The sequence below is a fragment of the Franconibacter sp. IITDAS19 genome (assembly GCF_023079515.1).
GTDB classification, from domain to species: Bacteria; Pseudomonadota; Gammaproteobacteria; order Enterobacterales; family Enterobacteriaceae; genus Franconibacter; species Franconibacter pulveris.
The window spans coordinates 1,072,782-1,188,124 of the sequence record NZ_JALJCP010000001.1; the positions used below are offsets into that span (position 1 = coordinate 1,072,782).

100 protein-coding genes, 2 tRNA genes and 2 pseudogenes (2 of these 104 cut by a window edge) are annotated in these 115,343 nt (G+C 56.8%); 46 read left to right on the top strand and 58 right to left on the bottom strand.

All coding sequences use genetic code 11. From position 1 onward, the window contains the following. The 7 genes from hycI to fdhF (MT962_RS05235) all read left to right on the top strand — a co-directional run. Window positions 1–206: the final stretch of a hydrogenase maturation peptidase HycI gene (gene hycI, locus MT962_RS05205; protein ID WP_024559366.1), read on the top strand. It extends 262 nt beyond the left edge of the window; 206 of the gene's 468 nt are visible here — the last part of the coding sequence; its start codon lies beyond the left edge, outside the window; the stop codon is at window positions 204–206. A gap of 1,391 nt (window positions 207–1,597) precedes the next feature. Next, a complete protein-coding gene (gene glgS / locus MT962_RS05210) occupies window positions 1,598–1,819 on the top strand; it encodes a cell surface composition regulator GlgS (RefSeq protein ID WP_024559475.1) in 222 nt (73 codons plus the stop codon). A gap of 197 nt (window positions 1,820–2,016) precedes the next feature. Further along, window positions 2,017–2,562, top strand: a complete 546-nt coding sequence (gene hydN, locus MT962_RS05215) for an electron transport protein HydN (protein WP_024559476.1) — start codon at window positions 2,017–2,019, stop codon at window positions 2,560–2,562. Between the two features lie 34 nt (window positions 2,563–2,596). Then, entirely contained in the window at window positions 2,597–4,747 is a 2,151-nt protein-coding gene (fdhF, locus tag MT962_RS05220; RefSeq protein ID WP_048887354.1) for a formate dehydrogenase subunit alpha, read from the top strand. 53 nt (window positions 4,748–4,800) lie between these two features. Beyond that, window positions 4,801–7,023 carry a carbamoyltransferase HypF gene (hypF, locus tag MT962_RS05225; RefSeq protein ID WP_247364841.1) on the top strand — a complete coding sequence of 741 codons (2,223 nt, stop codon included), beginning with the start codon at window positions 4,801–4,803 and terminating at the stop codon, window positions 7,021–7,023. A 17-nt stretch (window positions 7,024–7,040) separates the two neighbouring features. Then, window positions 7,041–8,057 carry a HoxN/HupN/NixA family nickel/cobalt transporter gene (locus MT962_RS05230; RefSeq protein ID WP_048887356.1) on the top strand — a complete coding sequence of 339 codons (1,017 nt, stop codon included), beginning with the start codon at window positions 7,041–7,043 and terminating at the stop codon, window positions 8,055–8,057. Window positions 8,058–8,225: 168 nt separating this feature from the next. Beyond that, on the top strand, window positions 8,226–10,373 hold the full coding sequence (gene fdhF, locus MT962_RS05235) for a formate dehydrogenase subunit alpha (protein WP_081708413.1): 2,148 nt from the start codon (window positions 8,226–8,228) through the stop codon (window positions 10,371–10,373). A gap of 123 nt (window positions 10,374–10,496) precedes the next feature. Here the strand turns inward: fdhF (MT962_RS05235) and MT962_RS05240 are convergent, their stop codons facing one another. The 4 genes from MT962_RS05240 to MT962_RS05255 form a co-directional block, all read right to left on the bottom strand. Further along, complete coding sequence (locus tag MT962_RS05240; RefSeq protein WP_247364848.1) at window positions 10,497–11,384, bottom strand: HvnC protein; 888 nt, start codon at window positions 11,382–11,384, stop codon at window positions 10,497–10,499. Window positions 11,385–11,553: 169 nt separating this feature from the next. Continuing rightward, window positions 11,554–12,510, bottom strand: a complete 957-nt coding sequence (locus MT962_RS05245) for a hypothetical protein (protein ID WP_024560098.1) — start codon at window positions 12,508–12,510, stop codon at window positions 11,554–11,556. A gap of 172 nt (window positions 12,511–12,682) precedes the next feature. After that, window positions 12,683–15,049 carry an Ig-like domain-containing protein gene (locus MT962_RS05250; protein WP_247364853.1) on the bottom strand — a complete coding sequence of 789 codons (2,367 nt, stop codon included), beginning with the start codon at window positions 15,047–15,049 and terminating at the stop codon, window positions 12,683–12,685. Window positions 15,050–15,071: 22 nt separating this feature from the next. Further along, window positions 15,072–17,153, bottom strand: coding sequence for a hypothetical protein (locus MT962_RS05255; protein WP_247364856.1), 2,082 nt, complete (start codon window positions 17,151–17,153; stop codon window positions 15,072–15,074). A 580-nt stretch (window positions 17,154–17,733) separates the two neighbouring features. Between MT962_RS05255 and MT962_RS05260 the strand changes: the two genes are divergently transcribed. After that, the gene (locus MT962_RS05260; RefSeq protein WP_024560101.1) at window positions 17,734–18,372 is read left to right on the top strand and encodes a LuxR C-terminal-related transcriptional regulator; all 639 of its coding nucleotides are present in this window, start codon (window positions 17,734–17,736) and stop codon (window positions 18,370–18,372) included. A 141-nt stretch (window positions 18,373–18,513) separates the two neighbouring features. Continuing rightward, window positions 18,514–19,194, top strand: coding sequence for a helix-turn-helix domain-containing protein (locus tag MT962_RS22295; protein WP_024558336.1), 681 nt, complete (start codon window positions 18,514–18,516; stop codon window positions 19,192–19,194). Window positions 19,195–19,333: 139 nt separating this feature from the next. On the opposite strand, the gene MT962_RS05270 is transcribed toward MT962_RS22295, so the two are convergent. The 3 genes from MT962_RS05270 to MT962_RS05280 form a co-directional block, all read right to left on the bottom strand. Then, window positions 19,334–19,687, bottom strand: coding sequence for a D-Ala-D-Ala carboxypeptidase family metallohydrolase (locus MT962_RS05270; protein ID WP_024558335.1), 354 nt, complete (start codon window positions 19,685–19,687; stop codon window positions 19,334–19,336). A 271-nt stretch (window positions 19,688–19,958) separates the two neighbouring features. Beyond that, window positions 19,959–20,318 (bottom strand): putative holin, encoded by a 360-nt coding sequence (locus tag MT962_RS05275; protein WP_247364858.1) that lies wholly within the window; start codon window positions 20,316–20,318, stop codon window positions 19,959–19,961. A gap of 93 nt (window positions 20,319–20,411) precedes the next feature. After that, window positions 20,412–21,395 (bottom strand): Ig-like domain-containing protein, encoded by a 984-nt coding sequence (locus tag MT962_RS05280; protein ID WP_024558332.1) that lies wholly within the window; start codon window positions 21,393–21,395, stop codon window positions 20,412–20,414. 454 nt (window positions 21,396–21,849) lie between these two features. Between MT962_RS05280 and MT962_RS05285 the strand changes: the two genes are divergently transcribed. Next, the gene (locus MT962_RS05285; protein ID WP_247364861.1) at window positions 21,850–22,464 is read left to right on the top strand and encodes a helix-turn-helix domain-containing protein; all 615 of its coding nucleotides are present in this window, start codon (window positions 21,850–21,852) and stop codon (window positions 22,462–22,464) included. Between the two features lie 21 nt (window positions 22,465–22,485). On the opposite strand, the gene MT962_RS05290 is transcribed toward MT962_RS05285, so the two are convergent. Beyond that, window positions 22,486–23,349 (bottom strand): LysR family transcriptional regulator, encoded by an 864-nt coding sequence (locus MT962_RS05290; protein ID WP_247364863.1) that lies wholly within the window; start codon window positions 23,347–23,349, stop codon window positions 22,486–22,488. A 653-nt stretch (window positions 23,350–24,002) separates the two neighbouring features. Between MT962_RS05290 and MT962_RS05295 the strand changes: the two genes are divergently transcribed. From MT962_RS05295 to MT962_RS05310, 4 genes and pseudogenes are all read left to right on the top strand, one after another. After that, on the top strand, window positions 24,003–28,412 hold the full coding sequence (locus MT962_RS05295) for an Ig-like domain-containing protein (RefSeq protein ID WP_247364865.1): 4,410 nt from the start codon (window positions 24,003–24,005) through the stop codon (window positions 28,410–28,412). 170 nt (window positions 28,413–28,582) lie between these two features. Beyond that, window positions 28,583–28,735: pseudogene (locus MT962_RS05300) on the top strand (MarR family transcriptional regulator); the annotation flags it as partial. 713 nt (window positions 28,736–29,448) lie between these two features. Next, the gene (locus tag MT962_RS05305; protein ID WP_247364867.1) at window positions 29,449–29,598 is read left to right on the top strand and encodes a hypothetical protein; all 150 of its coding nucleotides are present in this window, start codon (window positions 29,449–29,451) and stop codon (window positions 29,596–29,598) included. 14 nt (window positions 29,599–29,612) lie between these two features. Continuing rightward, entirely contained in the window at window positions 29,613–30,962 is a 1,350-nt protein-coding gene (locus MT962_RS05310) for a VasL domain-containing protein (RefSeq protein ID WP_247364870.1), read from the top strand. A gap of 181 nt (window positions 30,963–31,143) precedes the next feature. On the opposite strand, the gene MT962_RS05315 is transcribed toward MT962_RS05310, so the two are convergent. The 3 genes from MT962_RS05315 to mdtK form a co-directional block, all read right to left on the bottom strand. Then, window positions 31,144–31,220: transfer RNA gene (locus MT962_RS05315), tRNA-Val, on the bottom strand. Between the two features lie 10 nt (window positions 31,221–31,230). Beyond that, window positions 31,231–31,307 (bottom strand) — tRNA-Val (locus MT962_RS05320). A 266-nt stretch (window positions 31,308–31,573) separates the two neighbouring features. Further along, window positions 31,574–32,947, bottom strand: coding sequence for an MdtK family multidrug efflux MATE transporter (mdtK, locus tag MT962_RS05325; RefSeq protein WP_247364873.1), 1,374 nt, complete (start codon window positions 32,945–32,947; stop codon window positions 31,574–31,576). Window positions 32,948–33,182: 235 nt separating this feature from the next. Between mdtK and MT962_RS05330 the strand changes: the two genes are divergently transcribed. Next, the gene (locus MT962_RS05330) at window positions 33,183–33,833 is read left to right on the top strand and encodes a riboflavin synthase (protein WP_024557690.1); all 651 of its coding nucleotides are present in this window, start codon (window positions 33,183–33,185) and stop codon (window positions 33,831–33,833) included. Between the two features lie 46 nt (window positions 33,834–33,879). Here the strand turns inward: MT962_RS05330 and cfa are convergent, their stop codons facing one another. Continuing rightward, complete coding sequence (gene cfa, locus MT962_RS05335) at window positions 33,880–35,028, bottom strand: cyclopropane fatty acyl phospholipid synthase (RefSeq protein WP_024557689.1); 1,149 nt, start codon at window positions 35,026–35,028, stop codon at window positions 33,880–33,882. Between the two features lie 297 nt (window positions 35,029–35,325). Further along, window positions 35,326–36,528, bottom strand: coding sequence for a purine nucleoside transporter PunC (gene punC, locus MT962_RS05340; RefSeq protein WP_048887368.1), 1,203 nt, complete (start codon window positions 36,526–36,528; stop codon window positions 35,326–35,328). A 108-nt stretch (window positions 36,529–36,636) separates the two neighbouring features. Between punC and punR the strand changes: the two genes are divergently transcribed. Continuing rightward, window positions 36,637–37,548: a DNA-binding transcriptional activator PunR gene (punR, locus tag MT962_RS05345; RefSeq protein ID WP_247364876.1), complete on the top strand. Its 912-nt coding sequence runs from the start codon at window positions 36,637–36,639 to the stop codon at window positions 37,546–37,548. Between the two features lie 16 nt (window positions 37,549–37,564). Here the strand turns inward: punR and purR are convergent, their stop codons facing one another. Next, entirely contained in the window at window positions 37,565–38,590 is a 1,026-nt protein-coding gene (gene purR, locus MT962_RS05350; RefSeq protein WP_024557686.1) for an HTH-type transcriptional repressor PurR, read from the bottom strand. A gap of 294 nt (window positions 38,591–38,884) precedes the next feature. Here purR and MT962_RS05355 point away from each other — a divergent pair, with 294 nt between their 5' ends. Together MT962_RS05355 and MT962_RS05360 are read left to right on the top strand one after the other, a co-directional pair. Next, on the top strand, window positions 38,885–38,974 hold the full coding sequence (locus MT962_RS05355) for a YnhF family membrane protein (protein WP_034881826.1): 90 nt from the start codon (window positions 38,885–38,887) through the stop codon (window positions 38,972–38,974). 261 nt (window positions 38,975–39,235) lie between these two features. After that, the gene (locus tag MT962_RS05360; protein WP_024557685.1) at window positions 39,236–40,402 is read left to right on the top strand and encodes an MFS transporter; all 1,167 of its coding nucleotides are present in this window, start codon (window positions 39,236–39,238) and stop codon (window positions 40,400–40,402) included. Between the two features lie 44 nt (window positions 40,403–40,446). Here MT962_RS05360 and MT962_RS05365 read toward each other — a convergent pair whose 3' ends face one another. Then, complete coding sequence (locus MT962_RS05365) at window positions 40,447–41,274, bottom strand: C40 family peptidase (RefSeq protein ID WP_024560111.1); 828 nt, start codon at window positions 41,272–41,274, stop codon at window positions 40,447–40,449. Between the two features lie 343 nt (window positions 41,275–41,617). Here MT962_RS05365 and grxD point away from each other — a divergent pair, with 343 nt between their 5' ends. Then, window positions 41,618–41,965 (top strand): monothiol glutaredoxin 4, encoded by a 348-nt coding sequence (grxD, locus tag MT962_RS05370; RefSeq protein ID WP_024557683.1) that lies wholly within the window; start codon window positions 41,618–41,620, stop codon window positions 41,963–41,965. A 40-nt stretch (window positions 41,966–42,005) separates the two neighbouring features. Here the strand turns inward: grxD and rnt are convergent, their stop codons facing one another. From rnt to MT962_RS05390, 4 genes are all read right to left on the bottom strand, one after another. Next, on the bottom strand, window positions 42,006–42,656 hold the full coding sequence (rnt, locus tag MT962_RS05375) for a ribonuclease T (protein WP_024557682.1): 651 nt from the start codon (window positions 42,654–42,656) through the stop codon (window positions 42,006–42,008). Between the two features lie 96 nt (window positions 42,657–42,752). Next, window positions 42,753–43,160, bottom strand: a complete 408-nt coding sequence (gene gloA / locus MT962_RS05380; RefSeq protein ID WP_024557681.1) for a lactoylglutathione lyase — start codon at window positions 43,158–43,160, stop codon at window positions 42,753–42,755. A gap of 93 nt (window positions 43,161–43,253) precedes the next feature. Then, window positions 43,254–44,351 (bottom strand): alkene reductase, encoded by a 1,098-nt coding sequence (locus MT962_RS05385; protein ID WP_024557680.1) that lies wholly within the window; start codon window positions 44,349–44,351, stop codon window positions 43,254–43,256. A gap of 67 nt (window positions 44,352–44,418) precedes the next feature. Then, entirely contained in the window at window positions 44,419–45,006 is a 588-nt protein-coding gene (locus MT962_RS05390) for a TetR/AcrR family transcriptional regulator (protein WP_247364880.1), read from the bottom strand. A 193-nt stretch (window positions 45,007–45,199) separates the two neighbouring features. Here MT962_RS05390 and MT962_RS05395 point away from each other — a divergent pair, with 193 nt between their 5' ends. The 3 genes from MT962_RS05395 to sodC all read left to right on the top strand — a co-directional run bounded on the left by MT962_RS05395 (window position 45,200) and on the right by sodC (window position 46,995). Further along, window positions 45,200–45,439 carry a DUF1289 domain-containing protein gene (locus MT962_RS05395; protein ID WP_247364883.1) on the top strand — a complete coding sequence of 80 codons (240 nt, stop codon included), beginning with the start codon at window positions 45,200–45,202 and terminating at the stop codon, window positions 45,437–45,439. A 57-nt stretch (window positions 45,440–45,496) separates the two neighbouring features. Beyond that, window positions 45,497–46,393 (top strand): aldo/keto reductase family oxidoreductase, encoded by an 897-nt coding sequence (locus tag MT962_RS05400; protein WP_048887372.1) that lies wholly within the window; start codon window positions 45,497–45,499, stop codon window positions 46,391–46,393. A gap of 80 nt (window positions 46,394–46,473) precedes the next feature. Beyond that, window positions 46,474–46,995, top strand: coding sequence for a superoxide dismutase [Cu-Zn] SodC (sodC, locus tag MT962_RS05405; protein WP_024557676.1), 522 nt, complete (start codon window positions 46,474–46,476; stop codon window positions 46,993–46,995). On the opposite strand, the gene MT962_RS05410 is transcribed toward sodC, so the two are convergent. From MT962_RS05410 to MT962_RS05420, 3 genes are read right to left on the bottom strand one after another with little or no spacing between them, the layout of a single operon-like run. Beyond that, window positions 46,988–49,024 carry an FUSC family protein gene (locus MT962_RS05410; RefSeq protein WP_247364886.1) on the bottom strand — a complete coding sequence of 679 codons (2,037 nt, stop codon included), beginning with the start codon at window positions 49,022–49,024 and terminating at the stop codon, window positions 46,988–46,990. The genes sodC and MT962_RS05410 overlap by 8 nt on opposite strands. Before the next feature lie 4 nt (window positions 49,025–49,028). Then, entirely contained in the window at window positions 49,029–49,928 is a 900-nt protein-coding gene (locus tag MT962_RS05415; RefSeq protein ID WP_024557674.1) for an HlyD family secretion protein, read from the bottom strand. Window positions 49,929–49,931: 3 nt separating this feature from the next. Further along, entirely contained in the window at window positions 49,932–50,141 is a 210-nt protein-coding gene (locus tag MT962_RS05420) for a DUF1656 domain-containing protein (protein WP_029697080.1), read from the bottom strand. 199 nt (window positions 50,142–50,340) lie between these two features. On the opposite strand from MT962_RS05420, the gene slyA reads away from it, so the two are divergent. Then, window positions 50,341–50,781 (top strand): transcriptional regulator SlyA, encoded by a 441-nt coding sequence (gene slyA, locus MT962_RS05425; protein ID WP_024561720.1) that lies wholly within the window; start codon window positions 50,341–50,343, stop codon window positions 50,779–50,781. Window positions 50,782–50,838: 57 nt separating this feature from the next. Here slyA and slyB read toward each other — a convergent pair whose 3' ends face one another. After that, on the bottom strand, window positions 50,839–51,306 hold the full coding sequence (slyB, locus tag MT962_RS05430; RefSeq protein ID WP_024557671.1) for an outer membrane lipoprotein SlyB: 468 nt from the start codon (window positions 51,304–51,306) through the stop codon (window positions 50,839–50,841). A 253-nt stretch (window positions 51,307–51,559) separates the two neighbouring features. Here slyB and anmK point away from each other — a divergent pair, with 253 nt between their 5' ends. The 5 genes from anmK (at window position 51,560) to pdxY (ending at window position 56,167) form a co-directional block, all read left to right on the top strand. After that, window positions 51,560–52,684, top strand: a complete 1,125-nt coding sequence (gene anmK, locus MT962_RS05435) for an anhydro-N-acetylmuramic acid kinase (protein ID WP_024557670.1) — start codon at window positions 51,560–51,562, stop codon at window positions 52,682–52,684. Window positions 52,685–52,777: 93 nt separating this feature from the next. Then, window positions 52,778–53,101: a C-type lysozyme inhibitor gene (mliC, locus tag MT962_RS05440; protein ID WP_247364900.1), complete on the top strand. Its 324-nt coding sequence runs from the start codon at window positions 52,778–52,780 to the stop codon at window positions 53,099–53,101. Between the two features lie 57 nt (window positions 53,102–53,158). Continuing rightward, window positions 53,159–53,815, top strand: a complete 657-nt coding sequence (gene pdxH, locus MT962_RS05445; protein WP_024557668.1) for a pyridoxamine 5'-phosphate oxidase — start codon at window positions 53,159–53,161, stop codon at window positions 53,813–53,815. 142 nt (window positions 53,816–53,957) lie between these two features. Further along, window positions 53,958–55,232 (top strand): tyrosine--tRNA ligase, encoded by a 1,275-nt coding sequence (tyrS, locus tag MT962_RS05450; protein WP_024560999.1) that lies wholly within the window; start codon window positions 53,958–53,960, stop codon window positions 55,230–55,232. A 74-nt stretch (window positions 55,233–55,306) separates the two neighbouring features. Further along, a complete protein-coding gene (gene pdxY / locus MT962_RS05455) occupies window positions 55,307–56,167 on the top strand; it encodes a pyridoxal kinase PdxY (protein WP_024557666.1) in 861 nt (286 codons plus the stop codon). Between the two features lie 39 nt (window positions 56,168–56,206). Here the strand turns inward: pdxY and gstA are convergent, their stop codons facing one another. The 12 genes from gstA to MT962_RS05515 all read right to left on the bottom strand — a co-directional run bounded on the left by gstA (window position 56,207) and on the right by MT962_RS05515 (window position 68,123). Beyond that, window positions 56,207–56,809, bottom strand: coding sequence for a glutathione transferase GstA (gene gstA / locus MT962_RS05460; protein WP_024557665.1), 603 nt, complete (start codon window positions 56,807–56,809; stop codon window positions 56,207–56,209). A 110-nt stretch (window positions 56,810–56,919) separates the two neighbouring features. Beyond that, the gene (dtpA, locus tag MT962_RS05465; protein ID WP_024557664.1) at window positions 56,920–58,425 is read right to left on the bottom strand and encodes a dipeptide/tripeptide permease DtpA; all 1,506 of its coding nucleotides are present in this window, start codon (window positions 58,423–58,425) and stop codon (window positions 56,920–56,922) included. 602 nt (window positions 58,426–59,027) lie between these two features. Further along, window positions 59,028–59,663 carry an endonuclease III gene (gene nth / locus MT962_RS05470; protein WP_024557663.1) on the bottom strand — a complete coding sequence of 212 codons (636 nt, stop codon included), beginning with the start codon at window positions 59,661–59,663 and terminating at the stop codon, window positions 59,028–59,030. Next, window positions 59,663–60,349 carry an electron transport complex subunit E gene (locus MT962_RS05475; protein WP_024557662.1) on the bottom strand — a complete coding sequence of 229 codons (687 nt, stop codon included), beginning with the start codon at window positions 60,347–60,349 and terminating at the stop codon, window positions 59,663–59,665. The genes nth and MT962_RS05475 overlap by 1 nt, the downstream gene beginning before the upstream one ends. Further along, window positions 60,342–60,971, bottom strand: coding sequence for an electron transport complex subunit RsxG (rsxG, locus tag MT962_RS05480; RefSeq protein ID WP_024557661.1), 630 nt, complete (start codon window positions 60,969–60,971; stop codon window positions 60,342–60,344). Before rsxG ends, MT962_RS05475 begins: the two co-directional genes overlap by 8 nt. Window positions 60,972–60,980: 9 nt before the next feature. Further along, a complete protein-coding gene (rsxD, locus tag MT962_RS05485) occupies window positions 60,981–62,033 on the bottom strand; it encodes an electron transport complex subunit RsxD (protein WP_024557660.1) in 1,053 nt (350 codons plus the stop codon). Continuing rightward, entirely contained in the window at window positions 62,034–64,556 is a 2,523-nt protein-coding gene (rsxC, locus tag MT962_RS05490) for an electron transport complex subunit RsxC (RefSeq protein WP_247364902.1), read from the bottom strand. Next, the gene (gene rsxB, locus MT962_RS05495) at window positions 64,549–65,127 is read right to left on the bottom strand and encodes an electron transport complex subunit RsxB (protein WP_024557658.1); all 579 of its coding nucleotides are present in this window, start codon (window positions 65,125–65,127) and stop codon (window positions 64,549–64,551) included. The genes rsxC and rsxB overlap by 8 nt, the downstream gene beginning before the upstream one ends. Beyond that, window positions 65,127–65,708, bottom strand: a complete 582-nt coding sequence (gene rsxA / locus MT962_RS05500) for an electron transport complex subunit RsxA (RefSeq protein WP_024557657.1) — start codon at window positions 65,706–65,708, stop codon at window positions 65,127–65,129. The genes rsxB and rsxA overlap by 1 nt, the downstream gene beginning before the upstream one ends. A 74-nt stretch (window positions 65,709–65,782) precedes the next feature. Then, entirely contained in the window at window positions 65,783–66,226 is a 444-nt protein-coding gene (locus MT962_RS05505; RefSeq protein ID WP_024557656.1) for a DUF2569 domain-containing protein, read from the bottom strand. Window positions 66,227–66,324: 98 nt separating this feature from the next. Beyond that, window positions 66,325–66,540 carry a transcription modulator YdgT gene (ydgT, locus tag MT962_RS05510; protein WP_024554387.1) on the bottom strand — a complete coding sequence of 72 codons (216 nt, stop codon included), beginning with the start codon at window positions 66,538–66,540 and terminating at the stop codon, window positions 66,325–66,327. A 182-nt stretch (window positions 66,541–66,722) separates the two neighbouring features. Further along, window positions 66,723–68,123: a GH1 family beta-glucosidase gene (locus MT962_RS05515; RefSeq protein ID WP_024561601.1), complete on the bottom strand. Its 1,401-nt coding sequence runs from the start codon at window positions 68,121–68,123 to the stop codon at window positions 66,723–66,725. A 226-nt stretch (window positions 68,124–68,349) separates the two neighbouring features. Here MT962_RS05515 and MT962_RS05520 point away from each other — a divergent pair, with 226 nt between their 5' ends. Together MT962_RS05520 and MT962_RS05525 are read left to right on the top strand one after the other, a co-directional pair. Then, on the top strand, window positions 68,350–69,390 hold the full coding sequence (locus MT962_RS05520) for an oxidoreductase (protein WP_024557654.1): 1,041 nt from the start codon (window positions 68,350–68,352) through the stop codon (window positions 69,388–69,390). A gap of 70 nt (window positions 69,391–69,460) precedes the next feature. Then, window positions 69,461–70,462: a bile acid:sodium symporter family protein gene (locus MT962_RS05525; RefSeq protein WP_024557653.1), complete on the top strand. Its 1,002-nt coding sequence runs from the start codon at window positions 69,461–69,463 to the stop codon at window positions 70,460–70,462. 19 nt (window positions 70,463–70,481) lie between these two features. Here the strand turns inward: MT962_RS05525 and add are convergent, their stop codons facing one another. The 3 genes from add to malX all read right to left on the bottom strand — a co-directional run bounded on the left by add (window position 70,482) and on the right by malX (window position 74,399). Next, window positions 70,482–71,483, bottom strand: coding sequence for an adenosine deaminase (add, locus tag MT962_RS05530; protein ID WP_024557652.1), 1,002 nt, complete (start codon window positions 71,481–71,483; stop codon window positions 70,482–70,484). Between the two features lie 104 nt (window positions 71,484–71,587). Then, the gene (locus MT962_RS05535) at window positions 71,588–72,760 is read right to left on the bottom strand and encodes a MalY/PatB family protein (RefSeq protein WP_188723382.1); all 1,173 of its coding nucleotides are present in this window, start codon (window positions 72,758–72,760) and stop codon (window positions 71,588–71,590) included. A gap of 46 nt (window positions 72,761–72,806) precedes the next feature. Beyond that, window positions 72,807–74,399, bottom strand: coding sequence for a maltose/glucose-specific PTS transporter subunit IIBC (gene malX, locus MT962_RS05540; RefSeq protein WP_247364904.1), 1,593 nt, complete (start codon window positions 74,397–74,399; stop codon window positions 72,807–72,809). Window positions 74,400–74,571: 172 nt separating this feature from the next. Here malX and MT962_RS05545 point away from each other — a divergent pair, with 172 nt between their 5' ends. Beyond that, complete coding sequence (locus tag MT962_RS05545) at window positions 74,572–75,600, top strand: Mal regulon transcriptional regulator MalI (RefSeq protein WP_247364907.1); 1,029 nt, start codon at window positions 74,572–74,574, stop codon at window positions 75,598–75,600. Window positions 75,601–75,833: 233 nt separating this feature from the next. Here MT962_RS05545 and MT962_RS05550 read toward each other — a convergent pair. Both MT962_RS05550 and manA read right to left on the bottom strand, forming a co-directional pair. Then, window positions 75,834–77,345 (bottom strand): annotated as a pseudogene (locus tag MT962_RS05550) (YdgA family protein); the annotation flags it as partial. Window positions 77,346–77,442: 97 nt separating this feature from the next. Beyond that, complete coding sequence (gene manA, locus MT962_RS05555; RefSeq protein ID WP_247364913.1) at window positions 77,443–78,621, bottom strand: mannose-6-phosphate isomerase; 1,179 nt, start codon at window positions 78,619–78,621, stop codon at window positions 77,443–77,445. A gap of 201 nt (window positions 78,622–78,822) precedes the next feature. Here manA and fumA point away from each other — a divergent pair, with 201 nt between their 5' ends. Together fumA and fumC are read left to right on the top strand one after the other, a co-directional pair. Beyond that, entirely contained in the window at window positions 78,823–80,469 is a 1,647-nt protein-coding gene (fumA, locus tag MT962_RS05560; RefSeq protein WP_024557646.1) for a class I fumarate hydratase FumA, read from the top strand. A 178-nt stretch (window positions 80,470–80,647) separates the two neighbouring features. Next, window positions 80,648–82,045: a class II fumarate hydratase gene (fumC, locus tag MT962_RS05565; RefSeq protein WP_247364922.1), complete on the top strand. Its 1,398-nt coding sequence runs from the start codon at window positions 80,648–80,650 to the stop codon at window positions 82,043–82,045. Here the strand turns inward: fumC and tus are convergent, their stop codons facing one another. The 3 genes from tus to MT962_RS05580 all read right to left on the bottom strand — a co-directional run bounded on the left by tus (window position 82,046) and on the right by MT962_RS05580 (window position 85,520). Then, entirely contained in the window at window positions 82,046–82,975 is a 930-nt protein-coding gene (tus, locus tag MT962_RS05570; protein WP_024557644.1) for a DNA replication terminus site-binding protein, read from the bottom strand. Window positions 82,976–83,271: 296 nt separating this feature from the next. Then, window positions 83,272–84,582: a two-component system sensor histidine kinase RstB gene (gene rstB / locus MT962_RS05575; protein ID WP_247364925.1), complete on the bottom strand. Its 1,311-nt coding sequence runs from the start codon at window positions 84,580–84,582 to the stop codon at window positions 83,272–83,274. 32 nt (window positions 84,583–84,614) lie between these two features. After that, on the bottom strand, window positions 84,615–85,520 hold the full coding sequence (locus tag MT962_RS05580) for a LysR family transcriptional regulator (RefSeq protein ID WP_024557641.1): 906 nt from the start codon (window positions 85,518–85,520) through the stop codon (window positions 84,615–84,617). Between the two features lie 120 nt (window positions 85,521–85,640). On the opposite strand from MT962_RS05580, the gene MT962_RS05585 reads away from it, so the two are divergent. Next, entirely contained in the window at window positions 85,641–86,393 is a 753-nt protein-coding gene (locus tag MT962_RS05585; protein ID WP_247364927.1) for a glucose 1-dehydrogenase, read from the top strand. 45 nt (window positions 86,394–86,438) lie between these two features. On the opposite strand, the gene rstA is transcribed toward MT962_RS05585, so the two are convergent. The 4 genes from rstA to ydgH form a co-directional block, all read right to left on the bottom strand. Next, window positions 86,439–87,155 (bottom strand): two-component system response regulator RstA, encoded by a 717-nt coding sequence (gene rstA / locus MT962_RS05590; protein WP_024557639.1) that lies wholly within the window; start codon window positions 87,153–87,155, stop codon window positions 86,439–86,441. Window positions 87,156–87,233: 78 nt separating this feature from the next. Continuing rightward, window positions 87,234–87,956, bottom strand: a complete 723-nt coding sequence (gene folM, locus MT962_RS05595) for a dihydromonapterin reductase (protein ID WP_024561742.1) — start codon at window positions 87,954–87,956, stop codon at window positions 87,234–87,236. 33 nt (window positions 87,957–87,989) lie between these two features. After that, window positions 87,990–89,372: an amino acid permease gene (locus MT962_RS05600; RefSeq protein ID WP_247364929.1), complete on the bottom strand. Its 1,383-nt coding sequence runs from the start codon at window positions 89,370–89,372 to the stop codon at window positions 87,990–87,992. Window positions 89,373–89,555: 183 nt separating this feature from the next. Next, window positions 89,556–90,500, bottom strand: coding sequence for a DUF1471 family protein YdgH (ydgH, locus tag MT962_RS05605; RefSeq protein WP_247364931.1), 945 nt, complete (start codon window positions 90,498–90,500; stop codon window positions 89,556–89,558). A 514-nt stretch (window positions 90,501–91,014) separates the two neighbouring features. Between ydgH and pntA the strand changes: the two genes are divergently transcribed. Both pntA and pntB read left to right on the top strand, forming a co-directional pair. Then, window positions 91,015–92,544, top strand: coding sequence for a Re/Si-specific NAD(P)(+) transhydrogenase subunit alpha (gene pntA / locus MT962_RS05610; RefSeq protein ID WP_247364933.1), 1,530 nt, complete (start codon window positions 91,015–91,017; stop codon window positions 92,542–92,544). Between the two features lie 10 nt (window positions 92,545–92,554). Continuing rightward, window positions 92,555–93,943, top strand: a complete 1,389-nt coding sequence (gene pntB, locus MT962_RS05615) for a Re/Si-specific NAD(P)(+) transhydrogenase subunit beta (RefSeq protein ID WP_024557634.1) — start codon at window positions 92,555–92,557, stop codon at window positions 93,941–93,943. A gap of 121 nt (window positions 93,944–94,064) precedes the next feature. Here pntB and uspE read toward each other — a convergent pair whose 3' ends face one another. From uspE to MT962_RS05645, 6 genes are all read right to left on the bottom strand, one after another. Next, on the bottom strand, window positions 94,065–95,012 hold the full coding sequence (gene uspE / locus MT962_RS05620; RefSeq protein ID WP_024557633.1) for a universal stress protein UspE: 948 nt from the start codon (window positions 95,010–95,012) through the stop codon (window positions 94,065–94,067). 134 nt (window positions 95,013–95,146) lie between these two features. Next, window positions 95,147–95,899: a fumarate/nitrate reduction transcriptional regulator Fnr gene (gene fnr, locus MT962_RS05625; protein WP_049293342.1), complete on the bottom strand. Its 753-nt coding sequence runs from the start codon at window positions 95,897–95,899 to the stop codon at window positions 95,147–95,149. 166 nt (window positions 95,900–96,065) lie between these two features. Continuing rightward, window positions 96,066–96,581, bottom strand: a complete 516-nt coding sequence (gene ogt, locus MT962_RS05630) for a methylated-DNA--[protein]-cysteine S-methyltransferase (RefSeq protein ID WP_028019804.1) — start codon at window positions 96,579–96,581, stop codon at window positions 96,066–96,068. An 11-nt stretch (window positions 96,582–96,592) separates the two neighbouring features. Further along, window positions 96,593–98,119: a p-aminobenzoyl-glutamate transporter gene (gene abgT, locus MT962_RS05635; RefSeq protein ID WP_247364935.1), complete on the bottom strand. Its 1,527-nt coding sequence runs from the start codon at window positions 98,117–98,119 to the stop codon at window positions 96,593–96,595. 44 nt (window positions 98,120–98,163) lie between these two features. Next, window positions 98,164–99,606, bottom strand: coding sequence for a M20 family metallopeptidase (locus tag MT962_RS05640; RefSeq protein ID WP_247364936.1), 1,443 nt, complete (start codon window positions 99,604–99,606; stop codon window positions 98,164–98,166). Then, entirely contained in the window at window positions 99,606–100,916 is a 1,311-nt protein-coding gene (locus MT962_RS05645) for a M20 family metallo-hydrolase (protein ID WP_247364946.1), read from the bottom strand. The genes MT962_RS05640 and MT962_RS05645 overlap by 1 nt, the downstream gene beginning before the upstream one ends. Window positions 100,917–101,096: 180 nt before the next feature. Between MT962_RS05645 and MT962_RS05650 the strand changes: the two genes are divergently transcribed. Together MT962_RS05650 and smrA are read left to right on the top strand one after the other, a co-directional pair. Then, window positions 101,097–101,996, top strand: coding sequence for a LysR family transcriptional regulator (locus MT962_RS05650; RefSeq protein ID WP_048887384.1), 900 nt, complete (start codon window positions 101,097–101,099; stop codon window positions 101,994–101,996). Between the two features lie 360 nt (window positions 101,997–102,356). Next, window positions 102,357–102,920, top strand: a complete 564-nt coding sequence (smrA, locus tag MT962_RS05655; RefSeq protein ID WP_024555873.1) for a DNA endonuclease SmrA — start codon at window positions 102,357–102,359, stop codon at window positions 102,918–102,920. Here the strand turns inward: smrA and MT962_RS05660 are convergent. Further along, window positions 102,917–103,723 (bottom strand): IclR family transcriptional regulator C-terminal domain-containing protein, encoded by an 807-nt coding sequence (locus MT962_RS05660; protein WP_024555872.1) that lies wholly within the window; start codon window positions 103,721–103,723, stop codon window positions 102,917–102,919. The genes smrA and MT962_RS05660 overlap by 4 nt on opposite strands. Before the next feature lie 168 nt (window positions 103,724–103,891). Here MT962_RS05660 and MT962_RS05665 point away from each other — a divergent pair, with 168 nt between their 5' ends. The 7 genes from MT962_RS05665 to MT962_RS05695 all read left to right on the top strand — a co-directional run bounded on the left by MT962_RS05665 (window position 103,892) and on the right by MT962_RS05695 (window position 110,002). Further along, complete coding sequence (locus tag MT962_RS05665) at window positions 103,892–104,581, top strand: 3-oxoacid CoA-transferase subunit A (RefSeq protein WP_024555871.1); 690 nt, start codon at window positions 103,892–103,894, stop codon at window positions 104,579–104,581. Window positions 104,582–104,593: 12 nt separating this feature from the next. After that, window positions 104,594–105,250, top strand: a complete 657-nt coding sequence (locus MT962_RS05670; protein WP_024559681.1) for a 3-oxoacid CoA-transferase subunit B — start codon at window positions 104,594–104,596, stop codon at window positions 105,248–105,250. A 9-nt stretch (window positions 105,251–105,259) separates the two neighbouring features. Continuing rightward, window positions 105,260–106,462, top strand: a complete 1,203-nt coding sequence (gene pcaF, locus MT962_RS05675) for a 3-oxoadipyl-CoA thiolase (RefSeq protein ID WP_024555869.1) — start codon at window positions 105,260–105,262, stop codon at window positions 106,460–106,462. Between the two features lie 9 nt (window positions 106,463–106,471). Next, window positions 106,472–107,815, top strand: coding sequence for a 3-carboxy-cis,cis-muconate cycloisomerase (locus tag MT962_RS05680; RefSeq protein WP_247364958.1), 1,344 nt, complete (start codon window positions 106,472–106,474; stop codon window positions 107,813–107,815). Further along, window positions 107,812–108,585, top strand: coding sequence for a 3-oxoadipate enol-lactonase (pcaD, locus tag MT962_RS05685; RefSeq protein ID WP_247364961.1), 774 nt, complete (start codon window positions 107,812–107,814; stop codon window positions 108,583–108,585). Before MT962_RS05680 ends, pcaD begins: the two co-directional genes overlap by 4 nt. Next, complete coding sequence (gene pcaC, locus MT962_RS05690) at window positions 108,575–108,967, top strand: 4-carboxymuconolactone decarboxylase (protein ID WP_024555866.1); 393 nt, start codon at window positions 108,575–108,577, stop codon at window positions 108,965–108,967. The genes pcaD and pcaC overlap by 11 nt, the downstream gene beginning before the upstream one ends. A 216-nt stretch (window positions 108,968–109,183) precedes the next feature. After that, window positions 109,184–110,002, top strand: a complete 819-nt coding sequence (locus MT962_RS05695) for a Cof-type HAD-IIB family hydrolase (RefSeq protein WP_024555865.1) — start codon at window positions 109,184–109,186, stop codon at window positions 110,000–110,002. 198 nt (window positions 110,003–110,200) lie between these two features. On the opposite strand, the gene MT962_RS05700 is transcribed toward MT962_RS05695, so the two are convergent. Continuing rightward, complete coding sequence (locus tag MT962_RS05700; RefSeq protein WP_247364964.1) at window positions 110,201–111,307, bottom strand: glycerol dehydrogenase; 1,107 nt, start codon at window positions 111,305–111,307, stop codon at window positions 110,201–110,203. A 117-nt stretch (window positions 111,308–111,424) separates the two neighbouring features. Then, on the bottom strand, window positions 111,425–112,678 hold the full coding sequence (gene umuC / locus MT962_RS05705; protein ID WP_247364978.1) for a translesion error-prone DNA polymerase V subunit UmuC: 1,254 nt from the start codon (window positions 112,676–112,678) through the stop codon (window positions 111,425–111,427). Between the two features lie 310 nt (window positions 112,679–112,988). On the opposite strand from umuC, the gene MT962_RS05710 reads away from it, so the two are divergent. Further along, window positions 112,989–113,630, top strand: coding sequence for an SMI1/KNR4 family protein (locus MT962_RS05710; RefSeq protein WP_247364980.1), 642 nt, complete (start codon window positions 112,989–112,991; stop codon window positions 113,628–113,630). Between the two features lie 29 nt (window positions 113,631–113,659). Here MT962_RS05710 and MT962_RS05715 read toward each other — a convergent pair whose 3' ends face one another. Then, complete coding sequence (locus tag MT962_RS05715; protein ID WP_247364982.1) at window positions 113,660–114,463, bottom strand: universal stress protein; 804 nt, start codon at window positions 114,461–114,463, stop codon at window positions 113,660–113,662. After that, window positions 114,456–115,343, bottom strand: partial view of a LysR family transcriptional regulator gene (locus MT962_RS05720; protein ID WP_247364984.1) — the 3' portion only. 48 nt of this gene lie beyond the right edge of the window; 888 of the gene's 936 nt are visible here — the last part of the coding sequence; its start codon lies off the right edge, out of view; it ends in the stop codon at window positions 114,456–114,458. Before MT962_RS05720 ends, MT962_RS05715 begins: the two co-directional genes overlap by 8 nt.

Here is a 115,343-nt window from a genome sequence, read left to right on the forward strand (position 1 = left end):
CGACCCACAACATGCCGCTCAACTATCTGGTGGAGCAGCTCCAGGACGCGGTGGGCGAGGTGCTTTTTCTTGGCATTCAGCCTGATATTGTCGGCTTTTATTACCCGATGACCGAGGCGGTGAAACGCAGCGTGGAGGACGTTTATCAGCGGCTGGCCGACTGGCAGGGGAGCGGGGGATTTGTTGCCCTCGGCGGGGAGGCGTAGCGCCAACCGCCGGGTTTGCTCTGTTGCCCCTTTGGGAAGAGGGTCGCAGGCGGCTCACGCGCTGAGCCTTACTCTCAGGATATATGCACGGGCAGTGAAAGGTTACGTTCGCCGGAGCATTGTTTTCATATGTACTCTTCCTTCACGCGAACGTGTTAAGGGGGCTCACCGCCGCCCCCTTAACAATCCCGGCTCCCGGCACGCAAAATCGCCCGCTGAAGCGGGAAACCTCATCTTTTCCCCGCTGGCCTCGGGTCGGGCATGACGGTGTTTACTCGGCCCATCCATGGGCCTCGCCCCTTCGGGGCCAACGCTTTGCGTTGTTCAAAAACGCTCCCGGCGTTTTTGTCCCTGCACCGACATGCCCTCGCACCGGGTCCGACCGGTGCGTCCCGGCCACCGTGAAAAAGCTGAGGCGATTTTGAGGCCGGATTTACCCTTCGCTTCGGCGTTTTATTTTAGTTGCAGGAAATGCTTCGCTTTGACGACATACGGGAAGTTGTGCAGGGCCAGTCAGCAAAGCGCCACTTGCCCTGCAATGTGATACGTCCATGCCGTCCTTTCTCCTCAACCCGGCCCTATCCCCAGAGGGGCGAGGGGAAAAAACCTCGAGTGGCGCTGCGCTTGCTCACCCTCCACACCATCAAAACGCATTCTGCCTTACAGCGACTCCTTCGTAATGCTTTTCATCAGCCTGTCAGCGATGACGTTTATCCGGCCTCAAAATCGCCTTCCGGGCTGACAGCTGGCCGGGGCACGCCGGAGGGAACCGGCGTGAGGTCATGTCGGTGCAGGGATGCACCGTCAGGACCGACCCGAAGCCAGATGACAGGCCGGAAGGTCTGCCCCGAAGGGGTCGATTTTGCGAGCCGGGAGCCGGGGTCGCCAGGGGGCTGGCGGCGAAGCCCCCTGGCACGTTCGCATGAGTGGCGATGACATATAAAGACAACGCTCTGGCGAACGGAACCCTTCACTGCCCATGCATATATCCTGAGGGAGTAAGGCTCAGCGCCTGCTCCCCTCACCCCAACTCTCTCCCCAAAGGGGCGAGGGAGAAAACCCACGAGCGGCGGCGAAGCCCCCTGGCACGTTCGCGTGAAAAGAGATGACATATGAAAACAACATTCCGGCGAACGGAACCCTTCACCTCCCGAACATATATCCCAAGAGAGTAAGGCGCAGCACCTGCGCTCCTCTCCCCAAAGGCCCGAAGGAGAACACCCGCTAAATCTCACGCCTCGCTGACTCACCCCTTTCACCACGTCCACACTTCCGTGTGATGGCGCGCGTCGCAGAAGTGTCCGAAACTGCCTTTTCTGACCAGGAATCGTCCGAATAAAACCAGACGCAGCGCGCTTCGTATACAGTTGAAGAAGTGGAGGGAGAAACTGATGAACAGACACGATATCTATTCGTTAACTAATTTTGATTTTCTGGCTAGCAGTTTTGCCCGTATGAACGGACAAGGACGACACATCGATATTCGCGCCGTCACCGGTAATATGAGCAAGGAGCAGTCCGCCTGGTTTGTTGAGCGTTACAACTTCTACCGTATGCAGGGGCAGATGAAGGCAACGAAAGCCGCCCAGGCAGAAGCGGAGTTGTGGGCGTAAATTTCAGCTAAAAAAGACAAAGCGGGTACTGAAACCCGCTTTTTTGTTGCCCGCTTGCCGTCATTTTCTTCGTCATTAATGTCGATGACACGTTGCGCCAAACCCGCCTCTTAATTAAATTACTTTAAAATCAGCGATATAAAATCTGGCACGGATTGTGAATACCCGTGAGGGTTAACCCACAGCCGGAGACTATGATGAACCGCTTCATCATTGCTGATTCAAGTAAATGCATCGGATGCCGCACCTGCGAGGTGGCGTGCGTCGTTTCCCATCAGCCGGAACAGGACTGCGCCGCGCTGACGCCGCAAACCTTTCTGCCGCGCATTCACGTCATTAAAGGCGTGAATGTTTCTACCGCCACGATGTGCCGCCAGTGCGAAGACGCGCCCTGCGCTAACGTCTGCCCGAACGGTGCCATCAGCCGCGACGACGATTTTGTCCATGTCCACCAGGAGCGCTGCATCGGTTGTAAAACCTGCGTCGTCGCCTGTCCTTATGGCGCGATGGAAGTGGTGGTTCGCCCGGTGGTGCGCAACAGCGGGGCGGGCCTGAACGTGCTGGCGGAAAAAGCGCAGGCCAACAAATGCGACCTTTGCTATCACCGCGAAGAGGGACCCGCCTGCATTCAGGCTTGCCCGACCAACGCCATCGTCTGCGTTGACCGCAACAAGCTTGCCCAGCTTAGCGCCGAGCGTCGCCGCCGCGCCGCGCTGGACAACTTTACCCATCTGGCTTTTTAAGCCGCGCTTTCACCTTTTAACAGGTCTGTTACTGATGAAAAAAATCACCAGCGTTTGTCCGTACTGCGGTGCGGGCTGCAAACTGAAACTTGTCGTCGATGGCAACAAAATCGTCCGCGCTGAAGCCGCGCCGGGCGCGACCAATGAAAACCAGCTCTGCCTGAAGGGGTATTACGGCTGGGATTTTCTTAACGATACCCGGTTGCTGACCCCGCGCCTGACCCAGCCGATGATCCGCTATGAAAAAGGCGGCAAGCTGCAACCTGTCTCCTGGGAAGAGGCTATCCGCTACACCGCGAAGCGCCTGGCGCAAATTAAGGCGGAGCACGGCCCGCGCGCCATTATGACTACCGGCTCCTCCCGCGGGACGGGGAATGAAACCAACTACGTGATGCAGAAGTTTGCCCGCGCGGTGATTAACACCAATAACGTCGACTGCTGCGCCCGCGTCTGCCACGGCCCTTCCGTGGCGGGCTTGCAGGCGACGCTTGGCAACGGCGCGATGAGTAACGCCATCAGCGATATCGAAAACTCAAAATGTCTGCTGGTGTTTGGCTACAACTGCGCCGATTCGCACCCCATCGTAGCGCGCCGGGTACTGAAAGCGAAGCAGAACGGGGCGAAGATTATTGTCTGCGATCCGCGCAAAATCGAGACCGCGCGTATCGCCGACCAGCATTTGCAACTGAAAAACGGCAGCAACATGGCGCTGGTCAACGCCTTTGGCTATGTGCTGCTGGAAGAGGAGCTTTACGACAAAGAGTACGTGGCGCGCTACACCGAAGGGCTGGAGGCGTATCGCGAGGCGGTGAAAGCGTACGCGCCGGAAGCGGTGGCGCACCTCACCGGCCTTAGCGCGCAACAGATTCGTCAGGCGATGCGCACTTACGCCGCCGCGCCGTCCGCCACCATCATGTGGGGTATGGGCGTCACCCAGTTCGGCCAGGCGGTTGACGTGGTGAAAGGGCTGGCGAGCCTTGCGCTGCTGACCGGCAACCTTGGGCGCGAGCATGTCGGCGTCGGCCCGGTGCGCGGGCAGAACAACGTGCAGGGCGCGTGCGATATGGGCGTACTGCCCGATTTTTTCCCGGGGTATCAGAAAGTCACCGACCCGCAGGCGCGCGAGAAATTCGCCCGCGCCTGGGGTATCGATCCCGCCGCCATGGATAACCAGACCGGCGTGCGCATTACCGAGGTGCCGCATCTGGCGCTGCAGGGCAAAGTCAAAGCCTATTACATCATGGGGGAAGATCCGCTGCAGACGGAAGCGGATCTCGGCCTCGTGCGCGAGGGCTTCGCGGCGCTCGATTTCGTGGTGGTGCAGGACATCTTTATGACCAAAACCGCCGAAGTGGCGGACGTGCTGCTGCCCGCCACCGCCTGGGGCGAGCATGGCGGCGTGTTTACCTGCGCCGACCGGGGCTTTCAGCGCTTTGAAAAAGCCGTCGAGCCGCAGTATGACGTGAAGCGCGACTGGGAAATCATCAGCCTTATCGCCAGCGAAATGGGCTATCCGATGCATTACGACTCGAACCAGCAGATCTGGGACGAAATGCGCGAACTCTGCCCGCTCTTCTATGGCGTCACTTACGAAAAAATGGGCGATATGGGCCATGTGCAGTGGCCGTGCCCGACGCTCGATCATCCCGGCACTCCCTATCTTTACCATGACAACCGGTTCGCCACGCCGAGCGGCAAAGGACAATTGTTCGCCGCTCCCTGGCGTGCGCCTGCGGAACGGCCTGACAGCGACTATCCGCTGGTGCTCTGTACGGTGCGCGAAGTGGGCCACTACTCCTGCCGCTCGATGACCGGTAACTGCGCGGCGTTGCAGACGCTGGCCGACGAGCCGGGCTTTGTGCAGATGCATCCGCAGGATGCGGAAATGCTCGGCGTGCGGGATAGCCAGCTGGTGTGGGTGAGCTCGCGTCGCGGCAGGGTAATAAGCCGCGCCGAGGTCAACGAGCGCATCAACCCGGGCGCGGTTTATATGACCTACCAGTGGTGGATAGGCGCCTGCAACGAGCTGACCCAGGACAACCTGGACCCCATCTCCGGCACGCCGGAGACCAAATACTGCGCGGTGAAGGTCGAGGCGATAGCCGATCAGCGCCAGGCGGAGAGCTTTGTGCAAACCACTTACAGCGGCATGAAAAACCGCCTGCGGGAGACCGTCGACGCGTAAGTGTTTCCTGATAGCGCGGGCCGTGTTGGTCCGCGCCTTTTTTTGACGACAAGATGAACAGCAACGGCACGGTTTTACGTATTCAGGGCAGGGTGCAGGGGGTGGGATTTCGTCCCTTTGTCTGGCAACTGGCCCACAAGCTTAACCTGACAGGCGACGTCTGCAACGACGCCGCTGGCGTCGAGGTGCGTCTGGCGGATAAAGAGGGGGCGTTTATCGCCGCGCTTTACGCCCACTGCCCGCCGCTGGCGCGCATTGACAGCGTGCAGGCGCAGGCGTTCCAGTGGCCGCAGCCGCCGCAGGGCTTCACCATCCGTGAAAGCGCGGGCGGCGCGATGCAGACGCACATCGTCCCGGATGCCGCAACCTGTCCCGACTGCCTGCGCGAGCTGAATGACCCGGCCAACCGCCGCTACCGCTATCCGTTTATTAACTGCACCCACTGCGGTCCGCGCCTTACCATCATCCGCGCCATGCCCTACGACCGCCCGCTTACCGCGATGGCGGATTTTCCGCTTTGCGCGGCGTGCGCCCGCGAGTATGCCGACCCGTCTGACCGGCGCTTTCACGCCCAGCCGGTAGCCTGCCCGCATTGTGGTCCGCAGCTTTTCTGGCGGGCGGGCGCGGAAAGGGCGCAGAAAGAGGCGGCGCTGCAGGCGGCCGTCGCGGCGCTGCAGGCCGGGCTTATCGTCGCGGTGAAAGGAACAGGCGGCTTTCACCTGGCCTGCGATGCGCAAAACCCGGCGGCGGTGGCGCGGCTGCGGGCGCGCAAGCGCAGGCCGGCGAAACCGCTGGCGGTCATGCTGCCAGACGCCGCCGGGCTGACGCCCGCTATCCAGGCTCGCCTTTCCACCCCTGCGGCGCCCATCGTGCTGGTGGAGAAACAGGTGTTGCCCGCGTTAAGCAGCGCCATCGCCCCGGGGTTGAACGAGGTGGGGGTGATGCTGCCTTCAAACCCGCTCCAGCATCTGTTAATGCAGGCGCTGGCGCGCCCGCTGGTGATGACCTCCGGCAACCTCAACGGCCGTCCGCCTGCGTTGACCAATGAACAGGCGCTGGACGAGCTGGCGACGATAGCGGACGGTTTTTTGCTGCATAACCGCGACATTCTGCAACGGATGGATGACGCGGTCATGCGCGCCGATGGCGAAGTGCTGCGCCGCGCCAGGGGCTTCGTGCCGGACGCCATCGCGCTGCCGCCGGGCTTTCGTGAGGCGCCGCCCATGCTTTGCCTGGGGGCCGATCTGAAAAACACCTTTTGCCTGGCGCGCGGCGGCGAGGCGGTGCTGAGCCAGCACCTGGGCGACCTGAGTGAAGAAGGGGTAGAGGCGCAGTGGCGTCAGGCGCTCGACACCCTGAGCGACATGTATGACTTTCACCCGCAGCGGGTCGTCACCGACGCGCACCCGGGCTATCGCACCACGCAACTGGCGCAAACTATGGGGCTGCCCGTGCAGCGGGTGCTGCATCACCACGCCCATCTCGCCGCCTGCCTGGCGGAGCACCGCTGGCCTCTGGAGGGCGGGCCGGTTATTGGCCTTGCGCTGGATGGCATCGGCATGGGCGCGAACGGGCAGTTATGGGGCGGGGAGTGTCTGCGGGTGGATTACCGCCAGTGCGAGCGGCTGGGCGGCCTGCCCGCCGTGGCGCTGCCCGGCGGCGACCTTGCGGCCCGCCAGCCCTGGCGCAACCTGCTGGCGCAGTTTCTCGCGTTCGTGCCCGGCTGGCAGACGCTGCCGGAGGCCGCCGCGCTGCTGGCGAAACCCTGGCGGCCGCTGGCGCGCGCGGTAGCGCGAGAGGTGAATTCGCCGCGTGCCTCTTCCTGCGGGCGGCTGTTCGATGCGGTCGCCGCCGCGCTGGGCTGCGTGGGGGAGACGCAAAGCTACGAAGGCGAAGCCGCCTGCCTGCTTGAAGCGCTGGCGACGCGGGGCGGGGCGGTAGCGCATCCGGTGACGTTGCCATTGGTGGAGGGCGAGCTGGACATGGCCGCCTTCTGGGCGCAGTGGCTGCGCTTCGATGCGCCCGCTTGCGCGCGCGCCTGGGCCTTTCACGACGCGCTGGCGCAGGGGCTGGCGACGCTTGCCCGCCACCACGCGCGGGCGCAGGGCCTGAGCGTTATCGCCTGCGGCGGCGGGGTGCTGCACAACCGGCTGCTGCGCGAGCGGCTCACCTTTTATCTGCGCGATTTCACACTGCTGCTGCCGCGAGCGCTGCCCGCAGGCGACGGCGCGATAGCGTTCGGTCAGGCGGCGATCGCCGCCGCCACGTTTTCTTAACCCACAGGATAGCTTCGATGTACAGAACTCTGCTAAGCAACAATCCGCGCGCGCTGGCGCTGTTCAGCGCCCTGATTTTCGCCAACCTGGCCGCCTGGGGCTGGGCGCTTTTCGCATTTCACAACAGCCCGACGCTGATGGCGGCAAGCCTGCTCGCCTGGGGCTACGGGTTGCGTCACGCCGTGGACGCTGACCATATCGCGGCGATTGATAACGTCACCCGCAAGATGATGCAGCGCGGCCAGCGGCCGTTTGGCGTCGGCGCCTGGTTCTCGCTCGGCCATTCGAGCATTGTGGTGCTGGCCTCCATCGCCATCGCCGCCACGGCCGCCGCCATTAAAGACGATCTGACCTGGTTTCACGATGTGGGCGGCGTCATTGGCACTGCCGTTTCCGCCGCGTTTCTGCTGGCGATGGCGCTGGTGAACCTCGTGATTTTGCGCGGCGTCTGGCAAAGCTTTCGCAAGCTTAAACGCGGTGAAGCGCTGGCAGGCGATGAAGCGGCGAGCGGCGGCGCGATGAGCTGGCTTTTCCGCTCCGCCTTCGGGCTGGTGGGCAAAAGCTGGCATATGTATCTGGTGGGCTTTCTCTTCGGGCTGGGGTTCGATACCGCAACGGAAATCGGCGTGCTCGGCATCTCGGCCGCCAGCGCCAGCCATGGCATGTCGATGTGGTCGATTCTGGTTTTCCCGGCGCTTTTCACCAGCGGTATGGCGCTTATCGATACCCTCGATAATTTCGTCATGGTGGGCGCGTATGGCTGGGCCTTCAACAAGCCGCAGCGCAAGCTCTATTACAACATGACCATAACCGGCAGCTCGGTGGTGGCGGCGCTGTTTATCGGCGGGCTGGAGGCGCTGGGGTTGCTGATGGATAAATTCGGCCTGTCCGGCGGCCTCTGGGCCTGGGTGGCGCGGGTGAACGACAACCTCGGCGACGCCGGGTTTGTCGTGGTCGGTCTGTTTCTCCTCTGCTGGCTGGTCTCCTTTATTAACTATCGCCTGAAGGGCTATGACGCGCTGGCGGTGAGTTAAGCGTTCGACACGTCATTTTTGACGAAGGGCGGCGGCGCGACAGCGGTCGCGGCCCGATTTTCGCGGCCTTCGCGCCTGTGGGCGGCTGGCACGGTTTCTGCATTAAGACATTCAGATAAGCAGGCCGAACCCGGTCTGCGGATTATTGAGCTAACTGGAGCACTACGGATGAAAAAAGTCGTCACGGTTTGCCCCTATTGCGCGTCGGGTTGCAAAATCAACCTGGTGGTCGATAACGGCAAGGTCGTTAAGGCGGAAGCGGCGATGGGGAAAACCAATCAGGGTGATTTATGCCTGAAGGGCTATTACGGCTGGGATTTTATTAACGATACCCAGATCCTCACCCCGCGCCTGAAAACGCCGATGATACGCCGTCAGCGCGGCGGCAAGCTGGAGGCGGTCTCCTGGGAGGAGGCGCTGAATTATGTGGCGGAAAAGCTTTCCGCCATTAAAGCGAAGTATGGCCCGGATGCGATTATGACCACCGGGTCGTCGCGCGGCACCGGCAATGAAACCAACTATGTGATGCAAAAATTTGCCCGCGCGGTTATCGGCACGAATAACGTCGATTGCTGCGCGCGCGTCTGACACGGCCCCTCGGTTGCAGGTCTGCACCAGTCGGTCGGTAACGGCGCCATGAGCAACTCCATCGTTGGCATTGAAAATACCGATTTAGTGTTTGTCTTTGGCTACAACCCGGCGGATTCGCATCCTATCGTCGCCAATCGTGTTATCAAGGCGAAGAAAAAGGGGGCGAAAATTATCGTCTGCGATCCGCGTAAAATAGAGACCGCGCGTATTGCGGATATGCATCTGGCGCTGAAAAACGGCTCCAACATCGCGCTGCTCAACGCCATGGGCCACGTGATTGTGCAAGAGGAACTTTACGATCGCGCCTTCGTGGCCTCGCGCACCGAAGGGTTTGAGGAGTACTGCAAAATCGTTGAGGGCTATACGCCGGAATCGGTGGAAAGCATCACCGGCGTTAGCGCGGCGGATATTCGCCAGGCGGCGCGCATGTACGCGCAGGCGAAAAGTGCGGCGATCCTCTGGGGAATGGGCGTCACCCAGTTTTATCAGGGCGTTGAGACGGTACGTTCGCTCACAAGCCTTGCGCTGCTCACCGGCAACCTGGGCAAACCGAGCGCGGGCGTCAACCCGGTGCGCGGGCAAAACAACGTGCAGGGCGCGTGCGACATGGGCGCGTTGCCCGATACCTATCCAGGCTATCAGTACGTGAAATTCCCTGAGCATCGCGAGAAGTTCGCGAAGGCCTGGGGCGTGGCGTCGCTTCCCGAGCACACCGGCTATCGCATCAGCGAGCTGCCGCACCGGGTGGCGCATGGCGAGGTGCGCGCGGCGTACATTATGGGCGAAGATCCGCTGCAAACGGATGCTGAACTGTCGGCGGTGCGTCAGGCGTTCGCGGATCTGGAACTGGTTATCGTGCAGGATATCTTTATGACCAAAACCGCCTCGGCGGCGGACGTCATCCTGCCTTCCACCTCCTGGGGCGAGCATGAGGGGGTTTATACGGCGGCGGACCGCGGCTTCCAGCGCTTCTTTAAGGCGGTGGAGCCGAAGTGGGACCTGAAAACGGACTGGCAGATAATCAGCGACATCGCCACCCGCATGGGCTACCCGATGCACTACAACAACACGCAGGAGATCTGGGACGAGCTGCGTCATCTTTGTCCGGACTTCTACGGCGCCACCTACGAGAAAATGGGTGAGCTTGGCTACATTCAGTGGCCGTGTCGCGATGAGTCGGACGCCGATCAGGGCACCGATTATCTGTTTGAAAAGGCCTTCTCGACGCCGAACGGCCTTGGGCAGTTCTTCACCTGCGACTGGGCGCCGCCGCTTGACAGGGTGACGGAGGAGTACCCATTAGTGCTTTCAACGGTGCGCGAAGTGGGGCACTACTCGTGTCGTTCGATGACCGGCAACTGCGCAGCGCTGGCAGCGCTCGCCGACGAACCTGGCTACGCGCAGATCAACACCGCTGACGCGAAGCAGTTGGGCATTGAGGACGAAGCGCTGGTATGGGTGGTTTCGCGCAAAGGCAAAGTTATCACCCGCGCGCAGGTCAGCGACCGGCCCAACAAAGGGGCCGTTTATATGACCTACCAGTGGTGGATAGGCGCCTGCAACGAGCTGGTGGCGGAGAACCTGAGCCCCATTACCAAAACGCCGGAGTACAAGTACTGCGCCGTTCGGGTGGAAGCCATCGCCGACCAGCGAAGCGCCGAGCAGTATGTGATTGAAGAGTACAACAAGCTAAAAACCCGTTTGCGGGAGACCGCGCTGGGTTAATTGCGATAGCGTGAAAAGCGCGCGCCATCCCCTTTCGCCAGATAATGGACGGATTGAGTGGATTATCCGGCCTGATTTAGGCACAGGGGATGGCGATTAATCGCAAGCTAAACACGTTGGTGCTTAGTGCACATGTATAGCCTGATCATCATCATTAAAAATAAACTGGGCCTCTTCTGCTGGCGATGCAGGCAGCTTCAGTTCGATGACGGGCACCCAGACCGCGTTATCCGTGCTTTGCAACAGATCCCGTTGGTTATTCTGCGCGCTGCTCAGCCCGGAAGTGCCGCTAATGTAGAAAAAAGCCTCGATCGGCAGGGTGCGTTGCATTCCCTGTGCCCAGGTCGCCAGGCGCAATTCATTTTGCTCATTGAATGATTCATCGCTGATCAACGCCATGCTACGTATTGCCTGGTAGTATCCATCGGCACGGTCATAAACGCTGTTGCTGCGTGTTTCAAACCCGCACTGATAAAGATGGCTTCTGCCGCCTTCCAGATAATGGTCGTACCATTGTTCGGCAGTATAGATATTTTGCTGCTGGCAGGGACCGCTTTGCGTCGGATACTGAGAGCTGGGCCCGCAACCGCTGTCGCTTCGGTATTCTGAAGCCGCATCGATCGGCCAGATGCAAAGCACGTCGATAGAGGTTGTCTTACCCGCCGGCGCGTTCATGAAAGGATAAAAAATAAAGCCATTATTATAGGAGTAAGCGAGTTTATTAAATTTCGCATCTTTTCTTAGCCACGAAAATGAAACCCCGCCGCTTTCCTGAGAGGCAGGACTCGGGTCCCATGTATGGTATTGATCCGAATAAACATCGGTGCCGCGAATAAAGACGCCGGAACATAAATAAGCAGGCTGGGCCGAAGAGCCGCAATCAGCAGGGGTGGCGTTGTAACTGTCGGTTATAGCTTTCGCAATGTCTGGACCATTGGTTTGCGCCGCCTCGCTAAAATTAAATGGAGCCAGCGCAGCAAGTAAAATAATTACGGTTATTTTAAGTAGCATAAATCACCTTTAATAAAATGCTGTGTGAAGTTGTGGCCTGAAAAAGCCACGCTAATTATTTTAAACGAGAGCGTATTGTCAGCATTATCGGCAAAGCGCTCCCGCCTTTCTTTCAAGGTTAATGATGTATTGGTTTATTTAGCGAAAAGAAAATAAACGTGTTGTTTTATTAATGGCTTGTCGGCTCCGGAATAAGCTGATCGGCAGCGGAATAGCTGAACACGGCATTTCCCCCCGGCGACTGCGGCAGTGTTAATTTAATAACCGGCACCCAGATGTGGTTGGTGGTGGTGTTATAAAAATCCTGCTGATTTTTACGCGCGCTATCCAGACCGGAACTGCTTTCCACAATATAAAAGAACGCTTCGATGGGCAGAGAATCTTGTTTACCTTGCGCCCATGTAGCCAGCCGCAGCTCATTTTGCTCCGAGAAATATTTACTCTCGATTTTAGCCCTGCTCAAAATGCTTTGATAAAAGCCTGCGGCAGTGTCCTCGCTGCTATAGTCGCTGGTGGTAAAACCACACATATAAAGATGATTTTCCCCACCTTTTTCAAAATGGGCATACCACTGGTCTGCGGTGTAGATACCCTGCTCCTGACACGGCACGCTTTCTTGCGGGTAGTCGCTGGACGCGCCGCAGCCCGCGTCACTGCGGTAGACAGTCCATCCATCTACGGGGAAGGCGCACATAATATCAATGTTAGTGTCAATGCCTTCGTTGTCGGGCGCCCAGAAATAGGGATAAAAAATAAAGCCATTATTATAATCGTAAGCAACAGAACTGAATTTAGAATCAGCCCGTAAATAAGAAAAGGAAACCCCGCCGCTGGATTGCGATGAGGGGCTGGGGTCCCAGGCATGGAATTGCGTGGAAAAGACATCGGTACCGCGAATTAAGTTGCCAGAACATAAAAACGCAGGCGTACTGCTTGAGCCGCAATCCTTCTCGGTATCGGCATAGTCAGTATTAAGATATTCCGCCGTTTGTTGGCCGCTGGGTCTGGCCAGGCGGGCAGGGTGCGTTTTTAAATATTCTGCTTTGGCTTCTTTTAACGTCTGCGCTTGTGCACCGGTGGCGGCTAAAATAAGCGAGAGATACAGTGTGAAGGTAGACTTTTTCATAAGCTGTCCTTGGTAAATCGTGATTGTTATTAAATAAGGTCAAAAGTTTATTATAATGATCAGAGTTAAAGTTTATTCCGGGTTAGCGCCTCCTCGATTTAATTAAAAATAAAATGAGTATTATCTTTGCAAGTGAAAATAAGGTGAGGGAAAGCGTTCCCTCACCTTAAAGTTATTCAGCCCGATAAGAGATATTACCGTTAATCGTCGATGGGAAATCATTCACGCCTGATGCAGGGTCGCCCCATACCACCACGCTGTTATCCGCCTTCAGGGCGGCAAAAGCATGCGTATTGGAATAGATAGCGCAAACGTCGGTTAATTGACCCGCAACCGCAGTCGAGTTACCGCCCGTACTGGAATCACCCCAGGTGACGACATGACCAGAACGGGTCAGCGCGGCAAAACTGCCAGAAGTAGCGCTAAGCGCAACGATATCCCTTAACTGGCCGGCGACTGATGCGCTGTTGGCGCCATATAGCGGGTTCCCCCAGCTAATCACCGTTCCGTCGGCGCAAAGCGCGGCAAAAGCGCCATAAGTGCTTTTTACGTCAAGAATATCGGTACGGTAACGATACGCGTCTGGCAGGTTATTGCCATATTCAGGATTGCCCCAGCAGACAATCGCGCCACTGGTCAGCAAAGCGGTAAACGCGCTCTCTGTCGCGACCAGGCGCAAGGCATTGCTGACATAAGCGACCTCGGCGCCGTTTCCGCCATAATCTTCATCGCCCCAGGCAGCGATGGTGCCCTGGGCGATAACGCCAAAGGCGCGTCGGGAGGCGCAGCAATCAGAAATCCCCCGTAATGCGCCAGCATGCTGGCTGATAGCGCCGCCTGCGTCTGCATCACCCCAGGCGAAAGCCTGCCCGTTGTTGTTAATGACGACAAAAGCATTGTCGTTCGCAAACAGCGATTTAATGTCGTACATACTGGCAATATAAGGCGGCACGGTCAGATTGATGACTGAAGGGGTGTCTACACCCCAGCCCCAGCTCTGGATATAGGGCGGCACGCTGGAGCGCAGAGCAAAGGTCCCGCGGGAGCCTTTTATTTCCAGTACGCTATTTAATACCGCAATGTTTGCCGGCAGCATGCCACCTTCATTGCCGTCACCCCAGGAGAATATCGAGCCGTCGGATCGCAGGGCGGTGAAAGCATAAAAGGTAGCCGCCGGGCAGGCGACGCCATAATTGACCTGCGTCGACGGCGAATAACCACCCCAGCCCGCAACGCCCCATCCGGCGCAGCTGCCGTTATTAAGACGAGCAGCAAAAGCGCCTGCGGAAGTACTGTCGTCAGTCCATTCGCCATTGCCAATAATATTGGAAGGATTAAGGGTAACGGTTTCACCCGACGGCAGGCTGACATCCAGATATTGTTCAGGCGCAACATCAAGAAAGGCGCTTGCGGCTGTTGAGGTGGACGCGTTGCGGTAACGCCATGTGGCCGATACAGGAAGCAAAGTAAGCGCATCCAGCGCAACCAGTCTGCCGGTCTGACGTTGACCGGAAGCGCGCAGGCTGGTTCTTGCGCCGCGGATGAGCAAAAGCGGTTCGCCTGCACTGATATCAACATTAACAGCGCGGCTATCGCCATTATCAAGACTGGCGGTAATCGTTGCCGTGCCGGTAGTTACCGAGGTCAATTGGTTTGTGCATTGCCCTTGCGCATTGGTGACAGTGGAGGAGGAGCTTAACGACCCAAGCGTGGTATGCCAGTGGACGGTCTGGCCGCTGGCGGGGAGTTGGGTGAGGGTATCGATAACCGTAGCGGTAAACGTCGCGGCATCGATACCGTCATTCTTGATGCTGTTTTTGTCGGTATAGAGCGAGCTGATGATAAGCGAATCCGGCACTACGGTTGCGTTAAGTTCCACAACCCAACTGCCGTCAGCATTTTGTTTGGGTTCGCTAAAGCTCCAGCCATCAGGGAAGCCGGAATAAGTCAGTATAGTTATCTGGCCGCCGCGGTATTCCAGCACAATATTGCCATTACCCGACCAGGCTACTTTACCGGTAGAAGGATCATAATCACCAAAAGGGCAGTAGGCGGAAACAGCGCTGCCGTCGGTGCGGCCTGGCAAGCCGAGCATGCCGTCTCTGCCAGGGAGCGTGAGCGCGCTTATCTGCGTGGTGCTTACGCCTACGACAAACTGCGCTGCTATGGCGTTAGGGACATCCTGGCTGGCGTCAATATGTAACCAGACGGGAACGACCAGCGAAGGATCAACGCCGAGATAATGCAGCGGAACCTGAGCGCTCGGCCATAACGTTTGTAAATCTGCGCAGTTAGCGCTGAGCATGGTCTCGATATGATTAAGGTAATTGATGCTGCTGTCTGCCGGGTTAACGTCACTAAAGGCGAAGGCGTGCATATTCGCCATAGCAACAGAGCGGTAGAGCCATTCCCCCGAACGATTAGCAATATCACCGGTTTCGCCATGTAAGACATCAATGGCGTTCTGTCCGCCAAAATTAGGCTGGGTATAAAAGATAAGGCTGCCGGCCGCCTGCTGAGAAGAAAGGTGAGAGTTCATAGTTGGTCTCCTGTATGACCGATTAGAGGTGTTGTAATGCGCTAAAAAGGCTGAACGTTAACGAACCCACCGCATACGCGCTGGAATAATCAGGCAGGGAGAGGGTGAAGTTCACTACCTCGGGCGCGCTGTCGATGACATCAAAACTGCCGGCGTGATAAAGGCTGATGTCTACCCATGCTTGCTGGGTGCCGGAGGTGATGATGCGTGCGGAGGTTGGATCTTGCAGAACCAGTCTCGCCTGTTGCGCCTGAGAGCTGGGGTCGGTCTTCAGGTAAACGCTGCACAGGGACTTCCCGTCGGCTATCGCGCCGGTTGAAAAACCATACTGCTTCAGTTCGCCATTGCCATTTAGCCACTCGGTGAAGGCCATATTGGCGGTGGCGTTGACGGCTGGGTTGGTTAACATCCAGGCGTAGACCGTAATGCCGCCCGTGGAAAAGCAATAAACCTGTATGGCGCCACGTCCGGTTTCATCAAGCCGCAGCGTGGTCACATTGGTGCCGTCCGGGTAAAAGAAAGCGTCTGACGAATCCGGCAGTGAAAGGATGACGTCGGCGCCCGGAGGGCCTGAAAGCGTAACCTGATTCATCGGCCTGACGTATACGGTTGGGTCGAACCATGGGGCGCCGGTGGAACAACTCATCTGGAGCTGCTGAGCTTCATGGACATTGACTGCCGCCGTCTGGCTGGCCGAAGAGGCGATTCCGCCATTTTCAAACATCACTTGATATCTCCCTTGGGCATAACCATTACCGATCGGGGTAATGAACGCTGTGGCTATATGGAAGAGCGCCTGCTGCGCCTGCGCTTCCTGTGAGGTGAGGGTGCGGGTTTGCGTCCAGCTGGTGTCGGGAAGGGGGGACGCAGGGGAAGAGTTATAGCCAAACCAAAAGGCCGTCACGATGTCGCCCGCATGCATATCCGGGTAGCTAATCGTCATCGTCGTTCCGCTGTCGGCCTCTACTTCGGCGCTATCAATAACGCCATCGTCCAGCGCATCCGGAAAAACGGGCGCGGGTAAAAGCGTGCAATGCTCGCTGTCGACTTCAACGGTTTTAACCGCTGAAAAGCCGGGGACCGAAGGGGCGGAAGCCTGATACCAGGCGTCGGCGTAACCAATCCCGATCGGCAAAATAAATTCTGTCGGCACGGTGACGCTAAAGCCTTGTAAGACATCATTCGCACTTAGCGTATGGGATAACTGGAAGACAGCGTCGGGAAGCGAGGCGCCTGAAGCGTCGAAACCTTGCCAGAAGACCGTAACGAGGCCGCCTGCGACAAACTGGCTGTTGCCGGGTACGGTTACCTCAATGCCATCAGCCATGATTTCGCTGCAATCGATCCAGCCGTCGTTGCCTGCCGGGATATAAGGGGCGGGATACGAGGCGGTGCCGGTCATCTCGACGGTGACGGTGGCATTTTGCGAGCTTTGTGCTTCGTCATCCGGCGGGACGATAGAATACCAGGCCTGGGCGGTGGCGAACGTTTGAATGAGCGTAATATAAGGTGCAGGCACCAGCACCTCGAAACCGTTGCTCATGTCCTTACTTTCAATTACATGCGTGAAGTTAACCTCACTTCCCGGCACCGTATTGCCGTAGCTATCCAGCTCACGCCAGTAAACATAAGCCGTGTTGCCGATAGCAAAAATGCCCGAGGTGAAAGGCACGTGAATATGCGTTCCGCTATTGGCAATTACAGAATCATAAGTAATGACATTATTAACATTGGCATCCGGGAATCGCGGCGGCGGCAAACCCTCGGTATGGTTTCTGTCTACCACCGCTGGTGAAATGGGCGACGCTGAAGGGTTTTGCGCGACATCAGTAACGGTGTAATAGGCCTGATGAGGGCCGTCCGGCGCTTCGCCCGCAGCAATGATGACGGTCCATGGCCAGCTAAACTGGTCTGGATCGTCAATATATTGCGAGGCGCTAAAGCGGCCGTCCCAGTAAAGATTGATATAGTCGCCGGGTTTAGCTGTGGGATAGGCATTGACCTCAACAATCACGCCGCCGTCATTTAGCAGTTCCGTGCTGTTGATGTAGCCATCGTTGCTCATCTGAGGTAAATCGGGACCGGGCAGAACGGTATAATTCATATCGCTATCCATTATTTGATTAACTAACAGAGGAGAGCGTAAATACATTCACCTGGTAAGTTTTTCCAAAAAAGGAACATTGCTGGCTATTTTTTGCGTTGTTGAAAAAGGTGGCGGCGGGTTGCAGAACCAACCCGTATCAGGAAAATAAATGTAGAAGAACAGGCGGTATCAGAAAGGAATTCGCTGTGAATGTTTAATCTTGTTTAAGTGGCAAAATGAATAGGGCAATCGGCTGCAACATGAAGAACAGCAACGCCAGGTAATATTTCTCAACAGAATCGTTCCAAAATAATAACTTTTAAGCGGTAAATTGTATCGACTGTGATTTACCCGGAGTGATTGATGTTTAACGGTTTTAGCTGGAGAGCCGTTATTATTTAGCAGGAATGGCGCTGTAATATGTTTATAGGAAAACGTTTTTTAACATTTTTCGTCAGGGCGACGGTTGCCCGCAGAGAAAATTTACGTAGCCTGAGATTTCTCCAGGAGAATAGCTCATTAAACTGGCGTTACTCCGTTTGGTTTTGCATATTCAGATGGACATCTGTAATGGCCCGGTTAGCAAAGAGGAAATTGCATGAGTCAATACTTAACAACATTTAAGCATAAAAAAGTTGAAAAGCGGTATGTGGTTGTTATGTCAGCTAACAAATATTGGCTGGACGGGATTGTTCATTTGACGAAAGGGATGGCTATCGCGGATTGTGAACTGCTGTTTTGTCATACCTTAAGTAAATTACAACATTACATAACGACCCTTAACGTGGTAGGAGCGATAACCGGTTTTTATGGTAATGGCGAGCAGCTGGTTGACTGGCTGCGGTTTCGCGAGTGGTTTCTTTCGTACAGACCCGCGGTAGGCATGATCCTCATCGGTAATGCGGTCTGTAAAAACAGACGTATTATTTCTGATATAGCCGGTAAGGTCATCAACCCGGCAGTGACGGTTTCGCAAATGGAAGAGCATATTCAGGCATTAGGCGAAGAGAAATATCGCTTTGATTTCCAGGCGAAAAAGAAAAAAGTGACTGAGCGTCTTACGCGGCGGGAAATGGATTTCTTTATTTCTCTGTGCGAAGGGCATACGCCCGATTATCTGGCTCGCCGCCTGAGCGTAAGCCCTAAAACAATTAGCGTTTATAAATATAATGTACTCCATAAGTTAGGGGTGCGGAGCATGCCGCGATTATATAAAATATATAATGGTTTGTACTGAGCGATAAACCTGCGAATAAACGCAATGCAAAATTCAGGATGTAAAGTGAAAAGAAAAACGACTAATACAGGAATAACAGGAAGGAGATCCCTGCGGCAGGCAGGGAATGAAAGCGTGGCGTGGTAACACAAGGGGATTATCGTGAACGAAAAGGAAGATATTGTCTCACCTTATGCCAGACACTGGGATGGGGTAGAAAGTTATTCAATACCTGACTGGAAAAAATATTATAGTGAGCAAGTCGATATAATTGAAAAGCTAGCGCCCCATGCGCAGACCGTGAGTTTACGTGCCGGGACTATATTACGGGCAGAAGAGCAAAGTATCTGGCTGCTTACAGACCAGAGCGTTGAAGTTCGTAGGGCGGGTGACGATTTATTAATTGGTATGACCGCAGCGCCTGTTATTTTTGGGCTGGGGCGTTTGCTTGACATGCCTGGAGGCTATTACTGCAAAACGCTTAACCGCGGTAACGGTTATAAAATCTCCCAGGCCGGGGCGACCCGGTTAATAAACAAACATGAACTATGGAAGTCGGTAGCTAAAACGGTTTCTTCCCATCTATGCTACATGCTCTATCGGGACCGATATTTGACAGGAAAGGACTCTTATCATGCCATAAAGATGAAATTGCTGGAGTATTATCGCAATAAAGAATTATTTTATGAAAATGAGATCGGTGTCATCAGCTATATAAAAGACAGCACTTTTTTATCAAGAAGCATGATCTACAGAACGCTGTCATTACTTGTCGAAAAAGGGTATATCGCCCTGAAAAAAGGCATGCTGGTCTCGGTTTATTACCTCCCTGAACGGATCTAGCCTCTCTCCATACGCGCATGATAGGTTTTTCTGGCCGGTTTAGACAGGTCGTTGTAGAGAATATGTCTTTACTAAAGAATAAGCGTAGAGTGAAAGCACCCTACGCTTTACTGTGCGGTGGTTATCAGGACGGATGCCGCTAAGACCAGCGGGCGCTGTTTTTGCGAACGTCTATGTGTGTAAACGTTTTATATCTACCGATACCGTACTGGTTCGGGTACGTTTTTTCAAAGTAGTCGGCTACGATTGCGGCAGGCGTATTAGCAACAACAATATCCGCGGCGGTGCCAAGCCGATGCTGGCTACCTGGCGTTCCCCCCACGGCATTATTGTGCTGCGCGCACCGGCAACCGCTGTTGATCACGATTGGTGATGCAAAGTAACGCCTGGCTTGCTCCAGGATCTCTATCAGTTCTGGTGAGACAGCGTCAAACCCGCATCCACAATGGCAGGCGAACTCGCGCCGGCTAAAATGAAGAGATAAATCGCCCATTATTAACTTCTCCATTTTTATTTACTGGCTTGCGCGTAGCCATAAAAGAAGCGCGACAGTAACAAGAAAAAGGGTGCTAAAAACGCTACAGGTGACGCGGCCATCAGCAAGCCGGACAACCGACATACAAAGGATAACGATACTGCACCAGTAAAAAAGCTGTAATGCCTTTTTACTTTTGGGGACCTTTCTTCTTGAAATAATAGTATGTAACAGCATTAAATTAAGAGCTAAGATAGCGATAATTATATGGGGCATCATAAGCGTTCCTTTATTTATTGCCGGGAAAATATTTGATGATATTATCTGAAGCTACATTAATCACCCTTACGACAACCGCACCCATTAACGCTGCGGAAAATGCGCAGTTAATCTGTGGTGGCGGGTTAATAAATTTGGCTATGATCGTTACCAGCAAGTGCGAAGCGACTTCGGCACAGTTAATAGCAAGTAGAAATGAAATTAAGAAGTAGAAAATACGCCGCGATAAGCTAATGTTTGTTAAGTTTAACATATAAATTAACGCGCCGCAGAGTGCTCCTGAGAATAAAGAGGCCTTATTGCAAACGACATCAAAATTTGCAACCGAATTGGTGATATGTGATAGCTCTGTCAGAGGAAAAATAGACATAGACAGCGTCCAAACGTATAGTCCATTAAGCTGATAATGAATATATTCCGGATATTCAGGAAATGTCCCGGCGCAAGGCCGGGACTCGGTTAGTTACGCGGGAACGGTGTCAACGAGGCACCGACAAGTTTCAGAGAGCTGTTTGGCAGTGGCGCCAGCAGGCAACACAGTATAATAAACCTCAGCATAGCCTTCATACCCCATGCCATTCGGGTAGAATTTGGTTTGCTCAATGGTAAAGGTGACTGATTTTTGGTCCGCAATTACATCATACTGCTGGGTATCGCAAGCAGCCTCAATTTTACGGCCCTGAGAATCATAAGCTACCCAGTACAACGAGATAGCATCGCCTTCCGCCATGCTGGGGTAGTTCACCAGAACAGAAACGCCATCGGCGACATCCGACATATTAATATACGGATCGGCTTCGGCGACTTGCGGCATTACCAGAACCGGCGTCAGGCTGCCTTCATCATCGACAGTAATCGCCAAATGACTGGAGGAGACCGGCGGGTTGCCTGCATTATCACGGACATCATAATAAACATCATATTCGCCATTAACCGTAAAGGCTGCAGGAATCTCCAGAATATAAGGCGGTAAATTGTCTTCGGTGACAAAAAGCGAGGTGCTCCACGCATCGCCCCAATAGAAGGTGACCTCCTGGTCAACTTTGACGTTGTTATAATAAGGAATTTCAGCCTGCACGCCGAATTCAATATCATAATGATCAAGCGTCCATCCGTCTTCATCGCTGGCATTCAAAACTACCGGCGCTTTAAGCGGCACATAAGTCGTAATTAAGGTGGTCTTGCCTGTCAGATCATCTGTAGTTGACGCTTTTACAGTAATTGTTGCCACGCCATCTTTCGCCGTTACCTCAATTTTAGCCACACCGGTATCGTCTGTGGTGGAAGAGGACGGGCCGTCGCCGCCAGTAATATCCCAAATGACATTCACGCCAGCCTGTGCAGGAGAACCATCGGTCTGAACTGTGGCGCTTACCGTCGACTTTTCTGAGCCATCATTCGCAACCATAGCCGGTACCGGAACGATACTTACAATAGTATTAGCCATTTTTTTTCCTTTCATTAATTACGATACGACAATGTATCGGGGAAAATAATACTTTGGCTAAATATCATTGAGCGGCTAAATTGTGACGCAAAACTGGTCAAATTATGCTTTGTCATTGTTGGCGCCATAATCACAATCATGACCGCAAAATGTTTGCATTTAGCCCGATATTGCGGCCTTTTTATCCTGCGTCACAGTGCATTATCTGGAAACCAATGGAAAGACACGTGCTCCAAAAGAAAGCGTCGGAGCGGCTATTTTTTCTTAAGAAAATCCTGAAGGATTCCCTGGCGGGTAAAAACATGGGGATAGTTTGGCTTAAACATTATGAAATATTTTGAATATTTTTGACATTTGTTATCACTTTTTTTGTATAACTATATTCTGAGGATTGATTACTTTTCGTTGCGCAAGTAAATTCTCTTATAGGAATATTACTTAGTACGGAGCAGTTATGGATAAGCCGTTAAAGCACATCAGTAATATTATAAATACTATATTGTGCTCTACGAGTATTATTTCTCGCGTGCAGGTATTTGATGGCAATCAGGGACAACTGGAATTGTTTAAGCAAGATAATATCATCATTATTATTGAAGGGGAATGGGGGTTGCAACGTCATAGCGATCGGATTCTTTTAGGTCAGATGTCTGGCGCGTATGTGGTTTTTTTATTGCCGGAATTAAATTATAGCGATCTGGAATTTACAACTGATAGCCGCTTTTCGTATGTGATTTGCAATCGAGCTGATTTTTATAAATTTATCTCAGTCAATAATTTATGGGAGGATTTATATTATATAATGCAATATACTGCTTCGATACTGAATATTAAATTACAAATCATGCTTTCATGTGATTTGTATAGCGTAATAAAACATTATTTGCGCGAAATTAATAACAACCCCGAGCTTAAGGGGCAGGTGAATGTCTGCGATTATATTACCAGGCGATCCGGCTTTTCTAAAAGCGGAACCATGATGATACTTTCCGAACTGAAAAAAGGAAATTATATAGATATAGAGCGTGGGCGGCTTATTAAAATTAAGTCGCTTCCTTCTGGCTTTTGAGATATGAGCGCTCAAATGCAGTTACAGCAAATCTTTAATATATTTTATCGCCTTATCAACCTGATTGCCAGTTTTTTTCGATAATGCGTGATAATAATAAGTCTTGAATCTACAGTCGTTTAGAAAGATGGCATTGCTTCTGTTTACCTTAAGTAAATCGCAGACTTTTATCGGCAAGATCATTAAGCCTTCGCCATTTGCCGTCATCATCAAAAAATCAACTAATGTACCTTTATGGAAACGAACCTTTAAAGGAGCGCCAAATAGCGGCTCAAGTCTTTCTTTTATGATATACGGGGCATAACTATCCGTGTTTTCTCTAAGCAGGATGGGAATGCGTGATATTTTCTGCGGGTTTTCCTCGATCTCCTTACTTATAAGTAATACCAGCCCGCTGCTGGGATAACATTCAGATACCATATTTTCTTCAGGCTCATAACTACGGTGGCTCAGGATTAGCGTATTTCTGTCGAACTCGCTATTGTCAAACATTGCCTGCTGCAATTCTATCACGTCGAAACGGCACTTTATGTTACTGTTTTTTAAACTGCATGTAACGATATCGATCAAGTTGCCAGGGTAGTGACTGTCAAAAATGATATTGATATCTTCAGATGCGTTTATACTTGTCAGTCGTTTCTCAAGCTCAATGATTTTTTTATAAAGCGGTTCTGCCTCGGAATGTAGGCTTAAAGCAAACTCCGTCGGTTCGAGCTGGCCATGCTGTCGGATAAACAATTTATTGCCGAGGATTGTCTCAAGTTCATTTATTGCCTTGCCAAGAGGCGAACGTGTGATAAACAACTCTTCACTGGCTTTGGTGAGACAACGTTTTTCCATCACTGTCATAAAGTATTTTAACTTTTTCGTCAACAAAAAACCCATACCTGACACTCCCTTATTTCTTTGTTTTATAAGCCTTTTATTTCAACTGAAGAGGCTGATTTCCATTTTTGAAAAACCACAACGCATTTTCTGTCTGTGTTTTCAATAGTCAGTACGATAACGATTAAAAGTCGTTATAAAGTGCAAAATTTGCTTTTTAGTCGCGCACTAAAAGCCCGAAGTCATATTGGAATGGTCGGGATTAAATATATTATTGCTCATTTAAATGTTTGTACATAAACCCATGCTGATTTTGTATTTTGCTAACGGAATATTTGTGAGCGGAATGGTTTTAGGTTTAGATATATTTTTATTATCTACAGAGGGTAAGTTTTATTGGAATCATCTGAAATGAGCGATTGCTTTATTGACGCTATCCGGAGTGAGGCCGAGCTCAAAGCTTAGTCGAATTGATAGCAACACTTGATGGGTAATTAAATCTTAGGGTTATAAAGATGGAGTATTCTTTTTTTAAAGGAAGAGATCGCAGTATCAAAATCTTTGCCTGGGGACAGATCTGCTTGCAAGCATTGTTCCCGATTATTGCTTCCTTTTCTGCGTCTTCTGTTGCAGCGAAAGATAATCTGGAAAGCGAGCCCGTTGAATATTCAGAACCGGTAAGTCGATTCGCTAATTTAATGGCCACTGAAGGCATGGATGGAGTCGAAAGCTCGGCTAAAGCGATGGCGGTGGGAAAAGCCGCGTCTGATGCTGAGAAGTGGCTAAATCAGTTTGGCACTGCCCGGCTGGATTTGAATGTCGATAACGATGGCAACTGGGATCAAAGCTCGTTTGATATGCTTTTGCCCCTTTACGATAATGCGAAATCAGTCTGGTTTACTCAATTTGGCCTGCGTGCGCCGGATGGTCGGGTAACCAGCAATATCGGTAGCGGCGTTCGCACTTACAATATTGAAAACTGGATGTTAGGCGGCAACGTTTTTTTCGATGATGATTTAACCGGTAAAAACCGCCGCATCGGTTTCGGCGCCGAGGCGTGGACCAACTACCTGAAGCTTAGCGCTAACAACTATATCGGCACCTCGCAATGGCATGATTCCCGAGATTTAGACGGATACTATGAAAAGCCGGCCGATGGCTTTGACATCAGAGCGGAAGGATACATGCCCGCCTGGCCTCAGATGGGGGCGAAGCTTGTCTATGAACAATATTATGGCAAGGATGTCGCGCTGTTCGATACCGACCACCTACAAAATAACCCTTCTGCCGTGACGGTGGGCCTGAGCTATACCCCGGTGCCCCTGATCTCCCTGGCGACTAACTACCGCAAAGGGCAGGATTCCATGGATGATACCCAGTTTCAGCTTAATCTACGTTACCAACCCGGACAGAGCTGGCGTGAGCAGCTTGACCCGGATAACGTGCGTCTGCTGCGCACCCTGGCGGGAAGCCGGTACGATCTGGTTGAACGCAATAACGAAATCATTCTTCAGTATAAGAAAAAGCATGTTGAAGGCGTTAATAAGCTTGCCATACAGGCTATAACGGACAACGCGCCTGCTGACGGCCTGGCGCAAAACACGGTGCAAGTCGTCGCTACTGACAGTGATGACGCGCCAGTGCCGAATGCGCCTGTCGCATGGTCCGTAACGGGTTCGGCGACGTTGAGTGCGTTTGCTTCCGTCACGAATAGCCAGGGGGTGGCAACGGTAAACCTGACTAACGTTGCTGAAGAAACCGTACAGGTTACGGCGACCAGCGGCGCCAAATCGGCGACACAGGCAAGCCATTTTGTTCCTGTCACGGTCAGTCATTTAACGTTAACGCCTGATAAAGACGGCAGCGTCGCGAATGGCGCGATGGCTAACAGCGCAGTTGCAACGGTTACCGATGTGAATAACCGCCCCATCGCCAATGCCAAAGTGAGCTGGACGCTCTCGTCGCCGGCGCGCCTGAAGGCTTCTGATACCACAACCAATGAGAAAGGTCAGGCACGTGCGGAATTTGTTTCTGACAAAGCCGGGCAGGTTACGCTAAGAGTGAATGCCGGTGAGTTATCCGCCGAGCAGCAAAGCACCTTTGTGTCTGACGCGGCGGGGGCAAAAATAGCCAGCTTCATCGCCGTAACGAACGGCAGCCCTGCTAATGGCTCGACGCCAGATACCGCCCTGGTAACCGTAACGGATGCTAACGGCAACCCGGTTAGCGGCATGTCGGTTTCGCTGACAGCGGACAAATCGACCGTCGCGTTTCTTTCAACGCAGGCGAAAAAACGAGGAAAAGCGAAAGGGAACGTGAAGGCGCAAACAGACGGGCAAGGGCAGGTGCGCGTCGTCTTCACGGATACCGTTTCAGAAAGCGTAACGCTGACCGCAACGCTTGAGAATGGCGATAACCAGCAGTTGGTCGAGCAGTTTGTTGCCGATAACAGCTCCGCCGCGCTGCAGGAGCTGACCCTGACACGTGACAACAGCGTTGCAGACGGCATAGCGACTAACGCCGCAAAAGTGTCCGTTAAAGATGCTAACGGCAACCCGGTAAGCGGTATGCATGTGAACTGGCTGTCTGATAAAGGCACTGTCTCTTTCAAGTCTGATGCAGTTACGGATGACAAAGGTGAAGCGGTCGAAACCTTTACCGATACGGTTGCCGAAACCGTCACCGTTAAAGCGCAACTGGATAATGGCAGTAACCTGACGACGCAAAGCCATTTTGTTGCTGACCAGCAGACGGCGACGTTGCAAAATTTAAACGTCACTAAAGACGGCAGCCCGGCAGACGGTACACAAGCAAATACCGCGCAAGTGTATGTTAAGGATGCTAAGGGCAACCCGCTTGCCGGTCAGGAAGTTACCTGGAGCAGTGACAAAGCTGGCGTCGTTTTTGCCGCGGGCGGAAAATCAGACGATAGCGGAAAGGCTACGGTCAGCTATACCAGCTCGGTCGCCCAAACCTTCCAGCTCAAAGCGCAGCTTGCTAACGGACAAAACCTGACCGCTTCGTCGTCATTTGTCGCAGATACCGCAAGCGAGCACATTAAAAGCTATAGCGTAACCAGCGGAGCGCTGGCTAACGGTACCGATACCAACTCCGCGACGGTTATTGTCACCGATAATAACAATAACCCGGTTTCTGATGCTTCCGTGACATGGAGCATTAGCGGCTCAGCGCGTCTGTCCGCTGAAATCGGCACCACCGATCGGGACGGTAAACTAAGCGTAACGTTTACCGATACCAAAGCGGAAGCCGTTAACGTGCGCGTCCAGCTTGGCTCTTCCATCAGCGAGACGAAGTCCAGTACCTTTGTTGGCGATAATGGCAGCGCGAAAATTGGCGAGCTGGCCGTCACCTCCGGCGCGCTGGCGAATGGCACGGCGACCAATGCCGGCAAGGTGACAGTCGTGGATGCTAATGGCAACCCGCTTTCCGGGCTGACCGTTACCTGGACTGTCACAGGAAACGGGAAACTCTCCGCGTCAGAGAGCGTGACGGCAGCCGATGGTACGGCGACGGTTACGATCGCCGACACGAAAGCGGAACAAGTTACCCTTAGCGCTGCTGTTAATGGCGATACGCAAAGTAAACCGATGACCTTTGTCGCTGATGCGTCCAGCGCCACGATTCAGACGATGACGCTGGATGTCGATGGCAGCAAGGCCAATGGCGTCGCGGCGAACAAGGCTACCGTGCAGGTGGTTGATGGTCAGAAAAACCCTGTGTCCGGATTGGATGTGAGCTGGATTGCCGATAAAACGACCGTGCAACTCTCGCCATCCGGAAAAACGGATAGCGAAGGTAAAGCCAGCGTCACCTTTACGGATACCGTCGCCCAGCAAGTTACGCTAAAAGCCAGCCTGCCCAACGGAAATAACAAATCGACGGTCAGCCAGTTTATTGCCGATACATCAACCGCCACGATCGCCGACATGGTTATCTCTCCGGATAACGTACGCGCCGATGGGGTCGCGCAAAATGTGGCGACGGTAACGGTTAAAGATGCGCAGGGCAATATCCTGCCAGGGCAGAACGTCTCCTGGAGCGCGAGCCGAAGCTCCGTGGTGTTGACCCCGTCGGGCATTACCGACGCCAATGGTCAGGCGCACGTCACGATGACGGACAATGTCGGAGGGAACGTTGATATTACTGCGACGCTGGATAACGCCAGCACGTTAACCAAACAGGCTAACTTTCTGTCCATCAACGTCACGAAGCTGCAGCCAAGCCGCTGGGGGCAAGATGCCAATGGCAACCCCATTACCTTTACGGCGACAGTGACAGATAGCAGCGGCGCGCCAGTGGCAAACAGCGAGGTCGCCTTTAGCAATACCGGCAAGGGAGTGCTGAGCGCGACAACCGCCATGACGGATAGCTCGGGGAACGCGGTTGTCTCGCTCACCGATCTGTATGGTGAAGAGGTGACCGTAACGGCCCGTGCGACCGTCAATCCGCAGGACAGCGGGCTGCAAAAGACGGTGACATTCTATGCGCAGTCGATTACCAAAGTGATCGCCGGCGGTCATACCTTTGATGCAGCAAGCGGCTTCCCTAAGACCGGCTTTCGATCAGCGATTTTTCAACTGGTCATTAACGATGATGTTGCCAATAACGCCAATTACACCTGGTCTACCGATCACTATGAATGGGTAAGAGCGGATGCCAACGGCAACGTGCAAATGGTGACAACGCCGGAAAGCGGCAGCAATACCGTTACCGTTACCGCGATGCCGAAATGGGGCGGCCAACCTTTGACGTATACCTTCACATTACAACACTGGATCATGGCTCTGAATCATAGCAGTACCAACCCGTCGGACGCAGAGCGTTATTGCGCAGAGGAAAACCTGGAGGTACCAAGCTACACGGTGCTCTCCAACGGTCAAATCGAGGGGAAAGCAACGCGAGCAGTGGGAACGTTGTGGGGAGAATGGGGAGCGCTTAGTCAATATTCCTGGGGCCATTCCAGCCCTATTGAATCGGACTGGGCAAAAGAAACAAACCCCAGTAATGGCCAGAGAGTGTATGTCAACTGGTATACGGGATATGTTTACGGCTCGCCTTCGGAGGGCGAATTAATGGACATTGCCTGCCATAAAGGATTTTGACTGACAAACGCATTAACCTGTCGGTAAATTCCGTCATTAAAGAGGCGCTTTAGGCGCCTCTTCTTTTATATCGCCCGCTTTATACAATCCATGCCTTATTCCAGGTTCGTTTCTTGATACTTACCCTGATAAGTATTATTTTGCCTGCCCGCTTACCGGAGGGAAGACCCGTGACTGAAGATGAACGCTTCGCCAGCAGGCCGATGGGCATGCGTATGGCGATGATTGTGCGCCAGTGGCGTGCGACGATCGATAACGCTATTACCGATACCGGCCTGACGCAGTCAAGCTGGACGGTATTGATGCAGCTTCACCAGTTGGGGAAGCTTGCCGACGAGCCGGCTCAACGCAGGCGGCATCGTTGATGAAATCATTCTGCACACCTGCCGCTGCGTCCCATTGTCAAAGAAACGACGGCAGGCTATCGCGTTGCTGTAATAAAGTAAGCCTCTTGCCTGTTCTTCTTTCACGTTGCTGGCGGCGGGGTTGAGCCCGCAGTTTGCCATTCATATTCACTCCTTACGCTATTTGTATAATGTCGTCGCCCTGACGCGGCGGATATTAGCGATCTGCAATGGGTTTTATTAAAAATATTCTCATATTTATTACTGGTATAAATAATTACCGGGGAGTTATTTCTGGATGAAACAGTTTAATGATTAATTCTGTTTTTCTGTGGGCAGCGGGCAATGAGCGGGAACGGCTTTGGGATAAGACTCCGCGGCGATCAGTAGGCAAAAACTCCACTTACTGTTAACAGGAATAATTGACTGTATGACTTTTCACGTCAGCGTGATTGCTTAGAGAAGCTTAGACAGAATCTGAAAAAAAGCGCCTTTCTGGCATTTGTTTTACTTGAGTAAAACCTGAGATGTTACGATACGACAATGATTACTATAGGGAAATAAGCGCGGCGCGGTAAATCTTCTGCGCTTATCGGTTTGCGTTGCCGGAAAGGGCCGGTAACGCTCGCTCTGGCGAGTCTTATTTGTGAACTTAATTTGCATTTATTTTTTTCCAAAAGCGAAGCAGATAAATGTCTGGTCGTAATAACCTGACGAAATACGCTATCACAACGTTGAAGGGCGCTGCATTTACCGCAGGACATCAACAAAACCCGCTCTTTCTCGCCGTGTTCGACGACATGCAGCGAATGTTCAACGCCCGCGCCGCGCTGTCACCTTAATTAAGGAATTTACGATGCCTGTTACCCCGCGTCGCCTGAAAACAGGCGGCGATCCCCGCCCGCTTGCCGGGCACCGTCTGCTTCGCGAAGAGCTCAGCAAACTCTCTCACCCGGCGCGGCCCGACGTAGACTGGCGTAAAGTCGAACAACTTTGCCTGTCGCTGTTTGAGGTGAATGGCGTAGAACTGCAAACCACCGCCTGGTATACGCTCGCTCGCACCCGGCTTGCGGGCCTGCACGGGCTGAACGAAGGGCTGGCTATGCTGGAAGCGCTTATCAGCTACCACTGGGGAAACCTCTGGCCGCAGCCGGTCCACGCCAGAATGGAAATTGTCAGCAGCCTGAGTCAGCGCCTCCAGCAGGCGCTACGTACGCTGACGTTTAAATGGGCGGATTTGAGCCAGCTCTATCAGGCTGAGGAGCATCTTACCCGCACGGGAGAAGCGCTTGAGCGACTCGAGCTTAAACATTTAAGCCAGCTGGAAACGCTGCGCACGCAGGTGCACAACGCCGCAGTGCGGCTGGAGAACAGTAACGCTGACGCTGGCGAAACTTCTTCTGACGCGGGGGCTGTCTTACCGTTTTGCGCGCTGAATAACCCGGTTTTGCCTGAAGAAGAGGAAACCGCGCGGTGGGTGTTTGTGGAGCAGCCTGAGCCGGCGGCAAAGGCGCAGACTGACAGAAGCCGCCTGTCGCCGGTAAAACCCTTTATCGGCGGGATGCTCACTATGCTACTGCTTATGGGCGCGGCGGCAGAAGGGTGGCGGCTTTTCAACCGTGCGGAACCGCTGAGCGACACGTTAAACGCGTCGCTCGCCCCTTTTGCGCAAGTGCTGACCCGCGAGCAACAACAAAAGCTGAAACAGCAGGGCGCGCCCGCGAATATCGCAGCGCGAACAGAGCGACAGCTGGTGCGACTTTCCCGTCTGCCGCCGGACTGGACGTTCCGCTACGCCCGGCAACTGCTGGCGCAGGCGCAAGCTTTCCAGCCCGGTGACGCGACGGTTGAACAACTTTCTCAGCAATGGGAGCGTCAGTTAACGGCGGCGGCTTCCACGCAGGAGAGCCTTAACGGCTGGCATCAGGGAATGGAACAACTGCAACAGCTTACGCAACGGCTTAACGCCCTGGACGAGCGGCGCGGCAAATATTTAACGGCAAGCGAACTGAAAACAATGGTGTTTGCCATCCAGCAATCGCTGTCGGCAACCCCGCCGGTGGAGGAGCAGTTGCGTCAGATTGATGAGCAGCAAAATAATGCGGTTGCGCCTGCTGCGCTGTATCAACAAACAGAAATGCATTTGCAGCAGCTATTGAGCCGTTACGCATTGTTAAAGGACCGTCAGGGCGGGGCGGCGCAATAGCTTGCCGGGAAGCGTTTAGCGACAGGAGAATCAAAGGGCGCGGCTTCGGCTAACTGGCCAAATGGCATTGTATTCCCGATGCGAGGCCGTGATCCGCGTGTTTAAGCAAAAACGTCAGCGACAGGACAAGCTTTGCGGGAAATCGTACAGAAAAGCGAGAATCGAAAAGGATAACGTGATTTGGTGCGTCCGAGTGGACTCGAACCACCGACCCCCACCATGTCAAGGTGGTGCTCTAACCAACTGAGCTACGGACGCACTAAGAAGATGGTGCGTTCAATTGGACTCGAACCAACGACCCCCACCATGTCAAGGTGGTGCTCTAACCAACTGAGCTATGAACGCATTGCTGTGTGACAGCGGGGACGAATATTAACGGCAGGCCCGGCGGCTGGCAAGAGCAAAAGGGTAATTTTTCAGGAGATTTAGCGCGATTGCCGCGTAAGTGCACAGAATGATGAGAAAGTGATCGGATTGAGATGGCGGCGCGCGTTTGCGCATCGTGGTAAAGGGGTGGACAAAAAGCGCCACCCCTTGTTTATCCAACGCCGCTGCGCATAACGGGGCGGCGACAGGACCCGCCCCTGAAACGGTCAGCGCAGCGCCGCCGGTTACCTCGCCGCGCGGTGCAAAATAACCGACGAAGGCTGGCGCTGGAGATAGCGCATGCGCCAAAACATCATGATCGCCGCGCTCGTTAACCCGATAATAAAACCGGTCCAGAACCCCGCAGGCCCCATCGGCTCCACCACCAGGTCGGTCAGCGCCAGTACATAGCCGCTCGGCAAACCCAGCACCCAATAGGCGATAAAAGTAATAAAGAAAATGGAGCGCGTGTCTTTGTATCCTCTCAGCACGCCGCTGCCGATGACCTGAATGGAATCGGAAATCTGGTACACCGCCGCCAGCAGCATCAGGAACGAGGCCAGCGCCACAACTTGCGGATTATCGTTGTAGAGCAGGGCGATATGTTTGCGCATTACCACGGTAAAAATCGCAGTGACGACGGCCATACAGACGCCGACGGCAATGCCCGTCCAGGCGGATGTCTGCGCATCCAGCGTCGAGCCCTGACCGAGACGATATCCCACGCGAATAGTGACTGCCGCAGCAAGGGACATCGGCAAAACAAACATCAGCGAGCTGAAGTTAAGGGCTATCTGGTGGCCGGCGACATCGACGATGCCGAGCGGAGAAACCAGCAGCGCCACGACGGCAAACAACGTAACTTCGAAAAACAGCGCCAGCGCAATCGGCAAGCCTAGCTGCGTCAGGCGTTTAATGACCGCCCAGTCCGGTTTGCCGAAATGCTGCGCATGCTGAATGTCGCGCATAGCGTGGGCGCGCTTAACATACAACAACATACTGGCGAACATCACCCAGTAAACGGATGCGGTCGCCACGCCACAACCCACGCCGCCAAGCTCCGGCATACCATAATGGCCGTAGATAAAAATGTAGTTAACCGGGATATTCACCAGCAGGCCGATAAACCCAATCACCATGCCGGGTTTGGTTCTCGCCAGGCCTTCACACTGGTTACGCGCCACCTGGAAACATAAATAACCCGGCGTCCCCCAGAGCAGCGCCCGCAGATAACCGACCGCTTTATCCGCCAGCTGCGGGTCGATATTATGCATGGCGTGAATGATATAACCGGCGTTCCACAGCACGACCATCACCAGTACGGATACCATTCCGGCAAGCCAGAAGCCCTGGCGCACCTGATGCGCGATGCGGTCGCGGCGACCCGAGCCATTGAGCTGCGCGATGGTTGGCGTAAGCGCCAGCAGCAGGCCGTGGCCAAAAAGGATGGCTGGCAGCCAGATAGAGGTACCGATAGCGACGGCGGCCATGTCGGTGGCGCTGTAGCCGCCCGCCATAACCGTATCGACAAATCCCATCGCCGTCTGGGCGATTTGCGCAAGGATCACCGGGATTGCAAGAGCTAATAACTGACGCGCTTCGATGAAATACTTCTGCACGTGAACACCTGTATTTTGTAGTTATTTGAAAGACAAAAAAGCCGCCTTAACTGGCAGCAAGAAGAAATTGCAGGGGAATGAGTCAGACTATTGTAGCGGGAGTTCACTATTAAGCCAGTGAAATAATGCGCTATTCCCGCTACAGGCTGGCAAGGAGAATTTCCAACTGTTATTGTGCTCAATATGCAGGTGGCGGCGAAATGCCGCCGTTTTATCGAATTCAGGAGTGGTTAATATGTTTACAGGCATTGTGCAGGGCACCGGCAAAGTCGTCGCCATTGATGAAAAACCGAACTTTCGTACCCACGTTGTGGAGTTGCCGGAGGCGCTCCTGCCGGGGCTTGAGACCGGCGCTTCGGTTGCGCACAACGGCTGCTGCCTGACGGTGACGGAAATAAACGGCAACCGCATCAGCTTCGACTTAATGAAAGAAACGCTGCGTATCACTAACCTGGGCGATTTACAGGAAGGCGACGTAGTGAACATTGAGCGAGCCGCAAAATTCAGCGATGAAATCGGCGGTCATTTAATGTCCGGGCATATTATGACCACGGCGGAAGTCGCGAAAATCCTGACCTCGGAAAATAACCGGCAGATCTGGTTTAAATTACAGGACCCGACGCTGATGAAGTATATTCTGCACAAAGGTTTTATCGGCGTGGATGGCATTAGTCTGACGGTAGGCGAGGTTACGCCGACGCGTTTTTGCGTCTATTTAATTCCTGAAACGCTGCAGCGCACGACGTTAGGGGCGAAAAAACTGGGGCAGCGCGTGAATATTGAAATCGACCCGCAAACGCAGGCGGTCGTGGATACGGTCGAGCGCGTATTAGCAAGCCGCGAAGCGGCAGCCGCAGCGCTGGCAGTTAACGAAGAACCTAAATAAGTAAAATCTTAATAAAAATAAACCCCGGGACTGCCGGGGTTTATTTTTAGCGGGGGACACGCAATCCGTTTTCAATGCCGCGGCTGAAGACCACCTGCCAGAGTTGAATATCCCGGGCGCGGAATGCGCCAGCGCAGGCGTTCAGATAATAAACGAACATCCGTTTAAAGCGCTCGGAATAGTTATCAGCGATTTCCGGCCAGGCATTCAGAAAGCGTTCATGCCAGGCCATCAGGGTCTTATCGTAATCCGCGCCGAAATTATGCCAGTCTTCCATCACGAAATGGCGCTCGCTGGCGTCGGCGATTTGCCGCACGGAAGGCAGACAGCCGTTCGGGAAGATATATTTATCGATCCACGGGTCGACATTATTATCGGTTTTACGCGAACCAATAGTATGCAGCAGGAAAATACCGTCCGGCTTGAGGTTGCGGTCGGCCACTTCAAAATAGGTAGCGTAATTTTTCGGGCCGACATGTTCAAACATCCCGACAGAGACAATGCGGTCAAAGGCATCGTTCAGGTCGCGATAATCCTGCAGCAGGATCGTCACGTCCAGCCCCTGGCAGCGCTCCTGCGCCATTTTCTGCTGTTCAGCGGAAATGGTGACGCCCACCACGGAAACGCCGTAATTGCGCGCCGCAAACTCCGCCAGCCCGCCCCAGCCGCAGCCGATATCCAGTAAACGCATGCCAGGCTGCAATTGCAGCTTGTCGCAAATCAGCTTCAGCTTATTATTCTGGGCGTCGAGGAGATTCTCCGCTTCTTTCCAGTAGCCGCAGGAATACTGCATGTGCGGGTCGAGCATGCGGGTAAAGAGATCGTTGCCAAGGTCGTAGTGCTCTTTGCCGACAATCCAGGCGCGTTTTTTTGATTGCAGATTAACAAGGCGGGCGCCAAGAATGCGCAGCGTATCTTTGAAATGGTGGGGCAGCTGTTTTTCCAGCCCGGCGCGCAGCACTTTGGTAAAAAACTGGTCGAGTCTTTCGCACTCCCACCAGCCATCCATGTAGCTTTCGCCAAGACCCAGCGAGCCCTCCTGCAAAACACGTTTAAAGAAATTGGGGTTTTTAACCTGTATATCAGAGGGGGCGGGGCCGTTAATGGTTATGCCGGCCCGGTTGAGCATTTCGCTTGCAATGCGATACCACTCATTGTCCCGGATGCTGACTTCTTCTATACACGATGAACTCATAGCTTCTCCATCACCTGTGTGATCAGAACCTTCAAACAGCGTAGTCGCAATTTGAGGCTGGTGAGAAATCTCACGGACTAATCCGCGTGCCTGATATCCGACGTAGAACAGAGGAAGGGAGGATACCCTTGCCAGAAAAGCCTTCCATAGCAAAACGGGAGCGCTCCGGCTCCCGTTACTGCATAATATTTATGAGATTTATTGCAAAGCCGCGAACCAGTATAGGCGGCAAATTCTGATGATTCAACCGAATATTGTTAGCAACCTAATTACATAAATATGACATTATCGATGCCGTTATGATGCGTGCGGCGAAGACTGCGCGGGTTGCCGCTCAGTTTCTACCACCTTCAGGCCCCGCATTTTATAGCCCCAGCCCACCAGCAGCACGGTCCCTAACATCACGCTGGTGGTGGAAAGCAGCGGCGCGGCGACCAGCCAGGAAACCAGCAGACTGGCGATAAAACAGAGCCCCAGTTGCAGCGTATTCTGCAACGCCGCCGCACGCCCGGTAGCCTGTGGGAACGGCTGCAGCGCCGCCGCCACGACAATCGGATAGATAGCGCCATTCGCCATCGCCATCAGACAGAAGGGAATGAGCAGCATCGTCAGGGTCGCGTTTTCATACAACCCCACAGCCCAGGTCGCCGCCACGCTCAGGGCAAACGCTATCAGCAGCCAGGGCAGCAGTTGCGCGCCCGGCAAGCGTTGCAGCGCAGCGCGGCAGCCGTAGCCGCCGATAAGAAAAGCAATCGTCTGTGGCACATAACTTAAGCCAATTACAGCAGGGCTGTAGCCCATTTCACTAAGAATAAAGGGTGAGCCGGTGAGCCAGGCGAAAAAACTGGCAGAGCAGGCGGCGTAAATAAGCACGTTGCCGCGATAAGCGGATGAGCGCAGCAGGGTGCCAAAGCGGATTTTTTCCGCCTGCGGTTCAGCCGCGGGTTTAACACGCGGCTGCAGGCGCAGTGCCGGCAACATCAGCAGCAGCGTCACGGCGAACAGTACGACGAAAATGGCCCGCCATTCGAAATGGTTCAGCAGCCAGCTGCCCAGCAGCGGCGCCAGAGCCGGAGAAAGCCCCACCAGCGGCATAATCGTCGCGAAAATACGGTTAACGCGGTGCGCCGGGTAGTAATCCGTCACCAGCGCCTGCCAGATAACCGCGGCGGCGCACACGCCTACCGCCTGCACGAAGCGCAACGCCAGCAGCGCCGCCGCGTTTTCCACCCACAGCATACCTATGCAGCCGACGGCGAAAATCGCGAGGCCCGTCAGCAGAACGGGACGGCGACCAAAGCGATCTGAAAGCGGTCCCCAGATCAGCTGCGCCACGGCGAAACCCGCAAGAAACAGGCTCAGGGAAGCGCTGATGGCCGCCGCCTGCGTTTGCAGATCCTGCTGAATAGCGGCGAAAGCGGGCAGATACATATCGGTCGCCAGAAAGCCGAGCACGCTAAGCCCGGCCAGCCAGACAAGAAAAATTTTCGAGGGTTGCATAGGTTCCTCTTATGACGCTTTAACGAAGACCGCGAGTGTAAAGAGTGCAGCCTGCAATGTGAAACGCTAATATTTGGCGATTGCGTTCAAAAATTTTGCAGGCATAACATGTGGTCCGAATATTCTCTGGAAGTGGTTGATGCGGTTGCCCGCAGCGGAAGTTTCAGCGCGGCGGCCCAGGAGTTGCACCGCGTACCCTCAGCCGTCAGCTATACGGTGCGACAACTGGAGGAATGGCTGGCGGTGCCGCTCTTTGAACGCCGCCATCGTGACGTAGTGCTCACGCCCGCCGGCGCCTGGTTTTTAAAAGAAGGGCGTTCTGTTATCAAAAAAATGATGATCACGCGTCAACAGTGCCAGCAAATAGCCAACGGCTGGCGCGGGCAGCTTTCTATCGCTGTCGATAACATTGTCCGCCCCGAACGCACCCGTCAGCTGGTGCTGGATTTCTATCGGCATTTTAACGATGTCGAGCTGAAAATTTCTCAGGAGGTTTTCAATGGCGTCTGGGACGCGCTGGCGGATGAACGCGTGGAGGTGGCGATTGGCGCGACGCAGGCGATTCCGGTAGGCGGCCGCTATGCGTTTCGCGATATGGGCATGTTGAGCTGGCATTGCGTGGTGGCAAGCCAGCACCCTCTTGCGCAACAGAGCGCGCCGCTTAGCGATGACCAGCTGCGCGAATGGCCCTCGCTGGTGCTGGAGGATACGTCGCGTTCGCTGCCCAAGCGCATTACCTGGCTGCTGGATAACCAGCGTCGGGTGATTGTGCCGGACTGGCCTTCAGCGGCGGATTGCCTGAGCGCGGGTTTATGCGTCGGCATGGTACCGTCGCATTTCGCGCGCCCGTGGCTTAAACGCGGCGAGTGGCGGGCGCTGATGCTGGAAAACCCGTTCCCGGACGCCGCCTGTTGCCTGACGTGGCGGCAAAACGATGCTTCTCCGGCGTTGCAGTGGCTGTTGGATTATTTAGGCGACAGTGAGACGTTGAACCGGGAGTGGTTGCGGGAGCCGGATTAACCGGCCCCCGGCAGGATTAGCGGCGATAGTCGCGGAAGGGACCGTCCGCCACGGAGCGGCGCTCAATCAGACGCGGATGCACTTCAATGGTCTGCGACTCTTCACGCTTGTTGACAATACGATCCAGCAGCATGTTGAACGCCGTCTGGCCGAGAGTCTCTTTCGGCTGATGAATAGTGGTCAGCGCCGGGCTGAAATAGCGGGCGTTGCGCACGTTGTCATAGCCGATAATAGAAATATCGTGCGGTACGCGCAGCCCCATCTCGTCGGCAGCGCAAATCGCGCCCATCGCCATGATATCGCCGCCGCAAAAGACTGCGGTGGGGCGATGCGGCTGCGAAAGCATCTGCTGCATGGCGCGGTAGCCCGATTCCGGCTCGAAGTCGCCCTGGACAATCCAGTTTTCCGGCATCGAGATCATCGCTTCCTTCAGCGCCTTCATAAAGCCTGCCAGGCGGCCCGCGCCGGTGTTGCGCTCAAGCGGCCCCGGGATAACGCCAATTTCGCGATGACCGCGTTCGATTAAATAGCGCCCGGCGATATATCCGCCCTGGAAAGCGTTATCGATTACCGAGTCGGTGAAATCCGCTTTTGCCTCGCCCCAGTCCATCACTACCATAGGAATGTGACGGTACTCTTCCAGCATGCTGAGCAGCGACTGCGGGTATTCGGAGCACATTACCAGCAGGCCGTCGACGCGTTTTTGCGCCATCATCGACAGGTAAGCGCGCTGTTTTTCCAGGTTGTTATGAGCGTTGCCAAGAATCAGCGTGTAACCCTTGGCGAAACAGCTGTTTTCCACCGCTTCGATGATCTCTGCGAAATAGGGCGCCTCGCTGCTGGTCGCAAGCAGACCGATGGATTTGGTGTGGTTAACCTTAAGACTGCGCGCCACGGCGCTCGGCGAGTAGTGCAGTTCTTTAATTGCCGCCCATACCGCGTTGCGCGTCTCTTCCGCGACAAAACGGGTTTTGTTAATTACATGTGATACAGTTGTAGTGGAAACGTTTGCTCGCTTCGCGACGTCTTTAATTGTTGCCATTAGTTGTCACTCCAGACCATGCCCTAACTTCCTGAAAAAACGCTGGTTAAACGTTTGCCTACGCTACCCCCTTGCGGCAACGAAAACGTTGCATCAGGCCGGGAAAAGCCAGTTCGGCTGGAAGGAGAGGGGGGTAATGGCCGGTACATAATAAATTAGCCGAGAATTTTGGCCGATCTTGCGCAAAAGGGGAAGAGGGAAAACGCATATCAGACTAAATCAAAGAGGATTTTTGCGTTGGACTATGTAAAAATGAAGCGCACCCGCTTTTTGTAGGGTTAAAAAGGAGAACAAATGAGTACCGAACTGAAATTTTCGCTGGTCACCACCGTCGTTGTGCTGGGTCTGATTGTGGCTTCGGCGCTGACGGCGGTAATGCACTGATTCGCTTGCCGGGAGAGGGGTTAACTTTCCCTCTCCTCATCATTTTTCCTTATAAATCCCCACGTTGTCCTTTCTTTTATTGCCCGTTCGGGTAATCATTAGCAAATAACAAAAAAGCTACACCCTTAACAAAATCGCAAATATCTTTTGCGATTCTTGTGACTTCTGTCCCAAAGCTATATCTGACATGCTGATTGGCATTCCGTTCTTGTCAGTTGCGCAACCGCCGCTGACGCTCTCTCGTTTTGTCTGGAGTTTTGCATGAGAGTTAATTTTCCTTTACTGGCGCTGGCGATTGGCGCTTTTGGTATCGGCACCACCGAGTTCTCGCCGATGGGGTTGCTGCCGGTTATCGCGAAAGGCGTTGATGTGTCTATACCCGCCGCCGGCATGTTGATTAGCGCCTATGCGATAGGGGTGATGGTTGGCGCGCCGCTGATGACGCTGCTGCTTTCGCACCGCTCGCGCCGCAACGCGCTTATCTTCCTGATGGCGATTTTTACCGTCGGCAACGTCCTCTCGGCCATTTCGCCGGATTACGGCACGCTGCTGGCGTCGCGCATCCTCACCAGCCTCAACCATGGCGCTTTCTTTGGGCTGGGGTCCGTCGTGGCGGCAAGCGTGGTGCCGAAACATAAGCAAGCGAGCGCGGTGGCGACCATGTTTATGGGACTGACTATCGCCAACATTGGCGGCGTGCCTGCGGCGACCTGGCTTGGCGAAGTTATCGGCTGGCGTATGTCATTCCTGGCGACCGCCGGGCTGGGCGTCGTCTCTATGATAAGCCTCTTTTTCTCCTTGCCGAAAGGCAGCGCGGGCGAACGCCCCGACGTTAAGAGCGAACTGGCCGTGCTGATGCGCCCGCAGGTGGTCAGCGCGTTGCTGACGACGGTGCTCGGCGCTGGCGCGATGTTTACGCTTTATACCTATATTGCGCCAGTGCTGCATAAAGTGACTGACGCTACGCCTGCATTTATTACCGGCATGCTGGTGCTGATTGGCGTAGGCTTCTCAATTGGCAACTACCTTGGCGGACGTCTGGCGGATCGTTCGGTCAACGGCACGCTTAAAGGCTTCCTGCTGCTGCTGATTGTGATTATGGCCGCTATCCCGCTGCTGGCGCGCAGCGAGGTGGGCGCGGCGGTGAGCATGGTTATCTGGGGCGCGGCGACCTTTGCCGTGGTGCCGCCGTTGCAGATGCGCGTAATGCGCGTGGCGAGCGAAGCGCCGGGCCTTTCTTCTTCGGTGAACATCGGCGCGTTCAACCTCGGCAACGCGCTGGGGGCGGCGGCAGGCGGCGCGGTTATCCAGGCGGGTCTTGGCTACAGCTTTGTACCGGTAATGGGGGCGATTATCGCCGCGCTGGGGCTGCTGCTGGTCCTCTTTTCCTCACGGCGAAATGCTGAAAAAGCCTTCGCGGCGGAATAAATAAAAAAGGGAAGCGCAGGCTTCCCTTTTTTTGTGTTTAAAATTCAGCGGATGGTGCGCGGCGTCATCACCCGACGCGCGCCAACATAGTGACGCTGCCAGTAATCTTCACTCAGTGAAGTTATCTGAATATCCCGGCCGCTGCGCGGAGACTGGATAAACTTGCCGTTGCCGACATAAACGCCCACGTGATCGGCGGTGCCGCGCCCCTGAGTGCGGAAGAAGACCAGATCGCCGCTCTCCAGCTCGCCTCGGTCAACCGGGGCGGCGTCGCGCAGGTGGTACATCTCATTCGCGGTACGCGGAATGCGGAATTTCACCAAATCCTTATAGGCGTAGTAGATGAGCCCGCTGCAATCAAAGCCGGTGCGCGGCGAGGTACCGCCCCAGCGATAAGGCTTGCCTATCTGGCCCATTAGCTTAGTCAGCGCCGTTTTTTGCGCTTTCTGCACGCGAAGCTTATGCGCTGCGGCGATGGTGGTCGGCTGGTCCGATTTAACTTTCACACAGCGTTTTTTATGACCTTTGCGTTTGGTGCACTGCTCGGTGTAGGCCAGCGTCTGCGCTTTTTTGCCTTTCAGCGTTAAGTCAGAAGAGGAGATTTTACCGCGCCGGGCGAGTGTTTTACCGGATGCTGACGCTTTGGCTTTTTTGCTGGAAGAAGAGGCGACGCGCTTAGTAGAGGTTTTGCCTGAGGATTTTTGCTTGCTGGTGGTTTTAATCTGGCTGCTTTGCTTCTTCGTTTTAGCGTTATGCGCCTTTTGAATAGCCGACGGACGCGCGTTTTCTGAAGCGTGCGTTAACGGACTCAGTGTCAGACTGGTAAAAAATAGAGCACAGAGCGTGATGGTGATTTTATTAATCCGCGCCACTGAGCATTCCCCTGATGATGGCGGCAATCGTGCCCGCGTATGATTTTTTAAAAACCAGCCGATTCTAATCTAAAAAAATGACAAAAGTTAATAGCCATTTGCCGTCATCGATACGTTTCGTTATCAAGCGCAAAAAAAATGTGCATTTTTCCGCTTTCCCGCGTCGCGTTGTCGGTATGTAAAGCGAGCTGTCGGCAAAGATAGTATGCCGATCGGCGACATAAAAGTGTTATTCTTAATGAATGTTTAACCCCGGCTACGGGCGTGGCGGTCAGCGCAAAATCTGCGCCCGGCCGTTACAATGAAAAGCTCCTGCCGTTAAGAAGCTTGAGGAAGCAAGACAATGAGCACAACCCTTGAAAAAATTCAGCGCCAGATCGCCGAAAACCCCATCCTGCTTTATATGAAAGGTTCGCCGAAGCTGCCAAGCTGCGGCTTCTCCGCCCAGGCCGTGCAGGCGCTTTCCGCCTGCGGCGAGCGCTTCGCTTACGTGGATATTCTGCAAAACCCGGATATCCGCGCCGAGCTGCCGAAATACGCTAACTGGCCGACCTTCCCGCAGCTGTGGGTGGATGGCGAACTGGTCGGCGGTTGCGATATCGTTATCGAAATGTATCAGCGCGGCGAGCTGCAGCAGCTCATTAAAGAAACTGCGGCGAAGTACAAATCTGAAACGCCGGATGCTGAATAAGCCCGATGTAATAAAAAAGCGACCCACCGGGTCGCTTTTTTTATGGCGTGTCTTGCGCCGCAGGCAATGGCCACCCGCCGAGCCGCTTCCAGCGGTTAACGATTTCACAAAACAGCAGCGCCGTCTGCTCGGTATCGTAAAGCGCGGAGTGCGCCTGGGTGGCATCGAAGGGAAGGCCCGCCGCGGTGCAGGCTTTCGCCAGCACCGTTTGCCCCAACGCCAGGCCGCTTAACGCCGCCGTGTCAAAAGTGACAAACGGATGAAAAGGGTTGCGCTTCAGGGAAGCGCGCTGCGCTGCCGCCATCATAAAGCTGTGATCGAATGTCGCGTTATGCGCCACCATAATCGCCCGGTTGCAGTCGCTCTCCTTCATCCCCTTGCGCACCATTTTAAAGATAGCGTGCAGCGCGTCATATTCGCTTACGGCGCCGCGCAACGGATTGTGCGGATCGATGCCGTTAAAGGCCAACGCTTCCGGCTGCAAAATAGCGCCTTCAAAGGGCTCGACGTGAAAGTGAAGGGTCTCATCCAGCGAGAGCCAACCCTGTTCGTCCATCTTCAGGGTGACGGCGGCAATTTCCAGCAGCGCATCGGTTTTGGCATTAAATCCGGCAGTCTCCACATCGATGACGACGGGGTAAAAGCCACGAAAACGGTCGCACAGACCTGCAAGTTGCGGGGTATCGGACATCAGGGTCTCATATAATGGGGAGTTAAAGCAGCGCGTATTATGGCAAATTTCGGGACGGGATGCAGCAGGGCGGGCGCGAAGGCCCGCCGGGAAGGATCAGTTGCCGAGGCCGCGACCGGCGTCTTTTTCTTCGATAAGCTCAATCTTGTAGCCGTCCGGATCTTCCACAAACGCGATAACGGTGGAACCGCCTTTAACCGGGCCCGCTTCACGCGTCACGTTGCCGCCGTTGTTGCGAATGCGCTCGCAGGCTTGCGCCGCGTTTTCCACGCTAATGGCGATGTGGCCGTAAGCGGTGCCGAGCTCATAGCTCTCCACGCCCCAGTTGTAGGTCAGTTCGATAACCGCTTCTTCGCTCTCCGGGCCATAACCGACAAACGCCAGAGAATATTTATATTCCGGGTTTTCGCTGGTGCGCAGCAGCTTCATGCCCAGCACGTTGGTATAGAAATCGATAGAGCGTTGCAGATCGCCGACGCGCAGCATGGTGTGAAGTAAGCGCATAATATCCTCTTAAATCTATGAAATGTAAGTCGTGGTTTGTTAAATCACTGTTATGAGTATAGCGGCGAAAGAACGCCGCTATCAATGAAGGGATTAAAGCGTTGGGTAATCGATGTAGCCTTCCGCGCCGCCGCCGTAGAAGGATTCAGGGCGCTGCGGGTTGAGTGCTGCTTTTTTGCGCAGACGTTCGACCAGATCCGGGTTGGCGATGTAGTCGCGACCAAAAGCGACGGCATCAATCAGTCCTTTTTCGATCAGCGCTTCGGCTTTTTCACGGGTATAAGCGCCGGCGCCGATAATCGCGCCGTCAAAGCGCTCGCGCACTTTCTGGCGGAACTCATCGCTGTAAGGCGCGCCGCCCGCCCAGTCCGGCTCGGACAGGTGCAGATAGGCGATGCCGCGTTTGTTAAGCTCTTCAATCAGGTAAAGCGCATCCGCTTCTTCATCCGGGCCGTTATCCACATTCTGGAACGTGCCGACAGGCGACAGGCGAATGCCGATGCGATCGGCGCTCCACTCTTTGCTGACCGCGTCGACCACTTCCAGCACCAGACGCGCGCGGTTTTCTACGCTACCGCCGTACTGGTCGTTACGCTGGTTGGCGCTCGGGGAGAGGAACTGGTGCAGCAGGTAGCCGTGAGCGGAGTGCAGCTCGACCAGATCGAAACCGGCGTCGCGCGCGTTGCCTACCGCCTTGCGGAAATCGTCGACGATGCCCGGAATTTCGTGCGTTTCCAGCGCGCGCGGCGTCGTGGTGTCTACACGGATAGCTTTGCCGTTTTCATCACGCAGAGAAGTACGCGTGCCGGAGTTGATAGCGGACGGAGCCACCGGCGCTTCGCCGCCAGGCTGCAGGCTGCTGTGAGAAATGCGGCCGGTGTGCCAGAGCTGCACGGCGATGTGGCCTGCTTTTTCATGTACCGCCGCAGTGATTTTTTTCCACGCCGCAACCTGCTCATCGCTATGCAGACCCGGAGCCCCCGCATAACCTTTCGCCTGAGCGGAAACCTGCGTCGCTTCGCTGATGATAAGACCGGAGCTGGCGCGCTGGCGGTAATACTCCACCATCATCGCGGTAGGAATATCGCCCGGCTCGATGCTGCGCAGACGGGTCAGCGGCGCCATAAAGACGCGGTTCGGAACGGTAACAGCGCCCACTTTAAGCGGGGTAAACAGTTTTTCGGACGGCATAATGTCTCCTGAGTAGACCGGTCGTCTAGTGACAAGGGAAATAAAAAGCGCCTGCCTGAGCGGGCGCTCAAAGAATCTGTTCTACATGTTTTAACGTGCTTTCCAGCGGCACGCCGCTGCGGGAAATCTTGGCCTGCAGGCTGGCGCCAAGCCACAAGACATATAGCACCTGCGCCTGCGTTTGCGCATCATTCGCGCCGTTGAGGCTTTTTTCCGCCATGCCGTGCTCAAGGGTCTGCGCGAGAAGCGCGATAACCTGGGCGGCGCCTTTATCCAGCGCGCTGCGCATATCTTCTGATAAATCGCATACTTCTGCCGACAGTTTTACGGTCAGACAGCCGCTAATCGTGCCCTGATGACAGTACTGACGCAGCGTCTCCTGATACCAGTCGAGGATCTTCTCCCGGTAGGTGCGATCCGCGCGGTCGAAATGTTGGCGCAGCCGTTCATGATAATGCGCATAGTGCCGCTCCAGCATCGCTACCCCAAACGCCTCTTTAGAGCGAAAGTAGTGGTAGAACGAGCCCTTCGGCACGCCTGCGGTTTTCAACAGTTCGCTCAGCCCCATGCCGGTAAAACCGCGCTGCAGGCATAGCTGCTCGCCGGTAGCAAGGAGGTGTTCGCGGGTATCAGTATCATGCGTTTTCATGGCCATTACCGTACTAGACCATTCGGTCTAATGCAAGTCTGTATCAGTAAATCAATGGTCCGTTACTGTGACGTTGTCACTTTTCGCGGCGCTTATTCAAGGAAGACGCTTGTGCAAAAGCGCACTTTACCCGCTACAGGCTTGCAAGCGTTCAAAAGAGAGGCTTCAATTGTAGCAACTCTGTTAATGAGGAGCCGTTGTGGCCGAGCAGCTAGAGTTTTTCCCCGTTCCCAGCCCTTGTCGGGGTATTTGCCAGAGCGACGAGCGCGGGTTCTGCCGCGGCTGCCTGCGCAGTCGGGATGAGCGTTTTAACTGGCAGAAGATGAGCGATGCGCAAAAGCAGGAAGTACTGCGGTTGTGCCGCCAGCGCCTGCTGCGTAAGCTGCGCGCGGCTAAATCCGAGCCGCCCGAAGAACCCCAGCAGCCTTCACTGTTTTAATCGTGCGACTATCGTATACTCCGGCGCAGTGTTTATTTTATCCCGAGGAAAAGAGAGATGGTTCAACGTATTACCCTCGCACCACAGGGGCCGGAGTTCTCCCGCCTGGTGATGGGCTACTGGCGGTTGATGGAATGGAAATTCTCCGCCCGTGAGTTGGTCAGCTTCATTGAAGCGCACCTTGATGCAGGCATCACCACGGTTGATCACGCGGATATTTATGGCGGCTATCAGTGCGAAGCCGCCTTTGGCGAAGCGCTCCGTCTGGCGCCGCACCTGCGCCAACGTATGGAGATCGTGACTAAATGCGGGATAGCCACGACGGCGAAGGAAGAAAACACCCTCGGGCACTATATCACCAGCCGTGAGCATATCCTGCGCAGCGCTGAAACCTCGTTGAAAAACCTGGCCACCGACTCTCTGGACCTGCTGCTTATTCACCGTCCCGACCCGCTGATGGATGCCGACGAAGTGGCGGAAGCTTTCCTCGCGCTGCATCAGAGCGGCAAAGTCCGCCACTTCGGCGTATCAAACTTTACGCCTGCGCAGTTTATGCTGCTGCAATCGCGTCTGCCGTTTACGCTTGCCACCAACCAGGTGGAAATTTCACCGGTCTACCAGCCGCTGCTGCTTGACGGCACGCTGGACCAGCTCCAGCAACTGCGCATTCGTCCGATGGCCTGGTCCTGTCTCGGCGGCGGGCGCCTGTTTAACGACGCCGCCTTCCAGCCGCTGCGTGACGAGCTGCAGAACGTGGCGCAGGAACTGGGCGCGGAAACGATCGAACAGGTGGTTTACGCCTGGGTTATGCGCCTGCCGTCCCAGCCGCTGCCGATAATCGGCTCCGGTAAGATTGAGCGCGTGCGCGCCGCCATTCCGGCGCTTTCGCTGGAAATGACGCGCCAGCAGTGGTTCCGCATCCGTAAAGCGGCGCTGGGTTACGACGTGCCTTAATGCTGAAAAGAGGTTGCCTCCCGGTGAAAACTCCCTCTCTGGTATAGACTTACCAGCGAGAAAACCGATCAGGAGGCAACATGAAGCGTTTTAGTCTGGCAATGTTGGCACTGCTCGCCTGCGGCGCGGCCCAGGCGGCAAGTGAAGAAGTAGAAATGAACCTCGTCACTCCTCAGGGGATTGGTCAGTCCATCGGCACAGTCAAAATCAGCGAAACCGATAACGGGCTGGAGTTTGCCCCAGACCTCAAGGCCTTGCCGCCCGGGGACCATGGCTTTCACATCCACGCCAAAGGCTCTTGCGAACCCGCTATGAAGGAAGGCAAACCTGCGGCGGCAGAAGCGGCGGGGGGCCATTACGATCCGCAAAATACCGGTAAGCATCTTGGGCCTAAAGGTCCGGGCCATTTAGGCGACCTGCCTGCGCTACAGGTTAATAATGATGGCAAGGCGACCGAACCCGTAACCGCGCCGCGCCTTAAATCGCTGGATGAAATAAAAAATAAAGCGCTGATGGTGCATGTGGGCGGCGATAACATGTCCGATCATCCTAAACCCCTGGGCGGCGGCGGCGAACGTTACGCCTGCGGCGTTATCAAGTAAGCCGCGTTGCGCTGTCGCTGGGGTTACCCGGCGGCGGCGCTTGTTCCAGTTGGGATAACGAGCACCACAGCCGCCAGATTAGCTGCGCCAGCCGTCGCGCATCCGGCTGATGATGCTTCGCAAGCACCGTATACACCCGCTCAAGTTCGTTCAGCGCGACCGCCAGCGACCTTTGCTGCACGCCTTTTTCGCTCATCACATCTCTTAACGTTGCGATGCAGTTATCGCGAACGCGTGATAAAGGGTCCGAACGGGCCTCCCAGTCGCGTAATTGCCACGCCACATGCGAGCAGTTAAGCAAAACGACGCCCCAGCGCAGCAGCCAGCGGCGCGCGCTCTCTTCCTTACTGTTGCTAAGCTGACTGATATGGTGATACACCAGCGATTCAAAGCCATTCTCGCTCTGGGCCGGATGGCGGCTTAACTGGTCGATAAAACCGCGCCGCAAAGCGCGGATATGGCGTCGGCCTTTTCGCTGGTCTGAGCCGGGGCGCAGCACCGCAAACGAGACCCAGCAGAGCGCAACGCCAGTGATTTTCGCCACATTGTCATTAAGAAAATCAGCGAAGTCATAAACGGGCGGATTGGTTACGGCGATAAACGAGCCCATAAATACGATCAGTTGCCCCCATAGCCCGGCAAGCTTCGGCTGTTGCAGCTTCATTAGCTGCATGGTGGTTAACAGCGGCAGCAAAAACAGCAAAAATTGCCACAGGTCGGTTATCTGCACCATCAGGCCAAATTTCACCACAAAGCTAAAAAGAGAAAGCAGCGCCAGCGTGCGCAGCAGCAGCATCAAAGAGTTGTGCGGCGATGGCGAGGCGGAATAGAGCACGCTGCTGATGGCTGCAAGCGTCAGCGCGCCGCTGGCACCGGATTCCCACTGCGTGTTGATGCACCATGCGCCGATAAGCGTAATCACGCAAAAGGTGCGCAACGCGCTCCACAACGCTTCAATATTATCCGCGTGGCGGGCGAAAGCGGGGGCCGCGGGAGGAGAGACGACGCGTTCCGGCGCGTGATCCTCCACTTCATGCAGCCAGCGAGCGCTGTCGAGATATACCCAGCAAAAATGGCGCAGCCGGTGCCAGAAAGCCTGATGGCGAAAATCATCGGCATTGGTGGGATAACACTGGGCGAGGATCCTCGACACGCTGTATTTACTCGCGCCCGGTCGCGCCAGAGCCTGCAGCAGCGTCTGCAATTGCGGCCAGAGAGACGGCGGGGCGTCAGGCCAGTTCATCAGCAGCCTGCGCAAGCCGGAGATAAGACTGGTAAGTCTTAGCTGCTGGTGCAGCAGATAATTAAGCAACAGGTTATGCCGCCGGAACCGGTAATGGCTCCAGAACGCCTGAATCCGCAACAGGTTAAGCGTGAGGATCTGGCCGATAAGCCCTTCATGGGCGGTGCGAATGTTATCCGTCGTCTCCTGCTGCCAGAGGAGGCTGGCATGCTCCAGCAACCGCGTCTGCATAGTTTTCAGCGCCGTCAGCAGCGTCGTGCCATCGGAGTTGCCGGGCAACAGCATCATCATAAAGCCGCCGCACAAAATACCGACGATAACCTCGCAAACGCGGGCCTGAGCGATATCCCACAGTTGCGTTGTTTCTACCGTATTGACCAGCGGAAAGGCGATGATGGCCGCGGTATAGCCCGCAAGCTGAAAGGCGTAGGCGGCGTTGTTAAGAAACTGGCTGGCGGCCCAGGTACAGAACGCAAGCCAGGCTGCCATAGCGAGGGTAAAAAACCAGGGGTCGTTCAGCGTGTGCCCGGCAATCATAAGTGAAGCGGCGGCGCCCAGCAGGCTGCCTGCGATACGCCCGAGGCTTTTGCTTATCACACTGCCGACGGTTGGGAAACTGACTACAGCGGCGGAAGTCATCGCCCAGTAAGGCTCATCAAGTTCAAGAGCGTAAGCGATAGTGAGCGCCAGACACATCGCAATGCTGTTGCGCAGCGCATAGCGCCATTGGCCGGGGTTGGCTTTCCCCCAGGGCGTATTTCGCAAGGCAAGCCAGTCGGGCTTCATGGCGCTACGGCCCGAGGGAGACAGTGCAGGTGGTGCCGGAAACCAGCGTCAGTTCGTTTGGCACGGGATCGAGCGCAATACGCACGGGCACCCGCTGCGCCAGTCGGACCCAGGGCACGTTGGGTTTGATATCCGCGACCAGCCCGCTGTCGCTCTCTACGCTCTGGTCGTAAATGGCGCGCCCGATGCTGTCCACCTTGCCGGTTAACTGCTGATGGCCGCTGTAGAGCGTTACGCGAGCAGGAATACCGGGTCGAATATGACGAAGCTTAGTCTCTTCGAAGTAGCCCACCACATAGAATGAGCGGCTGTCGACCAGCGCGAAAACCGGCTGCCCGGCGGTGGCGTAGTTGCCTGCGCGACTTGAGAGATTAGTAACCCAGCCGTCCACTGGCGCTTTTACTGTTGTTTGTGAAAGCTGCCAGTTCGCCTGTTCAAGCGCCGCCTGCGCCGCTTTCAGGTCCGCTTTTGCCGCCTCGAGGCTTGCCTGCGCGGCCTCCACGCTGATATTCGCGGTATCGAGATCTTCGGCAGAAATATAATTGCGTGGCAGATGGCGACGGCGGTTCGCCTCGTTATTGGCTTTCGCCACCTCTGAATGCGCTTTCGCAACGTCTGAACTGGCGCGGGCAAGTTGGGCCTGCGCGTTCAAAACAGAAATACGGTACGGCGTTTCGTCTATAGTAAAAAGCACGCTGCCTGCTTTTACCCACTGATTATCCCGCACCGCAAGGCGCGTCAGCGTGCCGGAAACTTGCGGCGTAATATTAACCTGCTCCGCACGAACCTTACCGTCTCGCGTCCAGGGCGACTGCATGTAATAAGTCCACAGTAGCCAACCGGCCGTCAGCGCGGCGGCAAAGACAATTAACGTTGAGAAGTATTTAAACGTTTTCAGGCGCATGGCTTACCACACTAGCAGGATCAGCAGCCCAAGGCTGACGGAAAGGGTAAAAAGCGATAAGTCCATTAACGTGGGGTGCCAGATTTCCCCGGAATACATCCAGTCGCGCAGGAGGTGATGAAGCGCGAGCCAGATGAAAAAGCCGATAATGACCGCTTTGAAAAGGGGAGGAAAATAGACGGATGCGCCTGCGACTAAATCCTGGAGGGGCATGCCTGATGCGAGAAAAGACCACGACACGGTTGATAATCCTTTGAGCAGCGATTCGGGGTGGCGGCTTCGTTCATCTGATATAGATTGATTATAATTGCCGCTGCGATAGTCGCAAAAGTAAGACATTTGTTTTAGTTAAATAAATGCTGCACACTAGTCTAAAATCAGTACAATAACTTAGCAAGCTAATTATAAGGAGATGAAATTGGAATCGCCATTAGGTTCTGATCTGGCACGGTTAGTGCGCATCTGGCGTGCTCTGATTGACCATCGCCTCAAACCTCTGGAACTCACGCAAACGCACTGGGTCACGCTGCATAACATTCATGAGCTGCCGCCTGACCAGTCGCAAATACAGCTCGCCAAAGCGATCGGCATTGAGCAGCCATCGCTGGTGCGCACGCTCGATCAGCTTGAAGAAAAGGGACTGATCTCCCGTCACACCTGCGCAAGCGACAGGCGAGCAAAACGTATCAAGCTGACGGAAAAAGCGCGACCTATCATCACGGAGATGGAAGATGTGATCCGTAAAACGCGCGGTGAAATTCTCTCCGGCATCAGTGAGGCGGAACTCAACACGCTGTTGAACCTGATTGCGCGTCTGGAGAAGAATATCAACGAACTTCAGGAGAGAGGATAGTTTCTCGGTTTGCGGTTAATGCGTAAAAAAGCGACCTGCATGCAGGTCGCTTTTATTTTAGCGGGGAGAGACCGTAACCTGGCTGCCGTTGCTGGCCAGGACAACACGCTGACCGGCAGAGAAGCGGGTATTGCCCTGTTTCTGCACAACCATAATGGTGTTGCCGTCATCTTTACGGATTTCCAGTTCAACGCCCTGGGTTTTGTTCACCGCCCCCTGGACGCCCTGGCCTGCAACGCCGCCTGCTACTGCGCCTGCTGCGGTGGCGAGCGAACGCCCGGAGCCGCCGCCGACGGTATTGCCGAGGAAGCCGCCCAGCACCGCGCCGCCAAGCGCGCCGATGACGTTGTTCTCATCGCCGCCCTGAATTTTCACCGGACGCACGTTAACGATGGTGCCATAGCTGACATTCTGCACCTGCTTGGCTTCAGATGCGGTATAAACGTCTCCTGAAAGGCTATCATTATTAACACAACCCGCCAGCGTTAAGCCCACCAGCGAGACCACCAGCACACGTGAAATCATGCAAATCTCCTGTTTACAAACAATGCTCCGATGAGCATCCATGATAGTTAAATTATATGGCATTAAACGGCCACGTTTCATATTGTTCATGCATTCCCATGTAAAAATAGTAAAAGTACCCGGTTTAACGCAGGGTAAACGCCTTTTAAACTGCATCGCGTTTTTATTGCGTCATTCAGGTGAATAATTACTATTAACGCAGCAAATTGCCTGACTCCGGGTCGGGCAACCCGTCAACCTTTAAGGAAAGCCTATGAAATCGGGGCGCTATATTGGCGTGATGTCTGGCACCAGCCTGGACGGAGTGGATGTGGTGCTGGCGGCGATCGACGAACGCATGGTCGCCCAGCAGGCGAGCCTGACCTGGCCTATCCCGCTCGCGCTTAAGCAGGATATTCTCGCCATCTGTCAGGGCCAGACGCTGACGCTTTCGCAACTGGGACAGCTTGATACGCGCCTGGGCAGACTGTTCGCCGACGCGGTACAGGCGTTAATGACGCAGGAAAGGCTGAAGCCTGAAGAGGTCATGGCTATCGGCTGCCATGGCCAAACCGTCTGGCATGAACCGGGCGGCGACGCGCCGCATACGTTGCAAATTGGCGATAATAATCAGATTGTGGCGCGCACCGGCGTAACCGTGGTGGGCGATTTTCGTCGCCGCGACATCGCGCTGGGTGGGCAGGGCGCGCCGCTGGTGCCCGCCTTTCACCACGCGCTGCTGGCGCATCCTGTCGAGCGGCGCATGGTGCTGAATATTGGCGGTATCGCCAATCTCTCGCTGCTGTTTCCCGAGCAACCCGTGCGCGGTTATGACACCGGTCCCGGCAATATGCTGATGGACGCCTGGATCTGGCGCCAGCGTGGGCAGGCTTATGATAAAGACGCCCAGTGGGCAAGCAGCGGCAAAGTGATAATTCCGCTGCTTCAGCATATGCTCAGCGATCCTTACTTCGCGCAGCCTGCGCCCAAGAGCACCGGACGTGAATATTTCAACTACGGCTGGCTTGAACGGCAGTTGACGCACTTCCCGGGCCTGGCGGCGCAGGATGTGCAGGCAACGCTTGCGGAATTAACGGCTACTACCATCGCTGAGCAAGTGCTGTTAAGCGGTGGTGGGGAAAGGCTGCTGGTGTGCGGCGGCGGCGGGCGAAACCCGCTGCTGATGAACCGACTGGCCGGACTGCTGCCAGGCATTGAGGTTGCGACCACCGATGAGATGGGCATCAGCGGCGATGATATGGAAGCGCTGGCTTTTGCCTGGCTTGCTTTTCGCACGCTTTCCGGATTGCCAGGCAACCTGCCGTCGGTGACCGGCGCTTCGCAGGCAAGCGTGCTGGGCGCCATTTTCCCCGCAAACCCGCTTCAGAATCGGATTTAGCCGACTCACCCCATGGGGTGAAGCCGATAGACTGCCTTTGAAACAGGATGAATACCGCTTCCCTAAGTAAAAGAAAGTCATCAGGATAGCCCCATGAAAAAACTGCTTGTTGTTTTACTTCCCTCGCTTCTTGCCGGCTGTAGTTATTACAACAATCTGGTTGAGCGTATGCACACGGAAAAGCTTGAATACCAGTGCGATGAAAAACCGCTGACCGTTTCGCTCAATAACACTCGCCAGGAAGTGAGCTTTATCTATAACGACAAATCATTGCGCCTTAAGCAGGGGCTCTCCGCCTCTGGCGCGCGTTATACCGACGGCATTTACGTTTTCTGGTCGAAGGGCGATACGGCTGACGTTTACGAAAAAGATCGCGTTGTGCTGCATAATTGCCAGTTGCAAAATCCCAGGCGTTGAGATTTAACCGGGTGGAGCGCACAATAGCTCTACCCAACGATTACGTTTAGTAACGCCATGTCTGATAACGATTCTCTGCAAAAGATTGCGCATCTGCGCCGTGAATACACCAAAGGCGGGTTGCGCCGCCGCGACCTCGCCGACCAACCGCTTCCTCTGTTTGAACGCTGGCTTGCCCAGGCCTGCGAAGCGCAGCTTGCCGACCCGACCGCCATGGTGGTCGCCACCGTAGATGAAACCGGCCAACCTTACCAGCGCATCGTCCTGCTTAAGCATTACGACGAAAAAGGCATGGTTTTTTACACCAACCTTGGCAGTCGTAAAGCGCATCATATTGAACACAACCCGCGCGTGAGCCTGCTGTTTCCCTGGCATATGCTGGAGCGACAGGTGATGGTTATCGGAAAAGCAGAGCGTCTCTCTACGCTTGACGTGATGAAGTATTTCCACAGCCGCCCCCGCGACAGCCAGATTGGCGCCTGGGTTTCCAAACAGTCGAGCCGCATTTCCGCGCGCGGCGTGCTGGAGAGTAAGTTTCTTGAACTCAAACAGAAATTCCAGCAGGGGGAGATCCCACTGCCGAGTTTCTGGGGTGGTTTTCGCGTCTCTATTGAACAGATGGAATTCTGGCAGGGCGGAGAACACCGCCTGCATGACCGCTTTTTATACCAGCGCGAAGGCGCGGGCTGGAAAATCGATCGTCTCGCCCCCTGAGTGAGGGATTTTCTTGTGCGAAGCGCTGGCGCAACCGGGCACAGCGCTTTATTCTATGCCTCCCTGAATTTTTAACGTATTCGCCAGCGGGCGAAAAGCCGTGTACCGGCAAAGGTGCAGTCGTAAACAGATGGAGAAATTGATGGCAAGCAGCAATTTGATCAAGCAATTGCAGGAGCGGGGCCTTGTGGCTCAGGTAACGGATGAAGAAGCATTAGCGCAGCGTTTGGCGCAGGGGCCAATCGCCCTTTATTGCGGCTTCGATCCTACCGCTGACAGCTTGCATCTGGGCCATCTGGTTCCCCTGTTGTGCCTTAAGCGCTTTCAGATGGCCGGCCATAAGCCGGTCGCGCTGGTAGGCGGCGCAACCGGACTTATCGGCGATCCAAGCTTCAAAGCCACTGAACGTAAACTGAATACCGAGGATACGGTGCAGGAATGGGTGGAGAAAATCCGCCGTCAGGTTGCGCCTTTCCTTGACTTCGATTGTGGCGAAAACTCTGCCATCGCGGCCAACAACTATGACTGGTTCGGCAACATGAACGTGTTGACGTTCCTGCGTGACATCGGCAAACACTTCTCTGTTAACCAGATGATTAACAAAGAAGCGGTGAAGCAACGCCTGAATCGTGATGATGTGGGCATCTCCTTTACCGAGTTCTCCTACAACCTGCTGCAGGGTTACGATTTCGCCTGCCTGAACAAGCTGCACGGCGTGGCGCTGCAAATCGGCGGCTCCGACCAGTGGGGCAACATCACCTCCGGTATTGACCTGACCCGACGTCTGCACCAGAACCAGGTCTTTGGCCTGACCGTACCGCTGATAACCAAATCAGACGGCACCAAGTTCGGTAAAACCGAAGGCGGCGCGGTGTGGCTCGATCCGAAGAAAACCAGCCCGTACAAATTCTACCAGTTCTGGATCAACACGGCGGACGCCGACGTTTACCGCTTCCTGAAGTTCTTCACCTTTATGAGCATTGAAGAGATCAACGCGCTGGAAGAGGAAGATAAGAACAGCGGTAAAGCGCCGCGCGCCCAGTATGTGCTGGCGGAAGAGGTGACGCGTCTGGTGCATGGCGAAGAGGGGCTGGTGGCGGCGAAACGCATCACCGCAAGCCTGTTTAACGGCACTCTGAGCGACCTGAGCGAGGCGGATTTCGAACAGCTCGCCCAGGACGGCGTACCGATGGTTGAAATGGAAAAAGGGGCAGATCTCCAGCAGGCGCTGGTCGATTCCGAGCTGCAGCCCTCCCGCGGCCAGGCGCGTAAAACCATCGCTTCGAACGCCATCACCATCAACGGTGAAAAACAGTCAGACCCGGAATACACCTTCAGCGATGCCGACCGCCTGTTCGGGCGCTATACGCTGCTGCGCCGCGGTAAAAAGAATTACTGCCTCGTCTGCTGGAAATAATATTCAGCAAGTAAGGGCGTGGGAAACCACGCCCTTTATTTTTCGCTATCACCTGCAATTCATCCGGAAGCAACATGAAAAACATCCTCGCCATCCAGTCTCACGTGGTGTTTGGTCACGCCGGCAACAGTGCGGCTGAATTTCCCATGCGACGTCTCGGCGCCAACGTCTGGCCGCTGAATACCGTTCAGTTTTCCAATCACACGCAGTATGGGCAATGGACAGGCTCGGTGATGCCACCGGCCCACCTGACCGACATCGTGCAGGGCATCGCCGCCATCGGCCAACTGCAGCGCTGCGATGCGGTGCTGAGCGGTTATCTGGGGTCAGCCGAGCAGGGCGAGCATATTCTGGGCATTGTGCGCGAGGTGAAAAAGGCCAATCCGCAGGCGCTCTACTTTTGCGATCCGGTCATGGGGCACCCTGAAAAAGGCTGCATCGTCGCGCCAGGCGTAGCCGAATTCCATGCCCGTTATGCGCTCCCGGCGAGCGATATTATCGCGCCGAACTTAATCGAACTGGAGTTGCTGAGCGGCCACGCAGTGAATACGGTAGAAGAAGCGGTGACAACGTCACGTGAACTCATCGCGCTGGGTCCGAAGATTGTGCTGGTGAAACATCTGGCGCGGGCGGGCTACCATAAAGATCGCTTTGAAATGCTGCTGGTGACAAAGGATGAAGCCTGGCACATCAGCCGCCCGCTGGTGGATTTCGGTGAGCGTCAGCCCGTCGGCGTAGGCGATGTCACAAGCGGTCTGTTGCTGGTGAAACTGCTGCAGGGCGCGAGCCTTCGCGACGCGCTGGAGCACGTGACGGCCGCCGTTTACGAGGTGATGGTGACAACGAAGCGCATGGGCGAGTATGAGCTGCAGGTGGTTGCGGCGCAGGATGGCATCGCCAAACCGGAGCACTACTTTACCGCCGTCGCGCTGTAAAAAACTAAACCGCTCTCCCGCTAAAGGAGAGCGGCAACATCAAAGCCCTTCTGCCGCCAGCGCGGCCGCGACAGCCGGACGTGCCTGCATACGCGCCAGGTACTGCTCAATATTATCCAGCCCGTCAAAATTCAGCTTCACCGCTTTTCCCCAGCGCAGCACGGTAAAGAGATAAGCATCAGCAACGCTAAAACGCAGCCCCATCAGCCACTGCTTATCCGTCAGCTCTTCATTGACATACTGTAGCTTCTTCTCTAACTGGCCGCGTACGGTCTGCTTGTACTCCTCTGGCGTGTCCGGGCGAAAGAGCGGAGAAAAGCCTTTGTGCAGCTCGGTGGCGATGTAGTTAAGCCATTCCAGCGTGTGGTAGCGCGTCATGCTGCCTGCCGGGGCCAACAACTGGCGGTCCGGCACTTTATCCGCCAGATACTGCACAATCGCCACGCCTTCTGTCAGCATCGAGCCGTCATCAAGCTGTAGCGCCGGTACTTGCCCCTTAGGGTTGATGGCGAAAAAATCATCTCCGCTTTCGGTTTTTTTCGCCGCCAGGTCTACTTTCACCAGCGTAAAATCGAGACCCGATTCGCGTAAAACAATATGGGGTGAAAGGGAACAGGCACCTGCTTTGTAAAACAGCTTCATGAGTCGCTCCTCGTTAGCGATGAATTATCACAGTATGGTAGTGCCCGGCGGGGCAAAAAAAAAGCCGCTAACCCAAAGGTTAGCGGCTGAATAAGGTTTCGTGATGAGAATTACGCCGTTGCGGTTTCGGAAGCTTTCGCCGCTTTGTCGTCATCCTGCGTCATGCGGTTCAGTTTCGGCGCGGTCAGCAGCATCAGTACGGCGATAACGCCCGTTGCGATGCCAATCTGCATGAAGACGCGACCATAAACCTCCAGCGACATCAGCGGGTCGGTAACATTTTCCGGCACCGCCATCAGGTTGGCTACCTTACCGGCAATGATTGCCGCGCCAGCGGTGGTCAGGAACCAGCTGCCCATGATGAAGCCCATCAGGCGCTGCGGCACCAGCTGTGCGACCATCGCGAGACCCAGACCCGAGATCATCAGCTCACCGATGCTCTGCAGGGCATAGCTCAGGATAAGCCAGTTCACCGAGACGATACCCGCGTCGCTGGCAAACTTCGCGCCCAGCGGCAGCACGAGGAACGCGCCGGAGCACAGCACCATACCGATAGCGAATTTATGCGGCATCGGCAGACGGTCGCCCATTTTGTTATAGATAGCGGCCAGAATAGGGCTGCCTACCATTATCCAGAACGGGTTCAACGCCTGATACTGTTCCGGCTCGAAGGCGATACCCAGAATAGCGTGTTCAACGTTACGGATCGCGAAGAAGTTCAGCGAGGTTGGCATCTGGCTGTAAAGCACGAAAAACACAACCGCTTCCAGCATCAGGATAAACGCGACGATCATTTTACGACGCGCTGCGCCGTGCATGGCGAACGCCTCTTTACCGAAGATAATCACGATGCCCAGCGCGATAACGCCCAGCGCAATGCGAGCGATTCCCTGGTTATGCAGCAGCCAGGTGGCGATGGCTACCAGTACTACCACGCCCGCAATGGTGGCGATAAGCTTGCCGAAGTGCAGCGGCTGGAAGTCCGGCTTTGAGCCATACTCTTTCACCCAGTGACGGCAGAAGGCGAAGTTGATAATGGTTATCACCATACCGACCACGCTCAGCGCGAAAGCCACGCTCCAGCCAAACTTCGCCGCCAGCCACGGTGTGGCCAGCATAGAGAAGAAGGAGCCGATGTTAATCGCCATGTAATACATGGTGAAAGCGCCGTCGAGACGCGGGTCATCCTTCGAATAGCAGGTAGAGAGCAGCGAAGACGGGTTGGCTTTAAACAGGCCGTTACCTACCGCGATAGTTGCCATCCCCATATAGACGATAGCGGCGTCATGACCAGACCAGGCCACCAACGCATAACCAATCGCCAGCACCGTTGCGCCAAGGAAAATGACGCGTTTAGTGCCGAGCACTTTATCGCCGAGCCAGCCGCCGATGGCGACCAGGCCGTAAACCAGTGCGCTAAAAGAGGAGAACAGAGTGATGGAATCCGCTTCGGACATACCCAGTTGTTTCACCAGGTAGACGGCCATGATCCCTTGCAGGCCGTAGTAACCAAAACGCTCCCACAATTCGATAGAGAAAATGAGATAGAACGATTTCGGTTGTTTGAAAGCGTTAATGCTCACGCTTTCTGCTGGTTTATTGTTTGCAGTCGACACATATACCTCTTTTTTTACGCCCCGTATTAACGGGAGTCTTAGCGGCGCATTGCCTGTGCGGCATGCCCTTTATTTTTATTAGGGTGAGAAACGGCGGGTAATGTTCACTATCCTGGCCTGTCAGGCAATACCTTTGTAATAATCCGTTACATTTATCTCGGCCAGGATATTACCCACGAAAACAAAACCTGAGTCAGCGTTAAATTTTTTGTTAACCTCAATATCAGATATTTTATCTGATTTAAGCCGCCGTCAAAGGTTTAAAGGTTATATGTTCTGCTGATTTGCCCGCGTACCAGTGATTGCGACCTGATAGAGGCAAATATACCGACAGATGTGCGGCAAAAAAGCGTGTCAGCGCAGGCTATACGCGGCATTTTGCAGCGCTTTAACAACAGAAAATTAACATGATGTTATTGATGTGATTTCTGTCACAAAGTTATAGAAATTTCCTGTCGAAAAAAAACGTTTAACCTGGCAAGGTGGTTTATCGCCGAGTTTAATCAGTCGCAGCAAGGCCAAATAAGGGCTAAAAAGTTGTAAAGAGTGAAAAATGATCGGTGAGAAAGCTCACATTCGCCCGCAACGGCGCGGGCGAAGCATTATGAATAGACTTTCTCTTTATATTCACAGAGATCTTCAATCAGGCAGGAGCCGCAGCGGGGTTTGCGGGCAATGCAGGTATAACGACCGTGAAGGATAAGCCAGTGGTGACAATCAACCTTAAACTCCCCAGGCACCACCTTCAGGAGTTTTTCTTCCACCTGTTCCACATTTTTCCCTGGCGCGAACTGCGTACGGTTACAGACGCGGAAAATATGCGTGTCCACGGCGATAGTCGGCCAGCCAAACGCTGTATTAAGCACGACGTTTGCCGTTTTACGCCCGACGCCTGGCAACGCCTCGAGCGCAGCGCGATCTTCCGGCACTTCGCCGCCATGCTGTTCCAGTAAAATGCGGCAGGTTTTAATCACGTTCTCCGCTTTACTGTTAAACAGCCCGATGGTTTTGATGTATTCCTTTACGCCTTCCACGCCGAGGTCCAGCATCGCCTGCGGCGTGTTGGCGACGGGGTAGAGCTTCGCGGTCGCTTTATTTACGCTAACATCCGTCGCCTGCGCGGAAAGCAGCACTGCAATCAACAGCTCAAAGGGAGAAGTGAAATTCAGCTCGGTCGTAGGGTGTGGATCGTTTTCGCGCAAGCGCGAAAGTATTTCTATGCGTTTCGCTTTGTTCATCAGGCTTTTTCCGTTTTGCCCGCCACAACCGCAGCCTGCGCCGCCCGGCGCGCCTTCATTTTTTCATCAATCAGATATTTGATGGCGAGCATCATGCCAAGGCCGATAAAGGCGCCCGGCGGCAGCATCGCCAGCAGGAACGGGGTATCGGTATGAAACACTTCCACGCGCAGCGCCTTCGCCCAGCCGCCCAGCAGCGCGTCTGCGCCGTCAAACAGCGTGCCGTTGCCGAGGATTTCACGTAAAGAGCCCAGCACAAACATCGCGCCGGTAGCGCCCATGCCGATGGCGAAGCCGTCCAGCGCCGACAGCAGCGGCCCGTTTTTCGCCGCAAACGCTTCTGCGCGACCCACCACGATGCAGTTAGTCACAATCAGCGGGATAAAAATGCCAAGCGACTGATAAAGACCAAACGCATAGGCGTTAATCAGCATCTGAACAATACTGACCACGGCGGCGATAATCATCACGTAGATAGGGATGCGAATTTCCGCAGGCATCCATTTACGGAAGGCGGAAATCGAAGCGTTAGTCAGCGTCAGCACAAGCGTGGTGGCAAGGCCCAGACCCAGAGCGTTAGTCGCCGTGGAGGTCACCGCCAGAAGGGGGCACATCCCAAGCAGCTGCACCAGCGCTGAGTTGTTTTTCCACAGGCCATTGACCAGAATCGATTTTACGTCATTCATGGCTTTCTCCACAGGAAGGAAGGGCGGCAAGCTGCGGCGGCAGCGTTTGGGCATACAGGCCAGCGCGCTTCACCGCGTTTACGACCGCGCGCGGGGTAATGGTCGCGCCGGTAAACTGGTCAAACTGGCCGCCATCTTTTTTTACCGCCCAGGTCGCATCATCGCTCCCCTGAATCACTTTTCCGGCAAAGTGGGTGATCCAGTCGCTGATGCGAGTTTCGATTTTATCGCCAAGGCCCGGGGTTTCATGATGCTCGGTAACGCGGGTACCCAGCACTTTACCGTGAAAATCAGCGCCGACCAGCAGCTGAATAGCGCCAGAATAGCCATCCGGCGCGGTCGCCTGCATCACTACCGCGACGGGCGTATCACCTTTACGGGCAACCCACAGCTGTTTTTCACCCGCGCCCAGCGCAGGCGCGCTCACCACGAAACAGCTTTGCTGCAGGTCATTATCGTAAAGTTCCGCAGGCAATACCTGGTCGAACAGCTGTTTTTGCTGGAGAAGGGCCTGGTTGTCAATAGTCGTTTTGGTGAGCGCATTCACCATCGCCGTTAAGCCGGTGGTCAGCGCGGCGAATACCGCAAGGGTGGTCCCATGTTTTTGTATCGTCTTCAGCACAGGCGCTCCTTAGCGATGACCGTAAACCCGCGGACGGGTGTAATAATCGATAAGCGGCACGGTGATGTTCGCCAGCAGCACGGCGAAAGCCACGCCGTCCGGGTAGCCGCCAAAGCTGCGAATAAGCCATACCAGCAGACCCGCCAGCGCGCCAAAAACCAGGCGGCCTTTGTTGGTCGTTGATGCCGTCACCGGATCGGTAAGAATGAAAAACGCCCCGAGCATGGTCGCGCCCGACAACAGGTGCAGCAATGGCGAGAGAAATTTCTCCGGCGCCAGCCACCAGCCGAGCGTGGCGCAGATCGTGAGCGTGGCGATAAAACTCACCGGGATATGCCAGCGAATTGTACCGCGCCAGAGCAGGAACAGGCCGCCCGCCAGATAAGCCAGGTTCACCCACTGCCAGCCAAGCCCGGCTAATGTGCCGCCGTAAATCGGCTGCTGCAGCAGTTCCGCCGCCGGATGGCCGGCATGAAGGCCGGTTTTAAAGGTATCCAGCGGCGTGGCCTGGCTTACGCCATCAATGCCGATGCGCAGCTGCGTCATGGTATCGCCGTTAACTGTCACGCCGTGGAAAATCACCTGCAGCGCATCAACCAGACCCGGAACGGTGGCGGCGATCTGCTGCGGCGGCAGCCAGTTGGTCATCTGCACCGGGAAAGAGATAAGCAGCACTACGTAGCCTATCATCGCGGGGTTAAAAGGGTTATGCCCCAGGCCGCCATAGAGCTGCTTCGCGATGATAATAGCGAAAACAGTACCAAGCACCACCAGCCACCATGGCGCTAACGGCGGAATGCTGATGCCAAGCAGCAGCCCGGTCAGCAGCGCGGAATTATCGCGAATAATGGCTTTCACCGATATTTTCCGTAAGCGCAGCACCAGCGCTTCGGCGAGCAGGGCGCTGGCTATCGCCAGCAGCACCTGAATAAGCGTGCCATAGCCAAAGAAAAAGGTCTGGACGGCGATGCCCGGCACGGCGGCGAGCGTCACCAGCATCATAATGCGCGATGTCTGGCGCTGATTGTGCGTGTAGGGCGAACTTGCGATTCTGAAAACCATTTATTCCTCGTTAACAACCTGCTGAGCGGCTTTGCGAGCCTGTACCCGGGCAATCGCGGCGGCAACTGCAGCGTTACGGGGATCTTCCGCTTCTTCTTCGTTAGCGGCATCGGATGCCGCGTTTTCAGCGTCAGCCTGCTGCGCCGCTTTGCGCGCTTTAGCGCGGGCGATGGCGGCCTCAACGGCGGCTTTGCGCGGGTCAACGGGCGCCGGTGTCGCCGCCTCTTTCACTGCCGTTGCAATTTCCGTTTCTGCTGTATTCATTTCCGCCTGCTGCGCCGCTTTGCGCGCTTTGGCGCGGGCGATGGCAGCCTCAACGGCGGCTTTGCGCGGGTCGACCGGGGCGACGTCTTCGGTTGTCGCCGCCTCTGTTTGCACCGGTTGCGCATCCGCCTGCTGCGCCGCTTTACGCGCTTTGGCGCGGGCGATAGCGGCTTCAACGGCAGCTTTGCGCGGGTCGACCGGGGCGGCGTCTTCGGTTGCCGCCGTATCTGTGTGCACCGGTTGCGCATCCGCCTGCTGCGCCGCTTTACGCGCTTTGGCGCGGGCGATGGCGGCCTCAACGGCGGTTTTACGCGGGTCGACCGGGGCGGCGTCTTCGGTTGCCGCCGCCTCTGTTTGCACCGGTTGCGCATCCGCCTGCTGCGCCGCTTTACGCGCTTTGGCGCGGGCGATGGCAGCCTCAACGGCGGCTTTGCGCGGGTCGATCGGGGCGGCGTCTTCGGTTGTCGCCGTATCTGTGTGCACCGGTTGCGCATCCGCCTGCTGCGCCGCTTTACGCGCTTTGGCGCGGGCGATGGCGGCTTCAACGGCGGTTTTGCGCGGGTCGGCGATACTTTGCGGTTCGGTCGCCTCGACGGCAGGAACGGAGCTGTTCGCCGCCATTTCGGCTTGCGCTTTTTCAGCCTGACGGGCGCGCGCTTCGGCTTTGCGCGCCTCACGAGCGGCGATCACCGCGCTGTTATCCGGTTTCGCGCCCGCCTGCACCACCACAGGTTCGGCAGCATCGGTTTTACGGGCGCGAACCCGGGCAAGGGCGGCGGCGACGGCATCTTTATTCTCGCCGGAAGGCTGTACCGCAGACTGCTTGTGACGCTCAAGGCGGGCCGCTTTTTCACGCTCCAGACGCGCCTGGCGCGCTTCAAAACGTGCTTTCGCCTCAGCGGCGCGGCGCTCTTCTTCTGCGATGGCGCGGATCTCCGCCTTTTCCTGGCGGAAATACTGCACCAGCGGAATGTTGCTCGGGCAGACATACGCACAGGCGCCGCACTCTATGCAGTCGGCAAGGTTGTGCGCCGTCGCTTTATCATGCTGCTGCCCTTTGCTGAACCAGTAAAGCTGTTGCGGCAGCAGGTCGGCCGGGCAGGAGTCCGCGCAGGCGCTGCAACGAATGCAGTGTTGCTCTTCCTGCTGCTCGCCCATTTCGGTTGCAGAGGGGGCCAACAGGCAGTTGGTGATTTTCACCACCGGCACGTCCAGGAACGGCAGCGTGAAGCCCATCAGCGGGCCGCCCATGATAACCAGTTGCCCGGAGGTGGGAATAAACCCGCTGAACTCCAGCAGATGGCGCACCGGGGTGCCAAGGCGCGCCCAGACGTTGCCGGGGCGGGAAACCGCTTCGCCGGTCAACGTAACGACGCGCTCCGTCAGCGGTTCGCCATCGATAATGGCGCGCTTGATAGCGTAAGCGGTGCCAACGTTTTGCATTAACACGCCGATATCGGACGAGCGCCCGCCGTGCGGCACCTGCTTGCCGGTCAGGATCTGCGTAAGCTGCTTCGCGCCGCCGGAAGGGTATTTGGTGGGGATCACGCGCAGGCGAATATCATGCTCGCCCGAAAGCACGGCCCGCATCATCGAGATAGCCTGCGGCTTGTTATCTTCAATACCAATCAGCACTTCGCGCGGTTGCAGGATATGCATCAAAATGCGCACGCCGTCGATAATCTGCGCGGCGCACTCCTGCATCAGCCGATCGTCTGCGGTTATGTAAGGTTCGCACTCCGCCGCGTTGATAATCAGCGTTTCGATCTTATCGCCGCCGCCGTGCAGTTTGGCGCCGGTAGGGAAACCCGCGCCGCCAAGCCCGGCCACGCCAAACTGATGAATCCGCTCTATAAGCGCTTCGCGGCTGCGGCTCTGGTAGTCGGCCCAGCCTTCGCGGGCTATCCACTCATCTTTGCCATCGGGCTCGATAATCACGCTCAGCTCCGCCAGCGCGGAAGGATGCGCAGTGGAGTGGGGGGCAATGGCGATGACGGTGCCGGAAGTCGGCGCGTGCACCGGCAGCATTCGTCCGCGGCCGCGCGTCAGCGGCTGACCGCGAAGCACTGTATCGCCGGGCTTAACGCACAGTTCGCCTTCCGCGCCGATATGCTGCTTCAGCGGGATAATAAAACGGCCTGGCAGCGGCACATGGCGCAGCGGCGTGCCGTTGGACTGGGTTTTCATCTCCGGCGGATGAATGCCGCCGTCGAAGTCCCAGATTTTCTCTTTTCTGAAAACAGAAAATAACTTAAGCATGGTTTTCCACTGGGATCATGCGCACCGGGATCGTCTCTAAAGTCCATTTCCAGCTGTCCGGGGTCGGTGAGACCGGGCGCATTTCAATACATTGAGTCGGGCAGGGGTCTACGCACAGGTTGCAGCCGGTGCAGAGATCGCTCATAACGGTGTGCATGGCGCGCGTAGCGCCGACGATGGCGTCTACCGGGCAGGCCTGAATACATTTGGTGCAGCCGATGCAGTTAGGTTCATCGATAACCGCCAGCATGCGCGCCGGCTCCGGCGCGGCGGCGTCGCCGTCAATCGGTTGCGGTTCAACGTTCAGCAGCGTGGCTATCTTCAGCATTACCGCCTCGCCGCCAGGGGCGCAGCGGTTAATGTTTTCGCCATTATTGGCCACCGCTTCCGCGTAGGGGCGACAGCCTGGATAGCCGCACTGTCCGCACTGGCTCTGCGGCAACAGATCATCGACCTGGTCCACCACCGGGTCCTCCTCGGCGGCGAAGCGACGCGAGGCGTAGCCCAGCAGCATGCCGAACACCAGCGCCAGCAGCGTGAGAGCGACGACGGCAATGACAATCATATTCATCAGAACTTCACCAGCCCGCTAAAGCCCATAAAGGCCAGAGACATCAGCCCGGCCGTGACCAGCGCGATGGCATTGCCGCGAAACGGCAGCGGCACATCGGCAACCACCAGACGTTCGCGAATGGCGGCGAACAGCACCATCACCAGCGAGAAGCCCACGGCGGCGGAAAAGCCATACAGCGCCGATTGCAGAAAGTTATGACCCAGATTAATGCTCAGCAGCGCCACGCCCAGCACCGCGCAGTTAGTGGTGATAAGCGGCAGATAGATACCGAGCAGACGATAGAGCGCCGGGCTGGTTTTGCGCACCACCATTTCGGTGAACTGCACCACCACCGCGATAACCAGGATAAAGGCCATCGTACGCAGGTAGACCAGACCGAGCGGCACCAGAATCAGGTGGTCAATAATCCAGGAGAAAATCGTGGCGAGCGTCATCACGAAGGTCGTCGCCATTCCCATGCCGATAGCCGATTCCAGCTTTTTAGAGACGCCCATAAACGGACATAAGCCGAGAAACTTCACCAGTACGAAGTTATTTACCAGTACCGTTCCGACAAATAAGAGTAAGTAGTCAGACATTATTCGACCTGAAACGAAAAAAGCCGCTCATTATCAGGCAATGCGCCGGGAGCGACAACAGAGAATGTGTAAGGTTATTTAGCGTTGACAAACGTCTGCTTCACGCGCTTCGAACGTTTGAAATAAGGCACCAGCAGCGCTGCCGCCAACAGCGGAAACAGCAGCTGACGCAACGCCAGCTCGTCGCTCACTGGCGCGAAGGCAAAAGATTTAATGGCCAGCAGAACGGTGAGCAGCAGCCAGATAATGTAATGCCTTGGCACGCCTGCGCGGCGTTTAAAAAACATCACCGCCAGCCACAGGGTGTAGCCCCAGATGGCCAGCGCGAAAACGAACGAGAAATACCACAGCGCCACTGTCGACGCACTTTGCGCCGCTAAAGCCTGATGCGTTTGCGGCGAGGCGATCGCCAACAGGTAAAAGGCCACGGCGATAGTGGTGCTAAGCAGCGTCATCAGCAGCCAGGCGAGAGGCGCCAGTAACCAGCCTCCGATGCGCATTGCAGGCGTGGCGGTCATGTTACCTCCCGGGTTATGCATTGAGCCAATGAATGACAACGAACAAAATACAGTGCCAGAATTATAAGGATTTTCGTCCTGAATGCTACCTGTCGTGATTATTGCACGTAACGCCAGACCGATTTCGGCACCTGTCCCAGGTCAAACAGCCGTCCGCCGGACACCAGCTCGGCGCGCCGGTGATCCGCGGCACGGTACATATTAATCATCTCCTGATTATCGGTAAGGGTGTAATTGAGGTGGTCGAACAGTTTTTCCAGACTTTCGAGCGAGCTGATCTTACGAAATTTTAATAAGTAGTCCTGAACTGTCATGTTTAAAAGTATCCGCGTAACAGAAATAAAAAAGAGCGTAGTAAACCGGACCGCTGGGGCCGGATAAATAATAAATGGAAACAAGCAGGGGCGCAGAATTCTTAAACGCCGCAGGGGACATTTAAGACTTTTCTTTCATTTAAAGAGTGCAGGCGCCGGATGGCGCCTGACGGAGTGCAAGATTAACGCTGTTCGCCGCGGCTGGCAATAAGCTTCTGATACCAGAAGAAACTCTTTTTACGTTTACGGGCGAGGCCGGCATGGTGATCGACATAGACGAAACCATATTGTTTCTGATAACCATTAAGCCAGCTTAATAAATCAATAAATGACCAGGGGTAGTAACCGCGCACATCGGCGCCCTGGCGCATCGCCTCTTCCATAGCGTCGACATGCATGCGCAAATAATCAATTCGTGCATCATCAACGATTTCGCCATCAATAATAGGGTCTTTCGCGCCGAGACCGTTTTCCGTGATGTAAATCGGCACGTCGCCGTAGCGGGCTTTAATTTGCATAATGCCGTCGGTTAAGCCTTGCGGCCAAATCTCCCAGTCCCAGTCGGTGTAGACGCCGTTCGGGTTACGGACAAACTTAAATAAGCCTTTAAAGCCAAATTCGTGGCCGCTGTTGCGCTCGCCGCTGTGGTTGGCCTTCAGTTGCGTCTCTTCATTATTCGCCACTACGGTTTCGCGACGGTAATAATTAAGGCCGATAAAATCGCCGATGTTCTCTTTCAGCAGGCTGTCATCGCCCGGCGCGAAGCGGGGCACGCCCCACAGCGCCTGAGTCTGGCTAACCAGCTCCGCCGGGTACTCGCCTTTCAATACCGGATCGTAAAGCCAGTGGGTATAAATACCGTCAGCAAGAGCGGCGGCCGCTTTATCTTCTGGCGAATCGGTTAACGGCGTGTGCGGTTGCAGAACATTGACGAAGCCAATTTGCCCCTTGATGCCGCTTTCGCGAAACGCTTTGACGGCCAGCGCATGCGCGACGAAGACGTGATGGCAGGCCTGAATGGCGCGCGCCGGATCTTTTACCGCTGGCGGATGGCTGCCAGTGACATAGCCATGGCCGATGAAGACGATAGTTTCGTTGAAGGTCGCCCAGAGCTTAACGCGTGAGCCGTAGCGCTCGTAACAGAGACGCGCGTACTCGACAAACGCCTCTGCGGTCGAGCGCATCTCCCAGCCGCCTTCATCCTGCAACGCCTGCGGCAGGTCCCAGTGATAAAGGGTGATCATCGGCTCAATGTTGTGCTCAAGCAGGGCGTCGATAAGCTCGCTGTAAAAAGCGACACCCGCTTCGTTCACCTCGCCGCGACCCTTCGGCAGCAGACGAGGCCAGGAGATGGAAAAGCGGTAGCTTTGCATTCCCATTTCCGCCATCAGCGCGACATCTTCGCGAAAACGGTGGTAATGATCGACCGCGACGTCGCCATTGGTGCCCTGGTAAGTGGCGCCGGGTTGATGGGCAAAAATATCCCAAATGGAAGGGCCCTTGCCGTCGGCGTCGAAACCGCCTTCAACCTGATACGCTGCCGTGGCGGCGCCCCAGAGAAAATGTTCAGGAAATTGAGACATTGATTCACTCCTTGAGGGGGTTAGTTTACAGGCAGTGTAGACAGCGGGCGTTTTACGCTGCAACCGGTTTCCGAAACCGGTTTCAGAAATGCGAGCAGAATCACTTTTCCACCTGAGCGTACGTCAGCTGGCGAAAAAAAGCGGCCGGGTCAACACTTTATTAACGTGTTGTCGCGCGCAGGGGTTTGGTGTGAAATAGCCCTGTCCACTAAGCAGAGGAAAAGAGATGAGTGACACTATTCGGGTCGGATTGCTGGGGTATGGCTACGCCAGTAAAACGTTTCACGCGCCGCTGATTGCCGGCACGCCGGGCATGACGCTTGCGGGCATCTCCAGCAGCGATGCCGCGAAAGTCAATGCCGACTGGCCATCGGTGCCGGTGGTTGCCGAACCTAAGCAACTGTTTAACGATCCTCATATCGATCTGATCGTCATTCCTACCCCTAATGATACCCACTTTCCGCTGGCGAAAGCCGCGCTGGAAGCGGGCAAGCATGTGGTGGTAGATAAACCCTTCACCGTGACGTTGTCACAGGCGCGCGAACTGGATGCGCTGGCGAAAAGCCGTGGCCTGCTGCTTTCTGTGTTCCATAACCGCCGCTGGGACAGCGATTTCCTTACACTTAAACAGCTAATTGCAGACGGTACGCTGGGCGAAGTCGCCTATTTTGAATCGCACTTCGACCGCTATCGCCCACAGGTTCGTGACCGCTGGCGCGAGCAGGCGGGGCCGGGCAGCGGCATCTGGTATGACTTAGGGCCGCATTTGCTGGACCAGGCGGTGAACCTCTTTGGTCTGCCGGTGACGATGACGGTCGATTTGGCGCAGCTGCGTCCTGGGGCGCAGACCACCGACTATTTCCACGCCATTCTTTCGTATCCGCAGCGTCGCGTGGTATTGCACGGCACCATGCTGGCGGCGGCGGAATCGGCGCGTTATATCGTGCACGGCGCGCGGGGAAGCTATGTGAAATTTGGCCTCGACCCACAGGAGGACAGGCTCAAAGCGGGGGAACGACCACCGCAGGAGGACTGGGGCTACGATATGCGCGACGGCGTGTTAACGGTGGCGCACGGCGAGGAGCTGGACGAGCAAACGCTGCTGACGGTGCCGGGGAACTACCCGGCGTACTACGCGGGTGTGCGCGACGCGCTGAACGGACAGGGCGAGAACCCGGTGCCCGCCCGTCAGGCTATCCAGATCATGGAGCTGCTGGAGCTGGGCATTGAGTCGGCGAAACACCGCTCCACGCTGTCGCTTGCCTGATTTGTCGTTTTAACTTTTATAACGCGCCCTCAGCGGCGCGTTTTTGCGCTTTACGAACCGGGAGGCGTGCATGAGCTGGTTACAGCGACTGAAAATAGACAAGTTCTTACTGGTAATGATTGTGGTGGTGGTTATCGCTTCGCTGTTCCCCTGCGAAGGAAAGGTAAAAACCGGGTTCGAATATCTCACCACTGCCGCTATCGCGTTGCTCTTTTTTATGCATGGCGCGAAGCTCTCCCGCGAGGCTATCGTTGCGGGGATGGGCCACTGGCGGCTGCATCTGGTGGTCTTTCTGAGCACTTTCGCGCTCTTTCCGCTGTTGGGCCTGGCGATGCAGTTTCTTACGCCCACGCTACTGCCTTCGTCGCTCTATATGGGCTTTCTTTATCTCTGCGCTCTGCCTGCTACCGTACAGTCCGCGATTGCTTTTACTTCGGTTGCCGGCGGCAACGTCGCCGCGGCGGTGTGCAGCGCTTCAGCCTCCAGCATTCTGGGTATTTTTCTCTCGCCGGTGCTGGTAGGCGCGCTGATGCAGGCGCATCAGGGAGAAACGGATACGCTGCACGCTATCGGCAAAATCGTTCTGCAACTGATGTTGCCGTTCGTGGTGGGACACCTTTCTCGCCCGTTGATCGGCCGTTGGGTCGACAGACATAAAAAACTCATTAGCTACACCGACCGCTCTTCCATTTTGCTGGTGGTGTACGTGGCCTTCAGCGAGGCGGTAGTGCAGGGGATCTGGCATCAGGTGGACGGGCTGGCGCTGCTGAGCGTGCTGGTCTGCTCGCTGGTTCTGCTCGCCATTGTGCTGGTTATCAACACCTGGTCGGCACGGCTGATGGGCTTTAACACCGCCGATGAAATCACCATCGTGTTTTGCGGTTCGAAGAAAAGCCTCGCTAACGGCGTGCCGATGGCGAACGTGCTGTTTCCGGCAAGCCAGGTTGGGATGATGGTGCTGCCGTTGATGATTTTCCATCAAATCCAGCTGATGGTGTGCGCGGTGCTGGCGCAGCGTTACGCCAGACGCACCGCGAAAGAGAAGCGCCAGGCGCAGACGGCGGCGTCCTGATAGCGCCTGGCGGTGCGCGTCAGGCGGCGCGCACTTTATCCAGCAGCGCCTGTTTTTCCTGAGCGCTAAGGAACGCGATTTTCAGGCCGTTTTCCTGCGCGGTGCGGATCTGCGCCGCGCTCAGCCCGGCGGCAGGCGCCGCAACGGTATATTCGTGGCCGATATCCACGCCCTGAACGCCCGGATCGTCAGTATTAATGGTGGCGAGAATGCCGTGCTCCAGGAAACGCTTAAGCGGGTGCTTTTCCAGCGAAGCGACGGTACTGGTCTGAATATTAGAGGTGAGACAGGATTCAATGCCAATGCCTTGCTCCGCCAGAAAATCCATCAGTGCCGGATCTTCCACCGCTTTTACGCCGTGGCCGATACGCTCGGCGCCCAGCTCGCGGATAGCCTGCCAGATGCTCTCCGGTCCTGCCGCTTCGCCGGCATGCACGGTGATGCGCCAGCCCGCATCGCGGCCACGGTTAAAGTGGCTTAAGAAAAGGCTGCCCGGAAAGCCGAGTTCATCACCCGCCAGATCGAGCGCGGTAATATGGTCGCGATGGGCGAGAAGCCCTTCAAGCTCGGCCACGCACGCCTCTTCGCCGAAAGTACGGCTCAGAATGCCAATCAGCCGCGCCTCAACGCCGAAATCGCGGCAGCCCTGGCGCACGCCGTCAATCACCGCTTCCACTACGCCTGCAACAGGCAGCTGGTGCGTCATCGCCATATAACCGGGCGAGAAACGAAGCTCAACATAGTGCAGACCGTTGCGCGCGGCATCTTCCACGTTTTCCCAGGCCACGCGGCGACATGCTTCCAGCGAGCCCAGCACCTTCACGCCCCAGTCGAGTTTTGCCAGGAAGCTTACGAGGTCCGGTTCGTTTTTGGTGATTTGCACGTGCGGGCGCAGCGTTTCAAGGGTAGCGCCGGGCAGCTCGAGGTTAAACTGGCGGCCCAGCTCAAGGATAGTCTGTGCGCGAATGTTACCGTCAAGGTGACGATGAAGATCGGTTAGCGGAAGGCGGGTATCAATCATGATGGCACTCTTTTTTTAGAATAAAGTGCATACCATTATAAAAATAATTCCGCCCCGAAAGCTACGTTGCGCAACAAATCAGGGCGAGAAAGGGCTTTTACTGTCTATAACTGGCGACTTATTGCGCGAATCAGGCGCGCCACGCCATCTTCAACTTTCGCGCGTGGACAACCGACGTTCAGGCGCAAATAGCCCAGACCTTCGTCGCCGTAGGTATAACCGGGCATGATGGCGACTTTTTCTTGCTCAATCAGCGCCTTTTGTAACTGGCGATCGTCAAGCGCCAGCGGGCGCAAATCAAGCCAGGCGAGATAAGTCGCTTCCGGCGGTTGCCAGTTGAGTTGCGCAAACGCGCCGTTAAGCTGCTCTGCAACAAAGCGCAGGTTGCCTTCCAGATAGTGGCGCAGCGCGTCGAGCCAGGGCTCGCCGTGACGATAAGCCGCAATGTGCGCGACCAGCGAAAGCACGGCGGGCGAGGAGAGTCCGTCGCGGCCCTTGAGCGCGTTCAGGTAAGTTTCACGCTCCTGCGCATCCGGGATAAAACCATAGGCGCCGGTAAGCGCCGGAATATTAAAACTCTTGGAAGCAGAGGTTAAAAGCGCCCAGCGTTCGCCGCCCACCTCGCTCCAGGGGGTGTGAACCGTGTTTCCCCATACCATATCCATATGGATTTCATCGCTTATCACGCGCACTCCGTGCTTTTCGCAAAGGGCCGCCATGGCAGCAAGCTCCGCCCGGCTCCAGACTTTCCCCGTGGGGTTATGCGGGCTGCACAGCAGTAAAATTTTGCAGTCTGGCCGGGCGAGCTGCGCTTCAAACGCCTGCTCGTCGTACTCCCAGCCGCCTTCAACTGAGCGCAGCGGGGCGGTTAATACCTGCCTGTCGTTGCCGCTTATCGCCTTGAAGAAAGCATCATAAGCAGGCGTGTGGATAAGCACGCCTTCGCCTGGTGCGGACCACTGGCGAATAAGCTGCGAAACCATATAAATGACCGACGGACCGTAAACCAGCGTTTGGGCGTCCATCCGGCAGGCAAAGCGACGCTGGTACCAGTGCGTAACGGCACTCAAAAAATCGTCGTTTTTCCAGCGGCTGTACCCCAGCACGCCGTGGTCAAGGCGCTTCGCCACAGCTTCCAGCACGCAGGGGGCGGTAGCAAAATCCATGTCGGAGATGGTGAAGGGGAGCAAGTCGGGCGCGCCGAAGCGGTCTTCAACGTAATCCCACTGGGTACACCAGGTGCCGTGCCTGTCCACGGTTTGCGAGAAATCGAACATAACACCTCTTATTCGCGGCGCAACTTTACTGCTGCGCCGCTGTTGCTCAGGCCTGAACCGTGTTCATCAGGCTCGCCATCTCATCCTTAACCGACTGCACCTGCGGGCCAATCACTACCTGCAGGTTATGCTGGTTAAGTTGCACCACGCCGATGGCGCGGTTCGCTTTCAGCGCGGCGCTGTCCACAAGCGACATATCCTTCACGGACAGGCGCAGGCGGGTGATGCAGTTATCAAGCGTCACGATATTGTCCGCGCCACCGAGCGCGGCAAGGATAGCCGGGACGTTATAGCCCGATTTACCCACCGCGCCCGCCACTTTTTCCGCCGCTGGCGCACTATCCACATCGCGCCCCGGCGTTTTGATATTCCAACGGGTAATGGCAAAACGGAAAATGGCGTAGTAGCCCGCAAACCAGACCGCGGCGACCACAGGCACCATATACCATTTGGTGGCGAGGCCGTGCAGCATGCCGAAGACCACGAAATCGATAATGTTGCCGTCCGTATTGCCGATGGTGACGCCAAGGATAGCCATCATGGTGAAGCCAAGCCCGGTCAAAAGCGCGTGGATAAGATAGAGCGCTGGCGCGACAAACAGGAACAGGAATTCCAGCGGCTCGGTGGTGCCGCCCACCACGCAGGCGATAACGCCGGAAATAAGCAGCCCCTTGATTTTATGACGGTTCTCTGGCCGCGCGCAGTGGTACATCGCCAGCGCCGCCCCCGGCAGGCCGCCCAGGAAAGCAGGCATTTTACCCTGTGACAAAAAGCGTGTAGCGCTTTCGGCAAAGCCGTGGGTTTCCGGACAGGTGAGCTGCGCCTGGAAAATGGTCAGCGCGCCGCTTACGGTGTGACCGCACACGTCCAGCGTGCCGCCCGCCTCGGTAAAGCGGATAAGCGCCACCAGAATGTGCTGAAGACCAAAGGGCAGCAGCAGGCGCTCGCCGGTGCCGAAAATCATCGGCGCGAAGTCGCCCGCGCTGTTGATAATATAGCCAAGCCCATTAATGCCTTTGGCGAAGAACGGCCAGAGAAGCGGGATGACAAGCCCCACCAGCCCCATCACCAGCGTGGTAATAATCGGCACAAAGCGGGTGCCGCCGAAAAAGGCCAGCGCGTCCGGCAGGCGAATCGTGTGGAAGCGTTCATGCAGCTGCCAGATAATTACGCCCGCGATCACCGCGCCCAGAATGCCGGTATCGATAGACTGAATGCCCAGCACGTTCTGAATATTGTTCGCTTTCAGCACGGCGGCGTCGGTGGTGGGCAGAATGCCTTTCGCCGTCAGCCAGAAGTTCACCGCCAGGTTCATCACCGCGTAGCCCACAAACCCCGCAAACGCCGCCACGCCTTTATTTTCGCGCGCCAGCCCCAGCGGAATGGCGAGACAGAACATCACCGGCAGGAAGCTGAACGCGAAGGAGCCCACCTTGCTCATCCAGGTAAAAATAAGCTGCAATACCGGCTGGCCGAGGAACGGCATTAGCGTGACGACATCGTGACTGCTCAGTGAGCTGCCGATGCCGAGCATAATGCCGCAGAAGGAGAGGAGCGCTACCGGCAACATAAAGGTTTTGCCCAGTTGCTGGAAGAACTCCCATAATGTGACTCGTTGTTGTGAGGTACTCGCCGCCATAAACGACTCCTTGTGCGTCCGAAAGCGTTAAAGTTTGACCACGCCGAGCAAGGTAAATCGTTTTATCAAATTTTAATGCGCTTTACCTCACAGATTTCTTCGCGCTTTAGGCGATGATAAAACAAGCTTGATAAAACGTTTTACCGGATGCAGCAGGAAAGGGATGACGTGAATGACGCAGATGAAAAAAATCACCATCAATGACGTAGCGCTGGCGGCGGGGGTGTCTGTCAGCACGGTTTCGCTGGTGCTGAGCGGCAAAGGCCGTATCTCCAGCGCGACCGGGCAGCGCGTCAACGAAGCCGTTGAGCAACTCGGTTTCGTGCGCAACCGCCAGGCGGCGGCGCTTCGCGGCGGGCAGAGCGGGGTGATTGGTCTCATCGTTCGTGATTTAACCACACCTTTTTATGCGGAGTTGACGGCGGGGCTGACCGAAGCGCTGGAGGCGCAAGGGCGTATGCTCTTCCTCACTCAGGGCGGGCGCGACGGCGAGCGTATGCGCCGGGGCTTTGAAGCGTTAATGAAGCAAGGGGTGGATGGCATAGTCATTGCCGGCGCGGCGAGCGAAGGCGCTGCGCTGCGCGACGAGGCGAACCGGCTTGGCGTGCCGCTGGTCTTCGCTTCCCGCGCCAGTTATCTTGACGACGCGGATAACATTCGCCCTGATAACCACCAGGCGGCGCAGCGCTTAACGGAGCATCTTATTAAGCGTGGTCATCAGCGCATCGCATGGCTTGGCGGCCGCAGTTCGTCGCTTACCCGCGCGGAGCGTCTGGGCGGCTACTGCGCCACGCTTTTGCAGTACGGTCTGCCGTTTCACAGCGAATGGGTCGTGGAGTGCGAGCCGAGCCAGAACCAGGCGGCGCAGGCGATAAATGCGCTGCTGCGTCACAACCCGACCATTTCCGCTGTGCTTTGCCATAACGCCACCGTCGCCATGGGCGCCTGGTTCGGCCTGCTGCGGGCCGGGCGGCAGAGCGGTGAAGACAGCTTTGAAAGCTATTTCGACAGCACCGTGGCGCTGGCTGCCTTTGCCGAGGTGGAAGAGGAGAGGCTGGACGATATTCCCGGCGCTTTTGTTCTCACGCCCGCCCGCGAAATGGGGCGCAGCGTGGCGGAGCGCATCATGCAGCGTATTCAGTACGCTGAAGAGCCCATCAAGAGCCAAATTATCGCGCCCCGCCTTGTTACGCGTAAATAGAAACGGCCTCCGCAGAGGCCGTTGTTTTACTGCTGCGGTACGGTTGGCGTCGGCGCAGGGGTAGGGGCTGGCGTCGGCGCCGCATCCGGCGCGGGAGCCGGAACCGGCGCAGGAGCCGGAACCGGCGCAGGCGTTTGCGCAGGCTGCTGGTCCGGCGTTAAGGCCGGGGCTGGCGCGGGAGCAGGGGCAGGCGACGGGGTTTGCTCAGGCGCAGGTGTCGGAACCGGCGCCGGCTCTGGAGAGAGACCCGGAATGCCCGGTGCGACGTCGCCCGGCAGGCCAAACATGCCGACAAATTCTTCCAGCGGCATTTTCTGGCCGTTCAGCGTCACCTGACCGTTAGCGTATTGCAGGCTGGTCACGATGTTGTCATCTTCCATGGAGGTGATGCGGAACATCTGGCCCATCGCCGCCATGCCTTTTACCTGCTGGCTGGCGAGTTTCGCCGCGTCGTCCTGCTGGTAACCCTCAAGCTTCGCAACCTGGGTCATAAACTCGGTCGCCATGTCGGTCGGGATAACCAGTTTGCTTTCCATCGATTTCACCAGGCGATCAACCTGCTGCGCCGGGGTTGCGGGCGCCGCAGCGGCAGGCGTCTTCGCCGGATCTTTCAGGAACAGCGACAGGTTGAACGTGCTTTCGCCTTTGGCGTTTTTCCAGCTTAGCGGCGCGATAGTGATAACCGGCTCGCCTTTAAGCAGCACAGGCAGGTTTGCAAAGAAAATCTGCGTCGCTCTTTGCTGATAGAGCTCGGGGTTATTGACCACATCCGGCTGGCCGAGCAGCGCGCGGCTCTGTGCGTTGTACTGCTGGCTGAACTGGTGCCAGGACTCGCCGTCAATATTCCCCACCTTCATGGTGAGTTTCGCGCTGCCCATGTCCTGATTCTGAATTTTCAGGCTGTCCATCTGGTAATCGATCTGGCTGTCGATGTTTTTGCCATCTTTTGCGACATCCGATTTACCGTTAAAGCTCAGGCCATCCACCACCGCCAGCTCTTTGCCTTCGATAGCGACAGCGAGTTTATCAAGCGTAAGCTTCTGGCTGCCCACGCGCTCGTTAAAGGCGGTGAGCTTGCTGGAGCCGTCGGTATTCAGGCCGTTAAAGGTAAACTGCACGCGCTGGTTGTATTCGTTAACAGCATTAACCAGGCCGCTTTCCGCCTTGCCTTTCAATGTAAAGAGGCTGCCTTCGTTATCCACGTCCAGCGTGAAATCGCCGCCGCTGAAGGCCACTTTCTCGGTCGGGCTTTCGTAGTTCAGCGCACTGAAGTTGAAATCGGTCGACGTGTCGCCGCTGTAGCCCACACGCGTTTGCGCGCGAACAAACGCTTCGCCTTTAGCGATATCAAACAGCGGCTTGGTGGTGGCATTGTTGACCGGGGTGGAAATCACCGAAGCCATCGCAGGCAGGATGTTGAATTTTTTCAGTTCGGCGAAAGGGAACGGACCGTGGTCGATAACCTCATCAATCACCACATTTTGCTCTGGCTTCAGCCAGGCGTTCGCCTGGTTAGCGACAGGTTTCACGACCAGTTGCAGGTGGCTGCGGAACAGGCCGCGCTGGTACTGCTGATAGCTCACCTGCAGCCCGGCTTCCGGCATGGTTTGCTGCAGGCGTGTATTGGCTTCGTTAACCATTTCGCCGATGCGGTTTTCGAGCTGTTTGCCGGTGTACCAGGCGGTGCCGGTCCAGACGACGCCGAGGGCGACAATCACCCCAACGGCAACCAGAGACTTTTTCATAGCAATTTATCCCTAAATGAGAAGCCAGGCGCAGGACGCCTGGCTCGGTGCAAAGAATAGGTAAAGCTTAGCAATCCTTGTCTAAAAGATCAGTAACTTAGTCGAGCTTATTGTAAACCCGCGCCAGACGGCCTACGCCGCTTGCCGCAACGGGCGATTCGTTGGCCGCCACAAAAGCGGATTCGCCCGGCTTCAATACCAGACGCTCATCACCGCGGCGCAGCACCGCTTCGCCTTCGACGCAAAAGAGGATAGCGGCGCTTTGCTGGGCAAGGGGCGTTTCATGAGTGCTGAGGTCGTGCAGCGAGAAGGCGAAATCGGCCACCGGAATAGGGAAGTCCAGTGCGCTCTCCTGCTTCACGGGCTGGGTCAGCAGCTCGCCTGCCGGTTTGCCGACAAACTTCACGTTCGCCACCAGTTCAGGGATATCGATGTATTTCGGCGTCAGCCCGGCGCGCAACACGTTGTCAGAGTTCGCCATGACTTCCAGCGCGACGCCCTGCAGATAAGCATGCGGCGTTTCGGCGAACAGGAACATCGCTTCGCCGGGGTTGAGCTTGACCACGTTCAGCAGCAGCGGAGAGAAGAGTCCGCTGTCGTCGGGGTAGAATTGTTCGATGAACGTAATGGTCTGCCACGGCTCGCCCTGCTGGCTTGCCACCGCCGCCTTCAGCACCGCCAGCGCGCGGGATTTTTCTTCGCCCTGCATGTTGAGGAGGCTGGCGAAAAGCTCGCTTAAGCGCTCCGCATTCGGGTTTTCCAGGAAATGGGCGATGGCGGTATGCGCGCCGGAGACCGGCTGCAGCAGCGAGACGATTTCGGTAAACTCGCGAAACGCGTTCATCGCAAGGAACGGGGTGAGGGCGAAAACCAGCTCCGGCTTGTGGTTGGGGTCTTTATAATTGCGCTCGGCGGCGTCCAGCGGAATGCCCGCCGCGTTTTCCCGCGCGAAACCCTCTTCAGACGCCTGCTTATTTGGGTGCACCTGAATGGAGAGCGGCTGGTCAGCGCAGAGCACCTTAAAGAGAAACGGCAGCTCGCCGAAGCGCTCTGCGACGTGTTGCCCCAGCAGCGCCGGTTTATCGGCTTCAATCACATCACGTAAACTGCGGGTATCGCCCGCTTCGTCCTGAATTTTTGAGCTGCTTTTCGGGTGCGCGCCCATCCACAATTCCGCCATCGGCTGGTTTTGCGGGTTCGCGATACCATAGAGATCCGTCAACGCCGTTTTACTTCCCCAGGCATAGTTCTGCACTGAGTTGATGAGTTTTTTCATTCTTAAGCCCTGTAAGAAGGTAGAAAAAAGTTCAGGTATTAAAGCAATAAAAGCGATTCAAGTAACCCTGCCCGGGAAAAAGTCGTATTAGTCTCAGTTTTTGTTAAAAAATTGTGTACGATGGTGCCACTCGCTTTTTTGTCATCGCACATGAAGTGCTGAACGAATAATTACTTAGCTGAAGCTGTAAGTGAGAGAGCAATGTCAAATAAACCCTTTGTGTTCCAGCCCCCTTTTCCGCTAAAAAAAGACGACACCGAGTACTACCTGCTGACCCGCGACTATGTCTCGGTCTCCGAGTTCGAAGGCCAGGAAGTGCTGAAGGTCGACCCGCAGGCGCTGACGCTGCTGGCGCAGCACGCTTTCCACGACGCCTCTTTTATGTTGCGCCCGGCGCACCAGCAGCAGGTAGCGGATATCCTGCACGACCCGCAAGCCAGCGAAAACGATAAATATGTGGCGCTGCAGTTCCTGCGCAACTCGGAAATCGCCGCCAAAGGCATTCTGCCGACCTGCCAGGATACCGGCACTGCCATCATCATGGGTAAAAAAGGCCAGCGCGTATGGACCGGCGGCGGTGATGAAGCGGCGCTGGCGCGCGGCGTTTACAACACCTACACCGAAGATAACCTGCGCTACTCGCAAAACGCCGCGCTGGATATGTACAAAGAGGTCAACACCGGCACCAACCTGCCAGCGCAGATTGACCTCTACAGCGTGGACGGCGACGAATACAAATTCCTCTGTATCGCGAAAGGCGGCGGTTCAGCCAATAAAACGTACCTCTATCAGGAAACCAAAGCGCTCTTAAGCCCTGGCAAGTTGAAAAACTACCTGGTGGAGAAGATGCGCAGCCTCGGCACGGCGGCCTGCCCGCCTTATCACGTGGCGTTTGTCATTGGCGGCACCTCGGCGGAAGCGACCCTGAAAACCGTGAAGCTCGCCTCGACGAAATATTATGACGGCCTGCCGACGGAAGGTAACGAGTACGGCCAGGCGTTTCGCGATGTGCAGCTTGAACAGGAGCTGCTGGAGGAAGCGCAAAAGCTGGGGCTCGGCGCGCAGTTCGGCGGCAAGTATTTCGCGCATGATGTTCGCGTTATTCGCCTGCCGCGCCACGGCGCCTCCTGCCCGGTGGGCATGGGCGTCTCCTGCTCGGCGGACCGCAACATCAAAGCCAAAATCAACCGCGACGGCATCTGGATTGAGAAGCTCGAAAATAACCCTGGCAAATATATCCCACCAGAACTGCGCCGCGCAGGCGAGGGCGAAGCGGTGCGCGTCGACCTCAACCGCCCGATGAGCGAGATCGTAAAGCAGCTTTCGCAATACCCGGTTTCCACTCGCCTGTCGCTTTCCGGCACCATTATCGTGGCGCGCGACATCGCCCATGCGAAGCTGAAAGAGCGCATCGATAACGGCGAAGGGCTGCCGCAATATGTCAAAGATCATCCCATCTATTACGCCGGACCGGCGAAAACGCCGGAAGGGTACGCCTCCGGCTCGCTAGGCCCGACCACGGCGGGACGTATGGACTCCTACGTCGATTTGCTGCAATCCCACGGCGGCAGCCTGGTCATGCTCGCTAAAGGCAACCGCAGCCAGCAGGTGACGGACGCCTGCCACAAGCACGGCGGCTTTTACCTTGGCAGCATCGGCGGCCCGGCGGCGGTGCTGGCGCAAAGCAGCATCAAAAAGCTGGAATGTGTGGAATACCCGGAGCTTGGGATGGAAGCTATCTGGAAAATTGAAGTGGAAGATTTCCCGGCGTTTATCCTGGTGGATGACAAAGGCAACGACTTCTTTAAACAGATCCAGAGCGGACAGTGCTCCGCCTGTCTGAAGTAATGTTTAAGCCGCCTGCGGGCGGCTTTTTTCTTTGCGCGTTTCGCTGAGGGCGCAAAGCTGAACTACCCTGTAACGCATTATCACGACACCCGTTTACGTGTGAGCAACGTCTGATCCCTTTACCTTCGTCCCTGCATTGACATGCAGAGACGCCCCTTTTATGTGAATGGAGAAAGTCATGGCAACGCATCGCAGTGAAAAAGATTCCATGGGCGCAATTGACGTACCGGCGGACAAACTCTGGGGCGCGCAGACGCAGCGCTCGCTGGAGCACTTTCGCATCTCGACAGAGAAAATGCCGGTGGCGCTGATTCAGGCGCTGGCGCTGACCAAGCGCGCGGCGGCAAAAGTGAATATGGATCTCGGCCTGCTGCCGGCAGAGCGCGGCAACGCGATTATTCAGGCGGCGGATGAGGTGCTGGAGGGCAAGCACCCCAATGAGTTTCCCCTCGCCATCTGGCAGACCGGCTCCGGCACCCAGACCAACATGAACATGAACGAGGTGCTGGCGAACCGGGCAAGCGAAATTCTCGGCGGCGAACGTGGCATGGGCCGTAAAGTGCATCCGAACGACGATGTTAACAAAAGCCAAAGTTCAAACGACGTTTTCCCGACGGCGATGCACGTCGCGGCGGTGATCGCGCTGCGTGAACAGCTGATACCGCAGCTTAAAGTGCTGCAAAAAACCCTGAGCGAGAAAGCGAACGCCTTTGCCGATATCGTCAAAATCGGCCGCACCCATTTGCAGGACGCCACGCCGCTGACGCTCGGTCAGGAGATCTCCGGCTGGGTGGCGATGCTTGAGCATAACCTGAAGCACATCGACAACAGCCTGCCGCATCTGGCCGAGCTGGCGCTTGGCGGCACGGCGGTCGGCACCGGGCTTAACACCCACCCGGAATATGCTGATCGGGTAGCAAAAACGCTGGCGGAAATCACCAGCCAGCCGTTTGTCACCGCACCGAACAAATTTGAAGCGCTCGCGACCTGCGATGCGCTGGTGCATGCCCACGGCGCGCTAAAAGGGCTTGCCGCCTCGCTGATGAAAATTGCCAACGACGTGCGCTGGCTTGCGAGCGGCCCGCGCTGCGGCATTGGCGAAATCACCATTCCGGAAAACGAACCCGGCTCCTCCATCATGCCCGGCAAGGTGAATCCGACCCAGTGCGAAGCGATGACCATGCTCTGCTGTCAGGTGATGGGCAACGATGTGGCGGTCAACATGGGCGGCGCCTCCGGCAACTTTGAACTCAACGTTTTTCGCCCGATGGTTATCCACAATTTCCTGCAGTCGGTACGCCTGCTGGCCGACGGCATGGAGAGCTTTAACGAGCACTGCGCCGTCGGCATCGAACCTAACCGCGAACGCATCAGCCAGTTGCTGAACGAGTCGCTGATGCTGGTGACGGCGCTCAACACCCATATCGGTTACGATAAGGCGGCGGAAATCGCCAAAAAAGCCCATAAAGAGGGGCTGACCCTGAAGGCCGCCGCGCTGAAGCTTGGTTATCTCAGCGAGGAGGAGTTCAACGAATGGGTGCGCCCTGAAGAGATGGTCGGCAGCATGAAGCGCTAATCAGCGCGCCCGGTAAAGGTGCAGGCGGGGGATCAGCAACTCCAGCGGCTCCGCCTGCGGCTTGAAGCGATGGCGCACGTTCTGCGCGTCATAGTTGAGCAGCTCGCCGATATCGGGCACCTTTGCGCCGCGCTCTTCGTGGCACAATACAATCAGCGGCGAAGGGCAGGCGTATTGCACCTGCCGTTGGTTATTGGCATACCAGACCCGCGCCACCGGCTGCACTTTAACCGGCCTTTTTATCTTGAGGCGCGCCTTTTCCGGCAGGGCGGCGATGTCGTTATATTCCTGCGTAACTTTCTCATGCCACTGCTCCCGGCTCCAGGGCGCCACCGCGCGCGGCGACTTCAGACTTTTTTCAAGCATTGAGAGCACTTCATCGCGCGTGAGGTTCTTGATGATGTGCTTGTTGGCCCAGCCAAAGCGCAGGGTGGCGGGGTTATCCAGCAGCGTAAGCTGGCGATAGGCATTCAGGGTAATCAACCCCGGCAGATGGCGGTGCACCCACTCAAAACGCTGCACCGAGGGCAGTTCCGATTCCACGGTGATGATATTTTCAAATTCCGCTTTGAGCTGATTAATCTGTTCCGCCTGCTGGTGGAGCGATTCATACTGCGGGTGGTTTACGCTAAAGCAAACGGCGCCCGGCAGACGCACCGCCGCCTTGCTGCTGCGGTTTTCCGACTGCTGCTGAATAAACAGGTGTGTGAAATGACGAAGCGCCGCCTCCTGCGCCGCCTTGCCCACTTTTTGCGTGACGGCGATGGTCAGCAGCGGATCGTGCTCTTTGCCTTTTTCAATCTCCGGCAGTTCAAAAACGCGGCCCGCCAGCAGGCGGCAACCGCTCAATGTTTCGCGCATTTGTATCAGCGCATGCTCCAGTTCGCGAAAGGTGGTGTTGAGGCGCTCAACCAGATCGTAACGGGCCATAATAAAATCTCATTAGTTACAACATACTTTATTTGTAGCACAGTTTCGCCGGAACAGGCCACAGCGCGGTAAAAAGTTTGGCAGGGAACAGCGGGCGCTGGCAGTGGAAAGGAACAGACCGACACTCTTCAGGGCAGGTCAGCGCAGCGTCGCCCGGCGGATTTTTCCCTTCATCCTTCAGGGAAAAGGGAACAGGCGGGCAATATACAGCAGGTCAGCGCAGCGTCGCCCGCCATGATTTCCCCTCGTCCCTGGTGAGAGGGTTGGGATGAATGGAACAGGCGACGCTTACCTTTTTACACTACCGTTTCGTTCGTATCGGGCGCTGGCGCTTTCTCAATCGGCCAGCAGAAGCGGAAACAGGCGCCGCCAAGGTCGCTCGTGGTTACGCTCACCGAGCCGCCCATCGCCGTCGCGATAGACTGCACAATCGCAAGCCCTAATCCGCAGCCGCCGGTCGCCCGGTCGCGGCTCGGATCGAGTCGCACAAACGGTTCAAACACCCGCGTACGCTCCGCTTCAGGGATGCCGGGCCCGTCGTCTTCCACCGCAAGGCAAGCGCGCTCGTTATGCTGGTCGAGGCTTACACGCATATGCTTCTCGCTATAACGCAGCCCGTTGTTAACCAGATTATCCAGCACGCGCTCCATCAGGCGAATGTCTACCAGCCCATATGCGTCCATGTTGCCAACGTTAAGCGCCAGCTCACGGTGCGGATGCATCTGGCGCGTTTCCGCCACCCGCTCAGCCAGCCAGCGCGGCAAATCGACCGGGCTTACGTGCAGCTCGGTTTGCGGCCTGTCGAGGCGCGCATAGGTCAACAGCTCCTGAATCAACGCCTCCAGTTGACCAATGTCGCGGTTAAGTGCCAGCGCCTCGTCAGCGCTCAGGTTATCGCTCATTTCCAGCCGGTAGCGCAGGCGTACCAGCGGGGTGCGCAACTCGTGGGCAATCCCGTCAATAAGCTGCTTTTTGCTGGCTATCAGGGCGTTAATATTGTCCGCCATCTGGTTGAACGCTATCCCGAGACGAGAAAAACCGGAGCCGCTCTCAAAGTGAATGCGCTCGTCAAGATGGCCTTCCCCCAGCCGCTGGGCGGCGGATTCCAGCTTCAGCATGTCGCGCCAGTGCGGACGCATCCAGATAAACACCGGCAGGGCCAGCGAAATGGCGATAAAGGCGATAAGCGCGATGTCCAGCAGCCGCATCTGATGCAAAAAATAGAGGTAAGGCACCGGCCCGACCGCCAGCACGTAATGGCTGCGCGGGATACGCTGTACAAAGGTGTACTCATCATCCAGCGCAACGATCTCCCCCTCCCGCAGACGTTGCATGGTCGCGTCGTCCAGATGAAACCTGGCGAGCGGCTGAATGCGCAGCTTAAAAGAGAGATTCAGGTCCAGCTCTTTGATGGTTTTATTCCAGTCGCGCGGCGGGATCTCCCGCAGCTCGCTGCGCATCAGGTAGAGCGAGCTTTTCATCAGATCGTCCAGCGACTGCCGTCCGGCGCGCTCGGCGGTAAACTTATAGACCAGCCCCACCAGCAGCGTCATCACCAGAAAACAGATAAACAGCAGCAGATAAAACTGGATGAACAGCTTCTTCATGACATCTCCCGACCCGTCATAGTAAACGCCCGTTATTTGCCTGCCGAAGGGGCAAGGGGAAAATTCACCGCCAGATGATCGATAAAAGCCCTGACGGCGGGCGGCAGACCGCGCCGGGTGGTAAAGACCAGGTGAACGATGCCGCGCTGGCCCTGCCAGCCGCGGTATACCTGCACCAGCTCGCCGCGCTTGAGCTGCTCAGCGCACACATGATCCGGCAATAATGCAATGCCGAGTCCGGCCATCGCCGCCGAGCGAATGGCGCCGAAGTCGGCGCAGCTCATGCGAGGTTCGTGGCGGATGAGGCAGCTCTTGCCCTGCTCATGCTCCAGTTGCCAGGCTAACTCGCCCGGCTCGTCGCTGGTGCCGAGCGTAGGCTGCAAGGGCAAGGTGTCGATATTGCCATCCAGCTTGCCGGCAAGCGCCGGGCTTGCGACCAGTATACGGCGCGAATAGCCCAGCGAGCGCATCACCAGTTCAGCGTCGCTGGTCAGTTCAGTACGCACGCGCAGCGCAACATCAATGCGCTCGCGGATTAAATCCACCGCCCGGTCCACGGCGACAATCTGCAGCTTCACTTTGGGAAAGCGGTTCATGAAAGAGGGCAGCACGGCGGAAATCACCTCCACCAGCCCTGTCGGACAACTAAAACGCACCAGTCCATGCGGTTCCGCCTGCGCTTCGGCAATCAGCGCCTGCGCTTTTTCCGCTTCCAGCAGCATGGCCCGGCACTGGTCGTAAAACGCCTGGCCCACTTCCGTTACGCGAAAGCGGCGGCTGGAGCGCTCAATCAGGCGTACGCCAAGCTGCGCTTCCAGCCCCGCCACACGGCGGCTGAGTTTGGATTTGGGCTGTTTCAGCGCCCGGCTGGCCGCCGCGAACCCGCCATGGGTCACCACTTCGGCAAAGTAAAAGTAATCATTAAGGTCAGTCTGCATTATCGTTCCTTATTCAGAACGCAGGGTGCCATTTTGTCCTACTACTCACACCTTTGGGAAGCGCTTATTCTTCTCTCCATGACGAACGGTCATCATCCACTCTCACCTGAGGAAAGAAAAATGAGCCAGCAATTCAACAACAAAGTGGTTATCGTTACCGGCGGCACCAGCGGCATTGGCTTCGCTACCGCTAAAGCATTTGCAGCGCAGGGCGCCTTCGTATTTATCACGGGTCGCCGCCAGTCCACGCTTGATGAGGCGGTAAGCCGCATCGAGGGGAAAGTTACCGGCGTGCGCGGCGACATGAGCCAGCTTGGTGATATCGACCGCCTTTATGACGCCGTGCAGAAACAGCATAACCATATCGACGTCGTCTTCGCCAACGCGGGCGGCGGCGAGTTTGCCGCGCTGGGCGCTATTACTGAAGCGCATTATCAGGAAACGTTCGATACCAACGTCAAAGGCGTGCTGTTCACCGTGCAGAAGGCGCTGCCGCTGCTGCGTGATGGCGGGGCTATCGTGCTGACCTCGTCTACCACCAGCATTTCCGGCACGCCGGCATTCAGCGTTTACTCGGCGACCAAAGCCGCGGTGCGCAGCTTCGCACGCAACTGGATACTCGATCTCAAAGAGCGCCGCATTCGCGTTAACGCCGTCAGCCCCGGCGTGACCGAAACCGCAGGGTTGAACGACCTGTTCGGCGGCGGCGACCAGGCCGAAGGCACCAAAGCGTGGCTTGCTGAGCAGATCCCGGCCGGGCGCGTCGGCCAGCCGGAAGAGATCGCCAAAGCGGTATTGTTCCTGGCGTCTGACGAGGCAAGCTTTGTGAACGGCGTTGAGCTTTTTGTGGATGGCGGCCAGGCGCAAATCTGACGCACAAGCGGACCGTGCCGCGCCTGATGGCGCGGCAGGTGCGTTTTACGCCTCGCTTTCCCAGGCGTGCGGCGCAAAAAGATAGCCTTTATTGCGTACGGTTTTAATGCGAAACGGCTCGGTGGCGTTGTCGTTGAGCTTTTTGCGCAGGCGGGAAATCGCTACATCCACGCTGCGATCGAGCCCGTCATAGCTGACGCCGCGCAGGTTTTTCAGCAGCGCGTCGCGGTCCATAATCTGCCCGGCATGGGTCGCCAGCTCCCAGAGCAGATCAAAATCCGCCGTGGAAAGGGCGACCACGTCATTACCCAGCGTAACCTGACGGTTAATCGGATCGATGCACAGCGCGCCGAAACGCAGCGCCTTGTGGGGTTTAAGCGAGAGGAGTTCAGGGTTTTGCGGCTGCGCCTGGCGCAGATGCAGACGCAGACGCGCCAGCAACACGGCGGGCGGGGTGGTTTTAAGAATATAATCGCTTGCCCCCATCTCCAGCGACAGAATGTGGTTCATGTCGCTGTCAAGCGAGGTCAGCAGGACGACGGGGCCTTGCCAGTTCGGGCGTAAGTCCCGACAGAGCGTCATGCCGTCTTTACCGGGCAGCATAATATCCAGCAGGACCAGATCGGGCTTCTCGCGCTGGATAACCTCTTCTGCGCGGTCGCCGCGGCTTTCCACCACCACGTTAATATCATGTTTGCCCAGATAAGCGGCAATCAGCGAGCCGACTTCCGGGTCATCCTCGACAAAGACTATTTTAGCCATATACCGTTGCGTTTAGCGTAAAAGGCTTAACATACACCGGACGCCGCCTGCGCTCCATCAACCAATGATAAACCGCGCTTAGCGCAGCTGCCTGCCGCCATCGACGGCGAAGCTGCGACCGGTAACGAAGCAGCTGGTCAGCAGATAATCGAGCAGGTCGATTATCTCTTTTTCGCCCGGCGCGATTTTCATCAGCGACTTATTCAGCGCCCGCTGACGGTACTCCGGATCGTCGTTTTCGTTAAACAGAATCAGCGACGGGGCGATGGCGTTGACTTTCACCTCCGGCGCCAGTTTGCGGGCAAACGAGCGGGTGAGGTTATCGAGCGCCGCTTTGCTGGCCGCGTAAGCAATATGTTTCTCACTGCCTCGCTCGACCACGTAGTCGGTGAAATGGATGATATCCGCTGCGGCATGGCCCTGGCCGCGCAGCAGCCCTTCCAGCGCAAAGTTCAGCAGGTAAGGGGCGTGCACATGAATTTGCATCATTTCATGCAGCACTTTGGCCGGCGACAGGCCATTCCCCTCCGATTGCCAGGCGCTGGCGTTATGCAGCAGCGCGCGAATACGATCGGTGCGCGCTTTCACGGCGTCGGCGAAAGCGAGAATGCCTTCATCGGTGCAGAAATCGGCCTGAATGCAGATAGCGCCCGTCTCTTCCAGCACGTCGATAGCCGGGTAGCGGGTGCGGTAGCTGACAATCACGTCGTGATGCTGCGCCAGAAAATGGTGCGCCAGCGCGAGGCCGATGCGGCGGCCTCCACCGGTAATGACTATCGGACGATCCAGTTTTTTGCCCATAAGCACTCCTCGTCAGTGACGACGATGGGGCGGTTACCCCATCAGCATCCATGTGGCCGGCAGCGCGGCGATTAACAACAGACCAATAAACACGCGCTCGTGCGATCTCAGCGCCACGTCATGCTGGTGCGTACGGCGAGCGTACAGGAAAACCAGCAGGCCGGGGGCGTAAAGCACAACCGAGAGCAGCAGGTGCATCGGGCCTGAGGCATACAGCAACCATAAACCATAAATGGACGCTCCGACACCCGTAAGCCTGTGCAAAGGACGTTTCGCAATCTTCACAAGGTAAGCGCCAACCAGCAGATAAGGCACCAGAATCATCTCTGAAGCGATGGTCAGCAGGATATTGTAATCCGAGCCTGTCGCCCAGATAAGCACCAGGCAAACCTGTACGCTGGCGTTGGTAAGCCATAAAGAGGCCGCCGGCGCATTGTTCTCATTCTGACGCAGCAGAATTTTAGGGAAAGCGCGATAGCGGGCGGCAAGCAACGGCACTTCCGCCGCCATAATCGTCCAGCTCAGGTAAGCGCCGCAGACGGAGACAATCAGACCGGCGGCGATAATCACCTCGCCCCAGGGCCCTATCATTTCCACCAGCAGTCCGGCCATAGAGGGGTTGCGCATCTGCGCCAGTTCAGGGCGCGCCATCACGCCCAGCGACAGCAGCGTGACCAGTAGATAAACCGCCAGCGCCGCCAGCACGGCGAGCAGCGTCGCCATGCCGACATCGCTTTTATTACGCGCGCGGGCGGAAACCACCACGGCGCCTTCCACGCCGATAAACACCCACAGCGTAATGAGCATGGTGTTTTTCACCTGCTCCCAGACCGGCACGCCCAGCTCAAGGCCTTTGAAATCGAGGCTGAAGGTGGAGAGCTTGAAGCCGATGATGGCGAGGACCACAAAGAGCCCCAGCGGCAGCAGTTTCGCGAGCGTGGCGGCGATATTAATGCTGGCCGCCGTCTGCACGCCGCGCAGCACCAGCCAGTGCACCACCCACAGCAATACCGACGCGCCGACGATGGATTGCCAGGTATTGCCGTCGCCAAAAAGTTTCAGTTCAGGCGTATCGGTAAAAAAGCTCAGCGCGGAAAAGACAATCACCAGATAGGAGACGTTAGCGATGACCGCGCACAGCCAGTAACCCCAGGCGGAGCAAAACCCCACCAGTTCGCCGAATCCTTCCCGCGCATAGGTAAAAATGCCGCCGTCGAGATCCGGGCGCAGACGGGTCAGAAACAGCATCGCCAGCGCCAGCAGCAAAATGCCTGCGCCGGTAATCGCCCAGCCCGTCAGCAGCGCGGCAGGCCCCGCGACAGCCGCCATATTTTGCGGCAGGCTGAAAACGCCCGCGCCCAGCATGGAGCTTAAAACCAGCGCGGTTAACGCGGCGAGACCAAGTTTTTTGTCCATAGGTATCCTGTTGTTTAAAGAGAAGGCCCCAGAATAATTATTTTGCCAGAGCGCATAAAAATGGAGGATCACGCTAAGGCGCGCGATTTTACGGAGTCCAGACAAGGCATGCAATGAGAGGGGCGCTAAAATCTTCTGAAAGAGAAAAAAAGACGGCCTGGGCCGTCTTTTAGGGGAGTGAAATTACTTGTAGAGGTCGGCGCTGATAGTCAGGTTGCCGCCTTTCTCTTCCCACTGGCGGGTAATGTGATAATACTTGGCGCCTTTTTTCGCGGCGCGCTTCGCCACCTGGTACGAGATTTCCGTCATGCTTGAGTAATGACCGGTAAACTGAACGCTGTCAAAAGGCACCATTTGCGCGGCGGTAATTTTATTCACTTCCTGAATTTCTTTACCGTCCGGCAGCGTGACGGTGTAACGACCGCCTTTGCTTTCCTGGGTTTCAAAGAAACGGCCCACGTCAGCACTCGGGGCGGCAGAGGTGGCGACGCCAGGAATTTCCACTTTCTTCGCTTCTTCGCCGCCTTTGGCCAGCGCTGCGCGGCCTGCATCGGAATCAGCCGGAATAGCGTCGGGGCTTTGCAGTACGCGTTTCTTCGCGTCAGCTTTATAAATATAAGCCGTGATGCGCTGATTGCCGCCCTGGTTGGCGTCTACCTGGCGCACAATATAAAACGAAGCGGCGCCTTTCGCGCTCGCCGCTTTGGTGATGGCGTCGTTAACTTCCGGCTGGCTGCGATAAAAGCCCTGAACGGTCACCGTATCGTAAGGCTCAAGGGCGATAGCCTGATCTTTGGGCAACTCCATCACACCGTTAATGACGCGGTTTTTGGTCTCTTCGGCCTTCGGCGCGTTCTCATGATAAACGTCCGCCACCACGCGCCAGTTACCGCTGTTGCCGGTGTCGTTGGTATCCTGAATGTAGAAAGAGGCGGCGCCCATTTTATCCGCCCGACGCGATACGGCGTCAACCGCTTCGCCGATGGCGTTAAAACGGCCGGTGATAACGATACGGTCATAAGGCTTTACTGCAGCGGCCTGTTCTGGCGTTAACTCGGTGGCCGCCTGAGCGGACAGCGTGGTCACGGAAAACAGCGCGGACGCCAGAAGAGTGTACTTAAGCTTCATAAAAATAATCCTTCGCCATGCGCAAAAAAGGTACTCATACTGCCTGTGTACATTAACGTTTAGCCGCTGATTATTGCATTGAATGGGTTTGGCTGTCTGCGCCATTTTTCACACTCAATGCGACGTTTCGGTTACGCGGGATAACATTTGCTAATAGATGTCAAAAACGGGCGATTGACCAGAAAAATTGATAAAGGTTATTACTTTTTAAGTTAAAGACTTGTTAAAGAACACATTCCTGCCCGAGCAGAATCATGTTTTACCGTTGCGCTTAAGCGGAATATCGGCTTTCTCATCGTGATTTAAAGCAAAAATCCCTGTTATGCGCGCGCATGACTGCCTTTTTGCGGATAAGCGCAAAAATACCCGTAACCTGTGGTGGATCGGGGGCGCTAATTTCAGTAGGTTATAGAAAGTTTGTTACAGATTGATTTTCTGGCCGAAGCGGCGCGAGCCGTCTTCATTATGAAAACGAGTGGCAGACCATCATTCAAAACCGATGGAAGGGAATACTATGCGTATTGGTGTACCAAAAGAGCGGTTGGCCAATGAAACCCGCGTCGCGGCAACGCCTAAAACCGTGGAGCAGTTGTTAAAGCTGGGTTTTAGCGTCGCCGTTGAACATGACGCGGGTAAACTGGCGAGTTTCGACGACGAGGCGTTTGCTGCGGCAGGCGCGGAGCTGGCGACGAGCGAAACTGTATGGCAGTCGGACGTGGTGCTGAAGGTCAACGCGCCGCTGGAAGAGGAGATCGCGCTGCTGCGAGCCGGCACAATGCTTGTAAGCTTCATCTGGCCGGCGCAAAACCCGGCGCTGATGGAAAAGCTGGCTGCGCGCGGCGTGACCGTGATGGCGATGGATGCCGTGCCGCGTATTTCGCGCGCGCAGTCGCTCGATGCGCTGAGCTCTATGGCCAACATCGCCGGTTACCGGGCGATTGTTGAAGCGGCTCATGAATTCGGCCGTTTCTTTACCGGCCAGATCACCGCGGCGGGGAAAGTGCCGCCGGCGAAAGTGATGGTCATTGGCGCGGGCGTTGCGGGTCTTGCATCTATCGGCGCGGCGAACAGCCTTGGCGCCATTGTTCGCGCCTTCGACACCCGGCCGGAAGTGAAGGAGCAGGTGCAGAGCATGGGCGCCGAGTTCCTTGAGCTTGATTTCAAAGAAGAGGCGGGCAGCGGCGACGGTTACGCCAAAGTGATGTCTGAGGCGTTCATCAAAGCGGAAATGGCGCTTTTCGCCGCCCAGGCCAAAGAGGTGGATATCATCGTCACCACTGCGCTTATTCCGGGCAAACCGGCGCCGAAGCTTATTACCCGCGAAATGGTCGATTCCATGAAGCCGGGCAGCGTGATTGTCGATCTGGCCGCGCAGAACGGCGGCAACTGCGAATACACCGTCCCGAACGAGATTTTTGTCACCCCTCATGGCGTAAAAGTTATCGGTTATACCGACTTGCCGGGCCGTCTGCCGACCCAGTCTTCTCAGCTTTACGGCACCAACCTGGTGAATCTGCTTAAGCTGCTGTGCAAAGAGAAAGACGGCAACGTCGTGGTGGATTTTGACGACGTAGTGGTACGCGGCGTAACGGTTATCCGCGAAGGGGAAGTCACCTGGCCTGCGCCGCCGATTCAGGTTTCCGCACAGCCTCAGGCGGCGGTAAAACAGACCGAAACGGTCAAAGAGCCGGTGAAACCCGCCTCGCCGTGGCGGAAATACGCGCTGATGGCGCTGGCTATCGTACTTTTCGGCTGGCTGGCGGATGTGGCGCCGCGGGAATTCCTGGGGCACTTCACCGTTTTCGCGCTGGCCTGCGTGGTCGGCTATTACGTGGTGTGGAACGTGTCCCATGCGTTGCATACGCCGCTGATGTCGGTTACTAACGCCATTTCCGGCATTATCGTCGTCGGCGCGCTGCTGCAGATTGGCGACGGCGGCTGGGTGAGCTTCTTTAGCTTTATCGCCGTGCTTATCGCCAGCATCAACATTTTTGGTGGTTTCACCGTCACTCAGCGCATGCTGAAAATGTTCCGGAAGAACTAAGGGGTAACACATGTCTGGAGGATTAGTTACCGCAGCATACATTGTTGCCGCGATCCTGTTTATTTTTAGCCTGGCGGGGCTGTCGAAGCATGAAACCTCTCAGCAGGGCAACCGCTTCGGCATCGCCGGTATGGCGATTGCGCTTATCGCCACCATCCTCGGGCCGGAAACCGGCCACGTGGTATGGATAATCATTGCGATGGTTATCGGCGGCGCCATCGGCATGCATCTGGCGAAGAAAGTGGAAATGACTCAGATGCCGGAGCTGGTTGCCATTCTGCACAGCTTTGTCGGCCTGGCCGCCGTGCTGGTGGGCTTCAACAGCTACCTGCACCATAATCCGGGCCTGGATCCGGTGCTGGTGAATATCCACCTGGCGGAAGTGTTCCTGGGCATCTTTATCGGCGCGGTGACCTTTACCGGCTCCATCGTGGCGTACGGCAAACTGTGCGGCAAAATTTCGTCCAAACCGCTGATGCTGCCGAACCGCCACAAGATGAACCTGGCGGCGCTGGTGGTCTCCTTTGTGCTGCTGGTCGTCTTCGTGCGTACTGAAAGCGTGGGCCTGCAGGTGCTGGCGCTGCTGCTGATGACCATTATTGCACTGGCGTTCGGCTGGCATCTGGTCGCTTCTATCGGCGGCGCGGATATGCCGGTCGTGGTTTCCATGCTGAACTCCTATTCAGGGTGGGCGGCGGCGGCGGCGGGCTTTATGCTTAGCAACGATCTGCTTATCGTCACCGGTGCGCTGGTCGGTTCGTCGGGCGCCATCCTCTCTTACATTATGTGTAAGGCGATGAACCGCTCGTTTATCAGCGTCATCGCAGGCGGCTTTGGCTCAGACGGCGTGGCGAGCACCAGCAGCGACGAAGTGGGCGAACACCGTGAAATTAGCGCGGAAGAGACGGCGGACATGCTGAAGAACTCTCACTCCGTTATTATCACGCCGGGCTACGGCATGGCGGTGGCGCAGGCGCAATATCCGGTGGCCGAAATCACCGAAAAACTGCGCGCGCGCGGTATCAACGTGCGCTTCGGCATTCACCCGGTTGCGGGACGTCTGCCAGGCCACATGAACGTGCTGCTGGCCGAAGCGAAAGTGCCTTATGACATTGTGCTGGAGATGGATGAAATTAACGACGATTTCGCCGACACCGACACGGTGCTGGTGATCGGCGCCAACGACACGGTGAACCCGGCGGCGCAGGACGACCCGGGCAGCCCGATTGCTGGCATGCCGGTACTGGAAGTGTGGAAGGCGCAGAACGTCATCGTGTTTAAGCGCTCGATGAATACCGGTTACGCCGGCGTGCAGAACCCGCTGTTCTTCAAGGATAATACCCATATGCTCTTTGGCGACGCCAAAGCCAGCGTGGATGCGATCCTCAAAGCGCTGTAATCGTTTTTGTTGATAACGAACCGCTCTTCGGAGCGGTTTTTTTATTGGCGCAGTGAAAGCGCGGCATTAAAAAAGCCCGTCTGTTTGCACAGGCGGGCTTTCGCTTTACAGCGCCGCGACGTTAGTCGTCTTCGTCGTCGATTTCCACCGGCGTCTGGTAGTCGTCGGGCTTAATAACCAGCAGGTCGCAGCGCAGGTGGTCGATAACCTGTTCAGCCGTATTGCCGAGAAACGCGGCGGAAATACCGGTGCGGCCGATGGTGCCCAGCACCACGATGCCCGCTTCCAGATGTTCGGCCAGATCCGGGATAACCTCCTCCGGCAGCCCTTTTTCCACATGGGTCATCTTCTCGCTGATGCCAAACTTCTGCCGCAGCGCTTTCATCGCCAGCAGATGCTGGCCGCGGATAGCGTCGTTATACACGCTCGGGTCGAAATCAGGCAGTTCAATAGCGATATTGATAGGCGTGACCGGATAAGCGCCAACCAGGTGCACTTCGGTGTGGTTTACCTGTTCGGCAAGCTTCACCGTTTCACGGATGAGCTTTTCATTGAGCGCGTTGTGATAGGGCTCTTCACTGGCGAGATTGACCGCCACCACCGCTTTGCCGCCCTCCGGCCAGGGCTGGTCTTTCACCATCCAGACGGGGCAGGGACATTTGCGCAGCAGATGCCAGTCGGTCGGCGTGAAGATAACGGATTCGAGCTTGTCGTGCTGGTGGGTCATTTTCAGCAGTAGATCGTGCTTGCCGCTCACCACTTCCTGAATAATCGCTTCGAAAGGCCGGTTGTGCCAGACCACTTTGATATCGATTGGCACGCCCGCTTCAAGGTAGTACTGCGCCTGCTCGCGGATCCAGGCGGTGCGCTGGCTAATGACCCCCTGACGCATCGCCGTGCGCTCATCGGGAGACAGAAGGGTGGTCATTTCGTAAGAAAAGTCATAGATCGGCAAAAAGGCTTTGATTCGGCCACCAATCCGTTGATGCAGGTAAACTGCACGCCGTAACGCCGGCTGGTCATCCTGATTAGGATCGATGGCCACCAGCATGTTTTGATACTTTGCCATACAGGTTCTCCTTACAACTGCGTAACCACAGTCTGTAAGACAAGAGTAACCCATATATGTTGAATGAAACAGAGGGGAAATTATTGCCGGATCAATAAATCAGGAAATTCTATTGACCCGGCAAAAGAGTGAAATTACGCGACGTTACGGGACTGCCCGGCCAGCTCGGCAAGGATATCGCCATTTTCGATGGTGATGTATTTTCCCTTCACCGCCAGCATGCCGCTTTTCTGGAAACGTCCCAGCAGGCGGCTGATGGTTTCCACCGTCAGGCCCAGGTAGTTGCCGATATCGCCGCGCGTCATCGTGAGGCGGAATTCACGCGGCGAGAAGCCGCGCTGGGCGAAACGGCGGGAGAGATTATAGATAAAGGCCGCGAGGCGCTCTTCCGCATTCTTTTTGGAAAGCAGCAGGATCATATCCTGATCGCCTTTGATCTCGCCGCTCATCAGTCTCATCATCTGCTGGCGTAGGCTCGGCATCTTGCCGGAGAGATCGTCGAGAGTTTCAAACGGAATTTCGCACACCATTGAGGTTTCCAGCGCCTGCGCGAAGCTCGGATGATGCGCAGTGCCGATAGCGTCAAAGCCCACCAGGTCGCCCGCCAGGTGAAAGCCGGTGATCTGCTCGTCGCCCTGTTCGGTGATGGTGTAGCTCTTAATGGTGCCGGAGCGGATAGCGTAGAGCGATTTCAGTTCATCACCCGCTTTAAACAGCGTCTGGCCTTTCTGAATCGGCTTTTTACGTTCAATGATGTTATCAAGCTGGTCCAGCTCGTGTTCATTCAGCGTGAAAGGGATGCATAACTGGCTGATACTGCAATCCTGGCAATGGATGGCACAACCGCCAGACTGAATGCGTCGAATAATTCGCTTTTCCGGGATCATAGGTCTGCTCAAGCCGTAATTGATATCGGTCAATTTTAACATCTTTTTGTCCACGACGTAAGTGTGGTGAAACATCAATCAGAAATTTATGAAACAGGGCATGCGCTTTTTTACGTCATGCCCTTGATATTCAAGTAAATGTATAATTAGCAGGCGAATTATCTGTTCAAAGCAGGAAATAACCTTCGTGACGCAGCAGCCATTCTTTACGCTGCACGCCGCCCGCATAACCGGTCAGCGCGCCGCTGCGCCCGATTACCCGGTGACAAGGCACGACGATACTGACAGGGTTCGCGCCGTTGGCCGCCCCTACCGCCCGCGCTGCGCCCGCACGGCCAAGTGCTTCGGCCAGTTGACCGTAATGCATCACCTGGCCGCAGGGAATATCGCGCAGTCGCTTCCACACTTCCCGCTGAAAGGGGGTGCCTGCGGTGGCGGTCGGCAGCGTATCGATAATGCTGAGGTTGCCGTCAAAATAGTCGCGCAGCTTATCGCTAAGCCCGCCGGGGTTCTCGCTTGCCGCCCGCCTGAAGCCCTGCGCGCCGTAATGGATAACCAGCAGTTGTTCCATTCGGTCGCTGTGCTCTTCCCACTCCACGGCGCGCAGGTTGAACTGCTCATCGCAAATTACCCACAGCGGGCCCAGCGGCGTCGCTATTTTGTCTTCCAGAAACGTCAGCATTTTTCCCTCGCTTATCCCAGGCGCGGATAGACGCCCGGCCCAATTGGCAGGCCGATAAAATACCACGCCACCAGCATCACTAACCACACCGCCAGAAAAATGAGCGGGTACGGCAGCACCAGCGAGTAATAAGTGCCAAGCTTCGCCTGCGGACGGTAACGCTGTAAAAAGCCGAGAAACAGCGGCACGAAAGGCGAAACGGGCGCCAGCGGGATAACCGAGGAGTCCGCCACGCGAAACAGCACCTGGGCGAAGGCGGGGTGGAAACCAAGCAGCATAAACATCGGCACGAAAATCGGCGCCAGTATCGACCAGATTGCCGAGCCGCTGGCGATAAACATGCACAGCAGGGAAGAGAGCAGCGCCAGGCCGACAAACGCCGGCACGCCGCTGAGCCCCGCGCTCTCCAGCATATCGGTCAGCCCCACCGCCATGAATTTCCCCATATTGCTCCAGTTAAACATTGCCACAAACTGCGCGAGGGGGAACACCATAACGATAAAACCGGCCATCTCTTTCATCGGGTCAATCATCAGTTGCGGCAGGTCGCCCTGACGGCGGATTTTGCCGGTGGCGATGCCGTAAGCGAGCGAGATGGCAAACAGAAACAGGATGATTAACGGCACAATGCCGCTGATAAAGGGCGAGGGCAGCACCGTGTGCTTCACCGGGTCGCGCAGCAGGCCGTTTTCCGGCACCACCAGCAGGGCCACGACGCCAATAAACAGCAGCGCCACTATGCCCGTCACCCGCAAACCGCGGCGCTGCTCACCGGTGAGTGTTTGCAGCTTTTCATCGCTTTGACCCTCCCAGCGGCCCAGGCGCGGTTCGATGAGCTTATCGGTTATCAACCCGCCGGTGAGCGTCAGCACAATCACTGAGGTTGCCATAAAAAACCAGTTATCGATGACGCTGACATGCATGGCCGGGTCGATGCTTCGCGCCGCCTCGCTGCTGATGCCGGAAAGCAGCACGTCGGTCGTGACGATAAGCAAATTGGCGGTAAAGCCGCAGCCGACGCCCGCAATAGCGGCGAGCAGCCCCGCTACCGGATGACGCCCGACGGCGAGAAAAATAAGCGCCCCCATCGGCGGCATGATAACCAGCGCGGCGTCAGACGAGATATGGCTCAAGAAGGCGATAAACAGCACCATGTAGCTTGCATAACGCGCGCTGACGTGGGAGGCCATTTTTACCATCAGCGTAGGCAACAGTCCTACACGCTCGGCAAAACCGGCGCCCAGCACCAGCGCGAGAATCGCGCCGAGCGGGGCGAAGCCGCTGAAGTTTTTAATAACGTTAGGCAAAAACCAGTGCAGCCCGTCGGCGCTGAGCAGGTTTTTCACCGCCACCATTTTCCCGTCCGCCGGGTTGCGTACCGCCACGTCAAAGGCGGAAAGCACGGCGGTGGAAACAGCCAGAATAACAATCAGATAGATAAAGAGCAGAAACGGGTGCGGGACTTTATTTCCCACACGCTCCACCCAGCCATACAGCTTGCCGGAAGGGGTGTCCGTCGGTATGGAAGAGATACTCATGGGCGCTCCTCGGGTTGTCGTTGTGTTTGCGTTGTTGTGTTTTATTATTTTAAAGGTGACGGCGTCACGTTTTTCGGTATCGGGCAGTGGTAAGGCTGCTCGCTAACGGTCTCTTGATGCTCTTGCCGGCACGCCGTTAACAGCGTCGCGTCCTGTAGCACGCGTATTGCCGTGGCGCCCATCACTTTCGCCGCCAGCAGCATCCCTTTGTGCGCTATCGAGGTGCGTCCCTGGCTTACCAGCTGCCAGGTGTGCAGCGGCGTGCCGACGGCGAAACAGGGGCTGAAGCACTGCGCTACCGGCAGCTTCCAGCTCACGTCGCCCACGTCTGTCGACCCCGCCAGTACGGCATCGGTGGCGGCCCAGGGCGCGACCTCGTCAATCAGCAGCGTGTGGCGGTGTTTTTTGGCGAAAGCTTTCCCCGCTTCGCCGCCGGTGTTGGCAATATTATTGAGGCTGTTTTGCAGGTCATTCTCGCTGAGCGTGGCGCGAAGGGTTCCGGCAAAACGGCGCTCATCTTCACTCCAGCGCGGCGTGCCGAAATGCTGCAGCGCGTCGTACATCGCGCCTTCCAGCGTGCGGTTTGGCAGGTAGCTGGAGCAGGCTTTTTCAAAACGCGCCTGTACGGTGGTTTCGGTCATCAGCGCTGCGCCTTCGGCGATGTTGTTGATGCGCGCGTAAATGCGCTGCGCCTCAGCCATCTCCGGCGCGCGAATCAGGTAAAGCACTTCCGCCTGCGCCTGAACGACGTTAGGCGAGATGCCGCCGGTATCGGTAATGGCGTAATGCACGCGCGCTTTTTCGATAAGATGCTCGTTGAGGAAGTTGCTGCCGGTGGTCATCAGGGTTACCGCATCCAGCGCGCTACGCCCGAGGTGCGGCGAGTTCGCCGCGTGGGCGGCGATGCCGGAGAAGCGGTACGCCACCTGGATATTAGCCAGCGTGCTGGTGCTGAAAATCCCGGCGAACGCCTCCGGGTGCCAGGTCACGGCGGCGTCAACGTCATCGAAAAGCCCTTCGCGCACCATAAAGGTTTTGCCGGAGCCGCCTTCTTCCCCAGGGCAGCCGTAGAAGCGCACCGTGCCGCCGCCATGCTGCACCAGCCAGTTTTTCACCGCCACGGCGCCTGCCAGCGCTGCAGTGCCGAGCAGGTTGTGGCCGCAGCCGTGGCCGTTGGCGCCTGGCGTTACCGGGCAGGGTTCGGCGGTTCCCGCCTGCTGGCTCAGGCCCGCCAGCGCGTCATACTCGCCGAGCAGGGCGATAACCGGTTTGCCCTCGCCGAAGCTTGCGACAAAGGCAGTTTCAATGCCGCCGGCATTGCGCGCGACGGCAAACCCTTCCGCCTCTAACGCCTGCGCCAGTCGCGCGGCGGACCAGCGCTCCTCAAAGCGGGTCTCCGGGTGATCCCAGATATCATCCGCAATGGCGATAAAATCATCGCGGCGCGTCTCCAGCGCATCGTCAACAAATGCGTAAACGTTCTCCATCACACACCCCGCTGCCAGGGAAAGTGAAGCGCCAGGCGCGAGAGGGTCATTGCCGCCACCGTCATCACCTGCTCGTCAAAGTCGAACCGCTCGTTGTGATGCCCGGCGCTGAGCTCAGTACCGAACACCACATAAGACGCTTTGCCGCCGCGCGCCTGCACCTGCGCCATCATCAACGTCGCGTCCTCTGAACCCGCAGGGCCCTTCACGGTCTCCACCGCTTCTTTTACGCCTGCGCACTGCAACGCCTGTTCGCGGATAAACTGCACCCATTCAGGCGTTGGGCGACTGCTGGTGGCCGCGCCCATCATGCGCATCTCCAGCTCCACGCCGTGCATCGCCGCCGCGCCTTCAATCACCGCCTTTGCGCGTTCGAACACATACTCGTTGACCGCCTCCGTTTCGCCGCGGGTTTCCACTTTCATGGTGGCTGAAGCAGGCACCACGTTGCGCCCGCTGCCTGCCTGCAACAGGCCGACATTCACCCTGGAGGCGCCTTCGCTGTGCGGGGAGATAGCATGCAGGCCAAGCGCCGCCTGCGCCGCCGCCAGCAGGGCGTTGCGGCCCTGTTCCGGCTTGCCGCCCGCATGAGAGGCCACGCCGGTAAAGCGCACGTCGAACTTGGTGGTCGCCATAAAGTTATCGCTGCCGCAAACCACCGTGCCCGCAGGGACGCCAGTGCCGATATGCACCGCGGTGAAATAATCGACATCATCCAGCACGCCCGCCGCCACCATGGCGCGCGCGCCGCGGGTGCCTTCCTCGGCAGGCTGAAAAATAAGCTTGATGGTGCCGTTGAGCTGCGATTCGTACTTCTTCAACACGTGCGCCAGCGCAAGACCAATGGTGGTGTGGCCGTCATGGCCGCAGGCGTGCATCATGCCAGGGTTGCACGAAGCGAACCCTTCCCGAAAAGGACGGTGGCTCTCATCGAGCCGCTCATCGAGGTCCAGCGCATCCATATCCACGCGAAAGGCGATAACCGGGCCGGGTCGGCCGGTAGCCAATGTCGCGACCAGCCCCGTGAAGCCGCCGGAAAAGGCGGGCAACCAGCGTTCCACCGCCCCCTGTTCGCGGGCGCGCGCCTCTTCACGGGCCAGGGTCGCTTCATCCGGCAGGCCCATCCGCGCCTGGGCATTTACTACATCGCGCCCCAGCGCAAGCTGATAACCCAGCCCGTGCAGGATCTCCGCCACATGGCTTGCGGTTCGAAACTCCAGCCAGCCCGACTCGGCATAATGATGAAAATCGCGACGCCACGCCTGCATCTGCGGCGCAAGGGAGCGAAGGTAATCGGCGATAGGTTCCATAACGTTTTCTTTTCCTGTATCAGCAAAATAGGTGAGCCAGCTCACATTGTGATAGCTTTTGCTTATCACTCAGCGCTATTCATACGTTTTTACCGTTCAAGGCTTACCCTGACACAAGCCTTTGCTTTACAGTAGATGCCAGTTTCTTTTGTCTGATAAACAATGGTTATCGGGGTAGGGATGTCTTTTCAGGTTAAATTTCACCAGATCCGCGCCTTTGTGGAAGTGGCCCGTCACGGCAGCATTCGCAGCGCCAGCCGCACGCTGAATATCTCCCAGCCCGCGTTAACCAAATCGATCAAGGAGCTGGAAGAAGGGATAGCCGCGCGTCTGTTTATTCGCCGCAGCCAGGGGGTGGCGCTGACAGAATGCGGGGAGAGTTTTTATCAGCACGCGAGGCTGATTCTGGAAGAGCTGCGCGCCGCGCAGGAGGATATCCGCCAGCGCCAGGGGCAGCTTGCCGGACAGATAAACATTGGCCTTGGCGCAAGCGTAGCGCGAAGCCTGATGCCAGCGGTGATCTCTCGCTTTCACCAGCAGCATCCGCAGGTCAAAGTCAGGATTATGGAAGGGCAACTGGTGTCGATGATTAACGAGCTGCGCCAGGGCGAACTCGATTTCACTATCAACACCTATTATCAGGGGCCGTACGACAGAGAGTTCACCTTTGAAAAGCTGTTTGAAAAGCCGTTTGCCGTCTTTGCCCGCCAGGGGCATCCGGCGGCGGCGGCCCGTTCGCTTGATGAGCTAATGGCTTATGACTGGACGATGCCGACCCCGCGCGGCAGTTATTACAAGCATCTGGAAGATCTTTTCCACCACCGGGCGCAGACGCCCCGCATCAGCGTGGTATGCGAAACGTTCTCTTCCTGCATAAGCCTGGTGGCGCAGAGCGATTTTTTGTCGATATTGCCGCAGGAGCTGGGCGCGGACCCGCTGCTGGCGCCGCGGCTTACGCAAATTCCGGTGGCGGAGAGCCTGCCGAAGGCCGCTTACTACCTGATCCAGCGGCGCGACACCACGCCAACGCCGCTCACCAGCGCCCTTATCACCGCATTTCGCCGTGAATCCCGCCCATAAAAAATAGAGCCTGCCGACATCAGCCAGGCTCTACAGGACACAGCAGTGCTTCCGGGACCTTGCCCCACACTTATTCCGTACACTGTGGGTATGAATATATATACGCGCTTTTCAGGCGGGACGTGATGACCGTTAAGTGACATCTTTCACAAATAGTTAACATTTATTTATCTATTCCTGTTTTTCGCTGTGAATTGCTCAAAAGGTAGGCAAAAAAGCGCCCTTAAGAAGAATTCCACTGGTTTTACATCCATAATTGTGGCTTCTTAGCGGTCCTCTTTTTCCGGGCGCGGCAGCGTTGAGCCGCGTGCGGAGGAGGGTTATAGTGTGAACCTTTGCGCAGTACCCGGAGGATTGACCGTGCACCCTGACGACAAATCGCTTTTTCTTGACGCCATGGAAGATGTCAAACCCCTTAAAAATTGTGAATCCACGCAGTGGGTGAAGCCGGTGAAAAACCGCGCCCCGCAGCGGCTGGATGCGCTGCAGCTGGATAACTTTCTCACCACCGGTTTTCTTGACATCATACCGCTCGCCGAGCCGCTGGAGTTTAAACGCGAAGGGCTGCAAAACGGCGTGCTGGAGAAGCTGCGCCTTGGCAAATACAGCCAGCAGGCGAGCCTCAATCTGCTGCGCCAGCCGGTGGAGCAGTGCCGCCAGCAACTGTTCGCTTTTATCCATCAGGCCCGTCGCGACGGCCTTCGCAACCTGCTTATCATTCACGGCAAAGGGCGGGAAGATAAGTCGCATGCCAATATTGTGCGCAGCTATCTGGCGCGCTGGCTGACCGAGTTCGATGAAGTGCAGGCCTACTGCACGGCGCTTGCGCATCACGGCGGCGCGGGCGCCTGCTACGTGGCGCTGAAAAAATCGGACGAGGCCAAACAGGAGAACTGGGAACGGCACGCCAAGCGCAGCCGTTAATCCAGCAGCAACGCCAGCTCCCGGGCGGCATTTTGCAGTTCCGGCAGCACGCGGGTTCGCAGCTCTTCAGCGGAAACCTGCCCCGCGTGCACCCCCACGTTCAGCGCCGCTTCCACACCCCCCTGCGGGTTCATCAGCGGCACCGCAATCGACCGCAACCCCATCTCCAGTTCCTGATCGTTTAGCGCATAGCCTTGCTGGCGCACCCGCTTTAGCTCTTCGCGCAGCTTCGCCACCGAATCTACCGTCTGCGGCGTATAGCGGATCATCGTAATGCGCCCAAGCAGTGCGTTTAACTGCTCTTCCGGAAGGTAGCTTAAGAGCACGCGGCCCATGGAAGTGGACCAGGCGGGCAGGCGGCTGCCGATATCCAGATCGATAGTCATGATGCGCGAACTGGAGGCGCGGGCGATATAGAGAATGTCGTCGCCGTCCAGCGTGGCGATAGAGCAGGACTCATTGAGCATTTCGCTTAGCTGTTTCAGCACCGGCTGGGCGGCGCGCGCCAGCGGCGTCGAGGCGAGATAGGCGTGGCCGAGCGAAAGAATGCGCGGGCGCAGCTGATAGTTTTTGCCGTCTTCCGCATACACAAACCCGAGCTTGCCAAGCGTGTAGAGGCAACGACGCACGGCGGCGCGCGGGATGCCGGTCTTCTGGCTTATTTGCGAAATAGAAAGCAGCCGCCGCTGCGGCGTAAAAGCCTGAATCACTTCCAGCCCCCGCGCCAGCGAAGCCATAAAATTCGGGTCGCCCTTAAACGGGTCGGCGTCGCCGCTAAGGCGGTCTTGCGGATGTATCGCCATCATTTTTCTCCTGATTACGCGCTCGATCACACTCTGCGAACAAAGATAACCCATGTTCGATTATCGCACCATATTTCGATTATCGCCCTTGACCGGACTCGTTAGCGGCGTCACATTTTGTTCGAACAACGCATAACGGTGCGATGATCGCACATCAAGGAGCAGAGGATGATTGATAAAAGCGTGCCCTCGCTGGAAGAGGCCGTCGCCGGGATCCCGGACGGCGCCACCATCATGATTGGCGGCTTTGGCCCCGCCGGTCAGCCCACCGAGCTGATTGACGCCCTGATAGCCCAGGGGGCGAGCGACCTCACTATCATCAACAACAACGCCGGCAATGGCGAAGTGGGGCTGGCCGCGCTGCTGAAGGCGGGGCGGGTGCGCAAAATGATCTGCTCCTTCCCGCGCCAGGTAGACTCCCAGGTGTTCGACGATCTCTATCGCCGCGGCAAAGTGGCGCTGGAACTGGTGCCGCAGGGCAACCTGGCCGCCCGCATTCAGGCGGCGGGGGCGGGGCTTGGCGCCATCTTTACCCCGACCGGCTACGGCACGCCGCTCGCCGAAGGCAAAGAGACCCGCGAAATCGACGGTCGCCATTACGTGCTGGAATACCCGCTGAAAGCGGACTTCGCGCTTATCAAAGCTTTCCAGGGCGACCGCTGGGGCAACCTGGTCTACCGCAAGGCGGCGCGCAACTTCGGGCCTATCATGGCGACGGCGGCCGCCACGACCATCGCGCAGGTCAGCCAGCTGGTGCCGTTGGGGGAGCTTGACCCCGAGCACATCATCACCCCCGGCATTTTCGTGCAGCGCGTGGTGGCGCTGGATCCGGCTTCCACTCTGGCGCAGAGCGCATAAGGATATTCACTGATGAAACGACTCACCCGTGACGAAATGGCGCAGCGCGTGGCGCGCGATATCCCGGAAGGGGCTTATGTGAACTTAGGCATTGGCCTGCCGACCCGCATCGCCAACTATCTGCCCGCCGATAAAGAGATCTTCCTGCACAGCGAAAACGGCCTGCTCGGCATGGGGCCGAAGCCCGCGCCAGGGGAGGAAGATCCGGAGCTTATCAATGCCGGAAAAGAGCACGTCACGCTGCTCACCGGCGGCAGCTTTTTCCACCACGGCGACTCGTTCGCCATGATGCGCGGCGGGCATCTGGATATTTGCGTGCTCGGCGCCTATCAGGTTTCCGCGTCGGGCGACCTGGCGAACTGGAGCACCGGCGCGCCGGACGCCATTCCGGCGGTGGGCGGCGCGATGGATCTCGCCATCGGCGCGCGCCAGGTTTTTGTGATGATGGAGCTGCTTACGCGCGAAGGCGAGAGCAAGCTGGTGGAAGCCTGCAGCTATCCGCTTACCGGCGTCGGTTGCGTCAGCCGTATTTATACCGACCTCGCGGTCATCGATATCACCCCTGAAGGGCCGGTCGTGCGTGAAATCGTCAACGGCCTCTCTTTTGAAGAGCTGCAGCGGCTGACGCCGGTCAAACTCAGCTTCGGGCAACTGGCGCAGAGCGCGTAAGGAACGATAATGACTCAGGCTTTTATTTGCGATGCGGTACGCACCCCCTTTGGCCGCTTTGGCGGTACGCTGGCTGGCGTGCGCGCCGACGACCTGGCGGCGCTGCCGTTAAAAGCGCTGCTGGAGCGCAATCCGAATCTCGACCCGGCGCTGATTGACGACATAATTTACGGCTGCGCAAACCAGGCGGGGGAGGATAACCGCAACGTGGCGCGCATGGCGCTGCTGCTGGCAGGCCTGCCGGAAACGGTGCCAGGCAGCACCGTCAACCGCCTGTGCGGCTCAAGCCTCGACGCCATCGGCGTGGCGGCGCGGGCCATTAAAAGCGGCGAAACGCACCTCATGGTGGCGGGCGGCGTGGAGAGCATGTCCCGCGCGCCGTTTGTGATGGGCAAAGCGCAGAGCGCTTACAGCCGCAGTATGGCGCTTGAAGATACTACCATCGGTTGGCGCTTCATCAACCCGTTAATGAAAGCGCGTTATGGCGTCGATTCCATGCCGGAAACGGCGGAGAACGTCGCCGCGCAGTTTGGCATCAGCCGCGAAGACCAGGATGCTTTCGCGCTGCGCAGCCAGCTTCGCACCGCCCGGGCCCAGGAAATGGGGCTGTTTGACGATGAGCTTATCCCGGTGCTTATCCCCCAGCGCAAAGGCGAGCCGCTCAGCTTTACCCGCGACGAACACCCGCGCGCCACCTCGCGCGAGGCGCTGGCGAAACTCAAGCCGGTGGTACGGGAGGACGGTACGGTGACGGCAGGCAACGCCTCCGGCGTAAACGACGGCGCCTGCGCGCTGTTGCTGGCAAGTGAGCAGGCGATGCGTACGCACGGTTTGCAGCCGCTGGCGCGGGTGGCCGGCGTGGCGACAGCGGGCGTGGCGCCGCGCATTATGGGCTTCGGCCCGGCGCCGGCGGTGCGTAAAGTACTGGCGCAAACGGGTTTGTCGCTTGATCAGATGGACGTTATCGAACTTAATGAAGCGTTTGCCGCCCAGGCGCTGGCGGTAACGCGCGACCTCGGGCTGCCGGATGCGGCAGAGCATGTGAACCCCAATGGCGGGGCCATCGCGCTCGGCCACCCGCTTGGCGCTTCCGGCGGCCGCATCGCCATGACCGCCGCGCTGCAGCTTAAGCGCACCGGCGGGCGCTACGCCCTGTGCACCATGTGCATCGGCGTAGGACAAGGCATAGCGCTTATTATCGAACGCGTTTAAGGAGCCGGAATGAAACTTCTCACCCCGCTGCTGCGGCCTTCCAGGCTGACGCCGCTTTTCAGCGACGAAGCGACGCTGCAACGGATGCTGGATGTCGAGGCGTCGCTTGCGCAGGCGCAGGCGCAGTGCGGCATTGTGCCTGCGCAAGCGGCGGCAGTGATAGCGGACCATTGCAAGGTCGCGCAATTAGACCTCGGCGCGCTGGCGCAGGCGGCGGCGGGCGCGGGCAACCTCGCCATTCCGCTGGTCAAGCAGCTTACCGCCTGCGTAAAGGCCGCGGATGACGAAGCGGCCCGCTATGTGCACTGGGGCGCCACCAGCCAGGACATCATCGACAGCGGACTGATGCTGCAACTGCGCGACGCCTTCACGGAAACCGAAGCCTTGCTGAAGGATCTGCTGGCCGCGCTGGCGCAGCAGACGGCGCGCCACCAGCAAACGGTGATGGCGGGGCGCACCTGGCTGCAACATGCGCTGCCCACTACCTTTGGGCTGAAGCTCGCAGGCACGCTGGATGCGCTGCTGCGCTGGCAGGAAAGGCTGAAAGAAATTCGTCCGCGCGCGCTGGCGGCCCAGTTTGGCGGCGCGGCGGGGACGCTGGCCTCACTTGAGGAAAAGGGGCCGCAGGTGGCGCAGGCGCTGGCCTCAGCGCTTTCACTTTCGCTTCCCGACACGCCCTGGCACAGCCAGCGCGACAGGCTGCTGGAGGTGGGCGGCTGGTATGCAGGCGTCGCCGCCACGCTTGGTAAGTTCGCCAGCGATTTCGCCTTGCTGATGCAGACCGAAGTTGGGGAAGCGGCGGAGCCGGTAGCGCAAGGGCGCGGCGGCTCGTCCGCCATGCCGCACAAGCGCAACCCGGTCGCCTGCGCGGCTATTCTCACGGCGACCACGCGGCTGCCCGGCCTGATGGCGACGCTTTACGCAAGCCAGCTACAGCAGCATGAAAGGGCGCTCGGCGGCTGGCAGGCGGAGTGGGAGACGCTGCCGGACATTATTACCCTTGCCGGCGGGGTTATGCAGACCAGCCTTGAGCTGATCCGAGATATGCAGGTCTTCCCGGAAAAAATGCGCGAAAACCTGCACATCACCCATGGGCTGATTATGGCCGAGCCAGTGACGCTAAAGCTTGCTGAGCATATCGGCAAACAGGCGGCGCACCAGCATCTGGAGCCGCTTTGCCACCGTTCGCTGGATGAAGGCGTGGCGCTGCAGACGCTGCTGGTCGATGACGCGCTTATCCGCCGCTATTTTTCCGAAGATGAGATCGCGCGCCTGCTTTCGCCGCTGGAGGCGACCGGCAGCGCGCCGGTCTTTATCCGCCAGGTGCTGGCGCGTTACAAGGAATCGTTATGACACTTCATTATCAACTCGACGGGCCTGAAGGGGCGCCGGTCGTGGTGCTCTCCAACTCGCTTGGCACCACGCTTTCCTTATGGGAGCCGCAGCTGGCGGCGCTGACAGCGCGCTTTCGCGTGCTGCGCTACGACACCCACGGCCATGGGCAAACCGCCAAAAAGGGGCGGGTGACGTTGTCACAACTTGCCGGGGATGTGCTTACGCTTCTGGATTTTCTCAACATTAAAAAAGCGCACTTCTGCGGCATTTCTATGGGCGGGCTGACAGGATTGTGGCTGGCGCGTTTCGCACCGGAGCGCCTGCTTTCCGTTACCATCGCCAACAGTGCGGCGAAAATTGGCGAGCCGGCGGGCTGGCTGGATCGCGCCCGTAGCGTGCGTGAGGAAGGGATGGCCACTGTTGCCGCAGGCGCAGCGCAGCGCTGGTTCAGCGAGGCGTTCCGTCACCGCTCGCCGCAGCTTATCGAGCCGCTTATTGACCAGCTCGCCCGGTCCGACGCCGAAGGCTACGCCGCCTGCTGCGAGGCGCTGGCCGAAGCCGATCTGCGCCATGAAATAAAGGCGATTACGCTGCCGCTGCTGGTTCTCGCCGGGGAGCAGGACCCGGTGACCACCGTCGCCGACGGCGAGTTTCTTCAGCAGCAGGTCGCCGGTTCGCAGCTTACGATAGTGCCCGCTTCGCATTTATCCAATGTTGAAGCGCCGCAGGCATTTAACGACGCGTTAATCGCTTTTTTACTCAGTCAGGAGGCACGGCATGCAGGATGAGGAACGTTACGAGCAGGGGATGGCGGTGCGTCGGGCGGTGCTGGGCGACGCGCATGTGGATCGTACGCTGGCCAACCTGACGCCGCTTAACGACGAGTTTCAACACTTTATTACCCGCTACGCCTGGGGCGAAACCTGGACGCGTCCTGGCCTCGATCGCCATACCCGCAGCATGATAACCATCGCTATGCTGATTGCCCTGAACCGCGAAGCGGAGCTGAAAATGCACCTGCGCGCGGCGTTTAACAACGGCGTCACGCGGGAGGAGTTAAAAGAGCTGATCATGCACTCCGCGCTCTATTGCGGCCTGCCTGCCGCTAACGCGACGATGCATCTGGCGCAGCAGGTTTTCGACGAGCAGGACGCGCAGCAGGAGGGTTAGGTTACTACGCTTATTCATGCGGCTTATTCATGCGCCCGGCCATTCTCGCCGGGCGTTTTGTTTTAAGGCGTATCGCTTCTGCAAGCCTTGCTCGCCCGCGTTTTCACTTACTGATAGGCATTTCAAATGAAGATGATTCGTCTTTTATTCATATGTTTCTTCAATTAAAGAATGCTAGCATGTTCTGTGACTGAGTTAACGAATCAATGAGGCAGTATGAAAATCAAGCTCATCGCGGTCGATATGGACGGCACCTTTCTGAACGACAAAAAAACCTACGACAAGGCGCGGTTCCTGCAACAGTATCGCGCGCTGAAGGAAAGGGATATCCAGTTTGTGGTGGCGAGCGGCAACCAGTATTACCAGCTTATCTCCTTCTTCCCGGAAATTCGTGACGAGATCTCGTTTGTCGCGGAGAACGGCGCGCTGGTTTACGACCATGGCGAGCGCGTTCACCACGGCGCGCTAACCCGTGAGCAATATCATGCGGTGATTGACGCGCTCTCGGCGTTTGAGGGAATTAACTTCGTGGTCTGCGGCCTGGAAAGCGCGTATTACCAGGCGGGCGCGCCGGAAGCTTTCGTCAGCCTGATGGCAAAACATTACCATCGCCTGCAACCCGTAGAAGATCTCTACGCAATCGACGATGTTATTTTCAAGTTTTCGCTGAATCTGCCGGATGCGGAAATTCCTTCGCTGGTGGAAAGCCTGCACCACACGCTGGATGGCATCGTGAAGCCGGTGACCAGCGGCTACGGCTTTGTCGATTTAATCATCCCCGGCTCGCATAAAGCCAGCGGCCTGCTGCGCCTGATGAAGCGCTGGGGCGTGGAAAAAGCGCAGTGCGTTGCGGTGGGCGACAGCGGCAACGACGTGGAGATGTTACAGCTCGCAGCCTATTCCTTCGCTATGGATAACGCGGTGAGCGATGTGAAAGCGATAGCGAAATACGCAACCGGCTCTAACAACGACAGCGGCGCGTTGCAGGTGATTGACGCGGTGCTGAAAGGGGAAGCGCCTTTTAACGAGGCGTGACAGTTGTCGCCGTACGGGCGGAGCGCTTAGCACAAAGGCGGGGCGCTTAGCACACGGCGGGGCGCTTTGCTGAGCCGTTTTGGCAGGCGTCGTCTGCAGCACCCCTCAAAGGGGCGAGGGTGAAGCCCGAACGCCGTAAAGGCGGAGCGAACAACAACCCGGCGGATGGCGCTGCGCCCGCCCGCCGGGAGAGAGGGCTTACACGCTTCGCGCACTGAGCCACTGCTGCCCATACTGGTCCGCCACCAGCAGCGCGGCGTAAACCTGGTCTATCGTTACGCCGCCTGGCATATTGTGGATGGTTTCGCCTTCGGCGCAGGCCGCCTGCGCCACGAGGCGCATTTTCGCTGCCACATCTTCTTTGATATCCAGCTCTGCGAGGGTGACCGGCAGCCCGACCGCATGCGTCAGGCGCAGAACCGCTTCCAGCTCTTCCTGCGGCGCGTTTTCCAGCACCAGTTGCACCAGCGTGCCGAAGGCGACTTTTTCGCCGTGGTAATAGTGGTGAGCGTCGGGAATTGCCGTGAGCCCGTTGTGCACCGCGTGCGCCGCCGCGAGCCCGCCGCTTTCAAAACCGACGCCGCTAAGATAGGTGTTCGCTTCCACTACGCGCTCCAGCGCTTCGGTAACCACATGCTGACGTGCGGCGAGCATCGCTTTTTCCCCTTCGGCCAGCAGCGTTTTATAGCAAAGTTCCGCCAGCGCGAGCGCGGCCTGGGTGCTGCGCCCGCCTGCCATGGTGACTGCGCCGCTGCGTGCGCAGGCGCGCGCCTCAAACCAGGTGGCGAGGGCGTCGCCAATGCCCGCCGCCAGCAGACGCGCCGGGGCGCCCGCGACGATCTGCGTATCCACCGCCACGATATTGGGGTTCGCAGGCAACAGCAGGTAGCGTTCAAATTCGCCGCTGTCGCTGTAAATGACGGAAAGCGCGCTGCAGGGCGCGTCGGTAGAGGCAATGGTGGGCGCAATCGCCACCGGCAGCGCCATAAAATGGGCCAGCGCTTTGGCGGTATCGAGCGTTTTACCGCCGCCGATGCCCAGCACCGCGCCGCAGCGCGCGCGCTCAGCGAGCGTACGTAAACGGTTAATTTCGTTTTGCGAGCATTCACCGCCAAACGGCGCGATTTCCGCTTTCACGCCCGCCTGTGCAAAGCTTGCGCGAAGCTGCTCCTCTACCAGACCGAGCACGAATTTATCGCCCACCACCAGGCAGGTGGCCGCCAGCGGTTTGATATATTCCCCTATGCGCGCCAGCACGCCTGCGCCCTGGATGTATTTGCCGGGTGACTGAATAATACGGTCCATAAACTGCCTCCTTACGTTATAAGTTCCGATAACGAAACGGCTTTTCGCGTTTCTTTCTCAAGTCTACCCGCGCCAGGGCGCGCTTTTTTTGCGCTATATCCAGGCAGGATGTAAAAATCAGCGGCAAACAGGGACGTCGCTTAGCCGGGTGGTCCAGGCGGGCGAGAGGTATTCGCGCTTCATTCCCCACGCCTGCGTGATGCCCTGGCCGGCGAACCAGAGGCGATTTTTGCCCTGCTGATTAAGCTTATCCATCACCGTCATTAGCGCTTCGCTGTTGGCTTTTGGCGCATAGGGGTCGAAAAGATTGAGCTGCGCCACGCCCTGGCTGAAAAAGTCGCCCAGCATGACGCCAGCCTTCTGATAGTGCAGCCCTTCGCGCCAGATAGCCTCCAGACAACGGACGGCGGCGGCGAGAATATCGCGGGTGTCGTGAGTGGGCGTGGAGAGGGTGATGCCGGCGCGGTTACTGTAGTAAGGGGCATGCGCGTCGTGCGGGCTGGTTTTCACAAAAGCGCTGACGTAGCGGCAGTATTGCCTTTCGGCGCGCAATTTTTCCGCCGCCCGCGCCGCCCAGGTGCAGATGCCTTCGCGCACCTCTTTATAGTCGCTGACTTTTTTACCAAACGAGCGGGAGCTGATTATCTCCTGCTTCGTGGCGGGCGTCTCTTCAAAAGCCAGGCACGACTCGCCCCGCAGCTCGCGGACCGTGCGCTCCAGCACCACGCTGAAATTTTTACGGATAAAGCCAATATCGCTTTGCGCCAGCTGCAGCGCGTTCTCAATTCCCATCGCATTAAGGCGCGACGAGAGCCGACGCCCCACGCCCCAGACTTCGCTCACCGGCAACAGGGCCATCAGCTTGCGCTGGCGCAGCGGGCTTGAGAGATCCACCACGCCGCCGGTTTTGGTCCAGGTTTTCGCCGCATGGTTAGCGAGCTTGGCGAGGGTTTTGGTTGGCGCAATGCCGACGCCCACCGTCAGCCGGGTATGCTGATAGACGGTGTCGCGAATCGCACGACCGAAGGTTTCCAGGTCGCCGATACCGCTTAAATCGGCAAAGGCTTCGTCGATGCTGTAGACATCGACCCGCGGGCACATCGCTTCAAGCGTGGTCATCACCCGCTGGCTCATGTCGCCGTAAAGCGCATAGTTGCTGCTGAAGACCACCACGCCTTCGCGCTCCAGCAACGCTTTTTGCTGAAAGTAAGGCGCGCCCATTTTGACGCCAAGCCGCTTTGCCTGCGCCGAGCGGGAAATAATGCAGCCGTCATTGTTCGACAGCACCACCACCGGCTTGTTAAGCAGATCCGGCCGCCAGATAGTCTCGCAGCTGGTATAGAAGCTGTTAACGTCAATGAGGGCGTACATGGTTCTGCGCCCGTGTAGTTTGTCTCAGCGCGCCAGCGGCAGAGCGAAGGGCCGCCGGGCGAATAACGCCTGGCGGAAAGCGAAATCGGGTTGCGCCATCCATAGTGATCTCCTGGATACTGTTTTTATATACAGTATTCTTAAAAGCCGATGATAATCAAGGCGCTTTACGGACTTTTTTAGCCAATACGGAAAAAGCCCTGCCATCCGGGCCGAACCGTCAGCGTGACCTGCGGTTGCCAAACTGCAGGTTGATCATTCATACGCAGCGCTTCACGATACGGGCTGACGCAGGCAACAAGGGAAAACCATGCAATTACTTAATGAACTGGAACGATGGCTAACGGAAACGTTGCCTGAAGTGGCGGCGGATCTTAACCCGGGCGCCGATGCGCAAACGCTGGAAGCCCTTCAGTCGATGCTGCCTGGCGCGCCGCTTCCGCCAGCCTTTCTCTCGCTTTATCGCTGGCACGATGGCCAGAAGATGGAGGTAAATAGCGGCCCGTGGTATGGGTTGAGTTTTCTGCCGCTCGACCAGGTGATGCAGGAGTTGAAAAGCTGGCGGGAGGTTGCCGAAAGCTTTTCGCCGCTGGAGTGGGCAGAGATGAACAGCGGCATGTCGTCCACGCCCCAGGGGTATATTAAATGTGAATACAGCAATCCGCGATGGGTGCCTTTCGCCTGTGACTGGGGCGGAAATTATCTGGGTATCGATCTCGATCCCGACGCGCTGGGCGCCCCGGGGCAGGTTATTAACTTTGGTCGTGATGAAGCGCGAAAAATTGCCGTAGCGTCGGATTTAGACGCTTTCCTGGCATGGATGCTGACGGAACTGAAGGCGGGAAACGTCAACATCCGCGAAGAAGAAGATGGTGGCAGAAGTTTTAACACGCTGAGGCCGGAAAAATACCATTTCCTGGACTCGCTGGCGGTTATGTTTCCTGCGAAATAGCGGCAAAACACGGCCCGGCGGCCGCGTTTTTAGCGCAGCAGCATCAGCGGCAGGCGGCGGCGGAACAGCATGTCCGCCGCGTGGCGGCCGATAAAATAGCGCCGCCGCTGCGAGTGTCCCCAGGCGCCCATCACGATAAGGTCGATGTTATGCGCTTGCGCATGGCGGCAGAGCGAGTCGGCCACCGAGGTCCCCTCCAGCATAAACGCCTGCGCCCGGATGCCCGCTTTATGTAATGCCTCAAAGGCATCCTGAAGGGCGGTGGCATTGCCGTTTACCATCACAATATGGCATTCCATGCCGTAGAGCAGCGGGCTCGCCGTCAGGCGCGCCAGGTGTTTGCGGCACTCCATGCTGGCGTCATAAGCAAACAGGGCGCGGGATGGCGCCGTGAAGGTCTCCGGCACCGCCAGCACCGTTCCGCGATGCAGGCGAATCAGGCTCTCCAGCGGGCTGCCGACCGGGTGGCGCGCGCCGTCATCGCCGAGCACCAGCAGGCGTGTTTCTGTCAGTTCTTGCAGGATTTCAGCAGGCGAGCCCTGTTTTTGCAGCTGTTGCGCCTTCTCATAACCGGACGGCTTTAGCCGCGCGGCGCACTCAGCCAGCAAGGCCTGGCCCTGCGCCATGCGTAACCGCCGCCGCTCCGCTTCGACTTCCCCAAGTTGCGTTGTAAGCGACGTTTCACCGATCATGACGTCAGGGCGGTCAACCTCCGCCAGCATATGCAGCAGGGCGAGCGGCGCGCCGAGGGTGGCCGCCACCCAGGCGGCGTAGTCGCATACGGAGCGGGCGGCGGCTGACGCTTCCAGGCAGGCAATAACAGGTTTATTCATCACTCTCCCTTTGCGACAGGTCGCCCGCGTTGTATTCCCTGATTATTCCGATAAACGCCCGCAGGCTGGCGGGAATATGGCGGTTCGCCGGGAAGTAGAGAAACAGCCCGGGGATTTCCGGGCACCACGCTTCTAACACTTTGACCAGCCTGCCAGCGTTTAACGCCTCCAGTGCGCTGAGCTCCGGCACATACGCGATGCCAAGGCCCGCCGCGGCGGCATCCACCATCAGGCGCGAATTGTTCAGGGTCAGAACGCCAGGCGCATCGACCGCCACCTCTTCACCTTTTTGGCCAAATTCCCACCGGTAACGCTTGCCGCCCGGCAACCGTTGGCGAATGCAGACGTGCCGGGAAAGATCCTGCGGGGTAAGCGGCGAACCGTGCAGGGCAAGGTAGTCCGCAGACGCGACCGTGATAAAACGCTGCGTTTCCCCGATGCGCACGGCGACCATATCCGCCGGTACGGCTTCGCCAAGCCGGATGCCGGCGTCAAACCCCTGTTCGACAATATCGACCAGCCGGCCATCTTCCACTAAATCGAGCTCTACCGAAGGATAACGGCGCAACCAGGCGGGCACGACGGCGGCCAGCAACAGGCGAATCGCCTCTTCGCTGCCGTTGATGCGCAGCGTGCCTATCAGCTGCCCCTGCGTGTCGGCTGTCTCCTCAAGCGCCTGCTCCAGCCCGGCAATATGCGGCGCGATGCGCGTTAACAGCTGCTCGCCCGCCTGGGTTAAGCCCACGCTTCGGGTCGTGCGGTGCAGCAGACGAACGCCCAGCCGCGCCTCAAGACCCTTAATGGCATGGCTGAGCGCAGAGCGGGTGACGCCGGTCAGTTCCGCCGCCCGGCGAAAACTTCGCGCTTCCGCCACCGCCAT

Excerpts from the sequence above, each read along its gene's own strand:
- glgS (WP_024559475.1), top strand. The coding sequence starts at position 1,598 with ATGAACAGACACGATATCTATTCGTTAACTAATTTTGATTTTCTGGCT.
- hydN (WP_024559476.1), top strand. The coding sequence starts at position 2,017 with ATGAACCGCTTCATCATTGCTGATTCAAGTAAATGCATCGGATGCCGC.
- fdhF (WP_048887354.1), top strand. The coding sequence starts at position 2,597 with ATGAAAAAAATCACCAGCGTTTGTCCGTACTGCGGTGCGGGCTGCAAA.
- hypF (WP_247364841.1), top strand. The coding sequence starts at position 4,801 with ATGAACAGCAACGGCACGGTTTTACGTATTCAGGGCAGGGTGCAGGGG.
- MT962_RS05230 (WP_048887356.1), top strand. The coding sequence starts at position 7,041 with ATGTACAGAACTCTGCTAAGCAACAATCCGCGCGCGCTGGCGCTGTTC.
- MT962_RS05240 (WP_247364848.1), bottom strand. The coding sequence starts at position 11,384 with ATGCTACTTAAAATAACCGTAATTATTTTACTTGCTGCGCTGGCTCCA.
- MT962_RS05245 (WP_024560098.1), bottom strand. The coding sequence starts at position 12,510 with ATGAAAAAGTCTACCTTCACACTGTATCTCTCGCTTATTTTAGCCGCC.
- MT962_RS05250 (WP_247364853.1), bottom strand. The coding sequence starts at position 15,049 with ATGAACTCTCACCTTTCTTCTCAGCAGGCGGCCGGCAGCCTTATCTTT.
- MT962_RS05255 (WP_247364856.1), bottom strand. The coding sequence starts at position 17,153 with ATGAATTATACCGTTCTGCCCGGTCCCGATTTACCTCAGATGAGCAAC.
- MT962_RS05260 (WP_024560101.1), top strand. The coding sequence starts at position 17,734 with ATGAGTCAATACTTAACAACATTTAAGCATAAAAAAGTTGAAAAGCGG.
- MT962_RS05270 (WP_024558335.1), bottom strand. The coding sequence starts at position 19,687 with ATGGGCGATTTATCTCTTCATTTTAGCCGGCGCGAGTTCGCCTGCCAT.
- MT962_RS05275 (WP_247364858.1), bottom strand. The coding sequence starts at position 20,318 with ATGTCTATTTTTCCTCTGACAGAGCTATCACATATCACCAATTCGGTT.
- MT962_RS05280 (WP_024558332.1), bottom strand. The coding sequence starts at position 21,395 with ATGGCTAATACTATTGTAAGTATCGTTCCGGTACCGGCTATGGTTGCG.
- MT962_RS05285 (WP_247364861.1), top strand. The coding sequence starts at position 21,850 with ATGGATAAGCCGTTAAAGCACATCAGTAATATTATAAATACTATATTG.
- MT962_RS05290 (WP_247364863.1), bottom strand. The coding sequence starts at position 23,349 with ATGGGTTTTTTGTTGACGAAAAAGTTAAAATACTTTATGACAGTGATG.
- MT962_RS05295 (WP_247364865.1), top strand. The coding sequence starts at position 24,003 with ATGGATGGAGTCGAAAGCTCGGCTAAAGCGATGGCGGTGGGAAAAGCC.
- MT962_RS05305 (WP_247364867.1), top strand. The coding sequence starts at position 29,449 with ATGTCTGGTCGTAATAACCTGACGAAATACGCTATCACAACGTTGAAG.
- MT962_RS05310 (WP_247364870.1), top strand. The coding sequence starts at position 29,613 with ATGCCTGTTACCCCGCGTCGCCTGAAAACAGGCGGCGATCCCCGCCCG.
- MT962_RS05330 (WP_024557690.1), top strand. The coding sequence starts at position 33,183 with ATGTTTACAGGCATTGTGCAGGGCACCGGCAAAGTCGTCGCCATTGAT.
- cfa (WP_024557689.1), bottom strand. The coding sequence starts at position 35,028 with ATGAGTTCATCGTGTATAGAAGAAGTCAGCATCCGGGACAATGAGTGG.
- punC (WP_048887368.1), bottom strand. The coding sequence starts at position 36,528 with ATGCAACCCTCGAAAATTTTTCTTGTCTGGCTGGCCGGGCTTAGCGTG.
- punR (WP_247364876.1), top strand. The coding sequence starts at position 36,637 with ATGTGGTCCGAATATTCTCTGGAAGTGGTTGATGCGGTTGCCCGCAGC.
- purR (WP_024557686.1), bottom strand. The coding sequence starts at position 38,590 with ATGGCAACAATTAAAGACGTCGCGAAGCGAGCAAACGTTTCCACTACA.
- MT962_RS05355 (WP_034881826.1), top strand. The coding sequence starts at position 38,885 with ATGAGTACCGAACTGAAATTTTCGCTGGTCACCACCGTCGTTGTGCTG.
- MT962_RS05360 (WP_024557685.1), top strand. The coding sequence starts at position 39,236 with ATGAGAGTTAATTTTCCTTTACTGGCGCTGGCGATTGGCGCTTTTGGT.
- grxD (WP_024557683.1), top strand. The coding sequence starts at position 41,618 with ATGAGCACAACCCTTGAAAAAATTCAGCGCCAGATCGCCGAAAACCCC.
- rnt (WP_024557682.1), bottom strand. The coding sequence starts at position 42,656 with ATGTCCGATACCCCGCAACTTGCAGGTCTGTGCGACCGTTTTCGTGGC.
- gloA (WP_024557681.1), bottom strand. The coding sequence starts at position 43,160 with ATGCGCTTACTTCACACCATGCTGCGCGTCGGCGATCTGCAACGCTCT.
- MT962_RS05385 (WP_024557680.1), bottom strand. The coding sequence starts at position 44,351 with ATGCCGTCCGAAAAACTGTTTACCCCGCTTAAAGTGGGCGCTGTTACC.
- MT962_RS05390 (WP_247364880.1), bottom strand. The coding sequence starts at position 45,006 with ATGGCCATGAAAACGCATGATACTGATACCCGCGAACACCTCCTTGCT.
- MT962_RS05400 (WP_048887372.1), top strand. The coding sequence starts at position 45,497 with ATGGTTCAACGTATTACCCTCGCACCACAGGGGCCGGAGTTCTCCCGC.
- sodC (WP_024557676.1), top strand. The coding sequence starts at position 46,474 with ATGAAGCGTTTTAGTCTGGCAATGTTGGCACTGCTCGCCTGCGGCGCG.
- MT962_RS05410 (WP_247364886.1), bottom strand. The coding sequence starts at position 49,024 with ATGAAGCCCGACTGGCTTGCCTTGCGAAATACGCCCTGGGGGAAAGCC.
- MT962_RS05415 (WP_024557674.1), bottom strand. The coding sequence starts at position 49,928 with ATGCGCCTGAAAACGTTTAAATACTTCTCAACGTTAATTGTCTTTGCC.
- MT962_RS05420 (WP_029697080.1), bottom strand. The coding sequence starts at position 50,141 with ATGCCCCTCCAGGATTTAGTCGCAGGCGCATCCGTCTATTTTCCTCCC.
- slyA (WP_024561720.1), top strand. The coding sequence starts at position 50,341 with ATGAAATTGGAATCGCCATTAGGTTCTGATCTGGCACGGTTAGTGCGC.
- slyB (WP_024557671.1), bottom strand. The coding sequence starts at position 51,306 with ATGATTTCACGTGTGCTGGTGGTCTCGCTGGTGGGCTTAACGCTGGCG.
- anmK (WP_024557670.1), top strand. The coding sequence starts at position 51,560 with ATGAAATCGGGGCGCTATATTGGCGTGATGTCTGGCACCAGCCTGGAC.
- mliC (WP_247364900.1), top strand. The coding sequence starts at position 52,778 with ATGAAAAAACTGCTTGTTGTTTTACTTCCCTCGCTTCTTGCCGGCTGT.
- pdxH (WP_024557668.1), top strand. The coding sequence starts at position 53,159 with ATGTCTGATAACGATTCTCTGCAAAAGATTGCGCATCTGCGCCGTGAA.
- tyrS (WP_024560999.1), top strand. The coding sequence starts at position 53,958 with ATGGCAAGCAGCAATTTGATCAAGCAATTGCAGGAGCGGGGCCTTGTG.
- pdxY (WP_024557666.1), top strand. The coding sequence starts at position 55,307 with ATGAAAAACATCCTCGCCATCCAGTCTCACGTGGTGTTTGGTCACGCC.
- gstA (WP_024557665.1), bottom strand. The coding sequence starts at position 56,809 with ATGAAGCTGTTTTACAAAGCAGGTGCCTGTTCCCTTTCACCCCATATT.
- nth (WP_024557663.1), bottom strand. The coding sequence starts at position 59,663 with ATGAACAAAGCGAAACGCATAGAAATACTTTCGCGCTTGCGCGAAAAC.
- MT962_RS05475 (WP_024557662.1), bottom strand. The coding sequence starts at position 60,349 with ATGAATGACGTAAAATCGATTCTGGTCAATGGCCTGTGGAAAAACAAC.
- rsxD (WP_024557660.1), bottom strand. The coding sequence starts at position 62,033 with ATGGTTTTCAGAATCGCAAGTTCGCCCTACACGCACAATCAGCGCCAG.
- rsxC (WP_247364902.1), bottom strand. The coding sequence starts at position 64,556 with ATGCTTAAGTTATTTTCTGTTTTCAGAAAAGAGAAAATCTGGGACTTC.
- rsxB (WP_024557658.1), bottom strand. The coding sequence starts at position 65,127 with ATGAATATGATTGTCATTGCCGTCGTCGCTCTCACGCTGCTGGCGCTG.
- rsxA (WP_024557657.1), bottom strand. The coding sequence starts at position 65,708 with ATGTCTGACTACTTACTCTTATTTGTCGGAACGGTACTGGTAAATAAC.
- MT962_RS05505 (WP_024557656.1), bottom strand. The coding sequence starts at position 66,226 with ATGACCGCCACGCCTGCAATGCGCATCGGAGGCTGGTTACTGGCGCCT.
- ydgT (WP_024554387.1), bottom strand. The coding sequence starts at position 66,540 with ATGACAGTTCAGGACTACTTATTAAAATTTCGTAAGATCAGCTCGCTC.
- MT962_RS05515 (WP_024561601.1), bottom strand. The coding sequence starts at position 68,123 with ATGTCTCAATTTCCTGAACATTTTCTCTGGGGCGCCGCCACGGCAGCG.
- MT962_RS05520 (WP_024557654.1), top strand. The coding sequence starts at position 68,350 with ATGAGTGACACTATTCGGGTCGGATTGCTGGGGTATGGCTACGCCAGT.
- MT962_RS05525 (WP_024557653.1), top strand. The coding sequence starts at position 69,461 with ATGAGCTGGTTACAGCGACTGAAAATAGACAAGTTCTTACTGGTAATG.
- add (WP_024557652.1), bottom strand. The coding sequence starts at position 71,483 with ATGATTGATACCCGCCTTCCGCTAACCGATCTTCATCGTCACCTTGAC.
- MT962_RS05535 (WP_188723382.1), bottom strand. The coding sequence starts at position 72,760 with ATGTTCGATTTCTCGCAAACCGTGGACAGGCACGGCACCTGGTGTACC.
- malX (WP_247364904.1), bottom strand. The coding sequence starts at position 74,399 with ATGGCGGCGAGTACCTCACAACAACGAGTCACATTATGGGAGTTCTTC.
- MT962_RS05545 (WP_247364907.1), top strand. The coding sequence starts at position 74,572 with ATGACGCAGATGAAAAAAATCACCATCAATGACGTAGCGCTGGCGGCG.
- manA (WP_247364913.1), bottom strand. The coding sequence starts at position 78,621 with ATGAAAAAACTCATCAACTCAGTGCAGAACTATGCCTGGGGAAGTAAA.
- fumA (WP_024557646.1), top strand. The coding sequence starts at position 78,823 with ATGTCAAATAAACCCTTTGTGTTCCAGCCCCCTTTTCCGCTAAAAAAA.
- fumC (WP_247364922.1), top strand. The coding sequence starts at position 80,648 with ATGGCAACGCATCGCAGTGAAAAAGATTCCATGGGCGCAATTGACGTA.
- tus (WP_024557644.1), bottom strand. The coding sequence starts at position 82,975 with ATGGCCCGTTACGATCTGGTTGAGCGCCTCAACACCACCTTTCGCGAA.
- rstB (WP_247364925.1), bottom strand. The coding sequence starts at position 84,582 with ATGAAGAAGCTGTTCATCCAGTTTTATCTGCTGCTGTTTATCTGTTTT.
- MT962_RS05580 (WP_024557641.1), bottom strand. The coding sequence starts at position 85,520 with ATGCAGACTGACCTTAATGATTACTTTTACTTTGCCGAAGTGGTGACC.
- MT962_RS05585 (WP_247364927.1), top strand. The coding sequence starts at position 85,641 with ATGAGCCAGCAATTCAACAACAAAGTGGTTATCGTTACCGGCGGCACC.
- rstA (WP_024557639.1), bottom strand. The coding sequence starts at position 87,155 with ATGGCTAAAATAGTCTTTGTCGAGGATGACCCGGAAGTCGGCTCGCTG.
- folM (WP_024561742.1), bottom strand. The coding sequence starts at position 87,956 with ATGGGCAAAAAACTGGATCGTCCGATAGTCATTACCGGTGGAGGCCGC.
- MT962_RS05600 (WP_247364929.1), bottom strand. The coding sequence starts at position 89,372 with ATGGACAAAAAACTTGGTCTCGCCGCGTTAACCGCGCTGGTTTTAAGC.
- ydgH (WP_247364931.1), bottom strand. The coding sequence starts at position 90,500 with ATGAAGCTTAAGTACACTCTTCTGGCGTCCGCGCTGTTTTCCGTGACC.
- pntA (WP_247364933.1), top strand. The coding sequence starts at position 91,015 with ATGCGTATTGGTGTACCAAAAGAGCGGTTGGCCAATGAAACCCGCGTC.
- pntB (WP_024557634.1), top strand. The coding sequence starts at position 92,555 with ATGTCTGGAGGATTAGTTACCGCAGCATACATTGTTGCCGCGATCCTG.
- uspE (WP_024557633.1), bottom strand. The coding sequence starts at position 95,012 with ATGGCAAAGTATCAAAACATGCTGGTGGCCATCGATCCTAATCAGGAT.
- fnr (WP_049293342.1), bottom strand. The coding sequence starts at position 95,899 with ATGATCCCGGAAAAGCGAATTATTCGACGCATTCAGTCTGGCGGTTGT.
- ogt (WP_028019804.1), bottom strand. The coding sequence starts at position 96,581 with ATGCTGACGTTTCTGGAAGACAAAATAGCGACGCCGCTGGGCCCGCTG.
- abgT (WP_247364935.1), bottom strand. The coding sequence starts at position 98,119 with ATGAGTATCTCTTCCATACCGACGGACACCCCTTCCGGCAAGCTGTAT.
- MT962_RS05640 (WP_247364936.1), bottom strand. The coding sequence starts at position 99,606 with ATGGAGAACGTTTACGCATTTGTTGACGATGCGCTGGAGACGCGCCGC.
- MT962_RS05645 (WP_247364946.1), bottom strand. The coding sequence starts at position 100,916 with ATGGAACCTATCGCCGATTACCTTCGCTCCCTTGCGCCGCAGATGCAG.
- MT962_RS05650 (WP_048887384.1), top strand. The coding sequence starts at position 101,097 with ATGTCTTTTCAGGTTAAATTTCACCAGATCCGCGCCTTTGTGGAAGTG.
- MT962_RS05660 (WP_024555872.1), bottom strand. The coding sequence starts at position 103,723 with ATGGCGATACATCCGCAAGACCGCCTTAGCGGCGACGCCGACCCGTTT.
- MT962_RS05665 (WP_024555871.1), top strand. The coding sequence starts at position 103,892 with ATGATTGATAAAAGCGTGCCCTCGCTGGAAGAGGCCGTCGCCGGGATC.
- MT962_RS05670 (WP_024559681.1), top strand. The coding sequence starts at position 104,594 with ATGAAACGACTCACCCGTGACGAAATGGCGCAGCGCGTGGCGCGCGAT.
- pcaF (WP_024555869.1), top strand. The coding sequence starts at position 105,260 with ATGACTCAGGCTTTTATTTGCGATGCGGTACGCACCCCCTTTGGCCGC.
- MT962_RS05680 (WP_247364958.1), top strand. The coding sequence starts at position 106,472 with ATGAAACTTCTCACCCCGCTGCTGCGGCCTTCCAGGCTGACGCCGCTT.
- pcaD (WP_247364961.1), top strand. The coding sequence starts at position 107,812 with ATGACACTTCATTATCAACTCGACGGGCCTGAAGGGGCGCCGGTCGTG.
- pcaC (WP_024555866.1), top strand. The coding sequence starts at position 108,575 with ATGCAGGATGAGGAACGTTACGAGCAGGGGATGGCGGTGCGTCGGGCG.
- MT962_RS05695 (WP_024555865.1), top strand. The coding sequence starts at position 109,184 with ATGAAAATCAAGCTCATCGCGGTCGATATGGACGGCACCTTTCTGAAC.
- MT962_RS05700 (WP_247364964.1), bottom strand. The coding sequence starts at position 111,307 with ATGGACCGTATTATTCAGTCACCCGGCAAATACATCCAGGGCGCAGGC.
- umuC (WP_247364978.1), bottom strand. The coding sequence starts at position 112,678 with ATGTACGCCCTCATTGACGTTAACAGCTTCTATACCAGCTGCGAGACT.
- MT962_RS05710 (WP_247364980.1), top strand. The coding sequence starts at position 112,989 with ATGCAATTACTTAATGAACTGGAACGATGGCTAACGGAAACGTTGCCT.
- MT962_RS05715 (WP_247364982.1), bottom strand. The coding sequence starts at position 114,463 with ATGAATAAACCTGTTATTGCCTGCCTGGAAGCGTCAGCCGCCGCCCGC.